Raw genomic sequence first — 115343 nt, 5'->3', positions numbered from 1 at the left:
AGTCATCAATAGCCAGTTTCACGCCTAGATCGCGTAATTGCCGGAAGGTCGCAATGATGTGTTCGACGCTGTCGAGCAACTGACTTTCGGTGAGTTCCAGCTCCAGGTACTGCGGGTCCAGACCGGTTTCCTCCAACACCTGGCGCACCAGGCTGACCAGTTTGCCCTGACGCAGTTGGTGCACCGACAAATTCACCGACACCCGAATCGGCGCCAACCCCTGACGCTGCCATTCGCACGCCTGCCAGCAGGCTTCACGCAACACGAACTCCCCCAGCGGCACGATCAGGCCGGTCTCCTCGGCCAGGCCGATAAACTCGGCCGGCGGCACCATGCCCCACTGCGGATGCTCCCAGCGGATCAGCGCCTCGGCGGCGTTGAGCTTGCCGGTGGCCAGGCACAACTTGGGCTGGTAGAACACGCTGAGCTGGCGCTCTTCGATGGCTTTGCGCAGGTGGTTTTCCAGCTGCAAGCGCTCCAGGGTGCTGGCTTGCAGGCTGTCGGTGTAGAACTGGAAGTTGTTGCCGCCCAGATGCTTGGCGTGCTGCATGGCCATGTTGGCTTGGCTGACCAGCGCGGAAATTTCCCGTGCGTTATCCGGCAAAAGGCTGACACCCATCGACGCACTGACCACCAATTCATGCCCCTCCACCGTGACCGGCACCCGCAGCTTGGCCAGCAGCCGCGTGGCCACCCGCGCCAGGCTCGACAGGCTGCCGTAGGCATCGAACAACACGGCAAATTCATCGCCGGACAAGCGCGCAATAGTGTCGGCCTCGGGCAAGGCGTTGATCAGGCGCCGCGCCATTTTCTGCAACAGCTGGTCGGCCACTTCGTGCCCCAGGCTGTCATTGAGCAGCTTGAAGCGATCCAGATTGATGTGCAGCAGCGCCAGGCTGCGCCCTCCCTTACGCACTCTTTGATGGGCTTCACGCAGCCGTTCACGGAACAGCGAGCGGTTAGCCAGGCCGGTCAGTTCGTCGTAGTGAGTAAGGTGACGCATGCGTTCTTCGGACTCGCGGCGCGCCGACAAATCGGCGAAGAACCCCACGATATGACTGACGTTTCCCCGAAAATCGCGCACTACATTAAGTTGCAGCCACTGCGGGTAGAGTTCGCCGTTTTTGCGCGTTTCCACCAATTCGCCCTGCCAGGTGCCGTGCATGAGCAATGCCTGACGGATCATCGGGAAGTGACGCCGCGCATCGCGGCTGCTGGGTAACTCCACCACGTTGCGACCCAGCATGTCATCGCGCTCAAAGCCGGTGACACGGCTGAACGCCTGGTTGACGGCAATCAGTACGTAGTTCGGGTCGAGGATCACGATGCCTTCGCTGGCCGCCTCGAACACCGTCGATGCCAGGCGCTGTTGCTCTTCCAGGGCTTTGCCAGCGCTGATATCCCGGCGGGTGCCGAGCATGCGGATCACGCGCCCGCTGGGGCTACGTTCAACCGCACGGCCGCGGTCTTCGATCCAGACCCAGCGACCGTCGGCGTGCCGCACACGGTATTCCACCTGGTAGTCCTCGCTACGGCCTTTGAGGTGCTCTACCAGTGCGCGCTTGAGCAACGGCAGGTCATCGGGGTGCAGGCGCGGCTTGAGGTGACTGAGCATGGCCGTGATGCATTCAGGCTCCAGGCCGAACAGCTCTTTGATCTGGGTGTGATGCACTTCGTCGGTTTGCAGGTTCCAGTCCCACAGCCCCAACTCACTGGCCTGCAACGCCATGACCAGGCGTGCTTCGCTTTTATTCAGGGCCTGGCTGGCGAGGTCCAGTTCCTGGCTGCGTTGCGCCACGCGATCCTGCAAGCCGACTTGTACGTCGCGCAATTCCTGCTCGACCTGGCGCCGTTGCTCGACTTCACGCACCAAGTCCTGATTCAACTGCTCACTGCGCTGCTGCGCCTGCTGCAGATGCTCGATCAATGCCTGGTTTTGAAAGCGGCGCAATAGGCCACGCTGAATCAGGCGATTGACCTGCCATGCCACCAGGCTCAAGGACGCCAGCAGAATCAGGCCGAGTACGCCCCAACCTTGTTGCTGCGGCTCGCCGTTCCAGAACAGATAGACAATGGAAGGCACCAGACAGGGCAAAGCAAATGACAGAAACGCAGGAAAACTTACGGCATACGCCACGCTGGCCGACAACGTGGCCGCGCCGATCAGGCCGAACACCCACGCCTGCTGCATAAAACTGTTGACCGGCGCCAGGGCGATGGCGGCCGTGGCCAAGGTTAGACCGCTGACTGCCGAACCGAGCATGAACATGCGTCGCCAAATCGGCCTGGCCTGACGGCTGGGCATGGCCGAATCGAACGCCGCCACCTGGATCACGCGCAGAGCCACCAACGCCAGCAGCCACACCAGCCAGATGCTGTCGAGCAGGTATTGGGCGGGGTTCCACAACAACCAGGCACACACCACTCCGTTGACCAGCATCAACAAGGTCGGCAGCAGCGACCCCTGATACAACAGGCGTGTGCGCTCGACGGCCATTTCGGTGGCGTACTGTTTGTGAATAACCTGCGCGGGCGCGGGCGCGGCCGAGGAGCTGGGCAGGTCAGTGCTGAGGGTCATAGGCAGTGTTCTTATAATGGTGAGCCCGAAACGTCGACGGAGCATACACAAGCAAGCGCTCTGGCCAAACTGCTCCACGTCATAAAAACCTCAAGGCTGCGCCGCGCAAACCTTTGGGCCAGACGGCTTGAGCGAGACACCGCGCGGGCTGCGGCGCCTGACTAACCGGTCATCCGCCTCACCGCCCTAAGGAGCATGCCGATGGTTTTGTCTCGACCGCCCGGCATTGGCATTTGCCCCACTCCCCCGAGGGCCATAGAATGCGCCGATGCGCGATGATCTCTCTCTTTTGCTTAATTCCCTCAACGATGCCCAACGCCAGGCCGTAGCAGCCCCCGTTGGCCGTCAGTTGGTCCTGGCCGGTGCTGGCTCCGGTAAAACCCGAGTGCTGGTGCACCGTATCGCCTGGTTGATCCAGGTCGAGAACGCATCGCCGCACTCCATCCTGTCGGTGACGTTCACCAACAAGGCCGCCGCCGAGATGCGCCATCGCATCGAGCAGCTGATGGGCATCAGCCCGGCCGGTATGTGGGTCGGCACCTTCCACGGCCTGGCGCATCGCCTGTTGCGTGCCCACTGGCAGGAAGCGGGCCTGAGCCAGACCTTCCAGATTCTGGACAGCGACGACCAGCAACGCCTGGTCAAGCGCGTGATTCGCGAGTTGGGCCTCGATGAACAACGCTGGCCCGCGCGTCAGGCCCAGTGGTTTATCAACGGCCAGAAAGACGAAGGGCTGCGCCCGCAACATATTCAGGCCAGTGGCGACCTGTTCCTGGCCACCATGCGCAGCATTTATGAAGCCTACGAGGCTGCTTGCGTACGCGCCGGCGTGATCGACTTCTCCGAATTGCTGCTGCGCGCCCTTGACCTGTGGCGCGACAACCCGGGCTTGCTGGCCCATTACCAGAAGCGCTTCCGGCACATTCTGGTGGACGAGTTCCAGGACACTAACGCCGTGCAGTACGCGTGGTTGCGCCTGCTGGCCAAGGGCGGCGACAGCCTGATGGTGGTGGGCGACGACGATCAGTCGATCTACGGCTGGCGCGGCGCGAAAATCGAGAACATCTATCAGTATTCCGAGGATTTCCCGGACGCGGTCACTATCCGCCTGGAGCAGAACTACCGCTCCACTGCCGGCATTCTCAAGGCTGCCAACGCCTTGATCGCCAACAACACCGGGCGTCTGGGCAAGGAATTGTGGACCGACGGCGGCGAAGGCGAAGCGATCAACCTGTACGCCGCATTCAACGAACACGATGAAGCGCGCTATGTGGTCGAAACCATCGAAAGCGCCCTGAAAACCGGCATCGCCCGCAGCGATATCGCCATTCTGTACCGCTCCAACGCCCAATCGCGGGTGCTGGAAGAAGCCTTGTTGCGCGAGCGCATCCCCTACCGCATTTATGGCGGCCAGCGCTTCTTCGAACGTGCGGAGATCAAGAACGCCATGGCCTACCTGCGCTTGCTGGAAGGCCGTGGTAACGACGCGGCGTTGGAGCGGGTGATCAATATCCCGGCCCGTGGCATTGGTGAGAAAACCGTTGAAGCGATCCGCGAGCATGCCCGCCACGCCGATGTGTCGATGTGGGAGGCCATGCGCCTGCTGATCGCCAACAAGGGTTTGACCGGTCGCGCAGCCGGGGCGCTGGGCGTGTTTGTCGAACTGATCGAGAACCTCGCGGCCAAGTGCGCGGAAATGCCCCTGCACTTGATGACCCAGACCGTAATCGAGCAGTCCGGATTGATCGCCTATCACGAAGCGGAAAAAGGCGAGAAAGGCCAGGCCCGGGTGGAAAACCTTGAGGAACTGGTCAGCGCGGCTCGTGCATTCGAGAACACTGAGGAAGACGAAGAACTGACCCCGCTCGCCGCATTCCTCGGCCATGCGTCCCTGGAAGCCGGCGATACCCAGGCCGACGAGCACGAAGACAGCATTCAGCTGATGACGCTGCACAGCGCCAAGGGCCTGGAATTCCCGTACGTGTTCCTGGTGGGCATGGAAGAAGGCCTGTTCCCACACAAGATGAGCCTGGAAGAACCCGGCCGCCTTGAGGAAGAACGCCGCCTGGCCTATGTGGGCATTACCCGGGCCATGCAGAACCTGGTGATGACCTACGCCGAGACCCGACGGCTTTACGGCAGCGAAACCTACAACAAGGTGTCGCGCTTCGTACGCGAAGTGCCAAAGGGTCTGATCCAGGAAGTGCGCTTGTCCAACAGCGTCAGTCGCCCATTCGGCGGTGGCCAGCAGCAGAACTCCAGCAACATGTTCGCCGGTTCTGAGATTCCGGAAACGCCGTTCAGCCTTGGCCAGCAGGTCAAGCATGCGATCTTCGGCGAAGGCGTGATCCTCAACTTCGAAGGCGCCGGTGCCCAGGCCCGCGTGCAGGTGAACTTCGCCGAAGGCAGCAAGTGGCTGATGATGGGTTACGCCAAGCTCGAAGCGATCTGAACTGCGGGCTTGCCGCTCGTTATCCTTGTTTTTAACGAGCGCGGGCCCATATCTGTAATTAGTCCTACAGATCTTTCGGATTCAGTCCTACGCAAAAGCCCGAAACATTATGTCGCTAGCCACTGTCATTACACCTGTGCAACATGGCGCGCGTGCAATCCACAAATGGGAATTCCCTTTATGAAACGTTTTCTTAGCATCGCCATGGCGTTGTGCATCGGCCTGACGATGAGCCTCGACGCCAACGCCAAACGCTTCGGTGGCGGCAAAAGTTCGGGCGCAGCCCCCACTCACCAGACCAGCCAAATGGCCCCATCCGCCGGTGTGGGCGGTGCAGCAGCCACCGCAGGCGCGGCCGGTGCAGCAGGCGCTGCGGCCAAGGCCGGCGGCGCTTCGCGCTGGTTGGGCCCTCTGGCCGGTATCGCAGCCGGTGGCCTGCTGGCGTCCATGTTCATGGGTGGCGGCTTCCAGGGCATGCAGATCTTCGACATCCTGATCCTGGCGGTCATTGCCTTCGTGATCTTCCGCTTTATCGCCGCCCGTCGCCGCAAGCAGCAGGAGCACCTGGCTCCGGCCGGCGCGCCGATGCAGCGTGAAGTGTTCGAGCAGAAGCCGGCCATGGGCTCGATCTTCGGTGGTTCGGCAGCGCCTGCCGCCCGTCCGGTGATCAATGCACCGGCCTGGTTCAACGAAGAGCGTTTTATCGAAGCGGCCCGCAGCCACTTCCAGTCCCTGCAGCAGCATTGGGACGCCAACGAAATGGACAAGATCGCCGAGTTCGTGACCCCGCAACTGCTGGAGTTCCTCAAGCGCGAACGCGCCGATCTGGGCGACGGTTTCCAGTCGACCTATATCGACGACCTGCGCGTCCAGCTTGACGGTGTGGATGATCGCGCCGACAAGACCATCGCCACCCTGACTTTCAGCGGTGTGTCGAAAACCTCGCGTTTCGACCAGGGCGAAGCGTTCAGCGAAAGCTGGAACATGGAACGCGCCCAGGGCGATAACCAGCCTTGGCTGGTCGCCGGTATCCGCCAGAACGGCTGATCCCCGCTCGCTTGAGCCCGCAACAACGAAACCCCGGACCTGTCCGGGGTTTTCTATTTCACGGTTGCACTTATAGCGAGCTACTGTATAAAACGCCCCTATCAACCCGCGCCATCAGCAAGAGGATCCCGGCCGTGGAAGAAATCATCGAACAACTGCGTGAAGCCAACGAACCGGTTCCGGTTCCGCTGGAACTGCCTGACGAAGACCTGCTGGTGGAAATCGAAGAACAGCTGTTCATCGATATCCCCTTTGTCTTCCGCGAATTTCTGCTGACCGTCAGCGACGTGGTCTACGGCAGCCTGGAGCCGGTGACTGTCACCGACCCTCAATCCCATACCTACCTGCCGGACGTGGCCGCCAATGCCTGGGATGCCGGTGTGGAGCGTAGCCTGATCCCGATCTGCCAGGACGGCGACGACTACTACTGCGTTGAGGAAGACGGCACTGTGGTGCTGTGGTCCGCCGAAGAGGAACTTGTCCAGGAAGAAACCTGGGAATCGGTATGGCACTGGGCGCGGGACGTCTGGCTGGAAAGCTGAGTCCCGTACTCGGCGCTTTAGTGCTCCGGCGTATCGTTATGGTTGTCCAGCGTTTCCAACAACGCGACCTGCATCCGCGTATGCACGCGGATGAACCAGCGCCAGAGCACCGCCGCCACCGCCGCCGCAACCACCGCGATCAGCACCAGCAACTTGTTGGTCGGCAGGATACTGGCCGACAACGCGGCCAAAAGCAGAAAGATCACCAACAGCGACAGAATCGGAATCAGCTCGGCAATCACCCGCCGCACACGCTGGGTATGCCGTCCGGCCATTTCCGGCTTGACGCTCATCTCCGCCAGCAACATCGACAGGGCTTTGAGCTTGCGGTACGCCGCGATCAAAAACGGCAGCGACAACAGCAGCGCCCCGCCCCAGATCAATGCCTTTTGCCAGCTGGGATCGCTGATCCAACCTTCCAGATACCCGCCGATACGTGCGGCGAAATAGCTGCAAGCAAAGAAGATCGCCACCACCAACGCCAGGTTCACCCCCACTTGCAGGACGATTTTGCGGATCATCGCCGCCAGCATCGCGCCCTCTCCCTGAGGCTGAATGCTGCGCAGCCACTCACCGTACATGCCGAACACCCGGCTCATGCGCCGAGGCATCACCGCCGCCATCTTCAATGACAATGGGTCGGCCCCACGAATCAGATAGGGGGTGAGCAAAGTGGTAATGGCCGAGACCGCCACCGCCACCGGATACAGAAAGTCGCTGGTCACCTGCAACGTCATCCCTAACGCCGCGATGATGAAGGAAAACTCGCCTATCTGTGACAGGCCCATGCCGACCCGCAATGACGTACGCCCATCGTTACCCGCGATAAACGCCCCCAGGCCACAGGAGAGCATCTTGCCCAGCACCACCGCGACGGTGATCACAGCGATAGGCCAGGCGTACTGAAGCAGGATCCGAGGGTCGATCATCAGACCGATGGCGACAAAGAAAATCGCACTGAACATGTCGCGAACCGGCTCGATCAGGCGCTCAATCTTAAGCAACTGCCGCGACTCGGCCATGATCGCGCCAATCAGGAACGCGCCCAGCACCATGCTGTATTCCAGCTTCACCACCAGCAGGCAGAACCCGAAGCACAGGCCCAACACGGTAATCAGCAACATCTCGTTGCTTTCGAAATTGGCCACATAGGCCAGCAGGCGCGGCACCAGCAAAATACCGATCACCAGCGCGACGACCATGAACAGCGAGAGCTTGCCGACCGTGGAAAACACCTCGCCGGAGCTGACCGTGCCGCTGACGGCGATGCTCGACAACAGCGCGATGATGCCGATCCCGAGGATGTCTTCCACTATCAGCACGCCGAAAATCAGTTGGGCGAAGCGCTGGTCTTTCATCTTCAGGTCATTGAGGGCTTTGACGATGATGGTGGTGGAAGAGATGGCCAGGATCGCGCCGAGGAACAGCGAGTCCATGGTGCTCCAGTCGAACCAGCGGCCGATTTCGTAGCCGATCCAGATCATCAGGATGATTTCCAGGAACGCCGCGATAAACGCAGTGGCACCCACCTTGAACAACTTGCGTAGGCTGAACTCCAGGCCCAGGCAGAACATCAGGAAGATCACCCCCAGCTCGGCCAGTGTCTTGATGGTGTCTTCGTCGTGGATCAGCCCGAAGGGCGGCGTGTGGGGGCCGATGATAAAGCCGGCGACGATATACCCCAGCACCACAGGCTGCTTAAGCCGATGAAACAGGATGGTAACCACCCCTGCCACCAACATGATCACAGCCAAGTCCTGGATAAAGCTGATGGCGTGCATGGCGAGGGGCTCCTTGAGGGTACCGGCGCTTTTCCCACTTCAGCTCGCAGCGTTAACTGGCCTTAAAAAGCTGAAGGAAAAGTCCACCTAAATCGTAAGAAATGCCCTGAGACGGGCTTTTGAAGGTTAACACCGCGACTTCCGGCGAAAAGCCGGTGCAATATATGGAAACAGATCGGCCCACGCGTGACGGCAAGCCGCCCGCCGGCGTCCCGTTAGGGCTAGCGCAGTAAAGAGTCCAGCACCCGCAGAGGTGCTTTCCCCACCAATGCCTATAACCCGTGAGTGAGCTATGGAACCCGGAAACGCCCAGCTGTCGATGACGGTCTTGATGACCCCTGATATGGCCAACTTCTCAGGCAATGTCCATGGCGGCACCTTGCTCAAGTACCTCGACGAAGTGGCCTACGCCTGCGCCAGCCGTTACGCCGGGCGCTATGTGGTGACGTTATCGGTGGATCAGGTGATTTTCCGCGAGCCGATCCATGTCGGCGAGCTGGTGACCTTTCTCGCTTCGGTCAATTACACCGGCAATACCTCCATGGAAGTGGGCATCAAGGTGGTGACCGAGAACATTCGCGAGCGCTCGGTGCGGCATACCAACAGCTGCTTCTTTACCATGGTGGCGGTGGACGACCAGCGCAAACCGGCTGCCGTCCCGCCGTTGCAACCGCATAACAGTGAAAGCAAGCGGCGCTTTGTGCAGGCTCAACAACGTCGGCAGATTCGCCAGGAGCTGGAAAAGCGCTATCAGGAAATCAAGGCCGACGCGCCGTAAGGTTGAGGCCGTAAACCCAACAACAATGTGGGAGCGGGCTTGCTCCCACATTGGGTCAGGTGTGCTTACAGAGTGATGGGTGTCGCTTCGAAGCGAACGCGAGGATGGGCGATACGGTCCTGGGCGCGCACCAGCTCCAATTCATAACTGGCGCAAGCCTGGGTCTCCAGCAGTACTTCGTGGACGGCCGCAGCGGTGAACTCAAAGGCCGCCAGTAAGCTGTCCCCCAACAACACACGCGCCAGGAACAACCCGGATGTCAGGTCACCCACCCCCACCGGCTGGCGCGGGAAGGCCAGCAACGGCCGGCGCAGGTGCCAACTGGCGTCGGCGGTTACCAGCAGCATCTCGAAGCCGTCCGGCAACTTGCCCGGGTAATCCAAATGCTTGACCAGAACCGCCTTGGGCCCACGGGCTAGCAACGCCTTGGCCATGGCCAGGCAATCGAACAGCGAGCGCGGTTTGCGCCCGGCAAAACTGTCCAGTTCCAGTTGGTTGGGGCACAGGAAGTCGGCCATGGCCGCGGCTTCATCAAGCAGGAAATCGCTGACTTCCTGGGGCACGATGCAGCCTTTTTCCGGATGCCCCATTACCGGGTCGCATAAGTAAAGCGCCTTGGGATTGACTGCCTTGATGCGCGCCACGCCGCTGAGGATCGCCCGGCCCTGGTCCGCACTGCCCAGGTAACCGGACAGGATGGCGTCGCAGTTACCCAGCTCGCCGATGGCGGCAATGCCTTCCACCAACGCAGGAATTTGCTGCGGCGCCAACACTTCTCCCGCCCACTGTCCATACTGGGTGTGGTTGGAGAACTGCACCGTGTTGAGCGGCCAGACGTTTACCCCGACCCGCTGCATGGGGAACACGGCGGCGCTGTTTCCGGCGTGGCCAAAGACCACATGAGACTGGATCGCAAGCAGATGAGGGGTGCGTTTCATGCAGGGGATTTCCGTAAAGCCGTTTGGATTCTGGCCGCGCAGTATGCGACTAAACGCAGCCTGTACGACAGACCGGCGACACAGTTAAGCTGCTCTCACTTTGTTGGAGTTCATCGCATGCTGACCCTGGGAAACATGTTTGTGTTGATGCTGCTGGCGACCGGTGCCGCCTGGGTGTGGCACAACCACGGCTTGCGCGAGCGCGCGTTGGAGCGGGTCAAGCAGCATTGCGCCAAGCTCGACATCGAGCTGCTGGACGGCGCGGTAGCGCTCAAGCGCATCGGCTTTGTAAAGGATGCCAATGGGCGGCGGCGTTTGGCGCGGGTCTACAATTTCGAGTTCACCGTGACCGGCGAAACCCGCCACCCCGGCACCATCACTCAGTTCGGCGCCCATAGCGCGCAGATTGAACTGGCGCCCTACCCGTTCGAGATCAAGACACCTTTGCCTAGCGCCGAGATCATCGAGCTGAGCCAATGGCGCCAGGACCACAGCACCAAGCACCGTCAATAACGGCAGGCCGCCAACCCGGCCTGCAATGCCGCCACATCCTGTGGCGTGCTGAAGATCAATTCAACACGAGAATCACGGCGCCATTCGCTGGGCAGCCACGCGAGCGAGCAGTTATCCAGAGCATTGGCGCTGACCCAACCGTCGCGGCTGTGGATAACCAGCTTGGCGCGCCGCCACGCAAGGTCTGCCAGCCACGCCGCCACGCGTTGAGTGTCGAATTGCTGGCTAGGATGCCAACGCCAACCCACACTCCAGCCGCCGTCCTGGGCATGGCTCAAGCAGATCGGCACGGTCGGATCGCTCCAGATCGCCGGTATATGCGCCAAGCCTGGGGACTCATGACCGTTATCCACAGCCTCGCCCGCGTGCTGATCCAACCCCGGCAGCAGGGCCAATGGCAGATGCGCCTGATGGGTCCAGTAACGCGGGCAATCGGGTAACCGGGCCTCAATCGCCTGACGCTGCACCGCGTCCAGCCCCTCCTCCTTGTTCAAGACCAGCAGCCCAGCATTGGTCAGTGTTTCCTGCTGTGCCGGCGGCAAGGGGTTGCCTCTGGCCAGGGCCTGGGCATCCAGGACCAGCACACAAGGCTGGACCGTCAACACGCCCTGCCACGGCACTTGGCGCAACTGCTTGAGCAACTGCGCCGGATGGCCCAACCCCGATGGCTCGATAAACAAACGATGCGGCTTGGCCTTACGCAACAAACGGCTAAGACCTACCTGGAACGGTGCACCGTTCACACAACACAGGCAGCCACCGGCGACCTCGCCCAAGGCAATACCGTCGTCATCCTGGGTCAGCAGCGCGGCGTCCAGGCCGATCTGGCCGAACTCATTGATCAATACTGCCCAGCGCTCATCTTCCGGGCGTTGGGCCAGCAGTTGCCTGATCAGGCTAGTCTTGCCGGCACCTAGTGGCCCGGCTATCACATGAGTGGGAATGTTCTGCAGCATGGAGGGCATCATTCAGGCCGTGTAGAGCGCTTGATCCTACGCGGTTATGCCAGCCAATCCAGCGTCAGGATCAACCGGCGCTCGCCTTCTTTGAGCGCCGGCGAACGATGGATCAAACCGTGGCCTTCGTTACCGTGCCACTTGCTGCCTTTGAGCAAGGCCACTTCGCCACAATGGATCTGCTCAACACGTGCGGTGGGTTCGGCTTCGGGTTGTCCCAAGTGACGCCGGTCCATGACCCCCTCCCGCAACCACTGGCTGCCGATCCCGGCATAGGTGGTGATCAGCCGCACCGGTACGTGGTCGACGTGAAACCGTGGGCACATGGCTTTATCCAGCAAGCGCAGGCGCACGCCAATGCGTCGGGCGCCGAGCAGGCAGGCAAAGGCGCTGGTCAACCAGGACACATCGGCAATAAATCCCTCATAGCCTTCAAGATCGCGGCAATTGGCCGCCAATCCCTGCAAATTCGGCACCGCATCATCACTGCCCAGTTCCGCCACCAACGAATCGGCTACGGGCTCGTTGAGCGAAACCAGCAAGGCGCCGAATTCGGCAATGTGCAGGGGTAATTGCCGCTGCCACAGCGCCAGATTTACGCCATCTTCGAGGATTTCAGACAGCGCCAACGGGGTTTCGCCGCGGGTTTGGCGAATCAGCGGGCGCAAGGGCGGCAGTGCAGCGAGCATCAGGCCACCTCGTCGTACCAAGGGCCAAAAGGATCGGCCAGCAAGCGCCATCCATCGACACCCAGGGCCATTTCTGCATCGGTGAGCAAGCACGCATCCAACTCGGCGCGTAGCTGGGCAAAGTCGATGTGTTGCCCGATAAACACCAGTTCCTGACGGCAATCGCCGTTGCTCAGTTGCCAATTGCCCATGATTGCCGCGACGCTTTCTTCATCCTGCGGCCACTGGTTTTTCGGCACGAAACGCCACCAGCGCCCGGCGAATCCATGGCGCATCAAGCCACCGGCCTGGGACCAACTGCCCGCATCCTGATGCTTGCTGGCCAGCCAGAAAAAGCCTTTGGAACGCAGCAATTTGCCGTTGACCCAGGGGCGGTCAATAAAGTCGTAGAAACGCTGCGGATGGAACGGGCGCCGCGCACGATAAGCGGTGGACGCGATACCGTACTCTTCGGTTTCCGGCACATGCTCGCCGCGCAATTCCTGCAACCAGCCGGGCGCCTGGGCGGCGCGCTCGAAGTCGAAGCGGCCGGTGTTGAGGATCTGGTCCAGAGGCACCTCGCCCATCACCATCGGGATGATCTTGGCGTGAGCGTTGAGGCGCTCAAGGATCGCCATCAACTCCTCGCGCTCGTGCTGGCTGATCAGGTCGATCTTGCTGATCAGAATCACGTCGGCGAACTCGATCTGCTCAATCAGCAGGTCGGTGATCGAGCGCTCGTCCTCTTCACCCAACGTCTCACCGCGCGAGGCCAGGCTTTCGGCAGCTTGGTAGTCGAGCAGGAAGTTGATGCCGTCGACCACGGTGACCATGGTGTCCAAACGTGCGATATCGGCCAGGCTTTGCTGGTTTTCATCGCGGAAGGTGAAGGTTTCGGCCACCGGCAGAGGCTCGGAAATACCCGTGGATTCGATCAGCAGGTAATCGAAGCGCCCGTCCCTGGCGAGCTTGGCGACTTCTTCCAGCAGGTCTTCACGCAAGGTGCAGCAGATGCAGCCGTTGCTCATCTCCACCAGTTTTTCTTCGGCGCGGTTGAGGGTGACATCGCGCTGCACTTCGCTGCCGTCGATGTTGATTTCACTCATGTCGTTGACGATCACCGCCACCCGCAGGTTGTCGCGGTTGCGCAGGATGTAGTTGAGCAGCGTACTTTTACCGGCGCCGAGGAAGCCGGACAGCACGGTAACGGGGAGTCGATTGGGCATCAGGTCATTCTCATCAGGTCGCCCGTTCGAATCGGGCTGTTATTAATGTTATAGTATAACAACACAAATAAGCCAACCCCCGCTTGCTCAACGTGATGAAGACGGCAATGCTGGCACCTGCTGATGTCGAGAACGCCCATGAACTATCTGCTGTATGGCCTGCTGCTGATTTTTGCGACCCTGGCCAATCCCCAAACACCGAGCCTGTTGGCTAACTGCACGCGCAGCGCCAACCTGCTGGCCTGCGTAGACCCGTTGGGCAACGCCTACAGCGTAGCGACGATTGGCAGCACCACATATTTGCGTGGCTTTGAGGTAATCGGTAAACGCTACTGGGCGCAGACCAACAGCCGTTACGGGCAATTGACGTTCTTTACCGGCCTGGCGTCGGACGGTGAAGCGTGGGTCGGTTACACACGCAGAGTCGGTTGGACCACGATCAACCGCTTCTCCAGTTCCGGGGGCGCCGGCGCCACCTTCACCTGCAGCCGTCTCACCGGCTGCTAAGCACGGGCGTTTTTCTGGTCTTGCACCCAGGCCATATAGCTGTTGATCGGCGGATTCTTCTGGAAATAATTTCTCAGGCCCTCGAATAATCCGTCAGCCACAGCCTGCTGGTGACGTGCAGTCACCAGCCGCTGCGCGTCCCGGGCATTGGAGATAAACCCGGTCTCCACCAGAATCGACGGCACATCCGGTGACTTGAGCACCGCAAACCCCGCCTGTTCCACACGCTTCTGATGCAACGACGTGATGCTCTGCAAGCTGCCCAGCACCGAACTGCCCAATTGCAGGCTGGAAGCGATGGTGGCGTTCATCGACATATCAAGAATCACCCCGGCCAGCATCGGGTCTTTGTCCTTGAGATTGAGCAGCGTGGTGGCGCCCAGCAGGTCCGCGCCGTTTTCGCGCTGAGCCATAAAGCGCGCCGTGGCGGAGGTGGCGCCGCCTTCGGACAACGCATACACCGAAGCCCCCGACGCGGTCAGGCGTGGCGCGGCGTCGGCGTGTACGGAGATGAACATATCGGCTTTGTGTCGACGGGCGATGTCCACGCGCTTGCGCAGCGGCACGAAGAAGTCGTCGTTGCGTACCAGCTTCACATCAAAGCCCTTTTCGCGCTTCAAGCGCTTGGCCAGCAGTTGGGCGATGGACAACACCACATCTTTTTCGCGCTGGCCCTTGGAGCCAATGGCGCCGGGGTCTTTGCCGCCGTGACCGGGGTCGACCACTACGATGATGTCGCGCTTGGGATGGGCTTTGTCCACCGATGCCACTAACGGTGCCGATTCAGCTGCGATTTGGCGGGGCGCCTGGGTCGCGCGGGTCAGGTCCAGCACCAGACGGTGCCCTTGGCCATCCTGGGGCGGCAGCACAAAGCTGTTGAGCTGCATCGGCGCCGCCAGGTCCAGCACGATGCGCGTGTCGTTCTGGCCGAAATGTCCCGAGCGTATCGAAGTGATGCCGCTGTTTTTCAGCACCAGCTGCGAAAAATCCCCACTGAGCCCGGCGCCGCTCAGGTCGATGATCAAACGCTCCGGCGCGGTCAGCGAGAAGGTCTTGTACTGCACCGGGCCACTAAGGTCGAACACCAGCCGTAGCTTGTCGTCCGAACGCCATAAGCGTGCGTTGCGGATTTGCGTGGCGTGAACCGTGAACGGCAGGACGAAAAGGGGGCTGGCCAGGAGCAGGTTAAGAAGCTGACGTCTGTGCATGACAAATACCGCAAATAAAGGAGCGTCCCTGCTCGACATGGCTGAACAAAGGCTGGCGTAGAAAATTCATCGTCGACTTGATTGTTATACTATAACATGTCGAATTATTTCCAACGATGGACCTGCTTATGAACGCGCTGACCTTGCCGGACATTGCCGCGCAGGCTTCACGCCAAGCCTTGCCACTCGACTGGGTCGGCATGTGCGGCATTGCCCTGCCAATTCTGATAGACGGCCAGCGCCTGGCCGCCACCGCCGACGCGGGTGTCAGCCTCGACGACGGCACCGCACGCGGCATCCACATGTCACGCCTGTACCTGGCACTGGAGATGCTCGACCAGCAGCCCCTCACCCCTGCACTTCTGCGCACTGTACTGCAGCGTTTTCTCGACAGTCATGAAGGTTTATCTAAGAACGCTTACCTGCGCATCCACACTGATTTGCTGCTCAAGCGCCCAGCGTTGGTCAGCCCTCTGACCGGCTGGAAAAGCTATCCGGTCAGCATCGAAGCGCAGTTGGAAAACCAGATGTTCCACGTGGAACTAAAAATTGACGTCGCGTACTCCTCGACCTGCCCATGCTCGGCCGCGCTCGCCAGGCAGTTGATTCAGCAGCAATTTATCGATGATTTCGCCAACACAGCTTTGCAGCATGCAGACGTACTGACCTGGCTCGGCAGCGCCAAGGGGATTGTCGCCACGCCCCACAGCCAGCGCAGCAGAGCGCAGTTACATGTGCACCTACAAGGTGAGCAACTGCCCTTGGTCGAACTGATCAACGACGTCGAAGCCGCACTCGGCACCGCCGTGCAAACCGCGGTGAAACGCGCCGACGAGCAAGCCTTCGCCCTCGCCAACGGGCAGAACCTGATGTTCTGCGAAGACGCCGCCCGCCGCGTAAACCTCGCCTTGAAACGCTCGGACGCGATCAACGCCTTTCACCTCAAAGTGATCCACGCCGAAAGCCTGCACGCGCACGATGCCGTGGCTGAAAGCCGCTGGACGAGACACTCTGCATGATCACCTGCACCGCTTTGCGCTGGGGCGCGCCCGGCCAACCGCTGACGCCACCTGTGGATTTCACCCTTGAAAAAGGCAGCCTCACCGGCGTGATCGGCGCCAATGGCACCGGCAAGAGCAGCCTGCTCAAAGTCATTGCGGGCCTGCAAAAACCGTTGACCGGTAAGGTCAGCGTGAACGTGCCGCGACGTGGCGGCCTGGCATTCCTGCCGCAGCAACAGCACTTGGACCGGCAGTTTCCCATCAGCCTGCAAGAACTGGTCGCCGCCGGTTTCTGGGGTTTGCAGCTCAGCCCGCAACAGCGCAGCCAGCGCCTGCAAGCCGTACTTGAAGACTGGTGCCTCGGCGGCCTGGAACAGCGCCCGTTAATGGCCTTGTCCGGCGGCCAGTTGCAGCGTGCGCTGCTGGCACGCATGAGCCTGTCGGAGTCGCCGGTGCTGCTGCTCGACGAACCCCACGCCGCCCTTGATGAAGAGGGCCAGGCGCTGTGCTGGAAACACATCCATGCCTGGCACGCGTCGGGCCGCACCTTGGTGGTGGTCTGCCATGACCTGGCATCCGTGCGCCATCACACTCAAAACGTGTTGCAGATCAAAAGCACCGGCTGCTTGTTGGGCCCGAGCAAAGAGCTGATCCGACCCCAGCCCCAAATGCAGGTGGCCTGATGCACTTCGCCGCCCACCTGTGGATGCCATTCTTTGACTTCGTGTTTATGCGCCGCGCACTGATTGGCGGGCTGGTGCTGGCGTGCAGCACCGCGCCGCTGGGCGTGTTCCTGATTCTGCGGCGCATGAGCCTGATCGGTGACGCCGTGGCCCACGGCATCCTGCCCGGCGCTGCTCTGGGGTTTTGGTTCGCCGGTTTGAGCCTGCCGGCGCTGACCCTCGGCGGACTCGGTGCCGGCCTGGGCATGGCCGGATTGTCGGCGTGGATCACCCGCCGCACCGGCCTGCGCGAGGACGCCAGCCTCGCCGCCATCTACCCCATTTCCCTCGCCGCCGGCGTGTTGATCCTCGGCATCGCCGGCAAACGCCTGGACCTGTTGCACCTGTTATTCGGTTCTGCCCTGGCGGTGGATGAAACCACCCTTACCGGCATGCTGTGGGTGTCAGGGTTCAGCCTGATCGCCATGGCGCTGATCTACAAACCGCTGCTGCTGGACACACTCGACCCACTGTTCCTGCAAACCGTCAGCCGCCTCGGCCCTCTGGCTCACGGGCTGTTTTTGACCCTGGTGGTGCTGAACCTGGTGATCGGTTTCCAGGCCATCGGCGCGCTGATGGTGGTGGGGTTGATGATGCTGCCGGCCATCGCTTCACGGTTCTGGAGCCGGCGCCTGCCGGTGTTGATCGCGGTATCGGCGGTGCTGGGATGCCTGTCGGTATGGCTTGGCTTGTTGCTGTCGTTCTACTACTCGTTGCCCAGCGGCCCAGCAATCGTGCTGGTGGCGGGCGCCGGGTACTTGTTGTCCGTGGTCTTCGGTCCGGTGCACGGCTTGCTGCGCCGCCCGCCCCTACTGTCATCCCAATGAGGTGTTTGCCGATGCGCGCTCTACTCGTGCTGTTCAGTTTGCTGCTACCGCTGTCGATGGCCCAGGCCGCCGACAAACTCAAAGTGGTCACCAGTTTCAGTATTCTCGATGACATCACCCACCAGATTGGTGGCGATCACATCCAGATCAGCAATATGGTCGGCCCCGACGCCGACGCCCATACCTACGAGCCCACCCCGGACGATGCCAAGGCGCTGCTTAAAGCCAAGCTGATTATCAAGAACGGCCTGGGCTTCGAGCCGTGGCTGGACCGCCTGGTGGCGAGTACCGAAACCCGGGCCACCGTGGTCACCGCCAGCAAAGGCGTGATCTCTCACACCATGGAAGAAGACGGCGAAACCATCCCCGACCCGCACGCCTGGCACAACCTGGCCAACGCCGAAATCTATGTGAACAACATCACCAAGGCGCTGATAGCCGCCGACCCGGCCAACCAAGCCGATTACCAGCGCAACAGCCAAGCCTATCTGAAACAAATCTACCGCCTTCTGGCCGAAGCCAAAGCCAAGTTCGGCGCGCTACCGCCGGGTAATCGCCGCATCGTCACCTCCCATGATGCCTTCGGTTACCTGGGCCAGGCCTATGGCATTCAGTTCCTCGCCCCCCAAGGTTTGTCCACCGAGCGGGAGCCTTCCGCAGCCGAAGTCGCCGCGCTGATTACGCAGATTCGCAAGGACAAGGTCAAAGCGGTGTTTATGGAGAACATCAAGGACGCGCGCCTGCTCAAGCAGATCGCCGACGAAAGCGGCGCGCAGATCGGCGGGACGCTGTACTCCGACGCCCTCGCCGCCGAAGGCCCGGCCAGCACCTTCATCGGGCTGTTCGAATACAACCTCAACACCCTGTGCAACACATTGGACAAGCCATGATCCGTAAGAACCCTTCAGGCGATCTGCCGGTAATTGCCGAATCGGCCTACGTGGATAAAACCGCGATCATCTGCGGCAAGGTGATCATCGGCGAGAACGTATTCGTCGGCCCTTACGCCGTGATCCGCGCCGATGAGGTCAATGCCAGCGGCGCCATGGACCCGATCACCATCGGCGCCAACTCCAATATCCAGGACGGGGTGGTGATCCACTCCAAGTCCGGCGCGGCGGTGACCATCGGCGAGTTCACCTCCATCGCCCACCGCTCCATCGTCCACGGGCCTTGCACCGTGGGCGACCGCGTGTTCATCGGCTTCAACAGCGTGTTGTTCAACTGCGCAGTGGGTGACGGCTGCGTGGTGCGGCATAACTCGGTGGTCGACGGCCGCGATTTACCGGACGCCTTCTACGTACCCTCCACCACCCGCATCGGCCCGCACACCGACCTGTCGCAGTTCCCGCCGGTCAGCATCAGTGCCTCGGAATTTTCCGAAGACGTGGCGCGCACCAATGTCGATCTGGTGCGCGGCTACAAAGCCCTGCAAAACGAGTTCTGAACCATGAGCCGCCTGCTGATTCGCAACGCACGCCTGGTCAACGAAGGCCAGGTCCGAGACGCCGATGTGCTGGTCGCCAACGGCCGCATCGAAAAGATCGCCAACAGCATCACCGGCTGTAACGCCGCCGTGGCGATCGACGCGCAGGGCCAGTGGCTGCTGCCCGGCATGATCGATGACCAGGTGCATTTCCGTGACCCCGGTGCGCCGGACAAAGGTAGTTTCTACAGTGAATCGCGGGCGGCGGTGGCCGGGGGTATCACCAGCTTTATGGACATGCCCAACACCTCCCCCGCCACCTTGAACCTGGCGGCCCTGGCCGACAAAAAGCGCCGCGCGGGGCTGCATTCGGTGGCCAACTATGGCTTTCACTTTGGCGTCAGCCACGACAACCTCGATAAGGTTGCCGCTCTCGACCCGCGCGAGGTCGCCGGGGTCAAAGTGTTTATGGGTGCCTCAACGGGCAATATGCTGGTGGACGACCCGCGGATTCTGGAGCGGCTGTTCGCCCAAGTGCCGACTCTTCTGCTCGCCCATTGCGAACACAGCCCCAGCATCCAGGCCAATGAGCAGCGCCTGCGCGAACGCTTCGGCGATGGGATCCCAGCGGTGGCGCACCCGCTGATCCGCGATGCCGAGGCGTGCTATCGCTCGTCGTCTTATGCGGTGGAGCTGGCCAGGCGGTACGGCACGCGGCTACACGTGCTGCACCTGACCAGCGCCCGCGAGCTGGCGTTGTTCGAAGACAAACCCCTGACGGAAAAACGCATCACCGCCGAAGTGTGCCTGCACCATCTGATATTTGATGACCGCGACTATCACCGCCTCGGCCATCAAATCAAATGCAACCCAGCGATCAAGACTCGCGCCGACCGCGACGCACTGCGCCAGGCCTTACTCAGTGATCGTCTGGATGTGATTGGCAGTGACCATGCGCCGCATACCTGGGCACAGAAACAGTTGGGTTATCGCGAGGCGCCGGCGGGCTTGCCTCTGGTGCAGCATGCGCTGCCGGCGTTGATGGAATTGGTGGCCGATGGGCTATTGCCGTTGACCACGCTGGTGGCCAAAACCAGCCACCGAGTGGCCGATCTTTTCGCCATCCCGGATCGAGGCTATGTGCGTGAAGGCTATTGGGCCGACTTGGTGCTGATCAAACCTGAGCCACAAGGCAAGCCGGTCAGTGAGGAACCGATCCTGGCCCGCTGCGGCTGGACGCCCTTCGCCGAGCGCCGCTTTCGCCACAGCGTCAGTACCACGTTAGTCTCCGGCCACCTGGCGTGGCACAACGGCCAGGTGGTCGACAGTTGCCAAGGCTTGCCGCTGTACTTCCAGCGTTAGGCGCGCGGCTTGACGGTGCCGCAGTCGTTGCCCAGCCATTGGGCATGGCTGTCCAGGCTGCCCTTTTGTTGCACGCCGGTGGCATTGAAAGTGCCATTGACGGTGGTGGTGAATTCTTTCTGGCTCTGGAAGGTGGCCACGCCCGTACCCTGGGCTTTGGGGCAACTGAAGCGGAATTTCCACTGGTTGCCGGTCTTGTCGGTCACTTCCTGGCGGCAGCCCGATTGTGGGTCGGTCAGGGGGATCGAATCGGACGCCACCTGCGCCGGCGTCAGACACACCTGCACGCCTTTACCGGCCATGGTGATGCCCTGTTTTTCCAGCATGGCGCGCTGTTCGGGGGTCATCTGTTGCTTGAGCTGGCCGAGGATCAGCGACAGATCCGGCAGCTCCTGGTTATCGACTTTCATATTGCTGGTGGTCACTTCCCACAAGCCCGGCGCCAACATCTGGGCCTGCGCCGCCACGGGCAACGACAAACCAACAACCATGGTCATACACAGCAGACGAGCATTCATCGGGTAACTCCTGGGTAAAGGTGGAGCGTTAGACGCCGCAAAACAGCCAGTGTTGCACGGCAAATAAAATAGCGACATTCGTGGCCGAACATGGTCTGTTAGGCACTGGATTGCCTGGAGTAACGTCGTCCATGGATTTTTTTGGCCCGCACCTGCTGGCGTACTTTATCGCCACCCTGCACTTCTTCGGCACCCTCGCCGCGATCCATGCGGTGCTGACCGTCCGGACCGCCCAAGGCTCCATCGCCTGGGCCTTGTCGCTGATGTTCATGCCGTACCTGACCCTGATCCCTTACCTGATTTTCGGCCGCAGCACCTTCGATGCGTATATCCAGGCGCGCCGCCAGGCCAACCAGGAAATGCACAGCGCCATCGCCGCGCTCAACTGGCGCCCGTGGGTCGAGGAAGCACTGGCCGCGCGTCACTCCAACGCCTACGGGTCATTGCGCGCCATGCCCAAACTGGGCCGCATGCCGTGCCTGGCCAATAACCAAGTACAACTGCTGGTCAATGGGGATGCTACTTTCAGCGCGATCTTCGACGCCATCCGCAACGCCAAGTCCGCTGTGCTGTTCCAGTTTTTCATCATTCATGACGATGAACTTGGCCGGCAATTGCACGCCCTGTTGAAGGAAAAGTCCGCGCAAGGCGTGGCCATTCATGTGCTGTACGACCGCATCGGCAGCCACGCCCTGCCCCATCACTACGTGCAATCACTGCGTGACGCGGGTGTGCAGATCAAAGCCTTCGCCACCCGCAGCGGCTGGCTCAACCGCTTCCAGGTCAACTTCCGCAACCATCGCAAGATCGTGGTAGTGGACGGCATCACGGGGTTTGTCGGCGGGCACAACGTGGGGGACGAATACTTGGGCAAAAAGCCGCCGCTGGCACCGTGGCGTGACACCCATGTGCAAGTCACCGGCCCGGTGGTGGCATGCCTGCAGGAATCGTTTGCCGAGGACTGGTTCTGGGCCGCGCGGGAACTGCCGCCGCTGATCCTGCCGGATACCTATCCCGAGGACGGCGTGCTCTGCCAATTGCTGTCCAGCGGTCCGGCCGACCCGTACGAAACCTGCTCACTGTTTTTCGTCGAGGCGATTCACGCCGCCACCGAACGGGTGTGGATCACCAGTCCGTATTTCATCCCCGACGAGGCCGTGTTCGCCGCCCTGCGCCTGGCGGTGTTGCGCGGCGTGGATGTGCGCCTGCTGCTGCCATCGCGCCCCGACCATCGCATCGTCTACGCCGCCTCTAGCCTGTACGCGATTGAAGCCGTGCGCGCCGGGGTGCGCGTGTTCCGCTATACCCCCGGTTTTCTGCATCAGAAAGTGGTACTGGTGGATGGCGAAATCAGCGCCATCGGCAGTGCGAATATGGACAACCGTTCGTTCCGCCTGAATTTCGAAGTGATGCTGCTGACCGTCGACGAAGCCTTCGCCCAGCAGGTGGAGCAGATGTTGCTCGACGATTTCGCCCAAGCCCATGAAGTCAGCCAGGAAGAAAGCCGCGAAACCCGCCAGTTGCAGCATTTGGGAATGCGCGTCGCGCGCTTGATCTCACCGATTCTCTAACTGCCAACACGGTAGAAAATGGTGGGAGGGGCTTGCCCCCTCCCCCCTCTGTATCACCGGTTCAGCGGTAGATATCTTCCCGCGTCCACGGCAGTTCATGACTGCCATCGGCATGGGGTTTGACCGCCAGGATCTGGTGCAGGTTGATCCAGCCCCGGGCGAACGCATAAGCACAGCCCGCCAGGTACAGCCGCCAGATACGCAGTGCCTGTTCCGGCACCATTTTGGCTGCGGCTTCCAGGTTGTCTTCCAGGCGCTCGCTCCAGTGGTCCAGCGTGCGCGCGTAGTGCAGGCGCAGGCTCTCGACATCGACCACTTCCAGCCCCACTTCGCTGAGCTCGGCGGTCATCATCGCCAGATGCGGCAGCTCGCCATTGGGGAACACGTAGCGCTCGATAAAATCACCCGCGCCACGCCCGACCGGGCGGCCATCGGTGTGCTTGGCGGTGATGCCGTGGTTCATCACCAGGCCGCCTTCACGCACGGCGCCGAACAAGGTCTTGCAGTATTGCGCCAGGTTGGCGTGGCCAACGTGTTCGAACATTCCCACGCTGACCACTTTGTCGAAGCGGCCATCCTGGGGCAGATCGCGGTAGTCGAGCAGTTGCAGGTCAACCTGACCCTGCAAACCCTCGGCCTTGACCCGCTCCCTGGCCAGTTGTAATTGCTCTTTGCTCAGGGTGATGCCGTACACCTTGACCCCAAACTCCCGCGCCGCAAACCGCGCCAGCCCACCCCAGCCGCAACCAACATCCAGTAGGTATTCGCCCGGCTGCAACCGCAGCTTGCGGCATAGGTGGCGGAATTTGTCCTGTTGGGCCTGGTCGATGGATTCGCTGCCGGTTTCGAAATAACCGCAGGAGTACGCCATGTCCTGATCGAGCCACAGCTGATAGAAGGCGTTGGACAGGTCGTAATGGTAGGAAATGGCCGCTGCGTCTGTGGCCTTGTCGTGGATCGAGCGCACCGGACGACTGCCTTCGTCGTCATCGACCAAGGCGTGACTTAACTCGTCGCACACCCGGATCACTTCGGTGATGGAGCCTTCAAGCTCCAATTTGCCCACCACAAAGGCTTCGCCCAAGGTATCGAGCGTGGGATGGGAAAGCTGAGACACGACCGTGGGGTCCTTGACCACGATGGTGACGCTGGGCTCTGGGCCCAAGTTGAATTCATGGCCATCCCAGAGTCGAAGACGCAGCGGCAGCTGAAGATTCTGTAAGGCCGGTGGAAGTTGCGCGAGCATGAGTAGTCCCCCCTTGTTTCAGACGTCTGCTGTGAGGGTAGACCATCTCAAGACGCGTAGGAGGCTATCGATTAATAGCGCCTGACTATGCCGCTCGATACTGCAGCAAACCGTCCTGGACCCACTGTTTCAGCCATGTAACAGCCTGCAATGGGGCACCCTCTGCATAAGTGACTGCCAGTTGGGCACACAGTTCTGCAAAACACCCACCGGTCGTCACCATGGCCGCCAGGGCGCTGGCTTCCGCCGGCTCCAGCGTGCGGTAGCGACACACCTGTTCATGGCGCCATACCAGGCAGGTCTGCGCAGGTTCCACCGCATGGCTGCCCGGAAAGTCACCGTTATCTTTGGCCGCGCGCCAGATTGCCAGGGAATTGAAATGGCAATCCAGTTGCTGCACCGACGGAACCCACGCCACTTGCAGCCCCGGCCACGCCTGCGGCGGTAGCTCGGCCATGTCCGCCAGGGTCAACGGCTCGCCATGGGGCGCATCGAAGGCCAGAGTAAACGCCCATTCCAAACGGGCCAGTTCGGCCAGCGGCGCGCCGTGTTCTTGCGCCAGGTGCTCAAGGATAAACCTCGCGAACCGCTCACCGAGCCAGCGCAAACTGTAATGCTCGGACGGATAACGCCGCACATAAGCGCCGGCCAGCGCGGCAAACTCATCATCCCCTAACCAGTAGCGCACGGCGCTGAAATCATGCCGCAGCACGTCCAACAGGCGCGCGCGATAAGCGTTGTGGTAGATCGCCAAGCCCGTGTCCACATCCAGGCTCGGCCCGCCGCGCAATGTTGCGGCAAACCCTTGGTCGAGCGCTGGCGCGTCGTTGAGCAGGTGCGCCTCGAACGCCAGCTGCCAGTCGGTCAGGCGCATAAGGCCCTCCCGGCCAAGGCGGAAGCGCCTAATTGGCGCGCCTTAGCCAATTCGTCGAGCAGTTCCTGAAACGGCGGGAAATGGTCATCGCGTTCCAATAAGGTCGACACCGGCCCGATGTGCGCGAGGGTTTGTTGATACAGCGCCCACACCGGATCACACACCGGGTGGTCATGGGTATCGACCACGTAATCGCCGTAATCGCGGTGCCCGGCCAGGTGCAATTGGCGGATGCTCTGCGGCGGCAGGTTACGGATAAAGGTCCACGGGTCGAACCCATGGTTACGCGCGCTGACATAGACGTTGTTCACGTCCAGCAGCAATTGGCACCCCGACAAATGGGCCAGGGCATTGAGGAATTCCCACTCGCTGAACTCATCGGCTTTGGCACGCACATAGCTGGAGACGTTTTCCAACACCAAAGGCCGCTGCAATACGTCCTGCACCTGACGAACGCGGCCGGCCACGTAATAGAGACTTTCTTCGGTGTAGGGCAACGGCAACAGGTCATGCAACTGGTGCGCGTTGCCGCGGCTCCAGCACAAATGGTCGGACACCCATGCCGGCTGGATGCGCTCGGCGAGCTGTTTGATCTGCTTCAGATAATCGAAATCGAGGGCATGGGGCCCACCGATGGACAGGGACACGCCGTGCATCACCAATGGGTAGCGCTCAGCGATGGCGTCCAGGTAATACAAGGCTTTGCCACCCTGCACCAGGTAATTCTCGGAGATCACTTCAAACCAATCCACCGCAGGGGATTGCTCAAGAATCTGTTCGTAATATTCGTTGCGTAGACCCAGGCCGTAACCCAGGAAGGGAAGAGAGGTGGGCATCATGGACTCCGGAAAAAAGTGTCCGCAGCGGTAGCAAAACACGCTGCGGGAGCACTTGGCTTGCGTTTATTCGCCGACTTTGCCGCCCGCCTTATCGCATTCCGCCTTGGTCATGGACTTGAAACCGTGGCCCTTGCACACCGCCTGGCCTTTGCAGGCGTTTTCCGCGGTCTTGCAGTCGTTCATGCCTTTGCAAGACGTGACTCCGTAGCAATGCACCTGAGCATCAGCCGCTTGTGCCTGGGTGGCGACACCGGCAAACATGGAAGCGGCGGCGATCGCCAGGGCAGCACCGGAAACGGCTTGTTTGATATTCATGGGGTCATCCTCATTGTTCAGTTGGGAAGTCGGCCGAGCACTGCGCTCGGTCCTGACATGCCACTAGAGTGAGGCCCCCCATCGGCGTTACAGCCGCTCGCATGTATTTCTGAAAATTTATTCTTCCGGTTTCAGCAGCGGCTCCTGAAACCGCAGCAAACGCCCGGCATTGCCCAGTACCAGTAGCGTGCTGAGGTTATGCAACAGCGCCGCAATCATCGCCCCCGCTGCACCCAACCAGCCGAAGGCCGCGAACACGACGATGGCCAGCGTCCAGCCCAGGCCGATGATCACATTGACCTGCAATGTCTGCCGGCACTGGCGACTCAAGCGCACACAGGTGCCCAAGCGCCGCAGATCGCTGCCGATCAGCACCACGTCCGCCGAGGCCAGCGCGATATCCGCCCCGCCCGCGCCCATGGCCACGCCGACCACGCCGGCCTTGAGCGCCAGGCTGTCGTTGATGCCGTCACCCACCACCATTGGCCGGAAGCCGCTATCGATCTCGGCCAGCACGCGGTTGAGCTTGTCCTCCGGCAGCGCCTGGGCGGCGACATCACTGATGCCCACCTCCAACGCCAGGCTGTCGGCGACACTCTGGCGATCGCCCGTTAGCAGCAACTGACGCCCCAGGCCCAGCTCGCGCAGCTCTTGCAGGGCCTGGCGGGCCTCCGGTTTGACGCTGTCGGCCAGCAGCAGCCAGGCCAAAAATTGCCCGTTCAGCGCCAGCCCGGCAATCGGGCCGTCATGGGTCGGCACTGCGGTGGTCACGATGCCCAATTGCTCGAACAACTCAGGGCGTCCCAAAGCCGCTTCGCCCTCCTCGGTCTGTGCCACCACGCCCAGGCCCTGGCGTTCGCGGATGTCGGTCAACACCCACATCTGTTCCTGCGTCGCCAACCCCGCCAACGCCCGGCTGACCGGATGGCTGCTGGCCGAGCCCAGGCTGGCTGCCAGGTTCAGCAACACCTGCCGATCGGGCGCAGTGGTTTCGATGGATTGCAGGCGCAGGGTGCCAAAGGTCAGGGTGCCGGTCTTGTCGACCACCAGGGACGTCAGGTCCGCCAATTCCTCTAGAAATGCCGAGCTGCGAATCAAAATCCCGTGGCGCGCCGCCACGGCAATCCCGGCAATCGCCGTGGCCGGTGCCGACAACACCAACGCACACGGGCACGCCGCCACCAGCACGGCGAGCATCGCCTGGGCGTCGTTGGTCACAAACCAAGTGACCGCTGCCAACAGCAACACCAGCACCATGTAACTGCCCGCATAGCGCTCCAGCAGCCGCGTGATCGGCGGCTTGGAGCGTTCCGCGTTCTGCATCAATGCAATGACTTTGCCCAAGGTCGACTCATGACCGGTACGCGTCACTTCAAGACGCAACAAGCCATCTAGATTGATCGCCCCGCCAAACACCTGCACACCGGCGCTGGCCTCCAGTGGCACCGATTCACCGGTGATGGGCGCCGTGTCCAGGCTGGCCTGGCCCGACAGCACCACGCCATCGGCTGGCACCCGGTCGCCCGCGCGCACTTCGACGATATCGCCGGTGTTCAGCGTGCCGTTGTCCACTTCCTGAATGCTGCCGTCGGCCTGCACAAGCCGCGCGTGGCTGCGGGTCAGCTTGCCCAGGGCGTGGATCGCCTCTTGGGAGCCGATCACACTGCGTTCTTCCAACACATGGCCGAAAATCATGATGATCGGCAGCAACGCCGCGGTCAGCAGATCGCCGGTGGCCCAGGCGCCGAGCATCGCCAAGGCGATCAGTTGGTCGGTGATGCCATGCAGGCTGGGAAAACGCAGGCTGTACCAGGCCGAACGCATCACCGGCACCGCCACCAGCAGCGAGGCCACGCCCAGCAGCAACTGGCTCACCCCGCTCTGGTCCGGCGCCAGCCAGCGCCACACCAAGCCCAGGATCAATAAGCCCAGCGCCAGCATCGCCAGGGTCAATTGCCGCGCTGCGCTGCGCTGCTCGGCGGACGTCAGCATGGGTGCGCTCATTGTTCGGCTCCCTGGATGATCAAGCGGGAATCGTCTTTAGGATCGACCGTGGTCACGGAGCCGGCCTGGCCAAGTATTTTCGGCAGACGCTCGCGGTACAGGCGCAACAGCAGGCCAGGATCTTTGACCTGGGCCAGGCTGGCCACCGTAGCGGTTTGCGCCTGGGCATTGGCCAAGCGTTCGCTGGCCTGGGCGTGGGCCACTTGCACCAACCGGTCGGCTTGCTGAGTGGCAGCCTGGGTGAGTTTCTCGGCTTCGGTGCGCGCATTCGCCACGGCTTTATCGGCCTGTTGGCTCGCGGTGAGCACCGCGTTGAAGGCATTGACCGCCGGGCCCGGCAGGCTCGATTGCACGTCCACACGGGTGACTTCGATACCCAGGCCTAGCCCGCTGGCGGTCAACTCGGCCAGGCGTTTGTTGATGCCTTGCACCAAATCGCCGCGCAAGCGCTCGCGGCGTTCGGCGGCGCCGTTGTCACTGCCGATCAATTCCGGGCGGGCCACCAGGATCGTGTCCAAGTCCCGCGCCGCCGTCAGCGCCACCGCGCTGCGGGTCACCAGGCGATCCAGCGCGGGCAGCACATGTTCGCCCTGCAATACAAAGGCATAGGGTTCGGTGACCTTGTAGAACACCCGCACATCCAGTTGCACCACGCCGGCATCGCCGGTCAACAGATAACCGGAACCGGCCAAAGCGTCGCTGAGCGGCGTGGCGAAACTGGCCACGCGGTCGGCCTGGAGTGCCGCGTCCGAACGCAACAACCCTTCCACCCGACGCTCGATCACGCGATCCGCCGCCGGCAGCAACACCACCTGTTCGAACGGCTGCGGCCAGGCCAGCAACAACCCGGCATTCTGGATGCGGTCCAGCGCGCCGAAGTGCAACACCACCGCGCGATTCTGCGGGTCGATCTGACGCACATTGGAAAACGCCCAGGCCAACGCCGCCAGCACCGTCACCGCGTACAGCGCCATAAAGGTCAAGCGCCCGGCCTGGATCCAGGGGCTGTCCGGGCTGCCACGCTCGGTCATGGCTGAACATCCTTGGGCCCGTCCACCAGCGCGCGAAACGGCGCGGCATCGGTGCGCAGGATGATTTTGCTGCCCGGCGTGACCACCGTGCCCAGGGTGTCGAGCGAGCGCAGCAGGTTATATAGCTGCGGATTGCTGGCGTAGGCGCGCCCGTAGATCTGCGCCGCTTCGACCCGCGATTGGGCTTCGATATCGGCGGCCTTGACCGTGGCATCCGCTTGCACGATCCGTGCGTCACGCTCGGCGGCCGAACGGATCTGCGCCGCTTCACGCTTGCCCACGGCGGTACGTTCGGTGGCGATGGTTTCACGCTCGGCGCGCATGCGGTCGACGGTGGCGGTGAGGGTCACCGACGGCAAGGTCAGCCGTTCGACCCCAACCTGCGCGACGCGCACGCCGTACGTGGCGAGCAATTGTTGATCGATCTGCTGGCGCAACTGCGCCTCGAAATCGGCGATGCGCACCTGGCCGGCGTCGGTGTTGACCAGGCTGGACAGGTCGAAACTGGCGGCGGTGGTTTCCAGCGCCGAACCGACAAACGTACGAATCTGCCGCGCGGCTTCATCCGGTTGGTTCTGTACCGCGCGCATAAAGCGCTGCACATGCTCGGCGTCACCCTGCACCTGCCAGGCCACGTAGGCTTGCACGATGATGCGCAGGCCATCGCGCGTACCCACATCCTGCAAACCGCTGGAAGTGGTGCGCAGGCGCAGGTCCACCGGGATCGCCGCTTCGAACGGCGCCGGCCAGCGCCAGCCCAGGCCAGGTTCCAGCAATACCCGCGACGGGTTGCCGAAGCGGGTGATCACCGTGGCCTCGCCGGAACGCACCTGCACCAGGCTTGCCGCCGCCAGCGCAAACAGCACCAGCAACGCGGCCCAGCCCATGCGCCGCCAAGGGAACGGGCCGGCGGCATGTTCCTCGCCATGGTGATGGTGGTGATGATGGCCGTGGTGATGACCGTGATCGTGGGAATGAGCGCTCAACAAACAGACTCCTTATTGCACGGCTTTACGCGGCGCCATGGGGTCGGCCGGCAAAGTGAAAGAACGCAGATCGATGGTCGGCGCGCCATCGGCGCCCAGACGGTGATCCAGAATGAGCAACTTGGCGTGGGCCAGGCCCTGGCTGAGCTGGCTGAAATACTGCTCCAGCACAAACGCCCGGCCCGCCGTGGCATAGGCCTTTTGTTCGGCCGTGAATCGCAGGTCCGCGGCCTGTGCAGCGGCATTCACTTCACGAGCGCTGGCCTGGGCCTGGTCACGGGCGGTGCTGGCTTGCAGTTGGGCCTGATTGGTCTGCTCGCTGGCGGCGCCGCGTTCGCGGGCAATCAGGGCCTGGGCTCCGATCTGCGCGGCCTGTACGGCGTGGTAGGCGTTGGCGGCGCCGGCCGGCGGGTGGATGGCTTCCACCACCGTGGCAAGGATTTCCACCCCGCTGTTCAGACGCTGCAAATCTACTTGCACGGCGCGGCCGATTTCATCCGCCAGGCGGGTGCGCTGCTCACCGAGCAATTCATCGAGGGTGCGCGAGGCAAACTCATGCACGAGGATGCGGCTGGCGGTGCTGCGGATCAGCGTCGGCACATCCGCGCTGTTATAGGTAGCGGCGAGCGCAGCCTGGTCGCTGAGGCCGATACGGTAGACGAAACGCACGTCCATATTGACGATCTGAAAGCCCTGGGTGTCGCCCCGACGGCTGGCGATGACCTGGGATTTGTCGTTCACATGGCTGGCGTCCCAAAGACGATTGGCAATCAGCGGCGGCGGCCCTTCGGCGGACGCCAGTACCGGGGCGGCGGCGTCGCTGGCGCTGGTCGCCAGCTCATGCACCACGCCGTTTTCCACCGGCAACACACGCCCCAATGGCCAGGGCAATCCGGCGTGCAGCCCGGGGCCGAACACCTCGACCGGTTTACCGAAGCGCTCATAAATCCCGCGGCCTTGCAGCGGGACTTCATGCACGCCGGTCAACGCCCAGCCAATCGCCAGCACCACCAGTAACACCGGTAAAAACGCGCGGCGCATATAGGTAAATGCCCAGATCTGGCGCAGATCGATGCCGAAGCGGTTGTGCAATTCGTGCTGCAGCGCCAGCAACGGGCGCGGCGGCCAACGCAGCAGATCGGCGATAAAGCTCTGCGCCAGCAGGCGCGGTTCCAGCCGTGGCTGGCGCGGGCTGAACAGCGACAGCACGGCCCTGAGCAAAAACTCCAGCGCCACCAGCGCCGGCAACAACCCAATAAGGGTCGCCAGACGCAGCGGCCACACCGATGCCTCACTGGCAAACAGCAGGCAAACCGCACTGATCACCAGGCAACCGATCGCCACCCGGCACAATTGCGCCAGCTGCGCGGCTTCTGGCCATTGCGCGGCGGTTTCCTGAGCCAACCGACGCTCGAACACCAGCACGCCAAATGCCAGGGCCAAGGCCAGCGCTGCGCCGATACTGGCGGATTGGCCGACCTGGGCGGCCGGCAACGTCAGGTTCCAGAACTCCACCACGCTGATCAGCGCCAGCAGCGACCAACCGCACAGCCACAACACCGGCGTACCGACCTGCGCCAGTAGCCCGCTACCGAAGCGCTCGAACAGCCGCGCCGACCAGCCGTTGGGCGCCTCGGAGGAGGCGATGGGCTCAGCTGTCGTCGGCTCCAGCGCCTGCGCGCGCCAATCCGCCACCCACCATGCCGATTGCAACCCAGCCACCAGCACCAGCAACGCCAAAGCGCAATTGATCAACACCACCGGCCAGATCGACAGCGGCGCAAACAGCGCGACAAACAACGCCAGTATCCAGCCGGTCACCGCCAGCACCGTCAGGCTGATACCGGCCTGGCGCAATCGACGGGCATGGAACAGCCCCTGCTGAAAACGCGGCAGGCCCTCCACCGAGTCGCCGTCAGCTTCTAGATCCACTTGCATCCCAACACGCCTGCTCGTACACAATTCGTTACGATATAACACAGAGCGTGAAATTTTTGTTCGCTTTGGGAGGGGCTTGCCCCCGATGAGGTTGGGTCAGCCTACACATGCATCGACTGCCAGGCAGCTATCGGGGGCAAGCCCCCTCCCACCGTTGAGTGTCAGTCAAGAGCGTGATTAAACCCCCATAAACACGCGCTATCACTGGTGCAGGCCCGGAATAATCGGCACACTCCAGCGGGCTCACGGACAAGGAAGCGTCACCTCCCATGATTTCGATCTATCAGCTCAAACCGCGGTTTCAAAACCTGCTGCGTCCCCTCGTGCAGCGCCTCTACGACAACGGCACCACCGCCAACCAGATCACCGTGCTGGCCGGTGTTATTTCACTGCTGGTCGGCCTGTTGATCGCCGGCTTTGCCCAACACTTGTGGCTGTTTGCGTTGATCCCGCTGTGGATGATCCTGCGCATGGCGCTCAATGCCATCGACGGCATGCTCGCGCGGGAATTCGGCCAGCAGTCGCGCCTGGGTGCGTACCTCAATGAACTGTGCGACGTGATCGCCGACAGCGCGCTGATCCTGCCGTTTGCCCTGATCCCCGGCGTCAGCCTGGCGCCGGTATTGCTGGTGGCGTTGCTGGCGGTGTTCAGCGAATACGCCGGCGTGCTGGGCCCGATGGTCGGTGCATCGCGCCGCTACGACGGGCCGATGGGCAAAAGCGACCGGGCCTTTGTGCTGGGCGTGTTGGCCACCGGTGTGGCGCTCGGCTGGTTGGGGGCCGTTTGGGTCGACACGGTGATGTGGCTGGTCGCCGCGCTGCTGGCCTACACCCTGGTTAACCGTGTGCGCCAAGGCATTAAAGAAGCTCAAACCACCTCCCCTTCTGCATAAAGGATTCTGCGATGCGCGAACAGCAAGAGCACACCTTCAGTACCCATGATGGCGTCGAGCTTTTCTATCGGCACTGGCCGGCCACCGCCCCAGCGGGCGGCGAGCCGCGTAAGGCAATCGTGTTGTTCCATCGCGGCCATGAGCATTCGGGGCGTATCGCGCATTTGGTCGACGAACTCGACTTGCCTCAGTTCGACTTCTTCGCCTGGGACGCCCGTGGCCATGGTCAGTCACCCGGCGAACGCGGCGACAGCCCCAGTTTTGCTACCAGTGCTCGCGATGTGCAGACCTTTTGCGACCATATCGGCGTCACCTACGGCATCGAGCAAGAGAACTTCGCCGTGGTCGCCCAAAGTGTCGGCGCGGTGATCGCTGCCACCTGGGTACATGATTACGCGCCGAAAATCCGCGCGCTGGTGCTCGCCTCTCCGGCGTTCAAGGTCAAGCTGTATGTGCCGTTCGCGCGGCCGGGCCTGGCCTTGATGCGCAAGTTTCGCGGCAACTTTTTCGTCAACAGCTATGTGAAGGCCAAGTTCCTCAGCCACGACCCGGAGCGCGTGGCGTCCTACGACAGCGACCCGCTGATCACCAAGGCGATTTCGGTCAACGTACTGCTGGGCCTGTACGAAGCTGCCGACCGAGTAGTAGCCGACGCCCAGGCGATCCAGGTGCCGACTCAGTTGCTGGTGTCTGGCGCCGACTTCGTGGTGCACCGCAAACCCCAGCAGCAGTTTTTCGACCGCCTCGGCAGCCTGAAAAAAGAACTGCATATCCTCCCCGGTTTCTTTCACGACACCCTCGGCGAACGCGACCGCGCGGTGGCGGTGAGCAGCGCACGGCGGTTTATTCTGCAGAACTTCACCCAACCGCTGGACCGCGCTTCGCTGCTGGACGCCGACAAACTGGGCGCCACCTGCGCCGAGTCCGAAGCCCTCGCCGCACCGCTGCCGCGCAACTCCCTGCGTGACCTGTACTGGCGCATGACCCGCGCCAGCATGGGCCTGGGCAAGAACCTGTCCGAAGGGGTCAAACTGGGCTTCGACACCGGTTTCGACTCGGGCAGCACCCTGGATTACGTATACCGCAACACCCCCACCGGCAAAGGCGCCCTGGGGCGGATGATCGACACCAATTACCTCAACTCCATCGGCTGGCGCGGCATTCGCCAACGCAAGTTGAACGTCGAAGAACTGCTGCGCCTGGCCATGGCCAGGTTGCGCGATGAACAGCGCGCGGTGCGCATCGTCGACATCGCCGCCGGCCATGGCCGTTACATTCTGGAGGCGTTGCAAGGGGTGACACCGCTGCCGGAATCAATCCTGCTGCGCGACTACAGCGACATCAATGTGCGCGACGGTGGCGCGCTGATCCGCGAAAAGGGCCTGGGGGATATCGCGCAGTTCGTCAAAGGCGACGCGTTTGACCGCCAGGATTTGGCGGCGCTGGACCCCAAGCCGACCCTGGCGGTGGTGTCCGGGCTGTACGAATTGTTCGCCGATAACGCCATGGTCGGCGGCTCGCTGGCAGGCTTGGCCGAGGCGGTGGAGCCTGGCGGTTATCTGGTCTACACCAGCCAGCCATGGCACCCGCAGCTGGAGCTGATCGCCCGCGCGCTGACCAGCCATCGCCAGGGTCAGGCCTGGGTCATGCGTCGGCGCAGCCAGGCGGAAATGGACCAGCTGGTGGAAGCCGCCGGTTTCCGCAAAATTACCCAGCGCGTGGATGAGTGGGGCATTTTCACCGTGTCCCTGGCCCAGAAGATCTGATCATGCGCGAACCCGGCCTGTTAAAGCCTGCCGTTCTGTGGCTGCTACTGTTGGCACCGCTGTTTTTCAGCACCTACGGCTTTGCCACCTGGGTCACCAGCCAGCGCAGCGATGTCGGCACACTGGTGTTCGATTGGGAAAGCCATATGCCTTTTTGGGCCTGGACCATCGTGCCCTACTGGTCCATTGACCTGCTGTATGGCTTCTCCCTGCTGCTGCCCAACAGCCGCCATGAATTGAAACAACACGCCCTGCGCTTGCTGTCCGCCCAGGTCATCGCTGTCAGCTGCTTTTTGATCTGGCCGCTGCGCTTCACCTTCGAGCGGCCCGAACTGGACGGCGTATTCGGCTGGTTGTTTGCCGTACTGGCGGGCTTCGACAAACCCTTCAACCAGGCGCCCTCGCTGCATATCGCGCTGCTGGTGATTCTGTGGGTGATGTACCAGCGGCACGCTCAAGGCGTGTGGCGCTGGGTGGTACATGGCTGGTTTGCCTTGATCGGTATTTCCGTACTGACTACTTATCAACATCACTTTATCGACTTACCCACAGGCGCCCTTGCCGGCTGGCTGTGCGTGTGGTTGTGGCCGGTGGAGCACCCGAGCCCGCTGCTGAATGCCCACCTGGCCCGCGACCCTAAGCGCTGGCATTTAGGGTTGCGCTACGGGCTGATGGCCGTGGCCCTGGCAATACTGGCATTGGCGTTTGGCGGCGGCTGGTTATGGCTGCTGTGGCCGGCGGTGTCGCTGGGGTTGGTCAGTACGAACTATTGCGTGCTGGGCGCTGCCGGTTTTCAAAAACGCAGCGATGGTCGACTGACGCCAGCCGCTCGCTGGCTGTACGCCCCTTACCTGGCCGGGGCGTGGATAAATTCGCGGCTATGGACACGCAAACATCCCCAGCCGGATCTGATTGTGGATAACGTCTGGCTCGGGCGAATTCCCACAACTGGCGAGCAAACTTCCTTCAACGCCATCGTCGATCTATGCGCAGAGTTACCGATTCATCCACAGGGCCGTGCCTATCAGTGCATTCCGGTGTTGGACCTGACCACGCCCACACCCGCCGAATGCCTGCAAGCGGCCCAGGCCATCGAGCGTTTGCACGACGACGGCCCATTGCTGGTGTGCTGCGCCCTGGGTTATTCGCGCAGCGCCACCGCCGTCGCCGCCTGGTTGCTAAACAGCGGGCGCGCCGCAACGGTGGATGAGGCGCTGGCTATGATTCGTACAGCGCGGGCCGAAGTGGTCCTGCATCCTGCTCACCGTTTAGCCCTGGAGGGTTTGCCCCATGCCCGCTGATATGGAACTCCAGATCGTCGCCAGCCTGCTGCGCCGCGGCCGCTCGCTGGATCAGTTATCCACAGGCCTTACGCTGGTCGGTGTATTGTTCGGCCTCGCTCAGTTGCTGATGGCCAGCGTGTCGCCGATCTGCCTGTTGCTCAGCCTGTGGATGATTATTCTTGGCTTGCTGCAAAAGTATTGGGCGCTGCGCGTGGCCTTCGATGCAGACCTGTTTGCGTTGCTGGCCCGCGACACCGAACGCACCGCCGACCTCGACCAAGCACTGCAAAGCCTTGGCCTGCAATCGGCCAAGCGCGCCGGCCGGCCTTGGGCCGAGCGCCGTCGCGGCGCCCTCAAACTGCTGCGCAAACAAGCCTGGTTGCTAGGCGCGCAAGCCCTGCTGACCCTGGCCGTGATCCTCGCCAGCCCTTGGCTGCCTTTTGCCGGATAAGGAATTCCCATGTTCGAACCTGTGGTTGCCACGCTGATTACCTCCATGGCCCGCACCGTCACCGGCGCCCGCAGCCTGTGGCTGGGTTGCGCGCCGGTGCCGGTGCAACGTATCTACTTCGCCAACCACAGCAGCCACGGCGACTTTGTGCTGCTGTGGGCCTCGCTGCCGCAAAATCTGCGCGCATTCACGCGGCCCGTGGCCGGTAGCGACTACTGGAACAAGAGCGCCCTGCGTCGCTACATCATCAACCGCGTATTCAATGGCGTGCTGATTGATCGGGAGCGCAAAGAGCCTGTGGATAACCCTTTGCAGCCAATGCTCGATGCCCTTGAGGGCGGCGATTCACTGATCATTTTTCCCGAAGGCACGCGCAATCTGGAAGACGGACTGCTGCCATTCAAAAGCGGCCTCTACCACCTGGCAAAAAGTTACCCACAGGCCGAACTGGTGCCGGTGTGGATAGCCAACCTCAACCGGGTCATGCCCAAGGGCCGCGTTCTGCCGCTGCCGCTGCTGTGTACCACCAGCTTCGGCGCACCGCTGCACCTGGAGGACGGCGAAGACAAAGCCACGTTCCTCGCCCGTACCCGCGATGCCTTGCTCGCCCTCGCCCCGGAGCATTTCTGATATGCCTAGCCAAACCCTGATGTTGTTCGGCGGGATCGGCGCGATCCTGGTGCTGGCGTCGTTGATCGGGCTGATCCTCAAACTGCGCACCCGTGGCACGCCAAACGCGGTGATCGACAACCTCAACGCACGCATCAATGCCTGGTGGGTGATGGTGGTGGTGATCGGCATTGCCTTCTGGCTCGGCACCGGCGCGGTGATCCTGTTGTTCTACGCCGTGTCGTTCTATGCCCTGCGCGAATTCCTGACCCTCACGCCCACCCGACGCAGCGACTACCCCGCGCTGGTGGCCGCGTTCTACCTGGCGCTGCCGCTGCAATACCTGCTGATTTACTCGGACTGGTACGGCTTGTTCTCGATCTTTATCCCGGTGTACGTGTTCCTGCTGCTGCCGATCCTCGCGTCCCTGGGCGGCGACAGTACGCACTTTCTGGAGCGCGCGTCGAAAGTGCAGTGGGGGCTGATGATCGCGGTGTTCTGCGTGTCGTTCGTGCCAGCGCTATTGACCCTCGACATTCCCGGCTACGAAGGCCGCAACTTGCTGCTGATCGCCTACCTGGTGATCGTGGTGCAACTGTCGGACGTGCTGCAGTACGTGTGCGGCAAGTTATTCGGCAAACGTAAGATCGCGCCCAACCTGTCGCCGTCCAAAACCGTGGAAGGCTTCGTCGGCGGGATTCTGCTGTCCTCCCTGATCGGCGCGGCGTTGTGGTGGACCACGCCGTTCAACCCGTGGCAGTCATTCCTGATCGCCTTGCTGATCAATCTGCTCGGCTTCGCCGGCGGGATTGTGATGTCGGCGATCAAACGCGACCGGGGGGTGAAGGACTGGGGGCATATGATCGAAGGTCATGGCGGTATGCTGGATCGGCTGGATTCGGTGTGCTTTGCGGCGCCGATTTTCTTTCATCTGGTGCGCTACTGGTGGACCTGACATCACCGCACTTAAACAGCTAATGATCAAAAAGTGGGAGGGGTAAAACCCTCCCACTTTTTGTTACAAAGACCCGTGTAAGATACGCCGCACTCAGCCAGGGATGCTCACCATGTTCGATTCGCTTAAAGCCATCAGCCGCCGTGTTGTGGGCGTGTTTCTGACTCTGGTGGGGGCCGTGTTTGGCCAGTGGCATCCGCCGCGCTGGCTGCGTGCTATTGGCCATGGCCTGGCGAATCTGGGCCACAAGGCGCGTGCTTATCCACGCCAAGCCGGTGCCGGGGTTTTGGGCCTGATGCTGCTGGCGGCCATGGGCTTTTATGGCTGGCAGTGGTATTCCAACTTGCCGCAGCCGCACACCGTGGGCTACTCGCTGCACAAACCTAATTTGACCGACTACACACAGCCATCCCCCGTTGTGGATAACTTGCAGGTGCGTTTTGCCGAATCGGTGGCCCCGTTGGCGGCCATCGGCAAAACGGTGAGCGAAGGCATCAGCCTCAAACCTGCCGTGGCCGGCACCTGGCGCTGGGCCGATGGCCACACCTTGTTGTTCGTACCGGAGAAAGACTGGCCTGTAGACGCGGGTTACACCCTGGACTTGGCCAAGAAAAATCTGCTGGCCGATGGCGTATTGCTCAGCCAATACAGCAGCCAGTTTTCCACCCAGCCCTTCCGCGCCACCTTGGCGCAAAACGAGCTGTATCAAGACCCGTCCAACCCGACGCTAAAACAGCTGGTAGCCACCTTCCATTTTTCCCACCCGGTAGATGAAGACAGCCTACGTAAGCGCGTGTCGGTCATCCTCGGCAAAGGCCTGGCGTACCGTGATGCGCAGCTGCCCAATCGCCCGGAAATCACCTTCGACGAGCACAAACTCAACGCCTATGTGCGCTCCGCCGCACTGGCCACGCCGCTGGAAAGCACGCCCGTCAGTGCCAAGTTGGATGAAGGCATCAAGGCCCGCGACGGTGGCAACGCCAGCACTGCACCACTGATAGCGGAAGTGACCGTGCCCGGGCGTTATCGCCTGACGTTTACCGGTGCCGAAGTAAGCTTTGTGGATAACGCACGCGGCGAGCCGGAGCCGGTGCTGATGTTCAGCAGTTCCAGCGCCGTAGCCGATGACACCATCGCCGGTAAGGTGCAGGCCTGGCTGTTGCCGGAAAAAGCCGAGGACGATACCCGTCCCTACACCACCGTCGACATCGACGATGCCCTGCTCGCCCGTAGCACCAAAGTCAGCCTCACCCACGTGCCCAGCGTGGAACCGCTGAACACCCTGCACGCGTTCAAGTTCAAGGCCCCGGCCGGCCGGGCCCTTTATGTGCGCGTACCCGCCAATTTGGAAGCTATCGGCGGCTACTTGGCGAAAAATCCCACGGCGTCCCTGATAAGCATGCCGGCGTATCCGCGCACGTTGCAGTTTCTGTCCGACGGCGCGTTGCTCAGCCTCAACGGCGAAAAGCGCTTGGGCTTCATGGCCCGTGGCGTGCCCGGCGCCCATGTGGAAATTGCGCGCCTGCTGCCTAATCAGCTGCAGCACCTGGTGGATCAGAGCAGCGGCAGCTTCGCCCGCCCCAATTTCGGTAACGAGTACTTCGATCGCATGGTCGAGCGTCAGGCACTGGACATTCCCCTGTCGTCCAACGACCCGGCCAAAACCGTCTACGACAATGTGGACCTGAGCCACTACCTCACCGCCAACGGCGGCCGGCGCGGTATTTTTGTACTTAAGCTCAGCCCCCAGGATGAACAGGCCGAACGCACCTTCGACTATGACCGCAGCGGCACCCGCGACCTGCGGTTTATCGTGGTGACCGACCTGGGCATCATCGCCAAACGTTCCAGCGATGGCAGCCACGATGTGTATGTGCAATCCATCGGCAACGGTTCTCCGGTGGCCGATGCGCAAGTCGACATCATTGGTCGCAACGGCCTGCCGGTCGCCAGTGGCCATTCGGATGCCGAAGGCCACGCGCATTTCGCCAAGCTCGATGAACTGCGCCGTGAGAAAACGCCGCTGATGTATGTGGTCACTCGCGGCAATGACCAGTCCTTCCTGCCCATTGCCCGTCAGTCCCAACAACTGGATTTATCGCGTTTTGATGTAGGCGGCTTGGAAGAAGACGGTGCGATCGATCGCCTCAGCGCTTACCTGTTCACCGACCGCGGCCTGTACCGGCCCGGCGAAACCGCGCACCTGGGCATGATCGTGCGCAGTGGTAACTGGAAAGGCGCCCTGCAAGGCTTGCCGGTGGAACTGCAAATCACCGATCCACGCGGCCTGGAAGTGATCCGCCAGCCGCTGAAGCTGTCCGCCAGCGGTTTTGAGAGTTTTGATTTCCCCAGCAGCGAAGTCGCCCCCGCCGGGGATTACACCGCAACTCTGCAGCTGATCGGCCAGAAACAGACGCGCACCGACCTGGGCAGCGTCAACTTCAAGGTGCGTGACTTCGAACCGGACCGCATGAAAGTCAGCCTGAGCCTGCACGACACCCCGGTGGCGGGTTGGATTGCGCCGGACCAAGTGGTGGCCAAGGTCACTGCCATGCACCTGTTCGGCGCGCCGGCGGCGGACCGTCGCGTCACCGGCAAGATGTCCCTGAGCCCGACGCTCGCGGCCTTTGATCGCTACCCCGATTACCGCTTCCGTCTTAACGACTCTCTGGAAGACGCAAGCACCGAAGACCTCGCCGAAAGCACACTCGACGACAACGGCCAAGCCGTGCTCGACCTAAACCTGCAACGTTTCGCCAACAGCACTTACCGCCTGCAAGTGATGACCCAGGTGTATGAAGCCGAGGGCGGTCGCAATGTGGCAGCGCAGAGTGCCTTGCTGGTGTCGTCCGCGCCCTACTTGGTAGGTGTGAAAAGTCAGGATTCGCTGTCGTACGTTGCCAAGGATGCGCCGCGCCAGGTGCAATGGCTGGCGGTGGCACCGGACCTCACGCCGCTGGCGGTAGATGGCCTGACCAGCGAAGTGGTCGAGCACCGCTATGTCTCGGTGCTGGTGAAACAATCCAACGGTACCTACAAGTACGAGTCGCGCATCAAGAACACCAGCCAGCCGGCCTCACCGCTGGCGATGACCAAGGACGGCGCCACACAGACGTTGAACACCGCGACACCGGGCGACTTCACCCTGCAAGTCAAGGACGCCAACGGCAACCTGCTCAACCAGATCGACTACAGCGTCGCTGGCCATGGCAATACCTCACGCTCTCTGGAGCGCAACGCCGAACTGCAATTGCGCCTGGATAAACGCAGCTATGCCACTGGTGACGAGATCGCTATCAGCCTGCGGGCGCCGTACACCGGGGCGGGTCTGATCACCATCGAACGCGACAAGGTCTACACCCAGCAGTGGTTCAAGGCCGACAGCACCACCAGCGTGCAACATATCCGCGTACCTGCGGGCCTTGAGGGCAATGCCTACGTTAACGTGCAGTTCGTACGCGATATGGGCTCGCCGGAGGTGTACATGAGCCCGTTGTCCTACGGGGTGGTGCCGTTCAGCATCAACCTGGATGCACGGCGCATGGCGTTGAAAGTGGAAGGCCCGGCGAAGATCGAGCCGGGGCAGACATTGGACATCAAAGTCAGTACCGATCGGCCGGGCCGTGCAGTGGTGTACGCGGTGGACGAAGGCATCTTGCAGGTGGCGCGCTATCAGACGCCGGACCCGCTGGGGTTCTTCTTCCAGAAGCGCGCGTTGGAGGTCGGCACCAGTCAGATCCTTGACCTGATCCTGCCGGAATTCAGCCGGCTGCTCAGTGGCGCGGCGCCCGGTGGCGATACGGAAGGCGCCCTGGCCAATCATCTCAACCCGTTCAAGCGCAAACACCAGCCACCAGTGGCCTGGTGGTCCGGCCTGGTGGATTTGCCGGCCGGTGAAACCGTGCTGCACTACCAGGTGCCGGACAGCTTCAACGGCAAGTTGCACCTGTTTGCGGTAGCGGTGGACAGCGACAGCGTTGGCGTCAGCGAAGCCAACACCGAAGTGCGCGGCCCCATCGTGATCACGCCAAACGTACCCGCCTTCGTGGCGCCGGGTGACGTGTTCAATGTCAGCGCCGGGGTGTTCAGCAACCTCGACGCCGCGGCGGACGTGAAGTTTGAACTGCAAACCAGCACCGGTCTGGTGGTACAGGGTGACAAGGGCAGCACGTTGTCCCTGCAACCGCGCAAGGAAGGCACCGCCGAATTCAAGATCAAGGTCGGCGAAACCCTGGGTTCGGCAGACCTGCGCTTTGTCGCGGTGCTGCCGGACGGCAAACGTATTCAAGTGGCCGAAACCACGTCGATCCGTCCTCTGAGCGAGCATCGCGTGGCCCTGAGCCTGGGTCGCTTCGACAGCGCCAGCAAAGAACTGAAACCGACCCGCGAACTGTTCGGCCAACTGCGCGACGTGCAACTGGGCGTGGCTGCTTCGCCGCTGGTATGGGCCAACGGCCTCAAGCATTACTTGGATGACTACGGCTATGCCTGCACCGAGCAATTGGTGTCCAAGGCCATGCCGGCGTTGATTTGGGGCGGCACGGCACCGGAGGCCGAGCAAGCCTTCGGCAGTGCGGTACGCATGCTGCGCCAGCGCCAGAACCAGGCCGGTGGCTTCGGTTTGTGGGCTGCCAACCCCGATGTGGCGCCGTACGCCAGCCTATACGCCACCGACTTCCTGATCGAAGCCAAGGAGCGCGGGCTGCCGGTACCGGAAGACCTGTTGGTTCGCTCGAATGCTTATCTGACAGACCTGGCCAATGGTCCTAGCGAGGGCCTGTCGGAATTGCGCAATCGCGCCTACGCCAGTTACCTCTTGAGCCGTCAGGGGATTCTGGTCAGCGGCGCCTTGAGCGATATCCGCGAACGTTACGAAAGCTACTTCAAAGACACCTGGCAGAACGACCTGGGCGCAGCTTACTTGGCCGCCAGCTACAAGTTGCTCAAACAGGATCGTCAGGCCGATGCCTTGTTCCGCAAAATCCCATGGCGCGCCCTTGTGGATAAGTGGGACAGCGACGGCCTTTATTACGACCCGCTGGTACACGATGCTGAACACCTGCACCTGCTGGCCCGGCACTTCCCGCAAATGCTGGACGACGTACCGACAGCGTTGCTGGATAAACTCGGCAAGCGCCTCAACGAACAGCGCTACAACTCGCTGTCGGCCGCCCTGCTGCTGCGCGCCCTGGACAACTACGGCCAGCGGGCGCAAAGCGACATGACCCTCAAGGCCAGCGCCTGGTTGAGCGACAAGCAGCAACAACTGTTGGAGATGGCCGGCCAGCCGCCGCGCGCTGCCGTGCCGGCGGCCACGAAGAAGCTGGTGATGGAGAAGTCCGACGGCCCGGCGGCGTTTTACATGCTCAGCGAAGCCGGTTTCGACAAGGGTGCCAAGCTCAAGCCAATCAACAATGGCCTGGAAATCATCCACGAGTACCTCGATCTCAAGGGCGAGCCCGTAAGCAAGGTGGCCGTGGGCGATGAATTCTTGGTGCGCCTGCGTCTGCGTGCCACTGACCGCGACCAAGTGCAGCAAGTGGCGGTGGTCGATCTGCTGCCTGGCGGCGTCGAGCCTGTGTATAACTTGCCGCCGGAGCCGGAAGCGGCGAGCACTGAGGAAAGTGAAGGCGAAGGTGACGACGCCGAGTACGTGGAAACCAGTGAAGACAGCCAAGAGGCGGACACGTGGCAAGCCCCCATCGGCGAAACCGAGCTGAGTAACTGGCAGCCGGATTATGTGGACGTACGCGATGATCGAGTGGTGTTGTACGGCACTGCGCTGCGTGACGCAGGCACCTTCGTGTACCGCGTGCGCGCCACCAACGCGGGGACCTTCAATACCCCGCCGGCCTACGCCGAAGGCATGTACGAAACCACCCTGCAAGGGCGCGGCAAAGTAGGCCAGCTTGAAATTACCAAGCCTTAAGCGCCTGACGCCGCTGCTCGCAGCGGCGGTGGTGCTGGCGGGGCTGCGCCTGTGGCCCCATGCCCCGCTGGAACGGGCCGTTACTTCATCACGGGTGGTGCTGGCCGACGACGGCGCGCTACTGCGCATGACCTTGGCGGATGACGGCCAATACCGTCTATGGCTACCGCTGGAGCGGATATCGCCTTCATTGATCGAAGCCTTATTGCTCAAGGAGGATCGCAACTTCTACTGGCACCCGGGGATCAATCCCCCGGCATTGCTGCGCGCGGCCCTTGCTACCTACAGTGGCGGCCAGCGCCAGGGTGGGTCGACCCTGAGCATGCAACTGGCGCGGCGCCTGTGGGACCTGAACACTCGCCAGGTACCGGGCAAGTTGCAGCAGATGGCCTTGGCGCTGTGGCTGGAGGCGCGCTACAGCAAGCACGACATCCTTGAGGCCTACCTCAACCTGGCGCCCATGGGCGGCAATATCGAGGGGGCCGAGGCGGCCAGTCGTATCTACTTCGGTAAATCGGCAGCGCAGTTGTCACTATCCGAAGCGCTGGCGCTGGCGGTGATTCCGCAGCAACCGGGGCGGCGTGCGCGTTTCGGGCCGTCGCTGCAAAACGCACGGCTGCGCTTGATGGCCGACTGGCGCGAGACTTATCCACAAGACCCGCGCAACGACAGTCTGCTCGACCTGCCGCTGGAGGCGCGCAATCGCCAGCAGATCCCGTTTCTGGCGCCGCACCTGAGCGAACAGCTGCTGGCCTCCGAGACCGGCACGCAAATCAACAGCACCCTCAACCTGCCGCTCCAGCAATTGCTGGAACGTCTGATCAGCGGTTTTATCGCCGAGCGCCGCAGCACCGGCGTGGAAAACGCCACGGCCATCCTGATCGACAGCCGCGACCAGAGCGTCAAGGCGCTGGTGGGCTCGGCGGATTACTTATCCACAGGCATCCACGGCCAGGTCAATGGCGTGTTGTCCCGACGCTCGCCGGGGTCGACGCTCAAGCCGTTTCTATACGGGCTGGCGCTGGACCAAGGGATTATCCATCCCATGAGTATCCTCAAGGATTTGCCCAGTAACTTCGGCTACTTCCAGCCGGAAAATTTCGACGGCAGTTTTGTCGGCCCGCTGACGGCGCGGGATGCTTTGATCCGTAGTCGCAATATCCCGGCGGTGTGGCTGGCCAGCCAGGTCAAGTCGCCGTCGTTGTATGGTTTGCTGCAACGCGCCGGCATCAAAGGCCTGCGCGATGAGAGCCATTACGGCCTGGCCCTCGCCCTTGGCGGCGGCGAAATGACTCCGGAAGAGTTGGCGCGGCTGTACGTGATGCTAGCGGGCGACGGGCATCTGCGGGCGTTGCGCTATGTGCAGGAACAAGCGCCATCCACAGGGGCGCAATTGCTCACCCCTCAGGCCGCCTTCATGGTGCGCGATATGCTGCGCCGCAACCCGCGTCCGGATGGCCTGCCCGCGCGCCATTGGCGCACCGCATGGAAAACCGGCACGTCCTGGGGCTTTCATGATGCGTGGAGCGCCGGCCTGGTGGGTCCGTATGTGTTGGTGGTGTGGGTAGGTAACTTCGACGGGCGCCCGAACCCGGCGTTTATCGGCGCCAAGACCGCCGCGCCGCTGTTCTTCCGTATCGCCGACGCCTTGCCCCTGGCCTTGCCCAACGTGGTGATCAAACCCGACAAACCGCCCGCCGGGCTGGTACGCATCGACGTCTGCGCCGCCTCCGGCGAACTGCCCAACCGCTGGTGCCCGCAAACCCGCAAGACCTGGTACATCCCAGGCGTCTCACCGATTCGCGTGTCCAACCTGCACCGCCCGGTACTTATCGACACTCGCACCGGCAAAGCCGCTTGCCCACCGTTCGAGGCGCAATACACCCGCGAGGAAGTCTTCGAATTCTGGCCCAGCGACGTACAACGCCTGTACCGCGCCGCCGGCCTGCCGCGCCGCACACCGCCCAACGTGATGAAGAACTGCCAGCCCAACCGCATCAGCGACCAGAGCGAAGCGCCGCAGATTCGTTCGCCGTTGACCCAAGTGAGTTACCAACTGCGCCTGTCCCAGCCCCAGGAAAGCATCCCGCTGAACGCGAACGCGGCCAGCGACGCGGTGACCCTGTACTGGTTTGCTGACCAAACGTTGATCGGCCAGGGCCCGCCACAGGCCACGCTGAATTGGCGACCGGGAAAGTCGGGGGATTATCGGTTGCGGGTCAGTGACGATCAGGGCCGCAGTGCGAGTCGGGGCTTGCGGGTGGAGTTTGTGCCTTAGGCATGCCGCTTGTTCTCAACAACCTCTACGTAGCTGGACTCCCCTCCTCCCACAGCCCCCGACAACCAACCCCATACAAAACTCAGGATAGTACGCCCGGTCTGATCCACACCCACCGTGCCCCGCGACCAACCGGACAGCAGTTCACCGTCCAGTGTCAGACAATGAAAAAGCAGCTCGATGGTATCGACTCCGGTTACGCGTCCGACTTGCATGCCTAGGCGAATTCGACCGCCCTTGTAGGTGCTGGAAATAGCGTCACCCTCAACAAGGTAGTGAAACACCGTGCCGGCACCGGATAGCCCGTGGGTATTGTTGGTGACCGCAAATCGACGATTGTGCAAACGCTCGCCAAGTTGGGAAAAGGTTGGTGTCATCTGCGTCGCGTCCTTGCATAGGCGCCTGGTGACCCAGAATGTGGTTACCAACAACATAGTTTGACACAGCCCCTCAAGTAAACCGGGGGCTGTAGGATGATCCGGGATCCACACAACAGCAACATAGATTGACACAGGCGCGTCACATTTCAAATACGGTGCTCGATTGGTAACAACATAGATTGACACAACAGCGTCGGCGTTCATTCATGCCGAAACGCTATGTGAGCGCGACTTGGCACTTACCCGTTTGGAATAGAGTTTTTCAGCACAGGCTTAGTGCGGTGTCTAAATCTGTGCGCAACCTTCGGCCGGCCCCCATCAGCACGTAAACGGTGTTTTTTGTTAGAAACAAGCAGTCGTGGATGTAGGAAACACCCAGTGTCGTTTTGACCCAATCACCAGATGCGAAGCGGCCTTTACTGTCTTGGATAACGGTCGAAGCGTAAACGAGAGCAGGAATTAGCTCTCTATCCGTAATGGCTTTCCGCTGACTTGTTGTGACGGCGAGATCCAATATCGCCCAATCAGTAACAAGACAATAGGCACGGGAAGGGAAATGCAGGCGGGCGAGCGCTACAGCATCTGGGGTGGTGAGTTCGCATCCGTCTATTTTCTCACCATCAGAAAGCACTGAAATATAATCTGCCAAATTCATGACTACCTCCTGCCGATCAAAAAACCGATTCGAACGAGAAGCTCAAAATGACATGCCCTCCGACACTTGAATCAGCATTTCTTCGACTAGATGTGTGCCAAAGGTTGTAGCGACCATCGATGACGGACTTTCTCCCAAAAAGCGGGCTTTGGGTTTGGATAGCCATTGTTTGGCCTTAACTTTGTCACCGAAGATCACCTCGGCCATGGCGGTTATATGTACAAACCGGAAAAGGCGATCGCTCTCAGGCAGCGTTAAAAGATGATTGGCTGACAATCTTGTTTTTAGGGTTTTGGGGTGAATGATTCTGTCGCGCTCTTCGTCGCTTAAGGTTCCATCATCACAAAGCATTTTGATCAGGCTGACCGAGAAGCCAGCTACTATCATGTCGTGAATGTCCAGATCCGAGGCATTGACAGAGATATGAAGAAGCCTCTCCAGACGCATGCGATATGCATGATAGGCATCCTGACGCAGGACGCCAGAAACCATGGGCCGCACTGATGTTGCGTTGTGCACGGGCGTTAGCACTAATGTGCCATTCGCTACCGTTAGCTCCAGGTCGTCCCCAATACCTAACCTCATTTGGTCAAGCAACTCTTGAGGCAGATCGATGATGATGTCGCCAGTGCCGTCCTTAGTTTTTTGGCACTTGACTATCCAACGCTCGTTTTCACTCATGATCGTCCGGCCCTCATCCGCCATCAGAATGACACACATCATTATGCTTGGGCGCAGAGCTGACCAAAGGAATCGGCGATCCGCTGACCGACAGGCACTGCCGCTGCTCGAACGCCGGATAGCGAGTGAAAGGGCAAAAATGGGTCAACGGCAATACCTGCCTTTCCACCTTCACATGGCTAAGCCTGAGCGTGATCAGGTAACTACACGAAAGGATATGACATGCACCCTGATGAGCTTTATGTTTCCGTCGATGTCGAGACGTCTGGGCCTATACCAGGCGAATACAGTCTGCTTTCCATTGGAGCGTGTCTTGTAGCCCAACCTGAAACGTCCATCTATCTTGAACTACGACCTGACAGTCCGAAACACGACCCCGAAGCGCTGGCAGTATCGGGGCTGAGTTTGGAGAAGCTGGAGCGCGATGGCCTCGCTCCGCAACAGGCGATGCTGGCATTTGATAAGTGGCTGAAATCGTCCTGCAAAACGGGGCAAAAGGTCATTTTCGTAGGACTCAATGCACCGTTTGACTGGTCATTCGTCAACTATTACTTCCACAAATACTTGGATACCAACCCCTTTGGTTTTACCGCTATCGACATGAAGGCCTACTTCATGGGAGCTGTAGGTTGCAGCTGGCAGGAAACAAAATCATCCAAGATGACCGCTGCGCTGAAGCCACTCAGCGAACCGAACCATAACGCATTGGATGATGCTCGCTTTCAGGCAGAGCTCTTCGCGCTGATGCTGGCGGGTAAAGGTAACCGCTGACGTGCCTCCCATGGCACCGACTTGAAGCTTATCTAAGCCAGGTTGCCTCAACATATCTGCCGCCCCTGAACGACCAAGCCTTGATGCCTTCTGGTTTTTCGGACTTGCCAACGATAACGGCTATTGGGTGCGGCAGATCCTGCGTGTAACGCGCAGCAAATCTGGAGAAACTTCCTATGTCTGCCGGAGAAATCACCGGAACAGATTGGGGATGCGTATGCCAATAGCCCACCAGACGTAACCCTTGTTCGTTGGCAGCTTGGATCTCCTGACGGCACCGCTCCGCATCCAACTCTAGCCAAGACCAGCCTGACCGATCGGCGCGATGAGGCAACGTGGCCACGGCCAGCAGCAACCCTTTCGGATTAACCGGGTTGACGAATAACTGTCCCCCTCGCTCCACGCCAAAAAGGCCCTGCCGATGACTATCCAAGATGTCCGCGACAGCTTGCGACACCAATAGCTCGGAATCCACCTCCGCCCATCGCCAGCGCCAAGCGATATCCGTCATACCATTTCATCCTTAGGTTCCGGCCATCCGCGCTCGAGTAGGAGTTGCTGCGCCCCCTCTGGCAGTTTGGGCCCACGGTATTGGCCTCCTAGGCTCGGCACATCTTCAGGCCTGTAGATACTGCTGACCCAAGATGCAGTGGCAATGTTGCCGGTCAATGCGCGTAAAGCCGTGTGCGACACCATAGAGGCAATATTGGTCATCCCCAGTGATCCGCCTGGAATAAAGCTCTCCCCACACGCCGGCAGTGGAACCACACCGCCTCCCGGCCACTCTGTAAACTTATGAAGAAAATCGCCGATGTTCGTGAATAAATGACGGCCATCAAAGGTACCGGCTGGTGCGAATAGCGCGTGGCCTACCTGGGTATACGGTTCGCTCCAGGCTTGTAAAAGTCCCCAAGAAGCGCCGCTGGATTTGGCTCGCCATACAGTGACCTCCGACTGCCAGTCTGCTGTCGTGATCACCACAAGATCTGCGTTATCGAACACTTCTGGTTTGCTGCTCATCACTACTTCGGCGAAAGTCGAATAAGCGGTGCACTCTGTAGTCGGAAGATCTAACAGAATCTTGTCCCTCAACGCTGAGGCTTTCAGCCTCCCTAGGCTATCCGCTCCCAGAACGTGCCTACCCAGATTGGCTGACACCAGAGTGTCAGGATCGATGAGGGTAAGGTGGCCAACACCGGAGCGTGCCAATTGTATTGCCACCGCACTGCCTAGCGAGCCAACACCAACGCAAACTACCCGAGCATTTTCGAGGCGCTGTGCTGTGCCGCTTATATCGCGGGACAGAATGGACGCTCGATCAAGCACGTCCAGGGTAGTTGCTCGGACGAGCGCCGGTGGATGTGCATTTGCGATAGCTGGCCGGCGCCGCGCTGTACGCAGGCCAAACTTTGCCCCCCGCTCCTGCTGTACGCCGAGCGAGCGTACATTTAGGCAATATGTTGGAGCATCTGCCCCTCCTGGAAGCTCCAGAACAATCCATCGACTCGCCAACGTTCCATTCAGCTCAAACCATGCCAGCAATTGCTCGGCATCGTCGGGTTTAAGGTGGGGCGTTAGCCACGGCAATAAATCTTCTGGATCCGGGGTGCGGATATCCGGATAAGTCTGAAGCTTGACGTAAAAACCGGGAGTTTCGGCCGCGCGAATGACAGCGGAACGCCCGACAACCCGTCGGTAATGCCCTTTGAGTGCAGCTACGTTCGATGCTAACCAAACCGTTTCCTGACCGGATGGCACAGCCCGGCGCGGATCGCTGAGCGCAAACAACTGCGAGGCAGCCTGAGGTCGATCCAACAGTAAGAGGTTCTGGAATGACTGACCGTGCTGAAAAGACCAGTAGGTAGTGATCTCATTCTGAAATTCGATATCGCGCGTTGCCTGGCTTGATCCCATCTTGGACAACGAAACGATCTGTGCCAAGCGAGCAAGGCTGTCCTCTACCACAACCTCCGAGGAACCCATGATGGGGCGCTCCTGAAAGCCATGAAGGCAAAGCCCCGACTTGGTGGCATGCGGCCAAACCAGCCATGGAGAGGGTTCGACGTTCAGCCGCAAAAGCCCACGGGGAAAGTTGGAGGGGAAACCAATACGCAGTCGCCGCTCCTGCCCCGTGTAATCGATGGGCAAGGGAAAGTGAAAGGACGCCGCTTCGTCAGCCCGCATGGGTGCGGGCTGGAGCAATGCATCGGCAGCGTCCTGACCTAGGGCATTTCGCAGTGCGACGATTCCGCGCTGCAATGGCGTCGTAATAGGATCAGCCAAGGCGTCCAACTGGCTTTACGCTCGACTGAGACGTTCCGCCACCGCTGGCCCCTCCGAAGAGCGAACCCATCGAAGCAGAGTTTCGAGTAGTGCCATCCGGTCGGCCGGGCATGGTCCAATTCGCAGGGATCTCATTGTTCACTGCCGTAATGAGCGCCGGTGCAATACCGAAATTCTTTTTCACTGCCTCGGCGAAGGAATCGTTGGATTCAAAACTTTCCAAACCCAGAGACACAGATGCACTGGCGTCCGCATGCCACTTGGCAAATGCTTGGCGATAACCTTGTCCCTCGCCCGGTCGATTCCACTTCTCTGCAAAGTTTTCGCCGTTATCGGCAGGGTTGCAGACAAAGCAATCGCTACCTCTTTGCGCGATGTGCTGCGGCATTCTGCGAACGATTTCCAAAATTGCATCGAGCGGCGCCAAGGGCTTCGACTGCGATTCCTTCACGACATCCAGGTATGCGTGAGTCGCCAAAGTGGTTATGACAGCGGATATGGGGCGAGTATCAGCGCTCCTTGTGTTGATGGCCCATTCATCGCGATGCCGCTTGAGCAGTTTTATGGTCGCACGCAGGGGATCTTGATCGATGTAATCCTGATAATGCGGCAAAGGATCTTGTGTCGCGGCATCGAGCATCCGCTGGCTTTTGGCAATTACCAAGCTTTCAAGAGAGATTTCCTGGGCAGAGGCAACCTGTAACCAATTCGAGTAAGGGATAGGGCTGCTTGCTTTCCACCCTGTGACCCGATCCGGAACCTCCAGCTTACCCTCGCCGTTTGCTTCGCCATTTCCGTTGATCGCGCGGGCAGGTGTGACATCAATGTGGAAACCTGGATTTTCGTCGGCATAAACGATCCGGATGCCACGACGTAATTGCTTAACTTCTTCTTGAACGCGGGAGCCCTCCCTAAAACGCTGCTCAATCACTTCTAGAACTTCCTTCGCACTAGCGCCTTGAGCGTGAGGGAGCCAGATAATCGCGTCCGCATCAATGGTGTCCAGATCCGCAGGCGCACCGGGGATTGGCTTGATGGTCGTTTTCAGCCGCATCGAGCCTTGAACGAAGATATGGGCCTCAGCGAGCAGCGGGTTGTCGGATGCCGAGAGGATTTTTTCCAGTTGGGAGTAGCGGTCATTGATTTTTTCGTACTGCGCTTCCGACAGCGAGATTTCCCGCGCGGCGCGAAGCAGAAAATATTCCCAACTGCTGCGCTTGGTCTGTTCGTTGCTCAATAGCATCTACCTAGCCTCCTGGGCCACCGAGCCCAATTGCAGTGTTTGCGTAAACCGATCTTGGTTTTCTTTGTCCCGATCGAAGATCAGGTACGTATGTTGGTGCTGCGTTGTGAGCAACGCGCCAAACTCGATGGCCAATGCAGCAGGAATAGCGGCGAAGACGTGGATAGGGGTAGGAGTCAGAGCTTCAAGCTGGCTCAGTCGTATTTGAAGTGCGTCACGAAAGGCATGAATCACCCGACGGTTTTGTACCATCGCATAGCTTGGCTCTGGGATCGACAGCTCTGCTATACGTGCACCGGGCAGAGCGTCGATCACGTCTCGAACTGGAACTTGCGCAGAAATGGAGAGCACTAGCGCCAGTGGCCCGTCGCCGTCGGAGGGAGGTGTAAACAAAAAAACGGGCGGCTCAGCGGACTGATCGGGCCAGCGCAAAAGATGCTCGCGATGAAAGGAGAAGATCAAGCGCTTGGAACGGTCGCCGATACTCTGGCCCAACATCATCAAAGCCGGAATGTCGGCCAAGCCTACCACTGCTAGCGCGGGCGAGTCTCCATAGGTGCCGCCGCGACGCTTGAGTTGCTGCTCCAGCTCATACTGGACACTGTCTTTGATGTTCTGCCAATAGGTCGCGTCCCTACCTCGCGGTCCGGGTGCAGGGAAAGTGATTTTGATGCCTTGATCGAAGGCGATAAATCCCTCAGCAGACATCGCAGTCAACAGATCGCGAACGGGAATATCGGTGACAGTCTGGAAATGCTGACTCTGGACGATGAGAGGAATGGCTCTGCCACCATCGGGGGTCGTTGCGGCGAGTCGGATGCGTTCCATGTACGCTTGGTGTAAACCACTCAAATCATTTTCAGGGTAACCATCTGCGTCACGATCAATTTTGTCATGACAGCCTGGGCACAGGAGCATCAGGTTAGCGGTATCGTTGGTATGCGCCTCAGCGTCATGATCTGCGCGGCCCCGAGGCCCCTTCGGACTGGCGGGTAGGATATGCGCCACTTCGCCCCATTTCATCGGTTTGCCGGCACGATAGTCGAACGTTAGATCTGTACCACACAGTTCACAATGACCAGCGGCCTGTATCCACACGATCCGCTTCGTCTCATCATTCGTGTTAAAGCGCCCGCTCGCGACTTTAGCGTCTTCTTGCTCTGCCATTTCGACCTACCCCCGAGAAACATCCATGAAAAAAACGATGATGGCCAGATAAAATCATCTTAAGGTCATTCACCCCAAATACAAGAAAGATCTGAGAGTGGCGGAGGCTGAATCGTCTTAAGCACCAAGGTCGTATTTGACCCCAACGGAAGGGGGAATGGCGGCGCCGTTTTATGGTAAATGCGACTTATTAAGAGCGCTGACCACAGCGTATGTACTGAAATTAGCGAGTTTATGTGAAAGAGATAAACTCGCTAATTTGCGTACACGTCTCTTCAGTGATCGCACAATTCCTGTCTTAAGCTTGTCTGCTCCGTCTTAGAATATACCGAAGAGGTGATCTCGTACCCTCGAGCCCCATAGCTAGGAAAAGCGAAGCAGCCGGTATGCGCGCCGTTTGAAAATGCATCAGTCGCTCTTTCCGGCCGTTCAGAGATGTCAGCCAATGGCTGTAAGCATGAAGCTTAGGCATTGGTCGAGTAACGATTTGAGCCGTTCCCAGCCATGGATAAGCTTAGATGATTTCGTATCTAGTACGTACATGTCGCTCGGGGAGGACTCGTCGCTAGCCGCTGGCAAGCCATGGTTCGTGTCCCTCCCACCTACGAAGTAAGCGTAATACATTCTGGATTACCAACAGGCTCCCACCTCACCGCGAATACAGCCACCCACGTATTGGCTCGGCGGACATCATTAGCTTCGCAGTTGCGTCAAAAAAGGCGTTTCGTTGGACCGATACGATCTGAGCGCAGATTGCGTGTGAATACCCGGTGCGCTGCGGATCATAAGGCTCCCATGAACGTTAAGGTAGCAAACAAGATCTGCACATCAGCTGACACGCGCTCCAAATAAAGGCAATTTTAAAAAAGCAGATTTACATTACAAAATTGTAATTTTCTGATCATGTCCACGTTATCTCCAGATTGCAACGATACAGCTCGGCGACGATGCGGGAGGCACATCCTGCTTTCTGTAAACAATAATTCCAGCCGAAGAGCTTTCTAGTTCTGCCGAACCTAAGGAGTGATGTATGAATAACAACACGAAATTTTCGATGGCCGCGTTGGCGATCGTTGTCAGTTCTGGCCCGTCCACGGTATTTGCGGAAGAAAAGGCCGAAGGATTTGTGGAAGGCAGCAGCCTTACTGTTCTCAACCGAAACTATTACTTCAATCGTGATCATCGCAACGGCCAATCGAGTGCAACGGGCAACGGTTACTCCGAGGCCTGGGCACATGCCATCATTAGTAAATTCGAGTCCGGGTTTACTCAGGGCACTGTGGGTTTCGGTGTTGACGCGTTCGCCATGATCGGATTGAAACTCGACACAGGTGACGGGCGTAATGGTGGCCGTAGTTCGTTCGATGTACTACCGGTCAATAGTGATGGGCAGGCTAGAGACGAATATACTAAAATTGGAGGTGCAGCAAAAATTCGCGCCTTTGACACGGTAGTAAAGGTCGGCGACGTATTCCCATCTAACCCAGTCGTTGCCGCTGGTGACTCCAGACTTCTACCAGAAAGTTTCACAGGCGTAACGGCGACAAACACCAGCTTTGACGGATTGACTGTTCAGGCGGGCCGCCTTCACGCTATGAGCCAGCCAACTTCCAGCAATATGCGCGACAATTTCGCGACATTTTATGCCGGACCTGTTAATTCACCGTGGGTCGGCTACTTTGGCGGTGACTACAATCTGAACAAGAATGTGATCGTTAGCCTCTACTCCAGCCGCCTTAAAGACGCCTGGAATCAATATTATGCCGGCACGGGATTAAACTATTCGCTTTCGGATGAACTCTCCGTATTCGGCGGCTTGAACTACTACAAAGCCGTCGACGAAGGCAAAAAATTGCTAGGTGAATTCAACAATAATATTTGGAGTGCTAAAGTCGGCGTGAAGTATGGCGCACACTCTGTCGCATTGTCTCACCAACGAAACAATGGTAACGACGACTTCGACTACCTCCGCCAATCGGATTCCATTTTTCTCGACAACTCAATCCAATACAGCGATTTCAACTCGCCTAAAGAGCGTTCATGGATGGTCCGATACGACTTGGATATGACGACATATGGCGTGCCAGGACTGTCGTTTATGACACGTTACGCCCGTGGCACCGATGCCGATTACTCCAACGCTAATGGAACCTACATGCGACGGGATGCAGAGGGAAATCCGCTGACCGATCAGAAACGCTGGGAACGCGATATTGAGGTGAAATATGTCGTTCAGACCGGATCTTTGAAGGACATGTCTTTCCGCCTGCGCCAAGCAAACACTCGTGCTACAGCGTTTGAATCTGACCTTGATGAAGTACGTGTGATTGTTGAGTATCCATTAGCTGTCATGTGACATCGAACGGGATGACTCGCTGTGCGAGCGTCCCGTCCTTCGAAAAGTTACAGAAATGTCATTTTTCAATCATCTTCACGTTAGGTTATGTTTTTTATACTTATCGTGAGTTGATAGAATCTTAGCTAGCGCATCTGGCTGGGGTTCTATGGATGAGTAGCTAGATTGTGAAAATCCAAACTCAATGCTGTTCAGTTGTCATATCCATTCACCTTTGGAAGCTCCTTTGCTCCTTTGGTAAGGTGAATTTTGAGACGCCCTTCGGGGCGTCTTTTTTTGCCTTTCAGAACTCGAACAAACAAAAACGCCCGACACCTTTGACTAACGAAGCGGGTCGCGCGTTTAATTGTCATATGACAGCGCAGGTATTAACCGCCTCGCCTACGGCAGTCTCCAGCTACAGTGTAAGTGATCGTGTTTAGTTGCCCTACGGAGTCTTCATAAGTCATTGCGGCCGGCACTACTGCGCAGATTTTCGCAGGCCGCACCACACTGATCACCTTTACCACATCCACCTTCATTCCATATTCATATCGCTTCGGTACCGGCGCGCTTTTTCCTTGGCTGACTGCGTACTTCTCCATAGCTTTGGTGTTGGCAGCCATCATTTTTTCGAAAGCCTTATCTCCTCCCCCCTCTGCAAACACGCTTGACGAGACAGCTAAAACTCCGAACAAAGCTAAAATGTTGATAGATTTCATATTCAGCACCTCAACTAATACAGTCAAGATAATATCAGGCTAATGATTGCGACCGGGTGGCGCTAAAATTACAAGTATGTAATCAAACCGGCAAAAAAAACCCGCCACTAGGAGCCTAGGGGCGGGCTGATTCCAAACTGCATGGCTACGCTTACTTAGCCTTCTCATTCTTTTCGTCACTTGACACCACTGAGGCATTTTTTCCTTGTTTCGCCACATACTTCTCCATTGCCAGATCTTTTGCCGCCATCATCTTCTCGAATGTTCTGTCTCCACCGCCTTCCGCCATAGCGAATGAAGAAAGGGCCAAAGCGCCCGCAACAGCAAAGATTTTAGTAAGTTTCATTCTGACACCTCATATAGATAACGCTATTAGGGTATCAATGCGAACCTATCATCACGGTGGCGCTCAGATTACATATTCGTAATCGTTCCTGGTATAAAAAACCCGCTGATGAACAACCGCAGCGGGCTCAAAACCAAAAGAACTATTGGGTTGTTATTCTCCCTTCTGCGGGTTCATCTTCATCGTGGCGGTGCACCCATTGATAGAGCGCAGGCAGTATTAACAGCGTTAATGCAGTCGAGGACAGGATGCCCCCAATCACAACGGTGGCCAGTGGTCGTTGAACCTCTGCCCCGGTGCCAGTGGCCAGAGCCATAGGTATAAAGCCGAGGGAAGCCACCAAAGCTGTCATCAATACCGGACGAAGCCGCGTGAGGGCTCCTTCATTGATAGCAGAATTTAACGAATACCCCCGCTCTCGAAGATTGCGAATGAACGCTATCATCACCAAACCGTTCAGCACCGCAACCCCCGACAAAGCAATGAAACCAACACCCGCCGAGATCGATAGCGGGATGTCACGTAGCCACAAAGCCATGACCCCTCCAGTCAACGCGAATGGAATACCGGTGAATACCAGGAGGCCGTCCTTGAGATTGTTGAACATCATGAAAAGCAGGGCAAATACAAGGAGCAGGGCCACCGGGACAACGATTTGGAGACGTTTCGCAGCCGACTGGAGTTGCTCAAATTGCCCACCCCAGTTAGTCCAATAACCAGCCGGCACCTGTACCTCTCGATCAATAGCGCTGCTGGCCTCTTGAACAAAAGAGCCTATATCCCGACCTCGCACGTTAGCGCTTACGATTACCAGACGCTTACCATTTTCGCGACTGACCTGGTTCGGCCCAAGCACCAGATCGAGAGTTGCCACTTCTGAGAGGGCAATAAAACCAATCTGTTCTGCATTGCCATTGACCAGCGCCGGTACTGGAATCAGCAACGTAGACAACCCTTCAATGTCCTTGCGCATGGCATCGGATAAACGCACAACCATATCGAAACGACGGTCTCCTTCATACATCGTACCCGCTTGGCGACCACCAACCGCTACCGCTATGGTGTCCTGTACATCACCAACATTCAGGCCATAACGCGCGGCCTTGTCACGGTCGATGTTAATGGTAAGTACTGGTAGCCCTGTGGTCTGCTCGACTTTGACCTCTGAAGCTCCTTCGACCTTCTGCATAGAGGCAGCGATTTTCGCAGCTGTGCTGTTAAGCACTACCATGTCATCACCGAAGACCTTAACGGCTACGTCACTGCGCACGCCTGATATCAGCTCGTTGAAACGCAATTGAATTGGCTGCGAAAGCTCATAGTTGCTGCCGGGCATCGCGGCCGTAGCCTTTTGAATATCCGCGACTAACTCATCCCGGGATTTGTTCGGGTCAGGCCATTGATCCTTAGGCTTAAGCATCACATAGCTGTCAGAGATATTCGGCGGCATTGGATCGGAGGCAATCTCTGCGGTACCGGTACGAGCAAAAACTCGCTCGACTTCAGGCACTTTTGCCAGCACTAGCTTTTCCAAACGCTGCTGCATTTCTACCGATTGCGTCAGACTGGTGCCCGGCACGCGTAGTGCTTGCAGGGCAAAATCCCCTTCGCTGAGGCTCGGTACAAACTCACTTCCCATTCGACTGGCGACAACCCCGCACACTGCAATGAGGCCTAGTGCCATGGCAAAGGCTACTGATCGGTGGTTCATGACCCAATCCAGCGCAGGTGCATACATCCGACGCGCGCCACGCATGATCACGTTCTCTTGTTCCTTGACCTTGCCAGTTACGAACATGGCAATCGCCGCAGGAACAAAGGTAACGGACAGCAGCATGGCGCCCAGCAGGGCAATTACGACTGTAAACGCCATGGGGTGGAACATTTTCCCTTCAACACCGGTCAGGGCAAAAATCGGGAGATACACGACCATGATGATCAACTGACCGAAAATCAATGGGCGGCGCGCTTCCTTTGCCGCTGCAAACACTTCATGCATCCGTTCGGAACGTGTGAGGATACGTCCATGGTGCTGTTGTGCATGAGCCAAGCGCCGGATCGCGTTTTCGACAATCACCACCGCTCCGTCAACAATGATGCCGAAGTCCAACGCGCCGAGACTCATCAGGTTGGCGCTGACTTTGTTGGTGAACATACCGGTGAATGTGAACAGCATGGCCAAAGGAATAACCATGGCAGTGATCAATGCGGCGCGAATGTTGCCCAAGAACAGGAACAGAATTGCGATGACCAGGATCGCACCTTCAATCAGGTTCTTTTTGACCGTGGCAATCGCCTTGTCCACGAGATTGGTACGGTCGTATACCGTGACCGCCACCACCCCCTCAGGTAGTGACCGATTGACTTGCTCCAGTTTGGCGGCAACGGCCTGAGAGACGGTTCGGCTATTTTCACCGATCAACATGAACACAGTGCCAAGCACGACTTCACGACCGTTTTCGGTAGCGGCCCCCGTGCGCAGCTCACGGCCGATATCAACTGTTGCCACATTCTTGATGCGGATCGGCGTGCCATCGACGTTGGCCATCACGATGTTGGCAATGTCGTCGGTGGTTGCCACCTGCCCGGGAGCACGAATCAGGAGTTGTTCACCACTGCGTTCAATGTATCCGGCACCGACGTTGGCATTATTCCGTTCCAGCGCCGTCACAAGATCAGTCAGAGTCAGCTTGTACGCCGCCAAGCGTTTTGGATCGGGAGCAATTTGATATTCTTTGGCGAAACCACCAATGGTGTTGATTTCGGCGACGCCGGGAACGTTGCGCAACTGAGGTTTGATAATCCAATCCTGGATCACCCTCAAGTCGGTCGGGGTGTAAGGGCTGCCGTCCTCTTTAACGGCGCCTTCTTTTGCCTCGACTGTCCAGAGGAAAATCTCACCCAGGCCGGTAGAGATCGGCCCCATGACCGCTTCCACGCCCTCGGGTAATTGCTCCTTGGCCACCTGCAGTCGCTCATTGACCAATTGCCGGGCGAAAAACAGGTCGGTGCCTTCCTTGAATATCACGGTGACTTGCGACAGACCTGAGCGTGAGAGCGAACGCGTTTGCTCAAGAGCTGGCAAGCCGGCCATGGCGGTTTCGATGGGGAAGGTGATTCGCTGTTCTGTCTCCAGTGGCGAGAAACCTGCGGCACCCGTGTTGATCTGCACCTGGACGTTTGTAATGTCGGGTACTGCGTCGATCGGAAGTTTCTGATAGCTGGCGATGCCGAGGCCAGCCATGAGAAGAACCGCGAGCAGCACGATGATGCGTTGCTCGATTGCAAATTGGATCAGGCGTTCGAACATAAGAACCTTCTCGTGGAAATGGCGGATCAGTGGGAGTGTTCAGCCGAGGCTTTACCCAGCTCTGATTTCAGAATGAAGCTGCCGGCAGCAGCGACTTGAACACCGGGCTCCAGGCCCTCTGTGATCTCAACCAGACCCGCCGCACGACTGCCTATTTCCACCGGCTGCGCCTTAAATCCGTCATCAGTTCGAACGAAAACTGTCGGTTTATCCTCGACCGTCTGGATCGCCACTTCTGGCACCGCGACTTTCGTCTGCCGGGTATCGGTATCTACCAGCACGGTAACGAACAGTCCGGGACGCCAGGCGCCTTTCGGATTGGGTAGGGTCACGCGGACCGTGGCGGTACGGGTCAGCTCGCCCAACAAACTTCCTACGTAGGCCACGGTGCCGGTGACTTCGGCACTTAACTCTGGGGCATTGACGGTGACGGACTTGCCCACCAGCACCTTGTTCAAATCCTTGGGGGAGACGCCAAAAGTTACCCACACACGCGACAAGTCCGAGAGAGTGAAGGCATTGGTGGTTTCACTGACAACCTCACCAAGGCCCAAGTGTTTCTCAACCACGACGCCATCGAACGGCGCACGCAGCTCATACCGGTTGCCGCCGCTGGCTACCGAGCTGCCACTGAGTACGCTGATTTTTTGACGGGCATTGCTGAGGGCGATTTCAGCTTCTTGCAGAGCCTGACGGGCTTGAAGGAAATCTTGTTCGGCAGAGATTTTGTCTTGCCATAACTGTCGCTCACGCTCGTAGGTGGTACGCGCCAACTCCAGACGACGTTGCGCTGCGGCTTGCTCACTACGCTGATCAGAAATTTGCTGGCTGGCGATCACGGCTAGTAGCTGGCCTTTTTTCACCGGCTGGCCAAGATTGACATGTACCGACTCGACGACGCCAGGCACTCGGGGCACGACATGGGAAGTCCGGTCGTCATCGAACCGGACTTCTCCTGGGAAGGGCAATGACAGGCTGATGCTGTGTGCCTTTGCTTCGGCCAACTGGATGCCAGCCGCGCTAATCTGCTCCTCGCTAAGTGTCAGGTGACCTTCCTCCTCTTCGCCCTCGGCATGTTCGCCTACAGCTGTTGACCCACCGGCATCCTTGTTGCCGTCGTCATCGTGGCCATGCTCCTCATGAGGCTGAGCTTCGGCGGACGGTGCAGACGTTTTACCAACCCAGAATGAGCCGATTCCCATGCCCACCGTCAGGGTCAGCGCGATCACAAAGATTTGTTTTTTATCCATGGAAACTCCCTACGCAGCTCAATCGGGCAGTCACGGATTAGCGTGACAATGCAGTGCTGAGCAGCGGTACAAAAGCGTTATATGAAATTCACTGGGAACGAGTTAATTGAGTGACATCACCGAAAACTCGCTCAATGCGCACCCAGGCGTCTGTTGCCTCTGCAATGGCCTGGATGTATTGGTTACGTGCGCTGATCAACGTGCGCTGTGCATCGAGCACATCCAGGAAGTTGAACTTGCCCATTTCGAAACCTCGGGTCGCGGTGTCGACGGCATTTTGGGCGGCAGGCAGGATGGTTTGATTGAAAGAGGTAACTTCGGTGTTCGCCGTCATCCACTGATCCAGAGCGATCTGAATTTCTGTACGCAGGCGTAACTCGCTTGAATTGCGAAGGTCGCGGGCCTGATCGGCTCGGCGGGCTGCTGCCAGTACATTGCCTTGATTACGATTGAACAACGGAATGGGCATCGACAGCCCCACAACGTTCACACGCTCGCGTTCTCGTTCATCGTATTGACTGCCCACACTTACGGTGAGATCTGGAACACGCTGAGACTTCTCCAGATCAAGAGAAGCTTCACGCTGATCAATTTGTAGTTTTGCCAATCGTAATTCGGCAGTTTCACCGATGCGGTTGAGCAGCAGTGACGGTTCCGGAACGTTGGGCATTGGCCGGTCTGACTCACCGACGGATTTAAACGAAGGCAACGGTGCGCCCATTACGCGCGCAAGCTGCTGATAGGCATTTGCTTCGTCGCGCTCAGCACGCCGCAGTTCTAGGCGCACTTCAGATAACTGTACCTCTGCTCGTGTACCTTCGATGGGGGATGATTTACCACTATTAATCCGTCCTTGAGCAACACGAACACCGCGCTCGGCAAGCACAAGGGATTGACGCGATAAGAGCAATCTCTGCTGGGCCGTCGAGGCGCTAGAAAAGGCCTGGATGACTTCTGCACGTAGAATATTGCGTTTACGCTCCAATTCAATACTAGCCGCGTCTTGGGCTCGACTGGCAACGTCTATCCTAGCTCCGCGCTTGCCGCCAAGCTCAATCGGTTGGTTGATCATTACCGTCGTAGTGCGCGAGCTCCGTCGGGTATCTTCAGCTTCCCAAGAAAGCTCGGGGTTGGGAATCAAACCCGCTTGTTTTCGATCTCCTTGGCTGATACCAATTTCCCATTGTGCTGCCGCCAAATCGGGATTGTTAGCAAAGGCCGATTCCAGTGCCTGATCCATGGTCAGCGTCTGAGAAGACGAAACTGCGGCAAAACTGGTGTCTGCCATTAAGAACATACAACTCAAGCCTACAACTAGTAAGGACTTTTGTATGTTCAAGGGTGCAGTTAACTTTCTATGCGGACGCAATTTCATAGTTCCTTCAACGCCTATTCTCTATACGTAAATGTAAAGTTTTGCACTTATCAGCAAGGTGACTGAAAAATTACAAATACGTTATCCAACGATGCAGCTATTTTTTTTGCACTAGCATAGGAGGAATGAAAGATTCGAACGTGGGGGCAGCAATATGCCGAAACAAATACCAACCTGGTATCTGCCGAACAGCACTTGTCGATTTTGGTTAACCATGTGTGGCGCTTGCCCAGTGTTCGATTCAACGGTCAAAGTGCGACACGTTGTCGCAAGGAGTCGCTGTGATGGCTCAAGACCGGGGGTTTAAGCTTGACCCTGTAGCGGCTACAGGCTTTAAGATCATTATTTAATATCTAATGCCGGATATCGGTAAGCGCAAAAAATTAAATGGTTTCGAATTATATAATTCTTCTCAGAAAATAAAACAATAACACTTCTGACCCAACTGACTTCCTATTGAAGAGGGCGAAATATCATGCGAATCCTTGTAATTGAGGACGAGCCTAAAACTGCCGAATACTTGCATCAAGGGCTGACAGAAAGTGGCTATATAGTCGACCGTGCGGTAACCGGAGCAGATGGACTTCATCTTGCACGTCAACATGTCTATGATTTGGTGATACTCGACGTTAATCTTCCAGAACTTGATGGCTGGGGTGTTCTTGAACATCTGCGCCAAAGCAGCAATACCAGGGTGATGATGTTGACGGCCCGGGGACGGCTTGCGGACAAAATTCGCGGGCTCGATCTGGGTGCTGATGACTATCTGGTTAAACCGTTTGAGTTCCCAGAGCTGCTTGCCCGAGTACGAACCCTTATGCGTCGAAGTGAACACATTCCTGTACCGCAGGTACTCAAAGTAGCCGATCTGGAGCTCGATCAAGGGCGCCACCGTGCCTTTCGTGGCGCGCAGCGTATAGATTTGACGACCAAGGAGTTCGCGCTTCTGCATCTACTGATGCGTCAGACTGGAGAGGTACTCTCACGAACCCAAATCATCTCCTTAGTGTGGGATATGAATTTTGACTGCGACACCAACGTTGTAGAGGTTTCAATCCGTAGATTGAGGGCCAAAATTGACGATCCCTTTGATAACAAATTGATCCACACCCTTCGCGGGGTTGGTTATGTATTGGAGGCACGCGAATGAAGCCGGCGAGCCTGTCAATGCGACTAGGTTTGACGGTGAGTATCTTGGGGGCCTTGTTAGTGGTGTTTCTGGCTATATTGGCCTTTTTCGCGCTTACGCATGAGCTGGATAAATTGGCGAAACATAGTCTGGAAAAGAAAATGGAGCAGGTGGAACACAGCCTCTCATTTTACGAGGATATGGCGGAGGTGAACTCGAAACCGCACTCCTTGCTGGATCAAGTCATGGGGCACGACAATCTAAATTTGTCCATTTATGACCTGACAAACCTCAGGACGCCAGTACTAAAATTCGGAACTGGTTTATCGGATCCACGAATCGAATTGAAAGCTGCTAATGCCGCCATCGACAATCTCTCATATTCTTCAAATTCCGATAGTGAGGGTCGACACTTCCTCACCGCATACAAACTCATCCGATTGAAGAATGGTAAAAATGTCGCCGTTTTGCTGTCCATGGATAGTGCGAACGATGAAGCATTGCTCAGCGCGTATCTTCGATCGACGATCATTGCTCTACCGCTTTTACTGATACTCATTGGAATTAGCGCTTGGGCTGTGGTGCAACGAGGGCTCTCTCCCCTCAGAGAATTTCGAAAGGTCGCCGCCATGATCTCGGCCCAAGATCTCAGTCATCGTCTTTCAGTGGTCAAAATGCCTCAGGAACTGAGTGAACTGGCCCATGGTATCAATTTCATGCTCCACCGACTCGACAGTGGTATTCAGCAGCTGTCGCAGTTTTCCGATGACTTGGCCCACGAATTACGTTCCCCAATCACCAATTTGATGGGGAAGGCACAAGTGACACTATCTCGGGAGCGACCTGCAGAAGAGTACAAAGCGGTGTTGGAGTCTTGCACCGAAGAGTTGGGCCGAGTCACCCGGATCGTCTCGGATATGCTCTTCCTCGCTCAAGTCAGTCATCCAGCGGCGCTCGTCCCGTTCGAGACAATTACGTTAGAAGATGAAGCATTGAAGGTCGTCGATCTGTTTTCGCTGTCGGCGGAAGAAAAGCGCATCAGCCTAAGCGTCGCCGGAAACGGCAAGACCATTGGCGACAGGCTGATGATTCAGCGAGCAATATCGAATCTGCTGTCGAACGCTATACGCCACTGCCCGGCCGGCCAATCTATTTCAATTGTTATCGAAAGCCATGCCGAACGAGTCTCGCTACTTGTAGGCAATCCAGGCGCAGGAATCGAACCTCAGCATCTGACGCACTTGTTCGACCGTTTTTATAGAGTCGACACCAGTCGCTCCCGTGCGGAAGGTGGGACTGGTCTTGGCTTGGCGATTGTCAGATCGATCATGAGTCTTCATCAGGGAACAGCGGAGGTTCAGAGCATGCCTGGTAGCATTACTGTTTTCAGGCTGAACTTTCCAAACCTCGAGGGACAAACTTCCTGGCAGCAGGCAAGACGGGTTCAGGGGTGAGTTTCAATATCAAGCTTGCATAATCCGCACTCAAATCCCCCCATACCTCTAGAAATACTCTGGTGGTGTAGGGGGCTTCCCCTTACGTGCCCTACCATTGACATGGGCTGTTCGCGACGTATCTTACTAGTGCTGCATACCTTCGCTTTCTTCGAGCCCTTCATGAAATCGCGAATCCTCTAATTGAAGCGTCGTATGGCTAATATGGAACGCTTCGCTCATAAGGTGCGTTACTTCAGCTAATATTTCCTGCTCGGTGCGGGAGAAACGTTGGACGACAAGGTGTGCACTCATGACATTCTTGCCGCTGGTCAAAGCCCAGATATGCAAATCATGAATATCTTCAACGCCTTCAACCGCCCTTATTCTTAGCTCCACTTCAGCGATATCGATGCCCTCTGGAACCCCTTGCAACAGGATATTCATGCTTTCTTTAAGCAAGATCCAAGTTCTGGGAAGGACCCATAACCCAATAGCTGCGGCAACGATCGCGTCAACCCAAATCCATCCGGTAAAGCGAATGATCAATGCGGCTCCTATCACGCCTATGGAGCCTAGCATGTCACTCCAAACCTCCAGATAAGCACCTTTGACGTTAAGACTTTCGTCACTGGCAGACATCAGCAAGCGCATTGAGACAAGGTTCACAACTAGCCCAATCACTGCCACGATCAGCATGCCTATCGATTCTATTTCTGTCGGAGTTTTAAACCGCTGGTAGGCCTCGTATAGGATGTACACCGCCACCATGAACAACAGAATCGCGTTGAAAGCAGCTGCGAGAATCTCAAATCGTGCATATCCGAATGTCCTTTTTTTATCCGCAGCGCGCTTGGCGATCTGAATAGCGACCAATGAAATAGCTAATGCAGTGGAATCGGTCAGCATATGAGCTGCGTCCGATAACAACGCCAAGCTGCCGGTAATGAAAGCCCCAATGACCTCTGAAATCATAAAACTCGTCGTTAACGCTAGAGCGATCCACAGTTTTTTCTCATGTCCTGCACGTGCTTGACCGTGACTATGACCAGCGCTCATATGTCTCTCCATGGGTGTAAGCGGATGCGACAACGACTCAGACCGCGCATGAGGATCAATCTTCATTCAGAAGAGTTTCCAGCTCTTGAGAAAGAGGCATCACCTGAAAAGAACTGACCCGGGCACGACCAGCATTCCCCGAAGGCACTCATACTTTAGAAAATAGCAGTGCAGCGATAACTCGTGTTATTTGTCCCAGGATCTCCCGAGGATCATGTGTCTTGACGCCCACGTACAGCATCAAGACGTGTGACTTTGCACGTAGCAAAGTGCGGCGTTGTGAGAGGATGTGGGTACGTTCAAGCCAATAGTAAGCGCGCCCATAATCTCGGGACAGAATCGCCACCCGAGCTTCGTCGAAGCCCTCAAGAATTGCCCTATGCAAAATCTCTTTCAGCTTGGGCTCCAACTATTTTCAGGGTAACCATCTGCGTCACGATCAATTCTGTCATGACAGCCTGGGCAGAGGAGCATCAGGTTGGCAGTATCGTTTGTGTGCGCCTCAGCATCATGATCCGCACGTCCCCGAGGCCCCTTGGGACTGGCGGGTAGGATATGCGCCACTTCGCCCCATTTCATTGGCTTGCCGGCACGATAGTCGAACGTTAGATCTGCGCCGCACAGTTCACAATGACCAGCGGTCTGTGTCCATACGATCCGCTTCGTCTCATCATTCGTATTAAAGCGCCCACTCGCAGGCTTTGCGTCTTCTTGTTCTGCCATTCCGACCTACCCCCCGAGAAACATCCATGATCGAAAACGATGACGGCAAGATAAGATCATATTAAGGTCATTTGCCTCAATTTCAAGAGAGATATCAGGGTGACGAATGCTAAGTCGGCTTTGAGCAGGGTGCTTTTTTTGGCTCATCGAAACGCAGTGATGGAAGCGGGCGTTTTTCTAGCAAGTGCTGGTGGGGAATGGCACTGACCACAGCGTATGTATCGAAATTAGCGAGTTTATGCAAAATACATAAACTCGCTAATTTCGATACATACCGCGCGTAGAACTGATGACAACGAGATGTGCAACTCAAACGAGGCTGCAAGCGCAGCCCCTTTTGCACATTTTTTCCGCGTTAGTGCCTGCCAGGCTCAGCGGATAGGCGTCGACGGCGCATGAGGTGATAGGCCGCCGGAATGACGAACAGCGACAGCAACGGCGCCGTGACCATACCGCCAATCATCGGGGCGGCAATGCGGCTCATCACCTCGCTGCCGGCACCACCTCCTAAAAGTATTGGTAACAAACCAGCGATAACCACCGCAACGGTCATGGCCTTGGGGCGAACGCGCTGCACAGCGCCTTCACGAATCGCGGCCATCAACCCGCGTTCTGTGTTGTCACCGAGCTCTTGACGCTCGGCCCAGGCATTTTTCAGGTAGAGCAGCATGATCACGCCAAATTCGGCAGAAACTCCAGCCAGGGCGATAAAGCCGACCCCGGTGGCAACCGACAGGTTGAATCCCAACAGATAGAGAAACCATGCTCCGCCCGTGAGAGCGAATGGCAGCGTGGCCATAATCAGCAAAGCCTCATCAAAGCGTGCAAATGTCAGGTAAAGCAGGACGAAGATGATCAGCAGCGTGGCGGGGACCACCAGTTTTAGTCGTGCATTTGCCCTCTCAAGAAACTCGAACTGACCTGAGTAGCTCAGGCTCATGCCGGGCTGCAACTTGACCTGCTCGCTGACGAGCCGACGTAGATCGGCGACTACCGATGCAATGTCCCGGCCACGCACGTCGATGTACACCCAGCCTGAAGGCCGTGCGTTTTCACTTTTGAGCATCGGCGGCCCGTCGTTGACCTTGATCTTCGCCACTGTGCCAAGGGTGATCTGGCTGCCTAGCGGGGTGTAGATTGGCAACTGCTCCAAAGCGCTAAGCGAATCCCGCCACTCCCGAGGGTAACGGACGTTGATTGGGAAGCGTGCAAGCCCTTCAATGGTTTCACCGACATTTTCCCCGCCGATAGCGCCGGCCACGATCGACTGCACATCGGCGATATTCAGTCCGTATCGGGCGGCGGCTTGTCGGTCGATATCCACGTCGATGTAACGTCCACCGGTTAATCGCTCGGCCAGAGCCGAACTGACACCGGCTAAGCCCTTGGCCACTCGCTCGACCGCCTGAGTCGCCGAATCGATTTCCGTCAGGTTGGTGCCGGCAATCTTTACACCAATAGGACTTTTGATCCCCGTAGCCAGCATGTCTATTCGGTTGCGAATCGGTGGTATCCAGATATTCGTCAGCCCAGGAACTCGCACCACTCGGTCCAGCTCCTCCACCAGTTTTTCCGGAGTCATGCCTGGTCGCCATTGCTCCTGTGGCTTGAACTGGATGGTGGTTTCGAACATCTCCAGCGGCGCCGGGTCGGTGGCAGTTTCGGCACGTCCCGCTTTACCGAAGACATGTTCGACCTCTGGCACGGTCTTGATCAGGCGGTCGGTCTGTTGCAGCAGTTGCGCCGCTTTCTGTGCGGACAATCCGGGCAGCGCCGAAGGCATATAGAGCAGGTCGCCCTCATTCAAAGGCGGAAGAAACTCGCCCCCCAAGCGCGACATTGGCCATAGCGCACTAAAAAACACCAACGCCGCCACAAGCAGCGTGATCCTCGGTCGCCGCAGCACTGCATCCAGAGCCGGCTGGTAGATCCGGATGAGCCAGCGGCTCAGCGGGTTGTTTTTTTCATTAGGAATCCGTCCCCGAATCCAGTAGCCCATCAAAACCGGCACCAAGGTCACTGACAATCCCGCTGCTGCAGCCATGGCGTAGGTCTTGGTGAAAGCCAGCGGGCCGAACAGCCGACCCTCTTGCGCTTGCAGGGTGAACACCGGAATGAACGAAAGAGTGATGATCAACAAACAGAAGAATAGGGCTGGTCCAACTTCAGTCGCCGCTTCGGTCATTACCTGCCAATGACGTTCACCATTCAGTTCCTCACCTGGATTGGCCACGTGCCATGCCTCAACTTTCTTGTGTGCGTTTTCGATCATCACCACAGCAGCATCGACCATGGCGCCGATGGCGATGGCTATCCCACCCAGGGACATGATGTTGGCGTTGAGCCCTTGGTAGCGCATGACAATAAAGGCCATCAGTACACCGACCGGCAGGGAAATAATAGCCACCAGAGAGGAGCGCAGGTGCCAAAGAAAGATCCCGCAAACCAATGCGACAACGATGAACTCTTCGATGAGCTTGTGGCTGAGGTTTTCAACAGCGCGGTCAATCAGTTTCCCACGGTCGTAGGTGGTGACAATTTCCACTCCGGCCGGAAGGCTGCTTTTCAACTCGTCGAGTTTGGTCTTGACCGCCGCAATGGTCTCGCGAGCATTCTTACCGCTGCGCAAAATCACCACGCCGCCAACCGTCTCGCCTTCGCCGTCGAGTTCGGTGATGCCACGGCGCATCTCCGGCCCCAACTGGATCGTGGCGACATCGCCCAAGTTCACCGGCACACCGCCCGATCCCAGCTTGAGGGGGATCGCCCGAAAATCATTGAGCGTCTTCAGGTAGCCGGATGCACGCACGATGAACTCGGTCTCTGCCATCTCCAGCACCGCGCCACCCGTTTCCTGATTGGCCTTGCCGATCGCTTCGGTCACCTCGGCCTGCGTAATACCAAGACTGGCCAGTTTGAGCGGATCAAGCTGCACTTGGTACTGCTTGACCATGCCGCCCACAGTGGCCACTTCCGCCACATTGGGCAGGGTCTTGAGTTCAAACTTGAGGAACCAGTCCTGAAGTGCGCGTAGCTGCGCCAGATCATGCCCGCCAGTGCGATCCACCAGCGCGTACTGGAAGATCCATCCTACGCCTGTCGCATCTGGCCCCAACGCTGGCTTGGCGCTGGCCGGCAAGCGGCTTTGTACTTGGCTCAAGTACTCCAACACCCGCGAGCGAGCCCAGTACAAGTCAGTGCCGTCTTCGAACAGCACATAGACAAAGCTGTCACCGAAAAAGGAATAACCACGCACCGTCTTGGCACCTGGTACTGAGAGCATGGTGGTGGCCAACGGATAGGTGACCTGGTTCTCGACAATCTGGGGTGCTTGTCCAGGATACGGGGTGCGGATGATCACCTGCACATCGGACAAGTCTGGTAGCGCATCAATGGGCGTGCTCTGCACCGACCAAATGCCCCACGCCGTGATAAACAGCGTCGCCAGTAGCACCAGGAATCGGTTGGTTACGGACCAACGAATCAGGGCTGCAATCATGGCTGGCCCCCTGATTTGTCCAGACGCTCAACACGCAAGCCGTCGTCGGTCTGATTCACACCTATCCGGACCTTGTCGCCCGTTTTAAGACCCTGCATCAGAGCGGGATTGGCGAGCGGGAACGTCATCGTCATGCCAGGCATGCCCAGCGTCTTAAAAGGGCCGTGAGCGAGAGTGACTTCTTTATCGTTGATCTCAACGATTTGCCCATCCGCTTCATGCAAACCGGCGGCGGCTGCACTGGTGGGTGAAGGTTCCTCTGATTTGGCAACGATGCCTTTAAGACTGGCCTCTGAGTCGAGCAGGAACTGGCCAGAGCTAACCACTTTTTGGCCCTCTTCCAACCCTTTCAATATCGCCGTCTTGCCATCGCTTTCCTGCCCAAGTTGCACCTCCACGGGACGATAGCGACCGGCGTCTTCAGCGAGCATCACCAGGGCACGTAGACCGGTGCGAATGACCGCCTCGCTCGGCACCCACAGCACACTTTGCTCCGTCGCGCGATTAAGGCTCACGCGTGCGGTCATACCCGGCCTGAGACGGCCTTGCGGGTTAGGCAATTCGACGCGCACGCGAAGGGTGCGACTATCGGGATTGGTTTCTGGAAGAATCGCGCTTACCACGCCGTTGAGCACGACGCCTGGGAACGCGGGCAAACGCGCCTCAGCCACTTGTCCCAGCTGTATCGACCCGAATTCAGTCTCCGGGACCGCCAGAGCCAGCCAGACGTTACTCAACCCATTCACGCGTGCCAGTGTTTGGCCGGCAGCCACTGTCATACCTTCGCGCACATCGAGTTCTTGCAACACCCCACTGATAGGGCTGGTGAGGGTCAGGTTCGGTTGGACTTTGCCACTGCGCTCTACTTGAGTAATCGATGCCGCCGGCATCCCGGTAAGCCGCAAACGCTGGCGAGCCGCTGCCAGCAAGCCCGCATCGCCGCTACGCTTAAGTGCGAGAAACTCCTCCTGAGCCGCAGACCACTCCGGGACAAGAATATCCGCCAAGGCGGCGTTGGCTTTGATCACATCGCCAGGAGCATGGGCATACACGCGCTCGACGAAACCCGCCGTACGGGCCTGGATGACGGCGACGTCACGCTCGTTGAAGGTCAATACACCTACAACGTCCAGACTCGAAGCAAACACACCTCGATTGACCGTAGCCAGTCGCACACCAAGATTCTGGGTCAGGCTTGGATCAATGCGAACAGTGGCGCTGTCCCCCTTGCTATCCGCGTACTGAGGGACCATCTCCATGTCCATGAAGGGCGACTTACCCGGCTTATCGAATTTCTGTTGTGGGTACATGGGGTCGTACCAATACAGAACCTTGCGATCGACTGAGGACTCCGGCTTCGGCTCCGATGCTGCATCCGGTACTGCGCTCACCCTCGGTTGAGCCAACCAGTAACCACCGGCGACTCCCAAAGCAATTGAGATGCTGACAACAAAAACCCCTTTCCATGTTCGAGAGATCATTGAGCGGACTCCCCATAGGCGAAATACAGGCGAGCGCTGGTGAGAGCACGCTGCTCTTCAACATCAATCTGCTTGAGACGGGCTTCGATAAGCTCGCGCCGAGCGGCCACGACGGAGTTCAGATCGCCTTTGCCGGCGCGATAGCTGGCCATAGTGAGCTCGACCTTTTCCTTAGCCAAAGGGAGCAGGCTGGTCTGGGCTCGATGAACGGCGCGGTTCAGGCGCTCATAGTCCGCTAAGTCATCCTCCAATTGCTGGGTGTGCTCGCGTGAAAGGACCTCACGCTCAGCCTCAAGCTGATTGAGTTCCGCATGCTTGGCTGCGATTTTTGGGTTTTGTCGCGAGTCAGGAAACAGTGGTAGATCCCATGAAAACTGCACGCTGACCATGTCGCCGAACTCTCGGCCGCGATGCTGATAGTCGACTTCCCAGCTCCAATCAGACCGCTTTTCCGCTTCGGCCTCGCGCACCTTGGCCTGCGCTTCGCGGGTCATTGGGGCAAACGCTGCCAATTCTGGGTGATGTTGAACGTTGTGAGAGTACCCAGAGGCTTCTACAGGCCATTCAGGCAAGCTGCCCACAGGTTTATCGTTTGCGGCTGGTCCAATCCAGCTCTTCAAAGCTGCTCGGGCTTGCGATCTCTGGCGAATCAGATCGTCCTGCTGCTCTTCCAGTTGTGCCGCCTCCTGTTTGGGCGTGACGGCATCAGCAGGTTGAGCGCGGCCACCGGCAATCTGCGCGCGGACGGTATCGGCCAGCAGGCGGTTTTCCCTATAGAAGTCCTGGAACAGCGCGTCTTTACGCTCAACGGAATAGCTGCTGATCCAGGCCAGCGCCGTGGCCTGACGAACCTTTAGACGTTCGACCAGACGCTCAGCGGCAGCGCGGTCAATGGCTGCATCAGCAACCTCGATTCGGGCTTTTCGTTTGGCGCTGTTCGGCATTTCCTGACTGACACCGACCATTTGCATGGTCATGAAGTCCTGATCGATGCTCCAGCGATCCGGCCCCCCAATGGGATAGTTCTGTATACCTACCAGCAACTTGGGATCGGGTAGTTCCCCGGCTGGGATGGCTGCACTAGTGGCGGCACGAATTTTTGCATCTTGTGCAGTCAGCGACGGCGCATTGGTTTCAGCCAGCTGCAAAGCATCATCGAGTGTCAACGCAGCAGCGAAACTCGGCGTGGCCAATACGCTTGCCGCCAAGATGGCCACGAGGGGCCGCCCTGTGCAATAGCACTTGGATTTCATGTTCACGATTCCTGTGATGATCCACTGCGTGCTTCATGAGAGATGCACGCAGATATCCCATACCGCCTGACGCGGAATGAGGCTCAGTGTGGTACAGGAATCAAATGCGGGGAGGTCGCCATACCCCTGATGGAGTTTGGACAGGATGGGAATCTATGGAGATGGACGCTGCGAGGGGGCTCGACAGGGTCACCGGAGGCTTGATGATGGAGACTTGCAGCATGCCGCCGGTCTTGCACTCCTGGCCCGGCTTACAGGGTTTACCGTGCTCGGTTGGGCTTTTCATGTCATGGCAGCAGTCTTGGCCCATGCCGTCCATCATCGCCATGCCCATGGTTTGCATCGGGCACGGCTCTGTCGGCGCCTGAACACCCGCCATCCCGCTGAAGGGAAGCGCCAGGCTAATCAGGAAAATCAGGCAAAGCCGTAGATAGCGTGTCATGGGCTGAAGTGTAGCCAGTAGAAATGGTGCTAACAATCACGTTCTAGGCTTCTTGGTTAGCTGCCAGAAACCTCTATTGCGCGCTCATTTCCATTTCAGGACTTAGCGTGCCTAACCATGCGACAAGACAGATGATGAGGATTGCCATCAGGAATTCGAATTTCATGCTGCGGCGCAAGGCATTGACCGCTACAGAGTATTGACCATTGCGAACCGAGCGCTCCAATAGCGGGCTTAAGTGAAAGCGGTTCAGCGTCGCTAAAACGATCATCCCGGCAAAGAGCAGGATCTTCAAAAACAGCAACTGGCCATAGGTACTGAGCATGACCTCATCAAGGTTGGGACCGACGATGAAAAGGTAATTTACTACTCCCGTAACGCTTATGATCGCAACAATCACACCGCCGGCCGACTCAAAGCCAGTCAGCACGCGGGCAAGAATACGTGCTTCCTCCTCACCCTTCAGCGATTTCAACCGCAGCAGTAGAGCGAAGGCCGCTAGAGCACCCAACCAGCCACCTGCCGCTAATAAATGGAAAATGTCGCTGAGAAAATGCCAGTAGCGGCGGCTGCCTTCGTCCATGGCACCATGCCCTGTCCAGGCTAGCGTGGCCAACGCGATTGCTCCACAGGCGGTGACGATCCAGAGGCTGGGTGTCGGATATCGTTTATTCAACGCGACGCCCAGAATTGCCCCCACCAAGGCGGCTATCCGAACCATCCAGGTCAACCCAACATCGGTGCCCATGATGACCATTTCAAAAATGTGGTGATGTAGCTCCATAAGCTCCGATACACCGCTCATTGCTTTTGCAAGCAACAACATCGCAGCAAGGGACAGAGCTACACCTGCAATAGAAGTACCGTAAAGAAGCGACTCAAAGTTCAAGACCGTGCCCGATACCCTTTCCTTTCCCCTGAGACTGTACAAGCCGAATATGGCCAGTCCAAATAACAACATCAGGTCAAAATAGAGAGCAAAGCGAACCACGATATTTAATGAGTCGCTCATGGATCATTTCACTTTGAATGAAAAGTTGCCGGTGATCGGGTGGGTGTCCGAAGACACTGCACGCCATTCAACTTTGTAGGTACCGGTGGTCAGCGGTGCAGCCGGCGTAATCACCATCGTTTTCGGATCACCACCAGCAGCGACAGCGGCCTTTACACCCATGGGGGAGTTAGGCATGCCAGGCATGTCGGTCATGATCAGCTTTGCACCGGAAAACTGAGTGGTGAGATTCTCAGAAAAATGCAGTTCGATTTTCGACGGAGCCGCCGCATCCGAGCCTTCTGCCGGAGTGGAAGAAAGAAGTTTTGGATGTGCCTGGGCCACTGCACTCAGAAGCAAACCAGCAGTGATTGCAACGGCCACGGACGTAGTTTTAAGGAATGACATGCAAGACTCCTCACAGCAAGCGCTGTTGATTCGAGGTTTTTTGGGAGGAACTAGTTTTTAATTTCTTTAAAAACCACTGTTGATTAACTCGGAGCCCCCGTCCTCTTCGCCAGGTTGAACAGGAGAAACTCGCTAGCCCTAACGTCACAGTGCGAGAACACGATGCCACACGATCACAAACTGTTCGATTACATTTCAGTCAGCTTGATCCGATGTTTGGCATCTAATCGTTGAGCGTAGCAAGGCCTGAAAAGAGACGGCGTACCGCAGGACCGGGGAGCTCAATCACTCTGAAAAATCCGCAGAGGCGTAGCTAAACGCACAACGCCAAGACGCCGTTGGTCCCAAATGTTTTGTCGCTCAGCTAACCGTCGAATCGACGGCCGGAAACTCAAGATGAAAAGCCGTTTTCCCGTCGCCTGACGTACACCAGATCTTGCCATCGTGCGCTTCGACAATTGATCGGGTAATCGACAGACCTAGCCCTGCGTTGCTTGGACTTCCTTCTCGCCGCGCTGGGTCCACGCGATAAAAACGATCAAACAGCTTTTCAAGGTGTTCGGGGGCAATGGGCTCACCATGGTTTTCCACGACAACCGTTACCGACGCATCCTTGTGCTGAATATCGACACTGATTGACGTCCCTTCATAGGTGTAGCGCAGCGCATTTGAGAGCAGATTGGAAATCGCTCGGTGGAGCATAAGAACATCACCTCGCACGCTCCCCCGTCCTGAAACCTTGAGCTCGATCCCTCGTTCATCAGCCAACAGGCGGTAGTACTCAAGCAATTTTTCCACTACAGCCACCAGGTCTATTGGCTTGCTCTCGTGCGTAATTAGACCATTGTCAGATTTCGCCAGAAAAAGCATGTCATCAATCATCCGGCTCATGCGCTTCAAGTCATCAAGATTGGAGTACAAATTGTCTTCGTAGTCCTCGATGTTTCTTTTTCTCGAAAGCACCACTTCAGTGTGGGTCATCAAGTTGCTCACGGGGGTCCGTAGTTCGTGGGCAATGTCTGCCGAAAAGTTGGATAACCGGACAAATGCATCGTCGAGCCTGGATAACATGGCGTTGAACGACAACACCATCTGTTGAAGCTCTTTCGGAACGGGTGCCAGGGGAATACGCTCCTTGAGTGATTTTGCTGACATGGAGGCAGCAACCCGTGTGACCTGGCGGATAGGCCGCATGCCACTGCTAGCTACCATCCAGCCGAGTGCAGCACTGACCAATGCGCTGATCACCAACCCTATCCAAAACCATCGTTCGAGCGTCTCGAAAAAGGACATATGCTGCGTAACGTCAAAAATCAACATGACAGTTAATGGCCTTTCTTGTCCCGTCACTACGGATTGCGCAGTCACACCACGGAACATCTGCTCTTGCTCCCGCCATTCCCAGACGGTTGTGTTTGTGGTTGTTCGAAACGCCTTCGGAACGTCGACCGGGCCGGGATCCGCAAACAGCACCTTGCCGTCGCCATCGATGATAAGCGCAGTCAAATCACGGTGTGCGCCCAGCAGCGCTTCTAACTCCGGTTTAGCCTCGCTGAATTGATCGATGTTGCTCAGCCCGGACAAGATCCGCTGGGTCGAGTGGAGTTTTTCGTACAATGCCTGCTGATCCAGCATCTTGAAATGATGCCGGCTGAGGTTATTGAAACTGAGTCCGGCGACCGTGAGCACGGCCGTTACCGCGAGCATAAACATCAGACTCATACGAGTCGTCAGGGACATCCGGTTCATCACGACTCCGAATCTGGTGCATCGAGCATGTAACCCATTCCCCTTGAGGTATGAATCAACTTGACCTCAAAATCGTCGTCTATCTTGGCCCTGAGCCGTCTCACTGCAACCTCGATAACGTTGGTATCGCTGTCGAAGTTCATATCCCAAACCTGGGAGGCGATAAGAGACTTTGGCAGCACCTCCCCTCGACGACGCAGCAGAAGCTCAAGCAACGCGAACTCTTTGGCCGTAAGGTCTATGCGTTTGCCTCCTCGGATGGCTCGACGCTTGAGCAGGTCCACTTCAAGGTCAGCCAGTTTCATAAAGGTTTGCGAAGGTGCGCTGCTACCGCGACGCAGCAGCGTTCTGACTCGAGCAAGCAATTCAGAAAACGCGAAGGGTTTGATCAGATAGTCATCCGCACCGAGTTCAAGTCCCTTCACTCGGTCTTCAACGCGGTCTCTGGCGGTGAGAAAAAGCACCGGGACGTCTTTCCCGGAAGCGCGCACCTTCTGCAGGACTTCCCAGCCATCCAAACCCGGCATCATGACGTCGAGAATCAGCAGATCATAGGCTTCGCTCAAAGCGTGCTGAAGCGCCTCTTTTCCATTCGTGAAACGGTCGACATTGAACCCGGCCTCGTTGAGCCCTTGCTGCAAATAGATACCTATTTTTGGTTCGTCTTCAGCGACAAGAAGTCTCATGAGGTCGTTCTCAGATAAAGGTTAAGCGGAGTCTGCAACGAAAACTGGCAGCCAACCAGCAACTGACAGAAAAGTAATCTTGGCTTCAGGTAGATGTCAGCGAGTGCTGGCTAGGGTTCAGACATGAGCACTTCATTGGTGCTCGACCGACCTCTGAGCGATGAATCGTATGGAAGTCGGATTCCCTCATGAGGAGCTACCCCGATGAACCACCTGAAAATGCTGTTTTTTGTAAGCTCGATACTGGTCTCGGCTTCTGTGTGGGCTGAAAGCGGCGGAGATCGTGTGATTGAGCGTATGGAAGGTTTGCGCGACAAGGCCGAGGCCACGTTGATGAAAGCTGAACAAGCCCCTGAAGGAGAGCGTCACGTCCACATGGCAGAACACATGAAGATGCTTGGCGACATCATGAGCCAGCTCCACAACGATCACCCAGATGCCTCAATGTCACCCCAACAGCATCTAGCCTGGATGGAGAAGCACGACAAAATTGTTGACGACGTTTTGCGCCAGATGCAGCGCGAGCACAAATTGATGCTTTCAGAAAACCATCAATAAACGCCCCCAGGATAAGTACTTGTCAGCATCTTGTTGCGGCGTCAATTGGACGCCGTATCTATTTAGAAAACTGACAAAGAAGTAATGCCCAAGTCAGTTAGCTGGCAGCTGAGCATCATTAGCATAGCCAATGTTCCCACGTATTCCTGAGGTCACCATGAAAACTACGCTCGCTACCCCGTTCATCGCAGCAATGACCCTTTTTTTCGCTGCTACGGCTATGGCTAATGCTGGGCATGGACAAGACGACATAGGCCAGCCTGGTGTGGCCTCTGACGTTACCCGCACTGTAGAGGTCGAGATGGGCGACATTTTTTTCAAGCCTAAAAGCATTGACGTAAAACCTGGTGAAACAATCCGCTTTGTCCTTCGCAACGAGGGTTCGCTGCTGCATGAGTTCAACATCGGCAAAGCCGCTGCTCATGCAGCACACCAGAAAGAAATGGCAAGCATGTTCAAGAACGGAACATTAAGCCCTACCGGTACCGGGAAGATGAGCGGCATGAGCCACGGCATGGGCGGAATGAAGATGGTCGCAATGGAGCATGACGACCCTAACAGTGTCCTGATTGAGCCTGGCTCAACCCAAGAGCTGATCTGGACCTTCAACGACAGTGCAGGGCTTCAGTTTGCCTGCAACGTGCCGGGGCATTACCAATCGGGAATGGTCGGCGAATTTGATCTGAAATAAACCGGAGTCGGCTGTTTCTGCCGGCCCGACGCAAGAGTTGGCTACGCTAAGTCGCAAGTAACATAGCAACGCTTCTCAGCCGGGGTCCGTGCGGAAACATCACCGCACCACTGTGGAGCCGCAAATCAGCGTTGTACTGAATATGCTCATTTCTAGTAGCACCTTACAAGGGGAATAGACATGCCTACCACCTCTGGCCATCACGACCATAATCACACCCATGCTGCTTCCCGGGATGATGCTGATCTACATGACCCGGTGTGTGGAATGGCAGTCACTTCGTCGAGTAAATTTGCTGAGACTTACCAGGGACAGACGTATCGGTTCTGTAGCCTGAAATGTCAGGAGAAGTTTCGAGCGGACCCTGAGCGCTACAGTGGCCACGTGGTGCGCAACGAGTCAGGCAGCACAACGCCGGAGTCTGCGGTACAAACGGGCACTGAATTTACGTGCCCGATGCATCCTGAAATACGGCAGACCGGCCCCGGTAACTGTCCTAAATGTGGCATGGCACTAGAGCCTGTCATGCCGGCGCTTGATGAAGAAGAAAATCCTGAACTCCGGGATTTCAATCGCCGCTTCTGGTGGTCGCTGCCCTTAACCGTGGTCGTAACCGTGCTCGCGATGGCGGGTCACTCGTTACAACTTCTTCATGGTTCGGCTCAAAACTGGATCGAGTTCGCTCTGGCGACACCCGTGACCTTATGGGCAGGATGGCCTTTTTTTGTAAGGGGACTGGCCTCGGTTAAAAATCGCAGTCCCAACATGTGGACTCTGATTGGGTTGGGCACCGCCGCAGCTTATCTGTACAGCGTCATAGCAACGCTCTTCCCCCAAAGTTTTCCCTCCAATTTCATGCAAGATGGACGTATCGGCGTTTACTTCGAAGCGGCAGCGGTCATCATCTCGCTCACGTTGCTTGGCCAGATCCTTGAGCTCAAAGCCCGATCACAAACTTCCGCCGCCATTAAGTCTCTTCTCGGCCTTTCGCCCAAAACTGCACGCCGGATCAATGCCGATGGCCAGGAGGAAGACATTCCTCTCACACATGTGCACCTGGGAGACCACTTACGGGTCAGACCGGGTGAAAAGGTGCCAGTTGATGGTTCGGTACTTGAGGGTGAAAGTGCGGTGGATGAGTCGATGCTCACTGGCGAGCCAGTCCCGGTAATGAAGAAAGCTGGAGATAGCCTGATCGGCGCCACGCTGAATACGCATGGGAGCCTGGTGATGGAGGCCCAGAAGGTCGGTGCCGAAACCATGCTGTCCCAGATCGTACAGATGGTCGCGAGAGCTCAGCGTTCCAAGGCGCCGATGCAACGAATGGCCGACTCGATTGCCGGCTACTTCGTGATGGGTGTTATCGCGATTGCGATAATGACATTTATCGGTTGGGGGCTTTTCGGCCCTGAGCCCAGTTGGGTGTTTGGTCTAATCAACGCTGTCGCCGTGCTGATCATCGCTTGTCCCTGTGCGTTGGGACTTGCTACGCCTATGTCGATCATGGTGTCGACAGGTAAAGCAGCCAGCATGGGTGTTTTGTTCAGAGATGCCAGTGCAATTGAAAGCCTTTGCAGAATCGACACGCTGATTGTCGACAAGACAGGCACCCTGACAGAGGGACGGCCCGTGTTTCACAGCGTGGAGGCCACTCCCACCTTCAATCCCGACGACGTCCTTCACCTGGCTGCCAGCCTTGATCAGGGCAGCGAGCATCCTTTAGCACATGCGATCGTCGATCACGCCCGAGCCGAGAACATAAAGCTCACCAAGCCCGAATCCTTTGAGTCGGATTCGGGTATCGGCGTCAGTGGCGTTGTCGATGGCAAGAAGCTCCAGCTGGGGAACACAGCGTTGATGGAAGCCGCAGGCGTGAGCACCAACTCCCTACAAGAGCGCGCTGAGGTGTTGCGACTTGACGGCATCAGTATTATCTACCTCGCCGTCGACGGCGCATTGGCAGGTTTGTTGGCCGTATCAGATCCGATCAAGCCAACCTCAAAAGAGGCCGTCACCAAGCTTAAGGCTCACAACGTGAAAATCATCATGGCTACTGGGGACGGGCTTACTACCGCTCGGGCTGTCGCCAGGGAGATGGGGATTGAAGAGGTCCACGGTGAAGTCAAACCCCAAGACAAGGAACGTCTGGTGGCAGACCTACAGCAACACGGGCGAAAAGTGGCCATGGCAGGTGACGGTATCAACGATGCTCCGGCCCTGGCGCGAGCAGATGTGGGGATAGCCATGGGAACGGGGACTGACGTGGCGATGAATAGCGCGCAACTCACGCTGGTCAAAGGTGACCTGATGGGGATCTTACGAGCACGAGCTCTTTCGGTCGCCACAGTTAAAAACATGCGCCAGAATTTGGGCTTTGCTTTTCTCTACAACTCAATGGGTATACCTCTTGCCGCTGGTTTGCTCTATCCATTGACGGGGCACCTCCTGTCGCCAATGATCGCTGCCATAGCCATGAGCGTCAGTTCCGCGTCGGTAGTTTTCAATGCATTGAGGCTGAGGAATACCCGAGTTGACTGACCTTCAAAATTGCAGCGGTTTTAACTCGGGGGGAATGGCGATCCATGTGCTTTCTTCAATCCCTTTAAGCGCGCATTCGCCCTTTGCACAGCGGCCATTTTTTCGGGCCGCTTCATGCGCTTCCACTTTCTGATGTCTTCCTTATTCCGCCCGCAGCTCACACACAGATCACCACTGAGTTGGCAAACCGAGATACAAGGATTCTCGATTTCTTTTGCCATGGTCAGTCCCCCTTAGCTTTATGTAGTTGAGCCACGCGACGTTTCCAGTCGCCTATGTGCGTGCGTTGGCACTCTTGCTCCGAGTCAAAGCGGACATTGCGGTCTGAAACAGGCAGGTCAAGATTGGCCTCTTTCAAGGCGATCGCCGTCAACTCAAAGATGCGGGCCTTCGCGTCAATCTCGGCCCGCTTCCTGTCAGCCAGGGTTTCGAACACCCAGATGACCTTCAGGGTTTCAGCCAACGCACTTAGGTCAGCGGTGTGAGTGAGCCAAATAAACCCCTTTATCTCGTCCTTTGCTGTTTCGCACGCGTCGGTGAGCGTGACGATCAACTGGCGCTCGATCCGAGCCAGTTCACGTTTACCGGGCGGCATCGGTGTGTCCTATAGAGGTTGTGCTGGACAGGCGCTGAGTCATGTCTGCCGGAACTCGACGGTCAGGTGGCTGACTTCGTGAACTGTTTTGAGACGCTCACGAATGCTCTCGGCGTTCACAGTGGCTTCACCTAGAACGCTGACGATCGCCGCGCACGCTTGAGGTCCCACCCTCCAAACGTGCAAGTCTGTAATGGTAGCGCCACCAGGTTTCTCAACGAGTTCGCGGATTTCCTCGGCAACGTGCGCGTCGGTCTGATCGAGCAACACGCCCGCAGTTACCCCCATCAAGGTCCAGGCCCAACGCGCGATAACGATAGCGCCGACGATACCCATGACCGGGTCGAGCCACACCCAACCCAGATATCGACCGGCAAGCAAGGCAGCGATGGCCAGAATCGACGTCAGCGCGTCTGCAACGACGTGGACATAGGCGGACCTCAAGTTGTTGTCGTTTCCGTTGTGGGCATGAGGGTGATCGTGGTCGTGCCCATGTCCATGTCCATGCCCATGCCCATGCCCATGACCCAGCAGCAGGGCACTGACAATGTTGACGAGCAAACCGACAACGGCGATGAGGGTCGCGGTGCCAAACTGAACCGGTGTTGGCTGCAACAAACGCATGAACGATTCAACGCCAATGCCCAACGAAATCATGCCAAGAATCAGCGCCGAGGCGAACCCGCCCAAGTCTCCAACCTTTCCTGTACCGAAACTGTAGCGCTGGCTGGTAGCGTGGCGTTTTGCGTATCCGTAAGCGGCCGCCGCGATGCCCAATGCGCCGGCATGGGTTGCCATGTGGAAGCCATCGGCCAGTAACGCCATCGAACCCGTGATATAGCCGGCGGTGATCTCCCCGATCATCATTACCACCGTGAGTGCTACAACCCAAAGCGTACGCTTGGCATTCTCATCGTGCGCTGAGCCTAGAAACACGTGGTCGTGTGTGTAATCGATGTCGGTCCTGCTCATACGTGTTTACCTGGATGCATTCACTTGGAGTACCGGCGGATAGCTTCAAGAAGCTCTTCGACGCCCTTGTTACGCTCTTCTTCGCTGAGCGCGGGGTTCGCGACATGTGCTCGTGCGTGATCCTCGATGATCTCCTCCATCAGCCCGTTGATGGCACCCCGAGTGGCCGCAACAAGATGTAGTGTCTTGGCGCAGTCGAAGTCCGATTCCAATGCTCGTTCAACAGCTTGAATTTGCCCGGCAATACGTTTTACACGTTTAAGAAGATCGTCTTTGTGTGATGCGATATGACCCACGCTATACCCCCCCTACCTATATAGGGTCGCATGATAGGCCTCCCCCTATACCTATGCAAGGTTCGCGGGAGGACAGATCAAAGCCGTTGACGAAACGAGAGGCATACAAAATCGTTGGATCAAGCGAGAGAGCCGCAATGTTGCCGTTAGCCGACCTTTACCGACGAGAACAATAGGGCGCACTCCTGGAAACCGTTCAAATGGTAGCGAGCTAATTAGCAGCCGAGTGGTCAAGTCCCGTAAAACTTCTCGAAATCTGCGCTCACGGCTTTGATTAGATAATCGTTGACCTTGCCATGGTGTCAACGTCGATGCTGTCGCTGCGGGGAAAAGACACCGCTCAGCACGAGGGTAATTCACATGGTCGTCTTAGATGTATCAGGCATTGGTTGCGGCAGCTGCGTCGGCAAAATCACCAGAGCGATCCAGGCACTGGACGACAACGCTACGGTCTCCGTCGATCGATCAACCGGTAAGGTGAGTGTTGAAAGTAGCGAAAACGCTGAACAGCTCCGTAAAGCTGTGGAGGCTGTTGGTTTTCCTTCCAAGATCAGCCATTGAATGGAGACGCCTGCTCCTGAGTAGAGCGTCGTCTGATGGTGAATACCTTTGAATCCGAAAGTACCTGAGCCGCTGTATCGGCCAAAGTTGGCTCGCATGCGCCTATGCTGCTAGTCACCGCGCAGAGCTTTGAGCAAACCCTTGAATGCTCCATTTAGCCGAGTAAAAGCGGCATCGAAACGTATCGCGTTTTCCGTGTATTTCGCGACCTCGACCTGCTGATCGACAGTATTTTGGTCCAAGGCAGGCTGAGCCGGCGTGCTGTAAAGCAAGTCGCGCCCGTATATAGCCACCGCCGATTCTTTCTTAAGAAAATGCTTTGCGTTTGTTGTTTTCAAAGAAAACGCAGTGGTAGCAGGTTCTTTGGTTTGGCTGGCGAGCACAGTAGAAAAATCCAAGTCTTGGGCTTTGAAGTTCGGAGTGTCAGCGTTCGCGATATTGTTACTTAAGATCTCAGCTCTTTGGCCACGATAAACTAACGCTCTTTCTGCGGAGCCTAATGCTTTCTCAAAATTAATACTCACAATCAATCACCCTCGGTGGCATTACTATCTTCTTTGATCATTGAACACCCAGCTGTTGCAGCAGAGCATTCAAGTCTCCTATTAATTTTAATGCAGAGACCTAGAACATCGCCTCCGTGAGAATTAATGGAACCCAAAGCAATGATTACACTTCAATCTTATATTCAATAAAAGTCGCGCAATGCGAAAAGATGGAGACCATACGTATTAAATAGCGTGTACTTCAAGAAAAATATTCCAAACTGACACAACTGTAATATTGGCCTAAGCTTCCTGACAGGGGGTGTCTCTTATAGTCCAACTGAGTCTTTTGCTCACCCCCAAAGAGTCCAATCCATGATGTGATTCAGAGGGGATATTTTCACACATCTGAGGTAGCCCATATGAACACCATCAAAACCTTGTTCGTCGTCGCAGCGCTGACTGTTTCCACTCTGGCCATGGCTGAAGGCGGTGGTGACCGGACTTTCGCACGTATGGAAGTGGCCAGGACGAATTCGATGGAATCGTACCAGGTAGCTCAAACGCAGAGCGCTCAACCGCCTGTCGCTGAAAGCAAAGCCAAAGCGATGGACCATAAAAACTGCTGAACGATCAGGCACGCGGCCAAGCTGACAGAAATGTAATCACGAAGGTGGTTTAGATGTGGCAATTTCTGAGCTCGCTTGCAATGAAAAATTCGTCTTTTTTTCGGTACGCGAAGCTCATCTTGCCAACTCACGGGTTGATTTGAACGGCTCCCTTTTGACTGATTGGAAATAAACGGCATGCATTCCAAAACCTCTAGACGGACATTCGTTAAAGGCCTGGCCGCCGGCGGCATCCTTGGTGGCCTTGGTCTGTGGCGCACTCCTGTATGGGCAGTGACCAGTCCCGGCCTGCCGAGCGTCCTCACCGGCAACGAATTTGATCTGTTTATTGGTGAAACGCCGGTAAACATCACTGGCTCGCCGCGCACAGCCATGACCATCAATGGCTCGTTGCCGGGGCCTTTGCTGCGTTGGCGCGAAGGCGAGACGGTCACTCTGCGCGTGAAAAACCGTCTGGAGCAAGATACCTCCATTCACTGGCACGGCATCATTTTGCCTGCCAACATGGACGGTGTACCGGGTTTGAGCTTCCATGGCATCGCGCCCGACGGCATGTACGAGTACAAGTTCAAGGTGCATCAAAACGGCACGTACTGGTACCACAGCCATTCTGGGTTGCAAGAGCAGGCCGGTGTTTACGGGCCAATAGTCATCGATTCGAAAGAGCCTGAGCCGTTTCAATACAATCGCGACTATGTGGTGATGCTGACTGACTGGACCGATGAGGATCCTGGTCGCGTCATGGCCAAACTCAAGAAACAATCGGACTACTACAACCACCACAAACGTACCGTGGGCGACTTCATCGACGACGTCAGCAAGCAAGGTTGGTCTGCTGCCGTCGCCGACCGGAAAATGTGGGCCGAAATGAAAATGAACCCCACTGATCTGGCAGACGTCAGCGGGGATACCTACACCTACCTCATGAATGGCCAAGCGCCGAACGGCAACTGGACCGGTATTTTTAAGCCTGGCGAGAAGCTGCGCCTGCGCTTTATCAATGGCTCAGCGATGAGCTATTTCGATGTTCGCATTCCTGGTTTGAAAATGACCGTGGTGGCGGCCGACGGCCAATATGTCCAACCAGTCAGTGTCGATGAATTCCGCATCGCCGTGGCAGAAACCTATGATGTGATTGTTGAGCCTGCCACCGAGGAGGCTTACACAATCTTCGCCCAGTCCATGGATAGAACCGGCTATGCGCGGGGGACCTTGGCAGTTCGTGAAGGACTGAAAGCACCGGTACCGGCGATCGATCCGCGTCCGCTGTTGACCATGGATGACATGGGCATGGGCGGTATGGCTGGCATGGACCATGGCAGCATGGCTGGCATGGGCGGCGGCGATATGAAACCGGGTGACATGTCAGGTATGGCTGGCATGGATCACAGCAAGATGCAGGGAATGGACGAAGGTGGCATGACCGGGATGACCGGCATGGACAGTGGTGACATGACTAATATGGCCGGCATGGACCATAGCAAGATGGCAGGTATGGACAAAGGTGACATGTCCAACATGGCCGGCATGGACCACAGCAAGATGGCGGGGATGGACAAAGGTGACATGCCCAACATGGCCGGCATGGATCACAGCCAGATGGGAGGCATGGGGGGCATGGGAGGCGAGATGCAATCTCACCCAGCGTCCGAAACCAACAACCCGTTGGTTGACATGCAGGCCATGAACCCAACGCCAAAACTGAACGATCCAGGTATCGGTTTGCGGAACAACGGTCGACGCGTGCTCACTTACTCAGATCTGAAGAGCACTTTCCAGGACCCTGATGGCCGAGAGCCCAATCGCACCATTGAGCTGCATCTGACCGGTCACATGGAAAAGTTTTCCTGGTCCTTCAACGGCATCAAATTTTCTGATGCTGAGCCCCTTCGCCTCAAGTACGGGGAGCGTCTTCGCATCACCTTGGTAAACGACACCATGATGACGCACCCCATCCACCTTCATGGAATGTGGAGCGACCTTGAAGATGAAAACGGCAAGTTCATGGTACGTAAGCACACAATCGACATGCCACCGGGTACCAAGCGCAGCTATCGAGTCACCGCCGATGCTTTAGGTCGCTGGGCCTATCACTGCCACCTGCTTTTCCATATGGAAATGGGCATGTTCCGTGAAGTACGGGTTGATGAGTAAAGGAGACGATCTGTGAGCACACACCTAAATCGTAAATCGCTGGTCGGCTGCCTCTTTGCCTTTGGCCTGATGGGTGGATTCTCCTGCGTAGCATTGGCAGTCGAAGAACGTGGTGATCCTTCACCTGCTACTTCTGCGGATGCGCCGAACAAGACTGCGACCACGTCAAACGAGGCAACGCCGAATCACGCGACGATGCCTCATACCAAGATGCGCCATGAGTCGATGGATCATGACCAAGAAAACAAGAAGGCGGATTGAGATCATGACCAGGAATTTTTTACGCCCAACGTTGATGGTATTGGCAGTTTCTACGAGTCCTGTCTTCTTTGCCGTGGCTCACGCCGCTGAAGAGATGGATCACTCCAAGATGAACCATGGCTCCATGGGAGCGATGGACCATAGCAACATGGGGGCTATGGAGCACAGCAAGATGAAAATGGACGACGGTCAAATGACCGGCATGGAAAGTATGGATGAAGGGACGACGACAACCAGTCGAACCCCTATCCCCGTTCTTACCGATGCTGACCGTGCAGCCGCCTTCCCAGATGTCGCTGGTCATGGTGTCCACGACAAAACAATCAACTCTTTCATGCTGCTGGATAAGTTTGAATACCAGGATGCTGACAACGGTAGTGCGTTGGCCTGGGATGCGAAAGGATGGATCGGCGGTGACATTGATCGACTGTGGTTGCGCTCGGAAGGCGAACGTACCAATGGCGTGACGGAAAGCGCTGAATTATCCGCGCTCTGGGGGCACTCCATCGGACCGTGGTGGGACGTCGTCACCGGTGTACGACAGGATTTCAAACCAGGGTCCCCTCAAACCTGGGCCGCACTCGGCATTCAGGGCATGGCCCTCTACAACTTCGAGGCCGAAGCAACTGCCTACATCGGTGAGAACGGTCAATCGGCTGCTCGACTGGAAGGCGATTACGACATTCTGCTGACGAATCGATTGATCTTGCAGCCGACGGCCGAGGTCAATTTTTATGGGAAGAATGACCCTCAGCGCGGCATCGGGTCCGGATTAGCCAACACCGAAGTGGGGCTCCGATTGCGTTATGAGATTGTCCGCCAATTTGCCCCTTATATCGGGGTGAGTTGGAGCCGTTCCTATGGCAATACGGCAGACTTTGCACGTGAGGAAGGTGAAGATGCCAGCGAGGCACGCTTTGTCGCCGGTATACGGATGTGGTTCTGAGAACCGGGCATGAAGATTACACTGAAGGCACTAATAGCTGCTGGTCTGGCCACCGTAGCAGCGGCTGCCGGCGTGGTGTATTTCGGCGTGATCAATGTCGGGGCGGATGATCCCCACTCTGCCCCCGTCTACGCGCTACTTTCTATTGCTCGGGATCGCTCGATACACGTGCGCTCGCGCGACATTCAGGTCCCCGACCTGAGCCAAGAAGCTCTCATCCGTGAAGGTGCTGGCAACTACAACTCGATGTGTGTCGGTTGCCATTTGGCTCCGGGGCTTGCAGGCACCGAACTGAGTAACAGCCTTTACCCTGCACCTCCGAATCTTTCGAAACTGGGCGTCGACGGGCACCCAGCTGCAGCTTTTTGGATCATCAAACACGGAATCAAATCCACCGGCATGCCCGCGTGGGGCAAAAGCATGGCCGATCCCTACGTATGGGGGATGGTTGCATTTCTCCAGCAGCTTCCGTCACTGGATGCAGAGCAATACAAAGCTCTGATCACGAGTAGCAGTGGCCATCAACACGGTGGTGGCGAAAGCGTGATGCACAACCATGAGGGTCAGCATGGAACGATCCAGGGGCAAAGTGGCGCAGGTGCTGCCGACCAAAGGGCGGAAGTCCGCGCTCATGATGACGAGAAAAACACGGCACATGCCCATGGCCCCTCCGCAGCGCCATCTGCAAAGGAGCCTGCTGACCACGCCGATCATAAGGGTAGGGAAGCTTCAGATGACGCGGCCCCGACTCCAACCGTACAGCCCAAATCACATACACATACTGATGGGAAGGAACATACCCATGCGAAATAATTCTCTTCGTCGCAGACGGGCACTTCGTCTCGCTGCTTTCGTGGCTCTGTTCATCAGTTCAGCCAGTCACGCAGCAGAGCCATTGACGATCGATGTACATCGCGACGCTAATTGCGGGTGCTGCAAGAAATGGGTCCAGCACCTTGAAGCCAGCGGCTTTACCGTCGTTGATCACGTGGAAACCAACATGAGCGCGATCAAGCGCGGTTTCGGAATTTCTCCTGAGCTCTCGTCCTGTCACACAGCAACCATCAACGGAAAGTTTGTTGAAGGTCACGTGCCCGCCGAGCAAATCATTGCGATGAGCAAACGTGATGACCTGCTCGGGATTGCCGTTCCAGGCATGCCGGCCGGCTCCCCAGGAATGGAAGTGGACGGGAAACATGACGCGTATAAGGTAATCGGCTTGTCAAAGGCAGGCACAGACCACGTCGTCGCTGAATACCCCGAAAACTGATCTTCTAATCTCGCTCCTGCATGGTGAAGGTCATGGCCGTGCAGAGGACATAGCTCATTTCGAACGTAAAAAAGGCGCCACTAGGGCGCCTAAGCCACCTCCCAAACCAAAGGAAAAACAAGGAGGCGGGATGTATCAGGTGGTCGAGCAATTGTTTACTGCACGTTAGAAACCCCTCGACTGACGGACATGATTTCATAAAGTGGATAACTTCAGGCTTTCCTGAAAATTACTTCTACGTCAGCGAGCAGTAAGCTAGTTTCGGACAAAGGAAAATTATGCAGTTCTTAAATAATTTTCATTGTCTAGCTTCCATGGGGGCAGTTGTCGGCCATGACCTTATATTCCACGGTGTTAAGCTTGCCCGTAGAGTCTTCATAGGTCATGCGTGAAGGAGCAACCCCACAGGTTTTATTGGCTTGCGTGACACTGACGACCTTCTGGATATCGAGGTTCATACCATATTCATAATGAACAACTTCAGGAGGAGTCTTGCCGTTCCTTGAGGCATATTGCTCCATTGCTTGTTGGTTCTCTTGCATCATTCGACCATACACGCGGTCACCGCCTCCTTCAGCCATGGCTAATGAAGATAAGGTCAAAATCGAAGCGGCGCAAAACGCTTTCACTGCTGTCATTGCTTTCATGATTTTCTCCTAAAGCTCAATTTACTGAGTTAAAGAGTAACAAGTGAAAGCTTTCAGAAAGCTGCCGCGAAGGTTACTAATGTGAAAGGTGGACGCTACCCCGCATTTACGCTTTCAAGCCAGATAGGATTTTTGTTAACACCCAAGGTTGGCAGACGGTGACGGAACAAAGATGCCCTCAAAAGCTTATTTGAACCGGTGGTCCCTCCCAATTCCTCGATACGCCGGTAGACCTGAGCAGGACCTCCGCGTCGACCCCGGTTCTTGCCAGGCTTTCCAGATCCCACTCGAAGAAACTGCAAAAAGCCAGGAAAACCTTGCTTGATACCGCTGAGGTCAATCTTACCGTCGAGTAATTCACGGGGAGCTTCATCCTGATGAGTTCAGAGACAGTCCACACTAAAGTTCTTAGACGGAAATGCCATACTGACTCCTGATGAATCTTGATCTGTTGATAAGTAAGAGGGAACCTCTGCTTGCGTAGATCCAGCTCATGAGGTAACGAACCTGGGAGCAGCGATTGTAAATTCCGAATGTTCACTCTCTTCGGATCTTTCGTAACTTTATACAGCTCATCTACGCCCGCTTCGATAAGGGCTGCATAGGCGTCGTCTCTTGAGTCGATGGACTTTTCGACCTTAACTGTAGCTTTTTTAGGTGCATGGAGTTTTGCCATTAACCATGCGTTATCATTTTCTAGAATCCATTGCGTAGGTTTGTACGCCTTCTTCCAGAGGTACTCGATATCGGCATCGGTACGTAGCGCTAAAAGCAACTCGATTTTTTGGCGATATCTAGTTTTTTGGCTTAGACGCGATTCTTCGACTTTGGGCGCTCGCGGAGAAACAGCGGCACTCAGCAGGATAGACTCATTTTTCAGAGCCTCTTCAAAGCCATCTGCACTGGAAAACAAGTGAAGAGCAATGATCAAATGCCGCGCGAGCGGCATATTTAGCTGACCTTTGTCTGATTTGAGCCGGATCCATTGCTCATGCTTCCCGGTGTTATAGGCCGGATCAATTTGCGCCAAAAGCTCGTCGCCGTAAGCGCTTTGGATGCTGTCGAACAGTTTTGCAATACCCGCATTTTTTCCGAAAATGAATCCGCGCTTCTTGCATTGGCGGACGTAGCACGAACTCAATACCGTACTGCCTATCGGAGGGATATTGCGTTGCAGGATATCGTGTGCGAACAGAGCGACTTTCTGTTCCATCTTTGACCCCTTGTGTATTGCTGCGCTGTTTAACGGGCTCCAGCCGCATGCACATGGCTCAGTCAGATTGGGAAGCAGCTTCAATTTACGGTAGAACGGGCGAGAGCACTCGGGGCAGGCATGGATCAATGCGTCGCCATGACGCCAACAGACGGCAACACCGGGTATCTGGTGAGATCGATGCCAGTAGGCAGAACCCCGCTCAATCAGATCTTCCTGAACGCAGGTAGGACAAAGCTTAGCCTTGCCATGGGTGGACTCTTCTCTGCGGGGCACCCGTACCACCCCGTCATAACCCAGTGGCCCTACGTCGTTCTCCGGCCCCTGCTTAACGCCAAGAAACGGCCGGTAAGCAGGAAAAGTAGTATTGCTACTGATCAACTCTGCGAGATTGCTCTCCGATTGCCCCGGCAGCCTGTGCGCGAGCCTCTCGATCTGCTTGGGTACGATGCCACCGATGCAAAAGGGTTTCGATGCGAACAAATCGCGATAGGTTTCCGTCGCGGTTCTGTTACCTGACAGATAGTGATATCGGGTGACACGAGAGTAAAGCATTTCATCCGGCATCGAAACGGGGAAAAATAATAGATCAGACATCATTTACCGATTAAAGGTAGGGCTCGAAGAGAATGTGCATCCGGGGGCAGTATATATGCAACCCCTAAAATTCTGTATCCGGTCTGGATTTGAAAATGACACAGCCGCTCAACTTTGAATCGTAGTGAATTCATCTAAATCCTGCCGCGCCCGTATTCCTCGAATACAAAACACGTATCGATAAACCCGCGTAGGTCAGCCCATGCCGGTTGCAAAACTATTTCGGTTGATCGCGGGTTAGTACGTTTACATGCTGATCGTGATGGTATGCCGGACCTTTTCTGGAGGTGAATTTTTTCATTAACAGCAAAATAATGGGTTTATGGTGAATTGATTTAGAACTTTTTTAGATGGAGGGGGAATGTCCAGCTGGATTACAGCATGGGTCGAATGCTCGCGACCCGGTAGAGCGAAGAACGTGATACAGGCTTGCCCTCCGAGAGCAATTGGCATCTAGCCCATCGCAGACGCCTATCGTGAAAGCCTTCGATTGGTTCACATACTTTGTCGAGCATCGCTGCACAGAGAGGAAGCTTGCAGAGCTGTTTTTCGAAGCGGGATAGGACATGAAGCTCACGACCAATCCTCGTACGCGAAATGCGGACAGGCTTACCCGCAAGAGCATAAAGCGCGTCAGCACACTGACGGACTTCGCCGGCCAGTCTCGCATCGAGGGCAGCGAACATTTCGGTGCTATTTAGACGAGGGGTACGATGTGGGCTTGGGTTTGCAGTAGACTCCGAAAGCCACTGCCTATCGTGGCGATACAGCCACGCATACCCCCTGCATGCATGTGCTTTGTAAAATCGATAATCAGCCTCGAAAGCCGCGCGTCTTGCGCATAGCTCAATGTGAAATCGTGCCTCCCTCCAATCATCTTGCCCGCCAGGTACATTTCGGATGTGACGATAGACATACGCCAATGAAACGCTTAGAACCGCAGCGATCTTTTTGGCATCAGCTCCTTCAAGAGCATGTCTCCACACAGCGGCTGACGAACAGTCCAGGCCTTGACCAGGCATCACCGCAGAAGGACGCGTGGGAAGTCTAATGTGAGCTTCCGGGCCACATGCCACCGCCTGTTTCACAGGGCATTGGCCATGCAGCAAGCTCACCATGTCAATGCCCAGAGCACCAGCCAATAAAATGTATTTGAGCGGATGGTGGGAGGTTATAGGCGTACGAAGCAGCTTGGTGACCCATGAGGCGGGTGTACCTGCACGAACTTCCCCGAGTATAGAAAATTCCCATTCTTGCGGGAGTGCGGCAAAAAAATCGGTCATGTGCTCCGCCAGCATGTGCAGGTGCAAGCGATGGTTATCAGAAGCAAGGTTGAGCTGCGTTGCCCTGTGTAAAAGCGTGCAGCGCACCGCCTCCGCCGACAAAGCAGTGACTTCAGACTCAAGGACCTGAAGTGAGCGCAAAGCTATTTCGTGAAGCGGCGGCATGCACCGCAACGGGGTGTCGAGGAGTACTGTGTGTGCTTGCACATTCCCATCATTGGGCAGATTGAGTTGTCGAGAGCTGCGGCTGGACCAGCGAGGATCAAGGATCCTGAGTGACGTGCCGTGATGCGGACATACCAGCACGCCTGGAAGCATGTGGACCCTGTGCCAGTAAGCGACTCCCCGTTGAGCCTGATCTTGGGCGATACATTCTGGGCATAACCGCACTCGGGAGGCGAATCCAATACGGCTCGCGTTGACGCCCAGCTTTAACATCAAGCCTTTCCCATCAGCGGTCATCAGCGTCCGAGCGTGTTCAACCTGGCTCATCCTCAAAAACGGCGCATAGTAGGGTAATAATGTGTGGCGCATGAGGACCTCGGCTACCGATAGCTCGGTACCGCTGGGTAGCGCGTCGACAAAATCCCCTAGATGGCTCGGGAATGCCACATTTTGTGAAAATGCTGCCGCCGATTTCAGTCCGGCAAATGCTGCTTGGCAATTACGAACACCACAAAGACGGGTGTAGCGAGAAATCACGCTGTGCAGCGTCTCGTCGGGAAACGCGGCGGGGAAGAAATGGAGTTTAAGGTGCACTTCACCACCCTCTGACTCACGCTTTGTGATACATCGGTGAGAACTCAAACAGGTCCTCGTTGAGCCAGCCCGCAGCGCGCAGAGCGTCGAGGGGAGCGTCATGTTCGCTAAGCGCTTTAGCCTCTGAGCTTTCCACAGCAGTAGCAATCGGCGATGGGTGGTCTTTCGCAAGGATGCTTGGAGATGGGTCTGCCGGCTTCTCACGGGATACAACGCTTCGAAGCAAGGCAAGGCGATCCTCTCGTGCCAAACCATCGAAGACCATCATTTCGCTCAGCTGATCCTCAATCGGCAGCAAATCGTCGAACTGCCGCATCCGCTTCGGATCTCGGCTACGCAGAGCTGAAAGGGCTGGCTTTAGAATCTGCATTTTTGAGTTGCTTACCTTCACCAGGATCTCAGCAGTCAAACACTCCGAGCCACTCTGGACCGCATAACGCTGACTCAATACCAGCAGCTTGACCAGGAAATCTGTGACGCCTTGAGTGTGCTCATACAGCATGTCAAAAATCTCGTCGGTCAGCTCAGCAGTCTGTTTGCACCACTGATAGCTCCAAAGATTTTCGACCAACAACCGCCACTCCTCATCATCCTTTTCGAAGCGTTTGAATTCGAGCGTACCGGCACCACAGACTCGGCGGGCAGTCCGCATGGCTTCAGAGAACAAGCTAATCGTCGAATTCGTGCCACTGAAAACGACCGGGATACCAATGTTGTTTACCAAATGCAGAAAAAAATTCAGCATGCTCTCCTTACCACCGGTTTTCGCCAGGTGGAGGTTTTGCAGCTCGTCGATCAATAAGGCGCCGATGAAAAATGTGCTGGCCACCTGCTCCATCTGTTGCAGCGCATCATTGATGTTTCGATGCCTGTAGCGCTTGTGGTAGTCCTTGTCTCCTAGAGCGTCACCCACCGCATAAAAAAACTGCTGACAAAATCCAGCCAGCGATCCATCCCGAGGGCAGTCAAGCTTCAGCCATGTGATTTGGGTATGAACAAACTGCTTTCCCTCATAGCGCTCATGACGGATTGTCTGTGGATAAAGGCTCAAAATGGCGTGGAGTGCCGTTGACTTGCCAATGCCGCTCAGGCCAACGACGGTAAACGTTTCTGCAGTGGACTTGAACGCATCGTGGTAACGCTGAGCCCCAGATAAAGAATGCAAATGCCGGACGGTAGCGGGCGACATCGGGTTACGCCCAACATACCCTCGACGAATGAGCAGTGAGAACAGGGCCTCCAATTCCAGATGTAGCAAGAACGGCTGTACCACGGTTCTTAGCCGGTCGATACAGTGAATTCGAGTGGCTCCTTCGAGAGTCAGCTCTTTCGGATCCACCGGCTGAGGAAAATTCGAGATCAGCTCAACAGCCGCCGCCTCTGACAATATCGGAGGCAAAGCTTCGATAAGCGGGTTACCCGCATACTCACTAATGTCCTGTCTGACGTAATTGGCAAACGTCTGTGCACCTTTCATTTTGCCTGTCCTGGCCGAATTCTTTTGAGCAAATCGATAACCTGCGCAGTGCGCTCGCCGGCATATGAATCATGCGCTTTCGGTGTCAATTCAGATTGAAGTGAAGCTGGCTCCGCCCTGACGCCTTCAGGAACAACCGCATTTTCACGCTCACGGAGACGTTCTTCTGCGCGGTTCTCGCGGATGTTTCCAGTGGCCTCTGCCTTGGTGGGCGGAGCAGGTTCCAGTTTTCGTTCTGCGAGTGCATGACTGATGATCTGGTGGACCTGATCGCTAAGCTGCACACGGCTTTCCAGCTCGGCTCGCCGGCGAGTAGGCGGTTTTTGGCGATAGGCTTCGAGCAGATCAAAAATCTCGTCCGAGCGGTAATTCGCGTAACCGGCATCCGATCGTCGAAGATCACAACGGATAAACTGCTTGGCCTCTCCCTGAATCCAAATGTGTGCCGCAGAGTTCGGATCGAACCAACACTCTATTGACCAAACGCCCCCTTTGCGAGCCTTGGCAAACCAATCTTTCTCTATGGCCATATCACACACGTAGTGCATGCCGCGAAACATCACTCCGCCCTTTTGAACGGTCGCGCGCTCACGGGGTAAAAGGTGGAGATAAACCAGCTCGTCGGGACGTTTGTTGGATTCCATCAGGTCGTTGTCGCAGGCCCAATTCCATATCCCGTTGGGCGTAGGTTCAACGCCGTCATTCATCATCGCTTGAGTCAGTCGGTCAGGCTGTCGATGGTGCCGGTTATAGTGGAGCACGCAATTAATGAGGATTTGGGTGAACTCTTTGAGATTCAGCGTGGCATCGAGCCGGTAATCTCGCTCGCCGCGCTCTTTGTCCCGCGCAGCCACCCCGCCAGGTAGCCATCTGATACCCGTCAAATCATTCAAAATGCCAAACCGACTTTCTACCATAGGCTTCCAATCAGGCCGATAAGGTGGAGCAGTGCCCATCTCAATTCCCAATCCTGAGGATAACCCCTCTGCTGCGAGTGACAGCATCTCTCCCCGGTCGGCGTAAATCTGGTGGGGCAGGTGGTGACAATTCCAATCATCTGCATTGATTTCAACGCCGTTCTGAGCGCAGAACTCGACTTTGGAGGTAAACGCGTTGAACAGCGCTTGTCTCGCCCCATTCCAACTAGGGCCCTCCAATCCTACATAGAGACCAGCAATCATTCCGGAGAAACTATCCACTACGATATAAACGACGGGCCGACCAATGAGCATCCGTCTAGAGTAGCTGTTGACCAAATAAATATCGGCAATCGTTGCGTCGATTTCGAACTGATGACAGGGTCCACGCAGCCAATCGCGAACGGTACCTGAAAGCGGACGGCAATCCTTTAACCACCTTCTCAACCCTTTACGGCCACGCTCGGTTGCAATCTCGTCGAAAAAAATCTGTCCCCAATATTGGAACTGCCTCAAGCTGGGGAGTTCTGAACTAGGCAACAAACGAAGCTCTTCTTCACTGTTTTTGGAGATGTCTCGAACAGAGTAGAATCGTCTCAACATTTCGTCATATGCGCTCGAAATAGAAGATTTCTTATCTCTTACATAAAGAGCATATCCAACACGGATGCATCGTTTATCAACGGCACTGAGCATCTTGGAAGGCGAAGTAAGAACGCCTTGAAATTTAGGCTTTCGCCCTGGTGGCCTGCTCGGATCATATTTTCTATCGGCAATACCTACTGCCGTATAATTGTTAAGCAATGAGTTGCGAACTTGACCATAAGACCAATAGCGGTAAAGAAGCCGATAGATGGTTTTCCGCTGGATTCCGAGCTCTGACGCCCGTTTGCTAACAAGTCGGCCTAACTCACCTCGTACAAATATTTGTCCTGGGTATTCAGGATCTAGCAGAGGGGCGATGACGGCCCACTTTTCGTCCCGGCCTTGCTTGGCTCTCTCATCCAACTGTTCCTCAAGCACAAGCATAAACTCTGGCGTGGTAATGGCTGCTGGTTTGGTGTGACCAGACGCTATCGAGCGACGCAGCTCCTCCAGACCAACCGCGTACGGCTGTCGGGGTGGGTCAGCTAGATCTATCACAACTGCTAAGTCTTGCGTTTCATCGTGGTAAAGGAGCCTGGCTATCGTAGCGATGACCGACAGATCGGTTACAGGCTCGAAGACGTCATTAACGAGAACAGTCATGACATTTTCTCCTTCAACGATACTTGGACAGGGCTCGGGGAAACTTCGAAGTCAGGGACTAGACCAGTAAGGTGGAGAGGAGTGTTAACCAAATCTATTTTCAGTATTTTGTTCCAAACCAGATGGAAGAAAATTGCTTGAGCGTCTATGTAGGAAATGGAAAGAAGGGACGCTATTTTTCTTAGACAGGTGGCCAAGGTCCACGAATATTCCCGGGAGTTTGCTAGGCACTCGATAAAATTCGAATGCAACGGGGCTTTCATTAAATCACGAGAGAGCTTCGAGTATTTTCTGATAAGTCCAAGATTTTTGATCAAATCCCGTGTCACAAATTCGTCTGTGACGATTTTCCAATCAACACCTTGGCTTTCCCAAAAGCGCTTTTCAATCTCAAGTTTTTCAAGCGTTCTTTTACTGCCGCTGCCAACTAAATCGGAACGATACTTCACCGTCCTCGCTACCGATTTGAAGTTTCCGCTCGGGTCCTTAACAGTTAACAGGAAATCTGTTGTCATCACATAAGGCAGTGTTGTTCTAGGGTATCTTGGATAACGTACATCGATCGCCGACGCTATCGCCTGCGCACGCTCTGTGGGTAGTAACGGGTATTGCTCCCGGATATCCACGACGTCTTCAGAAAATTCACACACAAGAAAGTAAGAACGCTCGAGATCTGACAGGAGGTGATGAATCCTCTCGATCCTCACACCTTGGATCTTGTGCGAACGACCAATCGACGGGACATCTTGTACCCGCAGCCAAGGCACGTAGCTTGCCCCGGCGCCTTCGCCAAATCCATTTGCAATGTGCCGTTCAATGTCCTGCTGTGATGCAAATTTACGACCTCGCAACCCACGCCTCCTCAGTCGATGCGGACCGCTTCACCTCGCGTCGAGAAAAAGTCGTAGAAGGACACGACTGCCAAAGCGGCCGTATTCAAAACATTTTCCAGACTACACCCGGTAAAAGTTGAAGCGATGAATCCAGACCAAAGGAAAAGCCTGGACAGGAAAACCCCCGTAGATACGGGGGTTTGAGCCTTGTGTCAATCTATGTTCTTAAGTGTCAAACTTTATTGTTTTGTGTCAATCCTTATTGTTCAAAACCAGAATGGGCCCCAGGCGCGTGCGGTATTACTCCACCGTTACCGACTTCGCCAAGTTACGCGGCTGGTCGACGTCAGTACCCTTGAGCACAGCCACGTAGTACGACAGAAGTTGCAGCGGGATGGTGTAAAGGATCGGCGACAGGGTGTCGTGGATGTGCGGCATGTTGATGACGTGGGTGCCTTCGCCATTGCTCATGCCGGCCTTTTCGTCGGCGAACACGATCAGTTGGCCGCCTCGGGCACGTACTTCCTGCAGGTTGGACTTGAGCTTTTCCAACAGTTCATTGTTCGGCGCCACGGTGACCACTGGCATGTCGTCATCCACCAGGGCCAGCGGGCCGTGTTTGAGTTCGCCGGCTGGGTAGGCTTCGGCGTGGATGTACGAGATTTCCTTGAGTTTGAGCGAGCCTTCCATTGCTACTGGGTACTGCGCGCCACGGCCGAGGAACAGGGTGTGGTTCTTGTCGGCGAACAGTTCGGCGACTTTCTCCACGGTGCTGTCCATGGCCAGGGCTTCGCCCAAACGGGTTGGTAGGCGACGCAGTTCTTCGACCAGGGTGGCTTCCACGCCAGCGGCGAGAGTGCCACGCACTTGGCCCAGGGACAGGGTCAGCAGCAACAGGCCGACCAGTTGGGTGGTGAATGCCTTGGTGGAGGCCACGCCGATTTCGCGACCGGCCTGGGTGAGTAAGGTCAGGTCCGACTCACGAACCAGGGAACTGATACTGACGTTGCAGATCGCGAGGCTGGCCAGGAAGCCCAGCTCCTTGGCGTTGCGCAGGGCGGCCAGGGTGTCGGCGGTTTCGCCGGACTGGGAGATGGTCACGAACAACGTATCGGGCTGTACCACCACCTTGCGGTAGCGGAACTCGCTGGCCACTTCGACCTGGCACGGGATGCCGGCCAGTTCCTCCAACCAGTAACGCGCGACCATGCCAGCGTGGTAGCTGGTGCCGCAGGCAACGATCTGCACGTTGCGGACCTTGGCGAACAGCTCGGCGGCCTGTGGACCGAAGGCGTTAACCAAGACCTGGTTCTGGCTCAAGCGACCTTCCAGGGTGCGTTGCACCACGGATGGTTGCTCATGGATTTCCTTGAGCATGAAGTGGCGAAACTCGCCCTTGTCGGCGGCTTCGGCGCCATCACGGTATTGCACCGCCTCGCGCTCGACAGAGTTGCCGTTGACGTCCCAGATCGCCACGCTTTCGCGACGGATGTCGGCAATATCGCCTTCTTCCAGATACATGAAGCGGTCAGTCACCTGACGCAGGGCCAGTTGGTCGGAAGCCAGAAAGTTTTCACCCAGGCCCAGGCCAATCACCAACGGGCTGCCACTGCGGGCGGCCACGACGCGGTCGGGCTGGCTGGCGCTGATCACCGCCAGGCCGTAAGCGCCGTGCAGTTCCTTGACGGTGGCCTTGAGGGCGGTGGTCAGGTCGCCGAGATCTTTGAGCTTATGGTTGAGCAGGTGGGCGATCACTTCGGTGTCGGTGTCCGAGGTGAACACATAACCCAGACCCTTGAGTTGCTCGCGCAACACTTCGTGGTTTTCGATGATGCCGTTGTGCACCACCGCCAAATCACCGGAAAAATGCGGGTGGGCATTGCGCTCGCACGGTGCACCGTGGGTAGCCCAGCGGGTATGGGCGATGCCCAGGCGGCCGACCAGCGGCTCGCCGGCCAGGGCCTGCTCCAATTCGCTGACCTTGCCCGGGCGACGCGTGCGCTCAAGCTTGCCGGCGTTGGTAAAAACCGCCACACCGGCGCTGTCATAGCCGCGGTATTCCAGGCGCTTGAGGCCTTCGATCAGGATGGGCGTTACGTTACGTTCAGCGACTGCGCCAACAATGCCACACATGGTATTTCTCCTAGATGATTGCCGCGCATATCAGCGTAATGCCGCGGGCTTGGATCTGGTCGCGGGCCTCAAGCGGCAGGCGATCATCGGTAATAAGGGTATGGACGCTGCTCCAGGGCAGTTCCAGGTTGGGAATTTTGCGGCCGATCTTGTCGGACTCGACCATCACCACCACTTCACGGGCGACCTCGGCCATTACGCGGCTCAGGCCCAGCAATTCGTTGAAGGTGGTGGTACCGCGCTGTAAATCGATGCCGTCGGCGCCGATGAACAGTTGATCAAAGTCGTAGGAACGCAACACCTGCTCGGCGACCTGGCCTTGAAACGAGTCCGAATGCGGGTCCCAGGTACCGCCGGTCATCAACAGCACTGGCTCGTGTTCCAATTCGCTCAGAGCGCTGGCCACATGCAGGGAGTTGGTCATCACCACCAGGCCAGGCTGGTGGCCCAGCTCGGGGATCATGGCCGCTGTGGTGCTGCCGCTGTCGATGATGATTCGCGCATGCTCGCGCAAGCGCTTGACCGCAGCACGGGCGATGGCGCGTTTGTACGCGGAAATGGGTTGGGCAGGATCACCGACCAATTCCTGAGGCATGGTGATTGCGCCACCGTAGCGCCGCAGTAACAGGCCATTGCTTTCCAACGCGGCCAGATCCTTGCGAATGGTAACTTCCGAGGTTTCGAAACGCTTGGCCAATTCATCCACACTGACTTCGCCTTGCTCGTTGAGCAAGGTGAGGATGTTGTGGCGCCGTTGGGGGGTATTACGTTTCGACATGGTAGTGATAAGTTTCGTTTCGAAAGATAACGAAGGCAATCAAAACCTATTGGGATGGTATCGTCAAGCGTCGGGAACAGATTTTTTAAACGACACATATGAAAATGTGGGAGGGGGCTTGCCCCCGATAGCGCTGGGTCAGTCAGCTCATCTGCCACTGACGCACCGCCATCGGGGGCAAGCCCCCTCCCCCTTTGAAGCTAGCTGCTTATGTAACTGTGGATAACTCAGGTCTTCTTGATCTTGACCGGCCGCTTCCAGCCGTCGATGTTGCGCTGGCGAGCGCGGGCGACGCCCAGCTGCAAGTTATCCACATTCTGATTGATGGTGGAACCGGCGGCGGTAGTCGCGCCATCGCCCACTTTGACCGGCGCGACCAACGAATTGTTGGAGCCGATAAATACGTCTTCGCCCAATACGGTCTGGTGTTTATTGGCGCCATCGTAATTGCAGGTGATGGTGCCAGCGCCGATATTGGTGCGCGCACCGATGACCGCGTCCCCAAGGTAAGTCAGGTGACCGGCCTTGGCGCCTTCCCCCAGATGGGCATTTTTCAGTTCAACGAAGTTACCCACATGGGCCTTGGCTTCCAGCACGCTGCCAGGGCGCAGCCGCGCAAACGGGCCGGCATCGCTGCCCTCGCCCATTACGGCACCGTCGATATGGCTGTTGGCCTTGATCACTACGCCTTTGCGCAGGGTGCTGTCCTTGATCACACAGTTGGGGCCAATCACTACGTCGTCTTCGATAATTACGCGGCCTTCGAGGATCACGTTGATATCGATCAGCACGTCGCGGCCGACGGTCACCTCACCACGGATGTCGAAACGTGCCGGATCACGCAGGGTAACGCCCTGGGCCATCAGGCGACGACCTTCGCGCAGTTGGTAGTGACGCTCCAGCTCGGCCAGTTGCTTGCGGTCGTTGGCGCCCTGCACTTCCATCGGGTCGTGGGGCTGCTCGGTGGCCACCAGCAGACCATCGCTCACCGCCATTTCGATGACGTCGGTGAGGTAGTACTCGCCCTGGGCATTGTTGTTGGACAGGCGGCCCATCCAATCCGCGAGGTTCTTGGCAGGCACAGCCAGAATCCCGGTGTTGCCTTCGGTGATGGCGCGTTGGGCTTGGGTGGCGTCTTTGTGCTCAACAATAGCCGCGACCTTGCCGTCGGCGTTGCGCACGATGCGGCCGTAACCGGTGGGGTCATCCAGTTCCACGGTGAGCAGGCCCATTTGGCCTGGAACTACGTGCTGGAGCAGACGTTGCAACGTGTCGACTTCAATAAGCGGCACGTCGCCATAAAGGATCAACACAGTATCTGCGCTGATAAAGGGTACCGCCTGCGCAGTGGCGTGCCCGGTGCCCAATTGCTTGTCTTGGAGGACGAAGTTGAGATCGTCCGCCGCCAGGCGTTCGCGCACCACATCGGCACCATGGCCAATAACGACGTGGATACGCTGGGGCTGCAGTTGCCGGGCGCTGTGGATAACGTGACCCAGCATTGAATGACCGGCGACCGGGTGCAGCACCTTAGGCAGGGCCGAACGCATACGGGTGCCCTGGCCTGCGGCGAGAATGACGATTTCAAGAGACATGAATGGCTACCAATCCTGGGCGGTCCGACTTCAGACCAAAGAAGTGTTTTGCAAAAAAAGAAAAAGGGTAGCCGAGGCTACCCTTTTTAATCAATCGCGCGTGAAGCATGACGGCGTGGCCGCTTACTTCTTGCGGATCTGCTGGAGCGTGCGCAGCTGAGCTGCAGCCTCGGCCAGACGTACAGCTGCAGCGCTGTAGTCGAAGTCCGCACCCTTTTCGTTCAGGGCCTTCTCGGCAGCCTTGACGGCTTCCTGAGCGGAGGCTTCATCCAGGTCACTCGCACGTTGCACGGTGTCGGCAAGTACCTTGACCATGTTCGGCTGAACCTCGAGGAAACCGCCGGAGATGTAAAACACCTCCTTTTCCCCGCCTTGCTTGGTCAGAGTGATCGGACCTGGCTTCAAGCTGGTGATCAATGGCGCGTGGCCCATGGCAATACCCAGGTCACCGAGTTCGCCGTGTGCAATCACCATTTCTACCAGACCGGAGAAGATTTCCCCTTCCGCGCTGACGATATCGCAATGGACTGTCATAGCCATCTGATTGCCTCAACCTGATGAGCGCCCGTTTCCGGGCGCCTGGATTACAGTTTCTTGGCTTTCTCGATCGCTTCTTCGATGCCGCCGACCATGTAGAACGCTTGTTCTGGCAGGTGGTCGTAGTCACCGTTGAGGATGCCTTTGAAGCCAGCAATGGTGTCTTTCAGGGAAACGTATTTACCCGAAGCACCGGTGAAGACTTCAGCCACGAAGAACGGCTGCGACAAGAAGCGCTGGATCTTACGAGCACGGTTTACCAACTGCTTGTCGGCTTCCGACAGCTCGTCCATACCCAGGATCGCAATGATGTCCTTCAGTTCTTTGTAACGCTGCAGCACGTACTGAACGCCGCGAGCGGTGTCGTAGTGCTCCTGGCCGATCACGTTCGGGTCCAGCTGGCGCGAAGTCGAGTCCAGTGGATCGACCGCTGGGTAGATACCCAGGGAAGCGATGTCACGGGACAGTACAACGGTGGCGTCCAAGTGGGCGAAGGTGGTCGCTGGGGACGGGTCGGTCAAGTCATCCGCAGGTACGTATACCGCTTGGATCGAGGTGATCGAACCTTCCTTGGTCGAAGTGATACGTTCTTGCAGAACGCCCATCTCTTCAGCCAGGGTCGGCTGGTAACCTACTGCAGAAGGCATACGGCCCAGCAGTGCGGATACTTCAGTACCGGCCAGGGTGTAACGGTAGATGTTGTCGACGAACAGCAGAACGTCGTTACCTTCGTCACGGAACTTCTCGGCCATGGTCAGGCCAGTCAGTGCTACGCGCAGACGGTTTCCCGGCGGCTCGTTCATCTGACCGTAAACCAGTGCCACTTTGTCCAGAACGTTGGAGTCCTTCATCTCGTGGTAGAAGTCGTTACCCTCACGAGTACGCTCACCCACACCGGCGAACACGGAATAACCGCTGTGCTCGATGGCGATGTTACGGATCAGTTCCATCATGTTTACGGTCTTGCCTACACCGGCACCACCGAACAGACCGACTTTACCGCCTTTGGCGAACGGGCAAACCAGGTCGATAACCTTGATGCCGGTTTCCAGCAGGTCGTTGCCGCCCGCCTGTTCTGCGAACGACGGCGCGGCGCGGTGGATACCCCAACGTTCGTCGGTGGCAATCGGGCCAGCTTCGTCGATCGGGTTGCCCAGTACGTCCATGATCCGGCCCAGGGTCGCTTTACCGACTGGTACGGAGATGGCTGCGCCAGAGTCGATAACGTCCAGACCGCGCTTCAAGCCTTCGGTGGAACCCATCGCAATGGTACGAACTACGCCGTCGCCCAGCTGCTGCTGAACTTCCAGGGTAGTGTCCGCGCCTTGTACTTTCAGCGCGTTGTAGATGCTCGGTACGCTGTCGCGTGGAAATTCCACGTCGATAACGGCGCCGATGATTTGAACGATACGTCCGCTACTCATAGCTGGATCCTCTGAATATTTGAACCGTTAAACCGCGGCAGCGCCGCCGACGATTTCCGAGATCTCTTGGGTGATCGCAGCCTGACGCGCCTTGTTGTAGATCAGCTGCAAATCGCTGATCAGATCACCGGCGTTATCGGTAGCGTTTTTCATCGCGATCATCCGCGCCGCTTGTTCAGCTGCGTTGTTCTCGACCACCGCCTGGTACACCTGCGACTCCACGTAGCGCACCATCAAGCCGTCAAGCAGCTCTTTGGCGTCTGGTTCGTAGAGGTAGTCCCAGTGGTGCTTGAGTTCCTGATCCGGGGTCGCCACCAGTGGAATCAATTGCTCCACGGTCGGCTGCTGGGTCATGGTGTTGATGAATTTGTTGGATACCACGGACAGGCGGTCAATCCGGCCTTCCAGGTACGCATCCAGCATCACCTTCACACTGCCGATCAAATCATTGATCGACGGCTCTTCACCCAGGTGGCTGATAGCTGCAACGACGTTACCGCCGAAGTTACGGAAAAAGGCCGCACCCTTGCTACCAACAACACACAGATCGATCTCGACGCCTTTTTCGCGGTTTACCGCCATGTCCTTGACCAGGGCCTTGAACAGGTTGGTATTCAAACCACCGCACAAACCACGGTCACTGCTCACTACGACATAACCAACGCGCTTAACTTCGCGGTCGATCATGAACGGGTGGCGGTATTCCGGGTTGGCGTTGGCCAGATGCCCAATTACCTGGCGGATACGCTCCGCATAAGGACGGCTAGCAGCCATGCGCATTTGTGCCTTGCGCATTTTGCTGACCGCCACTTTTTCCATGGCGCTGGTAATTTTTTGCGTGCTTTTGATGCTCGCAATCTTACTGCGAATCTCTTTTGCGCCTGCCATGTAACACCTATCAGGTTAGCAAGCGGGAGCCTTGCGGCTCCCGCTGCGGCTTACCAGGTTTGGGTGGCCTTGAACTTCTCGATACCGGCTTTCATGCCAGCGTCGATATCGTCATTGAAGTCACCCTTCACGTTGATCTTCGCCATCAAATCGGCGTGATCGCGGTTGAAGTAAGCAATCAGCGCTTGTTCAAAGCTGCCGACCTTGGCGATTTCAACGTCGGTCAGGAACCCACGCTCAGCGGCATACAGCGACAACGCCATGTCAGCGATCGACATTGGGGCGTATTGCTTCTGCTTCATCAGCTCGGTAACGCGCTGACCATGCTCAAGTTGCTTACGGGTCGCTTCGTCCAGGTCAGAAGCGAACTGGGCGAATGCCGCCAGTTCACGGTACTGAGCCAGAGCGGTACGGATACCACCGGAGAGCTTCTTGATGATCTTGGTCTGAGCGGCACCACCCACACGGGATACCGAAACACCGGCGTTCACTGCAGGGCGGATGCCCGAGTTGAACATGGCCGATTCCAGGAAGATCTGACCGTCGGTGATGGAAATCACGTTGGTCGGAACGAACGCGGAAACGTCGCCAGCCTGGGTTTCGATGATCGGCAGTGCGGTCAGGGAACCGGTTTTGCCGGTCACTGCGCCGTTGGTGAACTTCTCTACGTACTCTTCCGAAACGCGGGATGCGCGCTCCAGCAGACGGGAGTGGAGGTAGAACACGTCGCCTGGGTAAGCTTCACGGCCTGGTGGACGGCGCAGCAGCAGGGAAATCTGGCGGTAAGCCACTGCTTGCTTGGACAGATCGTCATAAACGATCAGCGCGTCTTCACCGCGGTCGCGGAAGAATTCACCCATGGTGCAACCGGAGTACGGTGCCAGGAATTGCAGCGCAGGAGATTCCGAAGCACTGGCAGCCACGATGATCGTGTTGGCCAGGGCGCCGTTTTCTTCCAGCTTGCGAACCACGTTGGCGATGGTCGATTGCTTCTGACCGATGGCTACGTAGACGCAGAAAATGCCGCTGTTCTTCTGGTTGATGATCGCGTCGATCGCCAGAGCGGTTTTACCGATCTGACGGTCACCGATGATCAGCTCACGCTGGCCACGGCCGACAGGGATCATGGCATCGACAGCCTTGTAGCCAGTCTGTACAGGCTGGTCTACCGACTTACGCCAGATCACGCCTGGAGCAACTTTCTCGACCGCGTCGGTCTCGGTGTTGCCCAGTGGACCTTTGCCGTCAACAGGGTTACCCAGTGCGTCGACTACGCGACCCAGCAGTTCCTTACCAACCGGAACTTCCAGGATGCGGCCAGTGCACTTGGCGCTCATGCCTTCAGCCAGACTGGTGTATGCGCCCAGTACAACGGCACCTACGGAGTCTTGCTCCAGGTTGAGGGCCATACCGTAGACGCCGCCCGGAAACTCGATCATCTCGCCGTACATAACGTCGGCCAGACCGTGAATCCGCACGATGCCGTCAGATACGCTGACGACAGTGCCTTCGTTACGGGCTTGGGAGGTCACATCGAGCTTGTCGATGCGGCCCTTGATAATTTCACTTATTTCGGAAGGATTGAGTTGCTGCATTGCTCTGCTGCCCCTTCAAACTCAAGATTTCAATGCTTCGGCAAGTTTCGCGATTTTGCCGCGAATCGAGCCATCGATAACCAGGTCGCCGGCACGGATAACAACACCACCAATCAGGGATGCGTCCTCCGAAGCTTGCAGGCGCACTTCCCGATTGAGTCGTGCACTGAGAACCTTGGCGAGTTTGTCTTGCTGTTCTTGGTTCAATGCGAAAGCACTGGTCACTTCAACGTCTACCGATTTCTCTGCTTCAGCCTTGTACAGGTCGAACAGCGCGGCGATCTCCGGCAACAGCGGGAGACGGTCGTTTTCGGCAATGACGTGAATGAAGTTCTGCACCTTCACATCAAACTTGTCGCCGCACACTTCAATAAAAGTGGCGGCCTTGTCTGCGCTCGTCAGGCGCGGGGCCTTGAGCACGCGCTGCATGGTGTCGTCTTGCGACACTGCTGCAGCCAGGCCGAGCATGGCTGACCAAGAGGCCAGCTGCTGGTGGGCCTGGGCGTGCTCGAAGGCTGCCTTAGCGTAAGGTCGGGCCAACGTGGTCAGTTCTGCCATGATCGCCCTCGCTTAAATTTCAGCAGCCAGTTTGTTAACCAGCTCCGCGTGCGCGTTTTGATCGATTGTGGCACCGAGGATCTTCTCAGCACCGCCGACCGCCAGAGCACCCAGTTGGGCACGCAGCGCGTCTTTGACGCCGTTCAGTTCCTGTTCGATCTCGGCATGAGCCGAAGCCTTCACACGGTCAGCTTCGACGCGGGCTTTTTCAACAGCCTCTTCGACGATCTGGTTACCGCGTTTCTTGGCTTGCTCAATGATCTCAGCTGCCTGTGCTTTAGCTTCGCGCAGTTGATGACCCACTTTCTCTTGGGCCAACTCCAGGTCGCGAGCTGCACGGCTGGCAGCGTCCAAGCCGTCCGCGATCTTCTTCTGACGTTCGTGCAAAGCCGCGATGACCGGAGGCCACACGAACTTCATGCAAAACACTACAAAAATGAAGAACGCAACGGATTGGCCAATCAGGGTTGCATTAATGTTCACGCCAACACCTCGCTCATTCGTTGTCCATCACCCCAATCACTCGAAATCGAGTGATTAGCCAGCGAGTTGACCAACGAAGGGGTTCGCGAAGGTGAAGAACAGTGCGATACCAACGCCGATCATGGTCACGGCGTCGAGCAGGCCGGCGACGATGAACATTTTAACTTGCAGCATTGGGACCATTTCTGGCTGACGCGCTGCGCCTTCCAGGAACTTGCCGCCCAGCAGGCCGAAACCAATGGCAGTACCCAGAGCGCCCAGGCCGATCAACAGTGCAACAGCGATAGCGGTTAGACCAACTACAGTTTCCATCTTTCCTCCCGACTTTTACGTCGTATGGTTTAGGTTTTTTAGATTTTAAAGCGGTAAAACAAATCGTTTCATTAGCCCTGGTGGGCCACCTTCCCGTTTCACCGGGAAGGACATCAGACTGGTCGAGACCTGCCTTAATGGTTCTCTTCGTGCGCCATCGACAGGTAGACGATGGTCAGCATCATGAAGATGAAGGCCTGCAGGGTAATGATCAGGATGTGGAATACAGCCCACGCCCACTGCAGAACAACGCCCAGGCCGCTAAGCCAGAGCAGACCGCTGCCGAACATCACAGCAATCAGAATGAACACCAGTTCGCCGGCATACATGTTGCCGAACAGTCGCAGTGCCAGGGAAATCGGCTTGGCGACCAGGGTGACGAACTCCAGCAGGAAGTTCACCGGAATCAGCAGGGCCTGAACGAAAATGTTCTTGCTGCCGAACGGGTGCAGGGTCAGCTCGCCGATGAAGCCGCCGATGCCCTTGACTTTGATGCTGTAGAAAATGATCAACGCGAACACCGACAGGGCCATGCCCAGGGTGGCGTTAGGGTCCGTGGTGGAAACGGCACGGAATGGAATGTGGTGATCGCCGGAGATCAGGATCGCCAATTGAGGAATCCAGTCGACCGGAATCAGGTCGACGGCGTTCATCAGGAACACCCAGACGAAGATGGTCAGTGCCAGCGGTGCGATCACCGGGCTACGGCCATGGAAGCTGTCTTTCACGCTGCCATCGACGAATTCGACCAATACCTCAACGAAGTTCTGCAGGGCACCCGGCTGACCGGAAGTCGCCTTTTTCGCCGCCATGCGGAAAATCAGGACGAAGATCAGACCCAGTGCGACCGACCAGCCCAGAGTATCCAGGTGGAAAGCCCAAAAGCCCATTTCTTTGGCTTCTGCTGCGGTGTGGGCGAAGCCCCAGCCGCCGTTGGGAAGCTGACCGAAGGTCAGGTTCTGCAAGTGGTGCTGGATATAGCCCGAAGCGGTTGTTTCTGCCATGGTTGCCTCAAACGCCCTAAGGTTTCGAAAGTCTTGTTTTCATTAGCAGGGGAGCGAACCAGCTGACCAGTTGGGTCAACACGAAGACACCGAATACAGCCAGCGGCGCCAATGGCTTCACACCTGCAAAGGTCAGTGCAAACAGCACTGCCGTCAAAATCAGTTTCCCCGCCTCGCCGGCATAAAAAGACCGGACGATGGCCTGGGCTGCTCGGGCGCCGGAAAACCGAAAGGCCCTGTGAGCAAAATACATATTGGGCAGCAAGGCTATCAGGCCTCCGCAGAGTCCTGAATATCCGGCTACGACTCCATGCCAATACCAAAGCGCCAATGCGGCGATCAGCAGGATGACAAATTGAGCCAATAAAACCGGGAAAACGGCCAAGCGATGGAACGGCAACGTGTTTGGCGTGCGGGTTTCCATCACTCTTGCTCCTCAATGGTCGGCTGCCGGAAATCAATAACTTGGCATAATTTGTGCCGACAAAATGCGCGCAGAGTATAGGGGCGGTTCAGCCCCTATTCAACTGTCGGGTAGTGATTTCCGATCACGCGCTACATAAGCAAATGTTTCAGCGGATGTGGGCAAGGACGCCCTGAAGCTCATCGAGGGAGTTATATCCGATGACCAATTGGCCTTTGCCCTTCTTGCCATGGCGAATTTGCACCGCAGAGCCCAGGCGCTCGGCCAGGCGCTGCTCGAGACGAGCGATATCCGGATCAGGTTTGGCCGTTTCGACCGGTGCAGGTTTACCACTGAGCCACTGCCGAACCAATGCCTCGGTCTGACGAACAGTGAGCCCTCGTGCGACAACGTGTCGCGCCCCTTCAACCTGTTGATTTTCCGGCAAACCGAGCAATGCACGGGCATGGCCCATTTCCAGGTCACCGTGGGACAACATGGTCTTGATGACTTCCGGCAGCGCGATCAGACGTAGCAGGTTGGACACAGTTACGCGGGATTTACCTACCGCCTCGGCCACCTGTTGCTGGGTCAGCTGGAATTCCTGCTGCAAACGCTGCAACGCAATCGCTTCTTCGATGGGGTTGAGGTCTTCACGCTGGATGTTCTCGATCAAGGCCATGGCGATCGCGGTTTCGTCCGGCACATCGCGGACCATCGCCGGGATCGTCTCTTTGCCGGCCTGCTGGCTGGCGCGCCAGCGGCGCTCGCCGGCGATGATCTCAAATCGGCCCCCGCCGATCGGGCGAACCACGATCGGTTGCATCACACCCTGGGCCTTGACCGAATTGGCCAGTTCTTCCAGCGCCTGAGGATCCATGTCCCGGCGCGGCTGGTATTTACCGCGCTGGATCAGGTCCAGGGGCAGGTGCTGCAACTCGCGCTCGTCAGCCTGCACCGCTTGTTCTTCAAGGGATGTAACGGTCGGACCACTCAACAGTGCATCCAGTCCACGTCCGAGACCTCGTTTCTTGACGGCCATGGGGATTCCTTAAGTTGGCTGGGCGGCAGCGGTGCGTGAGTTGCGGCGTTGGCGACGGACCATCTCGCCGGCCAGTGCCAGGTAGGCAATGGCGCCACGGGACGATTTGTCGTAAGCCAGGGCAGGCATGCCGTAGCTCGGGGCTTCGGCCAAACGGATGTTGCGCGGGATCACCGTATCGTAGAGCTGGTCGCCGAAGTGTTCCTTGAGCTGCGCCGACACATCGTTCATCAGGCTCAGGCGCGGATCGAACATAGTCCGCAAAAGACCTTCGATCTGTAGGTTCGGGTTGAGCAACTCGGCAATCCGCTTGATGTTATCCACAAGATCACTCAAGCCTTCGAGCGCGTAGTACTCGCACTGCATGGGGATGATCACCCCATCGGCAGCGACCAGCGCGTTGAGCGTGAGCATCGACAATGAGGGTGGGCAGTCGATCAAAATGTAATCGTAATTCTCGCGGATCGGTGCCAAGGCGCTGCGCAGACGGCTTTCTTTCATCTGCATTTCCAGCAGCACCACTTCGGCCGCAGTCAGATCGCGGTTGGCCGGCAGTAGCTGATAACCGCCGTGTTCGGAATAGTGCATGGCCTGAGCCAGGTCGCACTCGCCGATCAGCAAGTCATAGACTGAGTTTTCCAGGCCGTGTTTATCCACACCGCTACCCATGGTGGCGTTGCCCTGTGGATCAAGATCGATCAACAGCACCCGGCGCTTGGTGGCCACCAGGGATGCTGCGAGGTTGATGCAGGTGGTGGTTTTGCCCACGCCACCTTTTTGGTTCGCTATCGCGAATACCTTAGCCATTCTTGCTTGTGTTCCCAATCATGCCGTGCGGCGCAGTATCAGCAGATGGCGTTGGCCTTGGCAACCGGGTACGGCCAAGGCGTGTTCGCTATCAAGGTGGAAGTCCGTCGGCAATGCTAACAGCTCATCGCTTGGATGGACGCCCTTCATTGCCAGCCAACGGGTGTCTTGGTCGCCCAGGTGGCGGGTCCAGTTGCTGAAGTTTTCCATGCTACTGAACGCCCGGGAAACAATTCCGTTGAAGGGCTGTTCAGGCTTAAAGGCTTCGACGCGGCTGTGGATAACCTGCAGGTTATCCAATTTGAGTTCGAGTTTGACCTGAGTCAGGAAGCGCGTCTTCTTGCCGTTACTGTCCAGGCAAGTAACTTGAGACTCAGGAAACAGAATGGCCAGAGGAATGCCCGGCATGCCTCCGCCACTGCCCACGTCCAGCCAGCGACCATTTTCGATAAAGGGCATCACGCTCAAGCTGTCGAGCAAATGACGCGACACCATCTCGTCGGGATCGCGCACGGCCGTCAGGTTGTAAGCCTTGTTCCACTTGATCAGCAGGGCCAGATAGCCCAGCAGCAAGTCATGCTGGGCCGGGGTAAGGTCGACGCCCAACTGGCGCGCACCTGTGGATAACTCTTCGGCGTGTTGCGAGGTGACCAACGAACTCAAGCGCTTTGCTCCAACTGACGGCCCGCGCCGCGTTTTTTCAAATGAATCATCAACAGCGAGATCGCTGCCGGGGTAACGCCAGGGATCCGCGAAGCCTGGCCCAGGGTTTCAGGACGAGTTATCCCCAGCTTGCTTTGGATCTCCTTCGAGAGCCCGGAAATGCTGGTGTAGTCGATATCCACAGGTAGCTTGGTGTCTTCACTGGCGCGCAAGCGGGCAATTTCATCCTGCTGGCGGTCAATGTAACCGGCGTACTTGGTTTTGATTTCAACCTGTTCGGCGACCTGTGGGTCTTCTGCGCCCTGCCCCGTCACTTCGACCAAGCCAGCGTAGTCGATTTCCGGACGGGACAGCAGGTTCAGAAGGTTGTACTCGTGGGTCAGTGGCGTGCCGAACTTTTCGGCAATCGCGTCACCCTGCTCGGTGCCCGGGCGAACCCAAGTACTTTTCAGGCGTTGCTCTTCCAGCGCGATGCTCTCGCGTTTTTTGCAGAAAGCAGCCCAACGCACATCGTCGACCAGGCCCAGTTCGCGGCCTTTTTCGGTCAGGCGCAGATCGGCATTGTCTTCACGCAGGATCAAACGGTATTCCGCCCGCGAGGTAAACATCCGGTACGGTTCCTGGGTGCCCAGGGTAATCAGGTCATCGACCAATACACCGATGTATGCCTCATCGCGACGCGGGCACCAGCTGTCTTTGCCCTGGGCACGCAATGCTGCGTTGGTCCCGGCCAGTAAACCCTGGGCCCCGGCTTCTTCGTAACCGGTGGTGCCGTTGATTTGCCCGGCGAAGAACAAACCGCCGATCACTTTGGTCTCCAGGCTGTATTTCAGATCGCGGGGGTCGAAGTAGTCATATTCGATGGCGTAACCCGGGCGCACGATGTGTGCGTTTTCCATGCCGCGAATCGATTGCACGATCTGGATTTGCACATCGAAGGGCAGCGAAGTGGAAATGCCATTCGGATACAACTCGTGGGTCGTCAGGCCTTCGGGCTCGATGAAGACCTGATGGCTTTCCTTGTCGGCAAAGCGGTGGATCTTGTCTTCGATCGATGGGCAATAGCGCGGGCCGACGCCTTCGATGACCCCGGAATACATCGGCGAGCGGTCGAGGTTCGCCGCGATGATTTCGTGGGTACGGGCGTTGGTGTGGGTGATCCAGCAACTGACCTGTTTAGGGTGTTGCTCTTTGGAGCCCATGAACGACATCACTGGAATCGGCGTATCGCCCGCTTGTTCGGTCATCACCGAAAAGTCCACAGAACGCCCATCGATACGCGGCGGCGTCCCGGTTTTCAAACGACCGACACGTAGCGGCAATTCACGTAGGCGTTTTGCCAGGGCAATCGACGGCGGGTCGCCGGCGCGACCGCCGGAATAATTCTGCATACCGATGTGGATAAGTCCGCCCAGGAACGTACCTGTGGTCAACACCACGGATTCAGCAAAGAAACGCAGGCCCATTTGGGTGACGACACCGCGCACCTGGTCTTGCTCAACGATCAGGTCATCGGCTGCCTGTTGAAATATCCACAGGTTCGGCTGGTTTTCCAAGGTTTCGCGCACCGCCGCCTTGTACAGGATGCGGTCGGCTTGTGCCCGAGTCGCTCGCACAGCAGGGCCTTTGCGGCTATTGAGCACGCGAAATTGAATACCGCCCTTGTCGGTGGCCATGGCCATCGCGCCGCCGAGGGCGTCGATTTCTTTGACCAGATGGCTTTTACCAATGCCACCGATGGCAGGGTTGCAACTCATCGCACCGAGGGTTTCCACGTTGTGCGTCAACAGCAGGGTTTTAACACCCATGCGCGCTGAGGCCAGTGCTGCCTCGGTACCGGCATGACCGCCGCCGATGACGATCACTTCAAAACGGGAAGGGAAATCCACCACGCACCTCGTGCCTGCTTATGTAGGTAATCAGGAATTGTTTGTTGAAAGGGTTTTGGAGCTTTGGCGGCAAGTATAGGGACTTAGCCCTTCCTAAAGAACCCTTTGCACAAAATTTAACCAGCTGTGGATGAATCACAGACAATAGAAATTAAAAGAGAGAAATTTATTAAATCTTTGTTTTTATGTTTATTTCTACTGAGCAAGCTTTCTGTGGATAGATTGCTACAAGCCTTTATATTCGATGTGTACAGAGGTTCAAAAGTCTGTGGTCATGTGCCGATAAGCCCGTTGGATAACTGCGTTAAGCCTGTGGATTAAAGTGCTGGTTATCCACAGACGAGTTTATCCTTGGTTTTTAAGCCCTGTTATCAACTGGGTACAGTGCCGCTTACCCACAGGGCTTAATCCAAAGATTCTCGCCATTCACCCTGGATTTCGCCCATGGCGTAGCCACACCTATCTTCCGATTGGAGCCGATGACCTCATTGGGAGACCTATTGTGGGAAAACCACAGCGCAGTTAATAATAGCGATTATCATTAACCTACCTACGCGCCCTATGCCTCTTCCTTCTCACACGGCAGCCGTCCAGCACATCTACGAGCAACACCACACGTGGCTGCGCGGATGGCTCAAAGGCAAACTAAATAACGCCTGTGATGCGGCCGATGTGGCCCACGATACGTTCGTGCGCATCTTGGGTGGACGACACGCCTCCCAGATTCTGGAACCGCGTGATTATCTGGCAACCATCGCCAGGGGCCTGGTGATTGATCGTTATCGCCGAAGTGCCGTCGAACAGGCCTATAAGGAGGCCCTGGCTGATCGTCCTGAGATCACCGTCGTTAGTGAGGAGGACAAAGCGCTCATAATCGAGACATTAGTCGCTGTGGATAAAGCCCTGCACGCGC

At 57.3% G+C, this 115343-nt stretch carries 101 protein-coding genes and 1 pseudogene (2 of these 102 running past the window's edge); 36 read left to right on the top strand and 66 right to left on the bottom strand.

Going from position 1 to position 115343, the window contains the following annotated elements; genetic code table 11:
* Positions 1–2578, bottom strand: partial view of a GGDEF domain-containing phosphodiesterase gene (locus tag ACFZPT_RS01040; protein ID WP_099312941.1) — the 5' portion only. 302 nt of this gene lie to the left of the window's left edge; the window shows 2578 of its 2880 coding nt (coding positions 1–2578); the start codon lies at positions 2576–2578; its stop codon lies off the left edge, out of view.
* Between the two features lie 268 nt (positions 2579–2846).
* Between ACFZPT_RS01040 and uvrD the strand changes: the two genes are divergently transcribed.
* The 3 genes from uvrD to ACFZPT_RS01025 all read left to right on the top strand — a co-directional run bounded on the left by uvrD (position 2847) and on the right by ACFZPT_RS01025 (position 6619).
* Positions 2847–5030, top strand: coding sequence for a DNA helicase II (gene uvrD, locus ACFZPT_RS01035; RefSeq protein ID WP_034101549.1), 2184 nt, complete (start codon positions 2847–2849; stop codon positions 5028–5030).
* Positions 5031–5210: 180 nt separating this feature from the next.
* On the top strand, positions 5211–6077 hold the full coding sequence (locus ACFZPT_RS01030) for a Tim44 domain-containing protein (RefSeq protein ID WP_099312942.1): 867 nt from the start codon (positions 5211–5213) through the stop codon (positions 6075–6077).
* Positions 6078–6211: 134 nt separating this feature from the next.
* Entirely contained in the window at positions 6212–6619 is a 408-nt protein-coding gene (locus tag ACFZPT_RS01025) for an SMI1/KNR4 family protein (RefSeq protein WP_034101551.1), read from the top strand.
* Between the two features lie 17 nt (positions 6620–6636).
* Here ACFZPT_RS01025 and ACFZPT_RS01020 read toward each other — a convergent pair whose 3' ends face one another.
* Positions 6637–8400, bottom strand: a complete 1764-nt coding sequence (locus ACFZPT_RS01020) for a cation:proton antiporter (RefSeq protein WP_213548327.1) — start codon at positions 8398–8400, stop codon at positions 6637–6639.
* Between the two features lie 292 nt (positions 8401–8692).
* Here ACFZPT_RS01020 and ACFZPT_RS01015 point away from each other — a divergent pair, with 292 nt between their 5' ends.
* Entirely contained in the window at positions 8693–9178 is a 486-nt protein-coding gene (locus ACFZPT_RS01015) for an acyl-CoA thioesterase (protein WP_034101553.1), read from the top strand.
* A 65-nt stretch (positions 9179–9243) separates the two neighbouring features.
* Here the strand turns inward: ACFZPT_RS01015 and pdxY are convergent, their stop codons facing one another.
* Positions 9244–10116, bottom strand: coding sequence for a pyridoxal kinase PdxY (gene pdxY, locus ACFZPT_RS01010; RefSeq protein ID WP_034101554.1), 873 nt, complete (start codon positions 10114–10116; stop codon positions 9244–9246).
* Between the two features lie 117 nt (positions 10117–10233).
* Between pdxY and ACFZPT_RS01005 the strand changes: the two genes are divergently transcribed.
* Positions 10234–10629 (top strand): DUF3301 domain-containing protein, encoded by a 396-nt coding sequence (locus ACFZPT_RS01005; protein ID WP_034101555.1) that lies wholly within the window; start codon positions 10234–10236, stop codon positions 10627–10629.
* Here ACFZPT_RS01005 and ACFZPT_RS01000 read toward each other — a convergent pair.
* Genes ACFZPT_RS01000 through zigA form a run of 3 tightly spaced genes read right to left on the bottom strand, consistent with a single transcriptional unit; the run spans position 10623 to position 13479 of the window.
* Positions 10623–11585, bottom strand: a complete 963-nt coding sequence (locus tag ACFZPT_RS01000) for a GTP-binding protein (RefSeq protein WP_047882284.1) — start codon at positions 11583–11585, stop codon at positions 10623–10625. The two genes, ACFZPT_RS01005 and ACFZPT_RS01000, sit on opposite strands and share 7 nt — an antisense overlap.
* A 44-nt stretch (positions 11586–11629) precedes the next feature.
* Positions 11630–12274, bottom strand: a complete 645-nt coding sequence (locus ACFZPT_RS00995) for a DUF1826 domain-containing protein (protein WP_099312944.1) — start codon at positions 12272–12274, stop codon at positions 11630–11632.
* Complete coding sequence (zigA, locus tag ACFZPT_RS00990) at positions 12274–13479, bottom strand: zinc metallochaperone GTPase ZigA (protein WP_034101558.1); 1206 nt, start codon at positions 13477–13479, stop codon at positions 12274–12276. Before zigA ends, ACFZPT_RS00995 begins: the two co-directional genes overlap by 1 nt.
* A gap of 138 nt (positions 13480–13617) precedes the next feature.
* Between zigA and ACFZPT_RS00985 the strand changes: the two genes are divergently transcribed.
* Positions 13618–13986 carry a glutamine synthetase gene (locus ACFZPT_RS00985; protein WP_379554930.1) on the top strand — a complete coding sequence of 123 codons (369 nt, stop codon included), beginning with the start codon at positions 13618–13620 and terminating at the stop codon, positions 13984–13986.
* Here the strand turns inward: ACFZPT_RS00985 and ACFZPT_RS00980 are convergent.
* The gene (locus ACFZPT_RS00980; protein ID WP_034115489.1) at positions 13983–15194 is read right to left on the bottom strand and encodes an N-acetylmuramoyl-L-alanine amidase; all 1212 of its coding nucleotides are present in this window, start codon (positions 15192–15194) and stop codon (positions 13983–13985) included. The two genes, ACFZPT_RS00985 and ACFZPT_RS00980, sit on opposite strands and share 4 nt — an antisense overlap.
* 128 nt (positions 15195–15322) lie before the next feature.
* On the opposite strand from ACFZPT_RS00980, the gene folE2 reads away from it, so the two are divergent.
* Genes folE2 through ACFZPT_RS00950 form a run of 6 tightly spaced genes read left to right on the top strand, consistent with a single transcriptional unit; the run spans position 15323 to position 20532 of the window.
* A complete protein-coding gene (gene folE2, locus ACFZPT_RS00975) occupies positions 15323–16213 on the top strand; it encodes a GTP cyclohydrolase FolE2 (RefSeq protein ID WP_099312946.1) in 891 nt (296 codons plus the stop codon).
* Entirely contained in the window at positions 16210–16878 is a 669-nt protein-coding gene (locus ACFZPT_RS00970; RefSeq protein ID WP_099312947.1) for a metal ABC transporter ATP-binding protein, read from the top strand. Before folE2 ends, ACFZPT_RS00970 begins: the two co-directional genes overlap by 4 nt.
* A complete protein-coding gene (locus ACFZPT_RS00965) occupies positions 16878–17744 on the top strand; it encodes a metal ABC transporter permease (RefSeq protein WP_034115491.1) in 867 nt (288 codons plus the stop codon). The genes ACFZPT_RS00970 and ACFZPT_RS00965 overlap by 1 nt, the downstream gene beginning before the upstream one ends.
* A gap of 11 nt (positions 17745–17755) precedes the next feature.
* On the top strand, positions 17756–18634 hold the full coding sequence (locus ACFZPT_RS00960; protein WP_034101564.1) for a metal ABC transporter substrate-binding protein: 879 nt from the start codon (positions 17756–17758) through the stop codon (positions 18632–18634).
* Positions 18631–19191 (top strand): DapH/DapD/GlmU-related protein, encoded by a 561-nt coding sequence (locus tag ACFZPT_RS00955; RefSeq protein ID WP_099312949.1) that lies wholly within the window; start codon positions 18631–18633, stop codon positions 19189–19191. The genes ACFZPT_RS00960 and ACFZPT_RS00955 overlap by 4 nt, the downstream gene beginning before the upstream one ends.
* Before the next feature lie 3 nt (positions 19192–19194).
* On the top strand, positions 19195–20532 hold the full coding sequence (locus ACFZPT_RS00950) for a dihydroorotase (RefSeq protein ID WP_099312950.1): 1338 nt from the start codon (positions 19195–19197) through the stop codon (positions 20530–20532).
* Here the strand turns inward: ACFZPT_RS00950 and ACFZPT_RS00945 are convergent.
* Positions 20529–21050 carry a DUF3617 domain-containing protein gene (locus ACFZPT_RS00945; RefSeq protein ID WP_034101567.1) on the bottom strand — a complete coding sequence of 174 codons (522 nt, stop codon included), beginning with the start codon at positions 21048–21050 and terminating at the stop codon, positions 20529–20531. The genes ACFZPT_RS00950 and ACFZPT_RS00945 overlap by 4 nt on opposite strands.
* 131 nt (positions 21051–21181) lie before the next feature.
* On the opposite strand from ACFZPT_RS00945, the gene cls reads away from it, so the two are divergent.
* Entirely contained in the window at positions 21182–22621 is a 1440-nt protein-coding gene (gene cls, locus ACFZPT_RS00940) for a cardiolipin synthase (RefSeq protein WP_034101568.1), read from the top strand.
* A gap of 61 nt (positions 22622–22682) precedes the next feature.
* On the opposite strand, the gene cfaB is transcribed toward cls, so the two are convergent.
* The 8 genes from cfaB to hflK all read right to left on the bottom strand — a co-directional run bounded on the left by cfaB (position 22683) and on the right by hflK (position 31854).
* Positions 22683–23867 carry a C17 cyclopropane fatty acid synthase CfaB gene (gene cfaB / locus ACFZPT_RS00935; protein WP_034101569.1) on the bottom strand — a complete coding sequence of 395 codons (1185 nt, stop codon included), beginning with the start codon at positions 23865–23867 and terminating at the stop codon, positions 22683–22685.
* Positions 23868–23952: 85 nt separating this feature from the next.
* Positions 23953–24741 (bottom strand): DNA-binding domain-containing protein, encoded by a 789-nt coding sequence (locus tag ACFZPT_RS00930; RefSeq protein WP_099312951.1) that lies wholly within the window; start codon positions 24739–24741, stop codon positions 23953–23955.
* Positions 24732–25577, bottom strand: a complete 846-nt coding sequence (locus ACFZPT_RS00925) for a DUF692 domain-containing protein (protein WP_099312952.1) — start codon at positions 25575–25577, stop codon at positions 24732–24734. The genes ACFZPT_RS00930 and ACFZPT_RS00925 overlap by 10 nt, the downstream gene beginning before the upstream one ends.
* A 66-nt stretch (positions 25578–25643) precedes the next feature.
* A complete protein-coding gene (locus ACFZPT_RS00920) occupies positions 25644–25895 on the bottom strand; it encodes a hypothetical protein (protein WP_099312953.1) in 252 nt (83 codons plus the stop codon).
* Between the two features lie 117 nt (positions 25896–26012).
* Positions 26013–27899, bottom strand: coding sequence for a cation-translocating P-type ATPase (locus ACFZPT_RS00915; protein WP_047882293.1), 1887 nt, complete (start codon positions 27897–27899; stop codon positions 26013–26015).
* Positions 27896–28930 carry a protease modulator HflK gene (locus ACFZPT_RS00910; RefSeq protein ID WP_313058072.1) on the bottom strand — a complete coding sequence of 345 codons (1035 nt, stop codon included), beginning with the start codon at positions 28928–28930 and terminating at the stop codon, positions 27896–27898. The genes ACFZPT_RS00915 and ACFZPT_RS00910 overlap by 4 nt, the downstream gene beginning before the upstream one ends.
* On the bottom strand, positions 28927–29919 hold the full coding sequence (gene hflC, locus ACFZPT_RS00905) for a protease modulator HflC (protein WP_162276721.1): 993 nt from the start codon (positions 29917–29919) through the stop codon (positions 28927–28929). Before hflC ends, ACFZPT_RS00910 begins: the two co-directional genes overlap by 4 nt.
* A 9-nt stretch (positions 29920–29928) precedes the next feature.
* On the bottom strand, positions 29929–31854 hold the full coding sequence (gene hflK / locus ACFZPT_RS00900) for a protease modulator HflK (RefSeq protein WP_099312955.1): 1926 nt from the start codon (positions 31852–31854) through the stop codon (positions 29929–29931).
* A 269-nt stretch (positions 31855–32123) separates the two neighbouring features.
* Between hflK and ACFZPT_RS00895 the strand changes: the two genes are divergently transcribed.
* The 8 genes from ACFZPT_RS00895 to pbpC all read left to right on the top strand — a co-directional run bounded on the left by ACFZPT_RS00895 (position 32124) and on the right by pbpC (position 46018).
* The gene (locus ACFZPT_RS00895) at positions 32124–32747 is read left to right on the top strand and encodes a CDP-alcohol phosphatidyltransferase family protein (RefSeq protein WP_034101577.1); all 624 of its coding nucleotides are present in this window, start codon (positions 32124–32126) and stop codon (positions 32745–32747) included.
* Between the two features lie 11 nt (positions 32748–32758).
* Positions 32759–34513 (top strand): bifunctional alpha/beta hydrolase/class I SAM-dependent methyltransferase, encoded by a 1755-nt coding sequence (locus ACFZPT_RS00890; RefSeq protein WP_099312956.1) that lies wholly within the window; start codon positions 32759–32761, stop codon positions 34511–34513.
* 2 nt (positions 34514–34515) lie between these two features.
* The gene (locus tag ACFZPT_RS00885; RefSeq protein ID WP_034101579.1) at positions 34516–35814 is read left to right on the top strand and encodes a phosphatase PAP2/dual specificity phosphatase family protein; all 1299 of its coding nucleotides are present in this window, start codon (positions 34516–34518) and stop codon (positions 35812–35814) included.
* The gene (locus tag ACFZPT_RS00880) at positions 35804–36247 is read left to right on the top strand and encodes a hypothetical protein (RefSeq protein ID WP_040266648.1); all 444 of its coding nucleotides are present in this window, start codon (positions 35804–35806) and stop codon (positions 36245–36247) included. The genes ACFZPT_RS00885 and ACFZPT_RS00880 overlap by 11 nt, the downstream gene beginning before the upstream one ends.
* Before the next feature lie 9 nt (positions 36248–36256).
* The gene (locus ACFZPT_RS00875) at positions 36257–36877 is read left to right on the top strand and encodes a 1-acyl-sn-glycerol-3-phosphate acyltransferase (RefSeq protein ID WP_034101581.1); all 621 of its coding nucleotides are present in this window, start codon (positions 36257–36259) and stop codon (positions 36875–36877) included.
* Between the two features lies 1 nt (position 36878).
* Positions 36879–37811 carry a phosphatidate cytidylyltransferase gene (locus ACFZPT_RS00870; RefSeq protein ID WP_034101582.1) on the top strand — a complete coding sequence of 311 codons (933 nt, stop codon included), beginning with the start codon at positions 36879–36881 and terminating at the stop codon, positions 37809–37811.
* A 112-nt stretch (positions 37812–37923) separates the two neighbouring features.
* The gene (locus ACFZPT_RS00865) at positions 37924–43740 is read left to right on the top strand and encodes an alpha-2-macroglobulin (RefSeq protein ID WP_099312957.1); all 5817 of its coding nucleotides are present in this window, start codon (positions 37924–37926) and stop codon (positions 43738–43740) included.
* Entirely contained in the window at positions 43721–46018 is a 2298-nt protein-coding gene (gene pbpC, locus ACFZPT_RS00860; protein ID WP_099312958.1) for a penicillin-binding protein 1C, read from the top strand. Before ACFZPT_RS00865 ends, pbpC begins: the two co-directional genes overlap by 20 nt.
* Here pbpC and ACFZPT_RS00855 read toward each other — a convergent pair.
* The 3 genes from ACFZPT_RS00855 to ACFZPT_RS00845 all read right to left on the bottom strand — a co-directional run bounded on the left by ACFZPT_RS00855 (position 46015) and on the right by ACFZPT_RS00845 (position 47734).
* On the bottom strand, positions 46015–46395 hold the full coding sequence (locus tag ACFZPT_RS00855) for a hypothetical protein (protein ID WP_034115504.1): 381 nt from the start codon (positions 46393–46395) through the stop codon (positions 46015–46017). The genes pbpC and ACFZPT_RS00855 overlap by 4 nt on opposite strands.
* Positions 46396–46660: 265 nt before the next feature.
* Entirely contained in the window at positions 46661–47053 is a 393-nt protein-coding gene (locus tag ACFZPT_RS00850) for a DUF6957 family protein (RefSeq protein ID WP_024014887.1), read from the bottom strand.
* 42 nt (positions 47054–47095) lie between these two features.
* A complete protein-coding gene (locus tag ACFZPT_RS00845; protein WP_230383555.1) occupies positions 47096–47734 on the bottom strand; it encodes an antitoxin Xre/MbcA/ParS toxin-binding domain-containing protein in 639 nt (212 codons plus the stop codon).
* Positions 47735–47956: 222 nt separating this feature from the next.
* On the opposite strand from ACFZPT_RS00845, the gene ACFZPT_RS00840 reads away from it, so the two are divergent.
* A complete protein-coding gene (locus tag ACFZPT_RS00840; RefSeq protein ID WP_024014889.1) occupies positions 47957–48505 on the top strand; it encodes a 3'-5' exonuclease in 549 nt (182 codons plus the stop codon).
* Positions 48506–48533: 28 nt separating this feature from the next.
* Here the strand turns inward: ACFZPT_RS00840 and ACFZPT_RS00835 are convergent, their stop codons facing one another.
* From ACFZPT_RS00835 to ACFZPT_RS00820, 4 genes are read right to left on the bottom strand one after another with little or no spacing between them, the layout of a single operon-like run.
* The gene (locus ACFZPT_RS00835; protein WP_024014890.1) at positions 48534–49016 is read right to left on the bottom strand and encodes a Mov34/MPN/PAD-1 family protein; all 483 of its coding nucleotides are present in this window, start codon (positions 49014–49016) and stop codon (positions 48534–48536) included.
* Positions 49013–50797 (bottom strand): ThiF family adenylyltransferase, encoded by a 1785-nt coding sequence (locus tag ACFZPT_RS00830; RefSeq protein ID WP_024014891.1) that lies wholly within the window; start codon positions 50795–50797, stop codon positions 49013–49015. Before ACFZPT_RS00830 ends, ACFZPT_RS00835 begins: the two co-directional genes overlap by 4 nt.
* On the bottom strand, positions 50781–52031 hold the full coding sequence (locus tag ACFZPT_RS00825) for a nucleotidyltransferase (protein WP_024014892.1): 1251 nt from the start codon (positions 52029–52031) through the stop codon (positions 50781–50783). Before ACFZPT_RS00825 ends, ACFZPT_RS00830 begins: the two co-directional genes overlap by 17 nt.
* Positions 52032–53198 carry an SAVED domain-containing protein gene (locus ACFZPT_RS00820; protein WP_024014893.1) on the bottom strand — a complete coding sequence of 389 codons (1167 nt, stop codon included), beginning with the start codon at positions 53196–53198 and terminating at the stop codon, positions 52032–52034.
* A gap of 1030 nt (positions 53199–54228) precedes the next feature.
* Here ACFZPT_RS00820 and ACFZPT_RS00815 point away from each other — a divergent pair.
* Positions 54229–55554, top strand: a complete 1326-nt coding sequence (locus ACFZPT_RS00815) for an OprD family porin (protein WP_379554931.1) — start codon at positions 54229–54231, stop codon at positions 55552–55554.
* 368 nt (positions 55555–55922) lie between these two features.
* Here ACFZPT_RS00815 and ACFZPT_RS00810 read toward each other — a convergent pair whose 3' ends face one another.
* From ACFZPT_RS00810 to ACFZPT_RS00790, 5 genes are all read right to left on the bottom strand, one after another.
* Positions 55923–56255: a DUF2790 domain-containing protein gene (locus tag ACFZPT_RS00810; RefSeq protein ID WP_024014895.1), complete on the bottom strand. Its 333-nt coding sequence runs from the start codon at positions 56253–56255 to the stop codon at positions 55923–55925.
* Between the two features lie 151 nt (positions 56256–56406).
* Positions 56407–56601 (bottom strand): co-regulatory protein PtrA N-terminal domain-containing protein, encoded by a 195-nt coding sequence (locus ACFZPT_RS00805; RefSeq protein ID WP_024014896.1) that lies wholly within the window; start codon positions 56599–56601, stop codon positions 56407–56409.
* A gap of 142 nt (positions 56602–56743) precedes the next feature.
* Entirely contained in the window at positions 56744–59911 is a 3168-nt protein-coding gene (locus ACFZPT_RS00800; protein WP_024014897.1) for a CusA/CzcA family heavy metal efflux RND transporter, read from the bottom strand.
* 26 nt (positions 59912–59937) lie between these two features.
* A complete protein-coding gene (locus ACFZPT_RS00795; protein ID WP_379554932.1) occupies positions 59938–61161 on the bottom strand; it encodes an efflux RND transporter periplasmic adaptor subunit in 1224 nt (407 codons plus the stop codon).
* A gap of 88 nt (positions 61162–61249) precedes the next feature.
* On the bottom strand, positions 61250–62458 hold the full coding sequence (locus ACFZPT_RS00790) for a TolC family protein (RefSeq protein ID WP_024014899.1): 1209 nt from the start codon (positions 62456–62458) through the stop codon (positions 61250–61252).
* A 553-nt stretch (positions 62459–63011) separates the two neighbouring features.
* Here ACFZPT_RS00790 and ACFZPT_RS00785 point away from each other — a divergent pair.
* Both ACFZPT_RS00785 and ACFZPT_RS00780 read left to right on the top strand, forming a co-directional pair.
* Positions 63012–63686 (top strand): heavy metal response regulator transcription factor, encoded by a 675-nt coding sequence (locus ACFZPT_RS00785; RefSeq protein WP_039593197.1) that lies wholly within the window; start codon positions 63012–63014, stop codon positions 63684–63686.
* Complete coding sequence (locus tag ACFZPT_RS00780; RefSeq protein ID WP_024014902.1) at positions 63683–65119, top strand: heavy metal sensor histidine kinase; 1437 nt, start codon at positions 63683–63685, stop codon at positions 65117–65119. The genes ACFZPT_RS00785 and ACFZPT_RS00780 overlap by 4 nt, the downstream gene beginning before the upstream one ends.
* A 126-nt stretch (positions 65120–65245) precedes the next feature.
* Here ACFZPT_RS00780 and ACFZPT_RS00775 read toward each other — a convergent pair whose 3' ends face one another.
* The 11 genes and pseudogenes from ACFZPT_RS00775 to ACFZPT_RS00725 form a co-directional block, all read right to left on the bottom strand.
* Positions 65246–66157, bottom strand: a complete 912-nt coding sequence (locus ACFZPT_RS00775; protein ID WP_024014903.1) for a cation diffusion facilitator family transporter — start codon at positions 66155–66157, stop codon at positions 65246–65248.
* A gap of 55 nt (positions 66158–66212) precedes the next feature.
* Positions 66213–66542, bottom strand: a pseudogene (locus tag ACFZPT_RS00770) (DUF3703 domain-containing protein).
* Between the two features lie 8 nt (positions 66543–66550).
* Positions 66551–66736, bottom strand: coding sequence for an HNH endonuclease signature motif containing protein (locus ACFZPT_RS00765; RefSeq protein ID WP_230383560.1), 186 nt, complete (start codon positions 66734–66736; stop codon positions 66551–66553).
* A gap of 499 nt (positions 66737–67235) precedes the next feature.
* Complete coding sequence (locus ACFZPT_RS00760; protein WP_379554933.1) at positions 67236–70379, bottom strand: efflux RND transporter permease subunit; 3144 nt, start codon at positions 70377–70379, stop codon at positions 67236–67238.
* Complete coding sequence (locus tag ACFZPT_RS00755; protein WP_039593196.1) at positions 70376–71860, bottom strand: efflux RND transporter periplasmic adaptor subunit; 1485 nt, start codon at positions 71858–71860, stop codon at positions 70376–70378. Before ACFZPT_RS00755 ends, ACFZPT_RS00760 begins: the two co-directional genes overlap by 4 nt.
* Positions 71857–73113 (bottom strand): TolC family protein, encoded by a 1257-nt coding sequence (locus tag ACFZPT_RS00750; RefSeq protein WP_024014906.1) that lies wholly within the window; start codon positions 73111–73113, stop codon positions 71857–71859. Before ACFZPT_RS00750 ends, ACFZPT_RS00755 begins: the two co-directional genes overlap by 4 nt.
* Positions 73114–73213: 100 nt before the next feature.
* Entirely contained in the window at positions 73214–73555 is a 342-nt protein-coding gene (locus ACFZPT_RS00745; RefSeq protein ID WP_080377434.1) for a hypothetical protein, read from the bottom strand.
* A gap of 73 nt (positions 73556–73628) precedes the next feature.
* Entirely contained in the window at positions 73629–74567 is a 939-nt protein-coding gene (gene copD, locus ACFZPT_RS00740; RefSeq protein ID WP_024014908.1) for a copper homeostasis membrane protein CopD, read from the bottom strand.
* A gap of 3 nt (positions 74568–74570) precedes the next feature.
* The gene (gene copC, locus ACFZPT_RS00735; protein ID WP_024014909.1) at positions 74571–74954 is read right to left on the bottom strand and encodes a copper homeostasis periplasmic binding protein CopC; all 384 of its coding nucleotides are present in this window, start codon (positions 74952–74954) and stop codon (positions 74571–74573) included.
* Between the two features lie 360 nt (positions 74955–75314).
* On the bottom strand, positions 75315–76703 hold the full coding sequence (locus ACFZPT_RS00730) for a heavy metal sensor histidine kinase (protein ID WP_024014910.1): 1389 nt from the start codon (positions 76701–76703) through the stop codon (positions 75315–75317).
* A complete protein-coding gene (locus ACFZPT_RS00725) occupies positions 76703–77389 on the bottom strand; it encodes a heavy metal response regulator transcription factor (protein WP_019816984.1) in 687 nt (228 codons plus the stop codon). The genes ACFZPT_RS00730 and ACFZPT_RS00725 overlap by 1 nt, the downstream gene beginning before the upstream one ends.
* Before the next feature lie 204 nt (positions 77390–77593).
* Here ACFZPT_RS00725 and ACFZPT_RS00720 point away from each other — a divergent pair, with 204 nt between their 5' ends.
* The 3 genes from ACFZPT_RS00720 (at position 77594) to ACFZPT_RS00710 (ending at position 81176) form a co-directional block, all read left to right on the top strand.
* Positions 77594–77947: a co-regulatory protein PtrA N-terminal domain-containing protein gene (locus ACFZPT_RS00720; RefSeq protein ID WP_024014911.1), complete on the top strand. Its 354-nt coding sequence runs from the start codon at positions 77594–77596 to the stop codon at positions 77945–77947.
* Positions 77948–78104: 157 nt separating this feature from the next.
* Positions 78105–78638, top strand: coding sequence for a plastocyanin/azurin family copper-binding protein (locus tag ACFZPT_RS00715; RefSeq protein ID WP_019816982.1), 534 nt, complete (start codon positions 78105–78107; stop codon positions 78636–78638).
* Positions 78639–78818: 180 nt separating this feature from the next.
* Entirely contained in the window at positions 78819–81176 is a 2358-nt protein-coding gene (locus tag ACFZPT_RS00710; RefSeq protein ID WP_024014913.1) for a heavy metal translocating P-type ATPase, read from the top strand.
* Between the two features lie 20 nt (positions 81177–81196).
* Here the strand turns inward: ACFZPT_RS00710 and ACFZPT_RS00705 are convergent, their stop codons facing one another.
* From ACFZPT_RS00705 to ACFZPT_RS00690, 4 genes are read right to left on the bottom strand one after another with little or no spacing between them, the layout of a single operon-like run.
* A complete protein-coding gene (locus ACFZPT_RS00705; protein WP_019816980.1) occupies positions 81197–81397 on the bottom strand; it encodes a DUF1289 domain-containing protein in 201 nt (66 codons plus the stop codon).
* Between the two features lie 2 nt (positions 81398–81399).
* On the bottom strand, positions 81400–81771 hold the full coding sequence (locus ACFZPT_RS00700; RefSeq protein ID WP_045061253.1) for a hypothetical protein: 372 nt from the start codon (positions 81769–81771) through the stop codon (positions 81400–81402).
* Between the two features lie 39 nt (positions 81772–81810).
* Positions 81811–82743, bottom strand: coding sequence for a CDF family Co(II)/Ni(II) efflux transporter DmeF (gene dmeF / locus ACFZPT_RS00695; RefSeq protein ID WP_019816891.1), 933 nt, complete (start codon positions 82741–82743; stop codon positions 81811–81813).
* A gap of 20 nt (positions 82744–82763) precedes the next feature.
* Positions 82764–83039 (bottom strand): metal/formaldehyde-sensitive transcriptional repressor, encoded by a 276-nt coding sequence (locus ACFZPT_RS00690; protein ID WP_019816892.1) that lies wholly within the window; start codon positions 83037–83039, stop codon positions 82764–82766.
* Positions 83040–83399: 360 nt separating this feature from the next.
* Between ACFZPT_RS00690 and ACFZPT_RS00685 the strand changes: the two genes are divergently transcribed.
* Positions 83400–83600 carry a heavy-metal-associated domain-containing protein gene (locus tag ACFZPT_RS00685; RefSeq protein WP_019816893.1) on the top strand — a complete coding sequence of 67 codons (201 nt, stop codon included), beginning with the start codon at positions 83400–83402 and terminating at the stop codon, positions 83598–83600.
* A 110-nt stretch (positions 83601–83710) separates the two neighbouring features.
* On the opposite strand, the gene flgB is transcribed toward ACFZPT_RS00685, so the two are convergent.
* Complete coding sequence (gene flgB / locus ACFZPT_RS00680) at positions 83711–84124, bottom strand: flagellar basal body rod protein FlgB (protein ID WP_019816894.1); 414 nt, start codon at positions 84122–84124, stop codon at positions 83711–83713.
* 383 nt (positions 84125–84507) lie between these two features.
* Here flgB and ACFZPT_RS00675 point away from each other — a divergent pair, with 383 nt between their 5' ends.
* The 6 genes from ACFZPT_RS00675 to ACFZPT_RS00650 all read left to right on the top strand — a co-directional run bounded on the left by ACFZPT_RS00675 (position 84508) and on the right by ACFZPT_RS00650 (position 89345).
* Positions 84508–84714: a co-regulatory protein PtrA N-terminal domain-containing protein gene (locus tag ACFZPT_RS00675; RefSeq protein ID WP_019816895.1), complete on the top strand. Its 207-nt coding sequence runs from the start codon at positions 84508–84510 to the stop codon at positions 84712–84714.
* 177 nt (positions 84715–84891) lie between these two features.
* Entirely contained in the window at positions 84892–86868 is a 1977-nt protein-coding gene (locus tag ACFZPT_RS00670) for a copper resistance system multicopper oxidase (protein ID WP_024014918.1), read from the top strand.
* 12 nt (positions 86869–86880) lie between these two features.
* Positions 86881–87129 carry a hypothetical protein gene (locus ACFZPT_RS00665; protein WP_143170045.1) on the top strand — a complete coding sequence of 83 codons (249 nt, stop codon included), beginning with the start codon at positions 86881–86883 and terminating at the stop codon, positions 87127–87129.
* The gene (locus ACFZPT_RS00660; protein WP_039593195.1) at positions 87101–88075 is read left to right on the top strand and encodes a copper resistance protein B; all 975 of its coding nucleotides are present in this window, start codon (positions 87101–87103) and stop codon (positions 88073–88075) included. Before ACFZPT_RS00665 ends, ACFZPT_RS00660 begins: the two co-directional genes overlap by 29 nt.
* A 9-nt stretch (positions 88076–88084) precedes the next feature.
* On the top strand, positions 88085–88888 hold the full coding sequence (locus ACFZPT_RS00655) for a cytochrome c (RefSeq protein WP_039593194.1): 804 nt from the start codon (positions 88085–88087) through the stop codon (positions 88886–88888).
* Positions 88878–89345 (top strand): DUF411 domain-containing protein, encoded by a 468-nt coding sequence (locus ACFZPT_RS00650; protein WP_039593193.1) that lies wholly within the window; start codon positions 88878–88880, stop codon positions 89343–89345. Before ACFZPT_RS00655 ends, ACFZPT_RS00650 begins: the two co-directional genes overlap by 11 nt.
* 305 nt (positions 89346–89650) lie before the next feature.
* Here ACFZPT_RS00650 and ACFZPT_RS00645 read toward each other — a convergent pair whose 3' ends face one another.
* The 22 genes from ACFZPT_RS00645 to mnmG all read right to left on the bottom strand — a co-directional run bounded on the left by ACFZPT_RS00645 (position 89651) and on the right by mnmG (position 114430).
* Complete coding sequence (locus ACFZPT_RS00645) at positions 89651–89983, bottom strand: DUF2790 domain-containing protein (protein WP_039593249.1); 333 nt, start codon at positions 89981–89983, stop codon at positions 89651–89653.
* Positions 89984–90170: 187 nt separating this feature from the next.
* Positions 90171–91802: a TniQ family protein gene (locus ACFZPT_RS00640; RefSeq protein WP_230082024.1), complete on the bottom strand. Its 1632-nt coding sequence runs from the start codon at positions 91800–91802 to the stop codon at positions 90171–90173.
* A 374-nt stretch (positions 91803–92176) separates the two neighbouring features.
* On the bottom strand, positions 92177–93844 hold the full coding sequence (locus ACFZPT_RS00635) for a TnsD family Tn7-like transposition protein (RefSeq protein WP_073470823.1): 1668 nt from the start codon (positions 93842–93844) through the stop codon (positions 92177–92179).
* 16 nt (positions 93845–93860) lie between these two features.
* On the bottom strand, positions 93861–95321 hold the full coding sequence (locus tag ACFZPT_RS00630; protein WP_039593188.1) for an ATP-binding protein: 1461 nt from the start codon (positions 95319–95321) through the stop codon (positions 93861–93863).
* Positions 95318–97486, bottom strand: coding sequence for a Mu transposase C-terminal domain-containing protein (locus ACFZPT_RS00625; RefSeq protein ID WP_039593187.1), 2169 nt, complete (start codon positions 97484–97486; stop codon positions 95318–95320). The genes ACFZPT_RS00630 and ACFZPT_RS00625 overlap by 4 nt, the downstream gene beginning before the upstream one ends.
* Positions 97483–98337, bottom strand: coding sequence for a TnsA endonuclease N-terminal domain-containing protein (locus ACFZPT_RS00620; RefSeq protein ID WP_039593186.1), 855 nt, complete (start codon positions 98335–98337; stop codon positions 97483–97485). The genes ACFZPT_RS00625 and ACFZPT_RS00620 overlap by 4 nt, the downstream gene beginning before the upstream one ends.
* 282 nt (positions 98338–98619) lie before the next feature.
* Positions 98620–100452 (bottom strand): glutamine--fructose-6-phosphate transaminase (isomerizing), encoded by a 1833-nt coding sequence (glmS, locus tag ACFZPT_RS00615; RefSeq protein ID WP_099312964.1) that lies wholly within the window; start codon positions 100450–100452, stop codon positions 98620–98622.
* A 10-nt stretch (positions 100453–100462) separates the two neighbouring features.
* A complete protein-coding gene (locus ACFZPT_RS00610) occupies positions 100463–101230 on the bottom strand; it encodes a DeoR/GlpR family DNA-binding transcription regulator (protein ID WP_040266624.1) in 768 nt (255 codons plus the stop codon).
* A 227-nt stretch (positions 101231–101457) separates the two neighbouring features.
* The gene (gene glmU, locus ACFZPT_RS00605) at positions 101458–102825 is read right to left on the bottom strand and encodes a bifunctional UDP-N-acetylglucosamine diphosphorylase/glucosamine-1-phosphate N-acetyltransferase GlmU (protein ID WP_099312965.1); all 1368 of its coding nucleotides are present in this window, start codon (positions 102823–102825) and stop codon (positions 101458–101460) included.
* A gap of 123 nt (positions 102826–102948) precedes the next feature.
* Entirely contained in the window at positions 102949–103365 is a 417-nt protein-coding gene (locus ACFZPT_RS00600) for a F0F1 ATP synthase subunit epsilon (RefSeq protein WP_034101601.1), read from the bottom strand.
* A 44-nt stretch (positions 103366–103409) separates the two neighbouring features.
* Positions 103410–104786, bottom strand: coding sequence for a F0F1 ATP synthase subunit beta (gene atpD, locus ACFZPT_RS00595; protein WP_034101603.1), 1377 nt, complete (start codon positions 104784–104786; stop codon positions 103410–103412).
* Positions 104787–104813: 27 nt separating this feature from the next.
* Positions 104814–105674, bottom strand: a complete 861-nt coding sequence (atpG, locus tag ACFZPT_RS00590; RefSeq protein WP_010207685.1) for a F0F1 ATP synthase subunit gamma — start codon at positions 105672–105674, stop codon at positions 104814–104816.
* Between the two features lie 50 nt (positions 105675–105724).
* Entirely contained in the window at positions 105725–107269 is a 1545-nt protein-coding gene (gene atpA, locus ACFZPT_RS00585) for a F0F1 ATP synthase subunit alpha (protein WP_034101605.1), read from the bottom strand.
* A gap of 21 nt (positions 107270–107290) precedes the next feature.
* Positions 107291–107827, bottom strand: a complete 537-nt coding sequence (locus ACFZPT_RS00580; protein ID WP_003195833.1) for a F0F1 ATP synthase subunit delta — start codon at positions 107825–107827, stop codon at positions 107291–107293.
* A gap of 12 nt (positions 107828–107839) precedes the next feature.
* The gene (locus ACFZPT_RS00575) at positions 107840–108310 is read right to left on the bottom strand and encodes a F0F1 ATP synthase subunit B (RefSeq protein ID WP_003177066.1); all 471 of its coding nucleotides are present in this window, start codon (positions 108308–108310) and stop codon (positions 107840–107842) included.
* 54 nt (positions 108311–108364) lie between these two features.
* Positions 108365–108622 carry a F0F1 ATP synthase subunit C gene (gene atpE, locus ACFZPT_RS00570; protein WP_002555987.1) on the bottom strand — a complete coding sequence of 86 codons (258 nt, stop codon included), beginning with the start codon at positions 108620–108622 and terminating at the stop codon, positions 108365–108367.
* Between the two features lie 134 nt (positions 108623–108756).
* Positions 108757–109626 carry a F0F1 ATP synthase subunit A gene (gene atpB, locus ACFZPT_RS00565; RefSeq protein ID WP_034101609.1) on the bottom strand — a complete coding sequence of 290 codons (870 nt, stop codon included), beginning with the start codon at positions 109624–109626 and terminating at the stop codon, positions 108757–108759.
* A gap of 16 nt (positions 109627–109642) precedes the next feature.
* On the bottom strand, positions 109643–110050 hold the full coding sequence (locus ACFZPT_RS00560) for a F0F1 ATP synthase subunit I (RefSeq protein WP_010565865.1): 408 nt from the start codon (positions 110048–110050) through the stop codon (positions 109643–109645).
* Positions 110051–110198: 148 nt separating this feature from the next.
* Positions 110199–111071: a ParB/RepB/Spo0J family partition protein gene (locus tag ACFZPT_RS00555; RefSeq protein ID WP_099312966.1), complete on the bottom strand. Its 873-nt coding sequence runs from the start codon at positions 111069–111071 to the stop codon at positions 110199–110201.
* Positions 111072–111080: 9 nt separating this feature from the next.
* Positions 111081–111878, bottom strand: a complete 798-nt coding sequence (locus ACFZPT_RS00550) for a ParA family protein (protein WP_016978715.1) — start codon at positions 111876–111878, stop codon at positions 111081–111083.
* A gap of 18 nt (positions 111879–111896) precedes the next feature.
* A complete protein-coding gene (gene rsmG, locus ACFZPT_RS00545; protein ID WP_034101612.1) occupies positions 111897–112541 on the bottom strand; it encodes a 16S rRNA (guanine(527)-N(7))-methyltransferase RsmG in 645 nt (214 codons plus the stop codon).
* Entirely contained in the window at positions 112538–114430 is a 1893-nt protein-coding gene (gene mnmG / locus ACFZPT_RS00540; protein ID WP_034115588.1) for a tRNA uridine-5-carboxymethylaminomethyl(34) synthesis enzyme MnmG, read from the bottom strand. Before mnmG ends, rsmG begins: the two co-directional genes overlap by 4 nt.
* Positions 114431–114991: 561 nt before the next feature.
* On the opposite strand from mnmG, the gene ACFZPT_RS00535 reads away from it, so the two are divergent.
* Positions 114992–115343, top strand: partial view of a sigma-70 family RNA polymerase sigma factor gene (locus tag ACFZPT_RS00535; protein ID WP_034101614.1) — the 5' portion only. 155 nt of this gene lie beyond the right edge of the window; 352 of the gene's 507 nt are visible here — the first part of the coding sequence; the start codon lies at positions 114992–114994; the stop codon falls past the right edge of the window.

Origin of the sequence: Pseudomonas sp. MD330_10 (assembly GCF_042610415.1) — a bacterium.
Lineage (GTDB): Bacteria > Pseudomonadota > Gammaproteobacteria > Pseudomonadales > Pseudomonadaceae > Aquipseudomonas > Aquipseudomonas rhodesiae.
Note: the sequence above shows the minus strand (reverse complement) of the source record. Positions and strands in the feature narration are given on the sequence as shown.

Excerpts from the sequence above, each read along its gene's own strand:
- ACFZPT_RS00825 (WP_024014892.1), bottom strand. The coding sequence starts at position 52,031 with ATGCTATTGAGCAACGAACAGACCAAGCGCAGCAGTTGGGAATATTTT.
- glmU (WP_099312965.1), bottom strand. The coding sequence starts at position 102,825 with ATGTCTCTTGAAATCGTCATTCTCGCCGCAGGCCAGGGCACCCGTATG.
- ACFZPT_RS01030 (WP_099312942.1), top strand. The coding sequence starts at position 5,211 with ATGAAACGTTTTCTTAGCATCGCCATGGCGTTGTGCATCGGCCTGACG.
- ACFZPT_RS00805 (WP_024014896.1), bottom strand. The coding sequence starts at position 56,601 with ATGAAACTTACTAAAATCTTTGCTGTTGCGGGCGCTTTGGCCCTTTCT.
- ACFZPT_RS00930 (WP_099312951.1), bottom strand. The coding sequence starts at position 24,741 with ATGCGCCTGACCGACTGGCAGCTGGCGTTCGAGGCGCACCTGCTCAAC.
- ACFZPT_RS00810 (WP_024014895.1), bottom strand. The coding sequence starts at position 56,255 with ATGAAATCTATCAACATTTTAGCTTTGTTCGGAGTTTTAGCTGTCTCG.
- ACFZPT_RS00750 (WP_024014906.1), bottom strand. The coding sequence starts at position 73,113 with ATGAAATCCAAGTGCTATTGCACAGGGCGGCCCCTCGTGGCCATCTTG.
- ACFZPT_RS00925 (WP_099312952.1), bottom strand. The coding sequence starts at position 25,577 with ATGCCCACCTCTCTTCCCTTCCTGGGTTACGGCCTGGGTCTACGCAAC.
- ACFZPT_RS00745 (WP_080377434.1), bottom strand. The coding sequence starts at position 73,555 with ATGACACGCTATCTACGGCTTTGCCTGATTTTCCTGATTAGCCTGGCG.
- ACFZPT_RS00885 (WP_034101579.1), top strand. The coding sequence starts at position 34,516 with ATGCGCGAACCCGGCCTGTTAAAGCCTGCCGTTCTGTGGCTGCTACTG.
- ACFZPT_RS00910 (WP_313058072.1), bottom strand. The coding sequence starts at position 28,930 with ATGACCGAGCGTGGCAGCCCGGACAGCCCCTGGATCCAGGCCGGGCGC.
- ACFZPT_RS00755 (WP_039593196.1), bottom strand. The coding sequence starts at position 71,860 with ATGATCTCTCGAACATGGAAAGGGGTTTTTGTTGTCAGCATCTCAATT.
- ACFZPT_RS00720 (WP_024014911.1), top strand. The coding sequence starts at position 77,594 with ATGAACCACCTGAAAATGCTGTTTTTTGTAAGCTCGATACTGGTCTCG.
- cls (WP_034101568.1), top strand. The coding sequence starts at position 21,182 with ATGGATTTTTTTGGCCCGCACCTGCTGGCGTACTTTATCGCCACCCTG.
- ACFZPT_RS00685 (WP_019816893.1), top strand. The coding sequence starts at position 83,400 with ATGGTCGTCTTAGATGTATCAGGCATTGGTTGCGGCAGCTGCGTCGGC.
- ACFZPT_RS00855 (WP_034115504.1), bottom strand. The coding sequence starts at position 46,395 with ATGACACCAACCTTTTCCCAACTTGGCGAGCGTTTGCACAATCGTCGA.
- cfaB (WP_034101569.1), bottom strand. The coding sequence starts at position 23,867 with ATGCTCGCGCAACTTCCACCGGCCTTACAGAATCTTCAGCTGCCGCTG.
- ACFZPT_RS00760 (WP_379554933.1), bottom strand. The coding sequence starts at position 70,379 with ATGATTGCAGCCCTGATTCGTTGGTCCGTAACCAACCGATTCCTGGTG.
- uvrD (WP_034101549.1), top strand. The coding sequence starts at position 2,847 with ATGCGCGATGATCTCTCTCTTTTGCTTAATTCCCTCAACGATGCCCAA.
- ACFZPT_RS01005 (WP_034101555.1), top strand. The coding sequence starts at position 10,234 with ATGCTGACCCTGGGAAACATGTTTGTGTTGATGCTGCTGGCGACCGGT.
- ACFZPT_RS00730 (WP_024014910.1), bottom strand. The coding sequence starts at position 76,703 with ATGAACCGGATGTCCCTGACGACTCGTATGAGTCTGATGTTTATGCTC.
- ACFZPT_RS00655 (WP_039593194.1), top strand. The coding sequence starts at position 88,085 with ATGAAGATTACACTGAAGGCACTAATAGCTGCTGGTCTGGCCACCGTA.
- ACFZPT_RS00640 (WP_230082024.1), bottom strand. The coding sequence starts at position 91,802 with ATGTCTGATCTATTATTTTTCCCCGTTTCGATGCCGGATGAAATGCTT.
- ACFZPT_RS01020 (WP_213548327.1), bottom strand. The coding sequence starts at position 8,400 with ATGCACGCCATCAGCTTTATCCAGGACTTGGCTGTGATCATGTTGGTG.
- ACFZPT_RS00630 (WP_039593188.1), bottom strand. The coding sequence starts at position 95,321 with ATGAAAGGTGCACAGACGTTTGCCAATTACGTCAGACAGGACATTAGT.
- pdxY (WP_034101554.1), bottom strand. The coding sequence starts at position 10,116 with ATGAAACGCACCCCTCATCTGCTTGCGATCCAGTCTCATGTGGTCTTT.
- ACFZPT_RS00550 (WP_016978715.1), bottom strand. The coding sequence starts at position 111,878 with ATGGCTAAGGTATTCGCGATAGCGAACCAAAAAGGTGGCGTGGGCAAA.
- ACFZPT_RS00895 (WP_034101577.1), top strand. The coding sequence starts at position 32,124 with ATGATTTCGATCTATCAGCTCAAACCGCGGTTTCAAAACCTGCTGCGT.
- ACFZPT_RS01000 (WP_047882284.1), bottom strand. The coding sequence starts at position 11,585 with ATGCTGCAGAACATTCCCACTCATGTGATAGCCGGGCCACTAGGTGCC.
- ACFZPT_RS00985 (WP_379554930.1), top strand. The coding sequence starts at position 13,618 with ATGAACTATCTGCTGTATGGCCTGCTGCTGATTTTTGCGACCCTGGCC.
- ACFZPT_RS00710 (WP_024014913.1), top strand. The coding sequence starts at position 78,819 with ATGCCTACCACCTCTGGCCATCACGACCATAATCACACCCATGCTGCT.
- ACFZPT_RS00960 (WP_034101564.1), top strand. The coding sequence starts at position 17,756 with ATGCGCGCTCTACTCGTGCTGTTCAGTTTGCTGCTACCGCTGTCGATG.
- ACFZPT_RS00645 (WP_039593249.1), bottom strand. The coding sequence starts at position 89,983 with ATGACAGCAGTGAAAGCGTTTTGCGCCGCTTCGATTTTGACCTTATCT.
- copD (WP_024014908.1), bottom strand. The coding sequence starts at position 74,567 with ATGAGCGACTCATTAAATATCGTGGTTCGCTTTGCTCTCTATTTTGAC.
- glmS (WP_099312964.1), bottom strand. The coding sequence starts at position 100,452 with ATGTGTGGCATTGTTGGCGCAGTCGCTGAACGTAACGTAACGCCCATC.
- ACFZPT_RS00700 (WP_045061253.1), bottom strand. The coding sequence starts at position 81,771 with ATGCCGCCCGGTAAACGTGAACTGGCTCGGATCGAGCGCCAGTTGATC.
- ACFZPT_RS00560 (WP_010565865.1), bottom strand. The coding sequence starts at position 110,050 with ATGGAAACCCGCACGCCAAACACGTTGCCGTTCCATCGCTTGGCCGTT.
- ACFZPT_RS00980 (WP_034115489.1), bottom strand. The coding sequence starts at position 15,194 with ATGCACAGACGTCAGCTTCTTAACCTGCTCCTGGCCAGCCCCCTTTTC.
- ACFZPT_RS00915 (WP_047882293.1), bottom strand. The coding sequence starts at position 27,899 with ATGAGCGCACCCATGCTGACGTCCGCCGAGCAGCGCAGCGCAGCGCGG.
- ACFZPT_RS00670 (WP_024014918.1), top strand. The coding sequence starts at position 84,892 with ATGCATTCCAAAACCTCTAGACGGACATTCGTTAAAGGCCTGGCCGCC.
- ACFZPT_RS00950 (WP_099312950.1), top strand. The coding sequence starts at position 19,195 with ATGAGCCGCCTGCTGATTCGCAACGCACGCCTGGTCAACGAAGGCCAG.
- ACFZPT_RS00580 (WP_003195833.1), bottom strand. The coding sequence starts at position 107,827 with ATGGCAGAACTGACCACGTTGGCCCGACCTTACGCTAAGGCAGCCTTC.
- zigA (WP_034101558.1), bottom strand. The coding sequence starts at position 13,479 with ATGCCCAATCGACTCCCCGTTACCGTGCTGTCCGGCTTCCTCGGCGCC.
- ACFZPT_RS00625 (WP_039593187.1), bottom strand. The coding sequence starts at position 97,486 with ATGACTGTTCTCGTTAATGACGTCTTCGAGCCTGTAACCGATCTGTCG.
- ACFZPT_RS00845 (WP_230383555.1), bottom strand. The coding sequence starts at position 47,734 with ATGAGTGAAAACGAGCGTTGGATAGTCAAGTGCCAAAAAACTAAGGAC.
- ACFZPT_RS00890 (WP_099312956.1), top strand. The coding sequence starts at position 32,759 with ATGCGCGAACAGCAAGAGCACACCTTCAGTACCCATGATGGCGTCGAG.
- ACFZPT_RS00840 (WP_024014889.1), top strand. The coding sequence starts at position 47,957 with ATGCACCCTGATGAGCTTTATGTTTCCGTCGATGTCGAGACGTCTGGG.
- ACFZPT_RS00865 (WP_099312957.1), top strand. The coding sequence starts at position 37,924 with ATGTTCGATTCGCTTAAAGCCATCAGCCGCCGTGTTGTGGGCGTGTTT.
- ACFZPT_RS00800 (WP_024014897.1), bottom strand. The coding sequence starts at position 59,911 with ATGTTCGAACGCCTGATCCAATTTGCAATCGAGCAACGCATCATCGTG.
- ACFZPT_RS00955 (WP_099312949.1), top strand. The coding sequence starts at position 18,631 with ATGATCCGTAAGAACCCTTCAGGCGATCTGCCGGTAATTGCCGAATCG.
- ACFZPT_RS00725 (WP_019816984.1), bottom strand. The coding sequence starts at position 77,389 with ATGAGACTTCTTGTCGCTGAAGACGAACCAAAAATAGGTATCTATTTG.
- hflK (WP_099312955.1), bottom strand. The coding sequence starts at position 31,854 with ATGCAAGTGGATCTAGAAGCTGACGGCGACTCGGTGGAGGGCCTGCCG.
- ACFZPT_RS00880 (WP_040266648.1), top strand. The coding sequence starts at position 35,804 with ATGCCCGCTGATATGGAACTCCAGATCGTCGCCAGCCTGCTGCGCCGC.
- ACFZPT_RS00965 (WP_034115491.1), top strand. The coding sequence starts at position 16,878 with ATGCACTTCGCCGCCCACCTGTGGATGCCATTCTTTGACTTCGTGTTT.
- folE2 (WP_099312946.1), top strand. The coding sequence starts at position 15,323 with ATGAACGCGCTGACCTTGCCGGACATTGCCGCGCAGGCTTCACGCCAA.
- atpB (WP_034101609.1), bottom strand. The coding sequence starts at position 109,626 with ATGGCAGAAACAACCGCTTCGGGCTATATCCAGCACCACTTGCAGAAC.
- ACFZPT_RS00970 (WP_099312947.1), top strand. The coding sequence starts at position 16,210 with ATGATCACCTGCACCGCTTTGCGCTGGGGCGCGCCCGGCCAACCGCTG.
- ACFZPT_RS00820 (WP_024014893.1), bottom strand. The coding sequence starts at position 53,198 with ATGGCAGAGCAAGAAGACGCTAAAGTCGCGAGCGGGCGCTTTAACACG.
- ACFZPT_RS00650 (WP_039593193.1), top strand. The coding sequence starts at position 88,878 with ATGCGAAATAATTCTCTTCGTCGCAGACGGGCACTTCGTCTCGCTGCT.
- atpG (WP_010207685.1), bottom strand. The coding sequence starts at position 105,674 with ATGGCAGGCGCAAAAGAGATTCGCAGTAAGATTGCGAGCATCAAAAGC.
- ACFZPT_RS00870 (WP_034101582.1), top strand. The coding sequence starts at position 36,879 with ATGCCTAGCCAAACCCTGATGTTGTTCGGCGGGATCGGCGCGATCCTG.
- atpD (WP_034101603.1), bottom strand. The coding sequence starts at position 104,786 with ATGAGTAGCGGACGTATCGTTCAAATCATCGGCGCCGTTATCGACGTG.
- ACFZPT_RS00790 (WP_024014899.1), bottom strand. The coding sequence starts at position 62,458 with ATGTTCTTAATGGCAGACACCAGTTTTGCCGCAGTTTCGTCTTCTCAG.
- ACFZPT_RS00555 (WP_099312966.1), bottom strand. The coding sequence starts at position 111,071 with ATGGCCGTCAAGAAACGAGGTCTCGGACGTGGACTGGATGCACTGTTG.
- ACFZPT_RS00675 (WP_019816895.1), top strand. The coding sequence starts at position 84,508 with ATGAACACCATCAAAACCTTGTTCGTCGTCGCAGCGCTGACTGTTTCC.
- ACFZPT_RS00600 (WP_034101601.1), bottom strand. The coding sequence starts at position 103,365 with ATGGCTATGACAGTCCATTGCGATATCGTCAGCGCGGAAGGGGAAATC.
- ACFZPT_RS00785 (WP_039593197.1), top strand. The coding sequence starts at position 63,012 with ATGCGAATCCTTGTAATTGAGGACGAGCCTAAAACTGCCGAATACTTG.
- ACFZPT_RS00815 (WP_379554931.1), top strand. The coding sequence starts at position 54,229 with ATGAATAACAACACGAAATTTTCGATGGCCGCGTTGGCGATCGTTGTC.
- atpE (WP_002555987.1), bottom strand. The coding sequence starts at position 108,622 with ATGGAAACTGTAGTTGGTCTAACCGCTATCGCTGTTGCACTGTTGATC.
- ACFZPT_RS00945 (WP_034101567.1), bottom strand. The coding sequence starts at position 21,050 with ATGAATGCTCGTCTGCTGTGTATGACCATGGTTGTTGGTTTGTCGTTG.
- ACFZPT_RS00795 (WP_379554932.1), bottom strand. The coding sequence starts at position 61,161 with ATGGATAAAAAACAAATCTTTGTGATCGCGCTGACCCTGACGGTGGGC.
- ACFZPT_RS00995 (WP_099312944.1), bottom strand. The coding sequence starts at position 12,274 with ATGCTCGCTGCACTGCCGCCCTTGCGCCCGCTGATTCGCCAAACCCGC.
- ACFZPT_RS00705 (WP_019816980.1), bottom strand. The coding sequence starts at position 81,397 with ATGGCAAAAGAAATCGAGAATCCTTGTATCTCGGTTTGCCAACTCAGT.
- ACFZPT_RS00715 (WP_019816982.1), top strand. The coding sequence starts at position 78,105 with ATGAAAACTACGCTCGCTACCCCGTTCATCGCAGCAATGACCCTTTTT.
- atpA (WP_034101605.1), bottom strand. The coding sequence starts at position 107,269 with ATGCAGCAACTCAATCCTTCCGAAATAAGTGAAATTATCAAGGGCCGC.
- ACFZPT_RS00780 (WP_024014902.1), top strand. The coding sequence starts at position 63,683 with ATGAAGCCGGCGAGCCTGTCAATGCGACTAGGTTTGACGGTGAGTATC.
- copC (WP_024014909.1), bottom strand. The coding sequence starts at position 74,954 with ATGTCATTCCTTAAAACTACGTCCGTGGCCGTTGCAATCACTGCTGGT.
- ACFZPT_RS00875 (WP_034101581.1), top strand. The coding sequence starts at position 36,257 with ATGTTCGAACCTGTGGTTGCCACGCTGATTACCTCCATGGCCCGCACC.
- ACFZPT_RS00610 (WP_040266624.1), bottom strand. The coding sequence starts at position 101,230 with ATGTCGAAACGTAATACCCCCCAACGGCGCCACAACATCCTCACCTTG.
- ACFZPT_RS00920 (WP_099312953.1), bottom strand. The coding sequence starts at position 25,895 with ATGAATATCAAACAAGCCGTTTCCGGTGCTGCCCTGGCGATCGCCGCC.
- dmeF (WP_019816891.1), bottom strand. The coding sequence starts at position 82,743 with ATGAGCAGGACCGACATCGATTACACACACGACCACGTGTTTCTAGGC.
- ACFZPT_RS00835 (WP_024014890.1), bottom strand. The coding sequence starts at position 49,016 with ATGACGGATATCGCTTGGCGCTGGCGATGGGCGGAGGTGGATTCCGAG.
- ACFZPT_RS00660 (WP_039593195.1), top strand. The coding sequence starts at position 87,101 with ATGACCAAGAAAACAAGAAGGCGGATTGAGATCATGACCAGGAATTTT.
- ACFZPT_RS00850 (WP_024014887.1), bottom strand. The coding sequence starts at position 47,053 with ATGAATTTGGCAGATTATATTTCAGTGCTTTCTGATGGTGAGAAAATA.
- ACFZPT_RS00765 (WP_230383560.1), bottom strand. The coding sequence starts at position 66,736 with ATGAAATGGGGCGAAGTGGCGCATATCCTACCCGCCAGTCCCAAGGGG.
- ACFZPT_RS01015 (WP_034101553.1), top strand. The coding sequence starts at position 8,693 with ATGGAACCCGGAAACGCCCAGCTGTCGATGACGGTCTTGATGACCCCT.
- ACFZPT_RS00775 (WP_024014903.1), bottom strand. The coding sequence starts at position 66,157 with ATGAGCGCTGGTCATAGTCACGGTCAAGCACGTGCAGGACATGAGAAA.